Below are 115,343 nucleotides of genomic sequence, written 5' to 3'. Positions count from 1 at the left end.
GGAAATCCGCGCCGCCGCATCCGGGTGGGCGGATCCGACCGACGCGCCCCGCTACCTCGACGACCGCGACCGCTACGTCAGCACCGATGGCGAGATCGACACCACCGCCATTGCGGCCGACCTCGCCGCGGTTCTCCTCGCCCGCCCGCATCTGGCCCGGACCGGTGAACCGGCCGGTCCTCGCCGGCCTGCGCCCGACCCGTCACAGGGCGCGCGGCAGTCCGGCCCGGCGGGCTATGACTCGCAGATCGCCGACGCGGAGAAGCGCGGCGACTGGGCCACCGCGATCACGCTGAAGAACCAGCGCCTCGCCGAACAGGCAGCTCAGAAGCGCTAGCCGCGCTTGTTCCCGGCCGCACCGGCGGCACACCATCTGTACACCTTTAGGAGACCGTTATGCCTGGTGTGGCCGCGATCGCCAACACCTACAACGCACCAAACTTCGTGGGCGAACTGTTCGCCCTCACTCCGACCGACACTCCGTTCCTGTCCGCCATCGGTGGTCTGACCGGCGGCAAGCGCGCCAACGCCGTCGTGCACACCTGGCAGGTCTACGACCTGCGCGCCCCGGACGCGAACCGGCAGCGTGCCGAAGGCGCGGACGCGCCCAGCCCGGACACCCGCGTTCGGGGTACCGACCGCAACGTCCTGGAGATCCACCAGGAAACCATCGGCGTCACCTACACCCGCCAGGCCACCCAGCAGATGTTCGCGAGCACCGGCTCGGCCAACCCCAACGCGGCGTCGATCGGCGGCACGAACCCGGTCGTGAACGAAATGGACTGGCAGACCCGTCAGGCGCTGATCCAGATCGGCCGCGACGTCGAAGCCGGGTTCATCACCGGCACGTTCCAGGAGCCCACCGACAACTCCAAGGTGCGCAAGACGCGCGGGATCCTGGAGGCGACCAAGACGAACGTGATCACCAACGCCACCCCCGCGCCGCTGACGGAAGCGATGGTGCTGGACCTGCTGCAAAAGGTCTGGACGAGCGGCGGTATCCAGGTGTCGGAGACCGCGACCCTGATGTGCGGGGCGTGGCAGAAACGGCAGCTGACGAACGAGTTCATCACGAAGAAGAACTACCGCGAGCAGACCCGCAACGTCGCCGGAGTCTCCCTGACGACCATCGAAACCGACTTCGGCACGCTGAACGTGATGCTCAACCGCTACATGCCCGCCGATGCCGTCGAAGTGGTGTCCCTGGACCAGTGCGCGCCGGTGCTGCTCGAGACGCCCGGCAAGGGCTTCCTGTTCTCCGAACCCCTGGCCAAGACCGGCTCGGTGGACAAGGCCCAGATCTACGGCGAGATCGGGCTGGAGTACGGGCCGGAGAACGCCCACGGCAAGATCACCGGCCTGACCGTGGCGGGTGCCTGATGAAGTTCACCAGCACGAAGTATCCAGGGCTGACCGTGCACGACCTCGGCGTCACCTTCGTCGACGGTGAGGCAGAGGTCACCGACAAGGCCACCGCCGACGCGCTCAAGAAACTGCCGTCCGAGGTCGGGGTCCGCGCGGCCGGTGGACGTCCGCCGAAGGACGGTCCGGACAGCTGAGCACGTCCAGCCGGTGGCGGGAGGTGATCACCTCGTGTCCCTTCCGCCGCTGGCGACCGTCGCCGACGTCCGCAAACGATCCGAAGCCCCGCTGACCACCGAGCAGGAAGCCCGTGCCGCCGTGCTCCTGGAGGACGCCTCCGCGTGGGTCCGGCACGAGGTTCCCGACCTGTCGGACCCACCGCCGGACACCGCTCCCGGTGTCATTTGCACGGCGGTCCTGCGGGCGCTGGCGTCCCCGGCGGACGGCAACACCTCCGAAACCGTCGGCGGGCATTCCCGGACCGCCGCCCATGCCGGGGGCGGCCTGTACTTCACAGAAGACGAACTGGCCCTGCTGCGCGCACCAGTCCCGGCACCCCGTGCGGCGTTCACCATTTGGACTGTGTGAGGCGGTGAACCCTCGTGCGTTTCCCGCATCGCTTGATCGTCGTCACCCCGGCCCCGCAGCCGGACGAGTACGAGAACCCGGTACCTCGGCTCACCTACGGCCCGGACGCACCTCGGCGGACCGTGGCCGGACTCGTTCAGCCGGGGAGTTCGACCGAACCGGCCGCGCCCGGCCGTCAGGCAGTGGTCACCGGCTGGCGGGCGTTCACCGCCGTACCGGTCACCGCGCGGGAACGAATCGAGTGGGACGGGCGGACGTTCGAGGTGTCCGGGGAACCGGCGCGGTGGTCACCGCGGTTCGGCTACGTCCACTACGAACTCACCCTGACCCACGTGGAGGGCTGAACAGATGGCCCTGGAACGCGTCACGATCGACTACGCCGCCGTCGCGGAACTCCTGCACTCGGCCGAGTTCGAGCAAGAGATCCGGGCCGTTGCTGAAAAGGTCGGCGAGACCGTCCGCGCGTCCGGGCATGTGGTGACCTCGGGTGAGCCGCTGCCGATCGACGTCTACTCCGACCCAGACACCGACCGTGTGGGCTGGTCGGTCGCCATCCGCCACCCCGCCGGACTCGGGATGGAAGCACGCTACGGGCTGCTCAAACGCGCGGCGGAAACCGCGGGCCTGTCGGTCGAGAGCGAACAGGACGACGGGACGTGACAGGTCCTGTGCCGGTGCCGGTCGACGTCGCCGGGCTGGTCGTGCGGCGCCTGCGCGGTCTGCTCGCCGGCCAGGGCCTCGCGGTCGCCGAACGGGTCCAGGTCTCGACCGAGACCGGCGCGGGGCCGGACGGCGGACCGCCGTCGCTGCCGTGGCTGCTCGTCGCCGAGGACGGCCACACCTGGACCTGGCCCGCCGTGCAACGTGCCGTCATCCGGCTGACCGCCTGGCACCACAGCCCGCACACCTCGAAGGCCCTCGCCTCGCTCGCGCTCGGCCTGCTCTGCGCACCCGCACCGCCAAGCCCCATCATCCGAGCCGAACCAATCGCCGCGCCGCTCGCGGGGATCGATCCACACACGGCCGCACCGCTGGCCACCTGCGCCGCCGCTGTCTTCGCGCGCACCCCCACCATTTGAGGTTTCCCTACATGGCAATGAATTCCGCGCTCGTCCGCGTCCCCGGTACCGGTGAGGTGTCGCTCGCGCCAGCCGACACCCCCGAACCCGCCGACCCGATCGCACCTCTCGCGGCCCCATGGGTCGGTCTCGGGCTGTCCACCCCGGACGGCACCACCCTGGCCCGCAAAGTCGAAAAAGAGGGCACCGAGCACTGGCAGCAACTCACCCCCGCCCGCTACATCTACAAATCCCAGGAACTCACCGTGGCCTCGGTGTTCCAGGAAACCAAGGGTGAAGTCCTCAGCGCGTACTTCGGTGGCATGAAATTCGCCGCCGTCGGCACCAGTACCCCGAAGGTTTATCGGGCCGAGATCAGCTCCATCCCCAAGGGCGACGTCCGCGCGCTCTGTGTCGACTGGATCGACAACGTCTCCGACACTGAGGTCTACCACCACCGCCTGTACCTGCCACGCGCCGAGGTGTCCGAAACCGAAGACGCTCAGTGGGGCCGCGCCCAGGAAGCGCGCTGGGGCATGAAGTTCTCCGCCCTGGCACCACCGAAGGGAAAAACCTACATCGCCGTGTGGCTCACCGACGACCCCGCTGTGCTGTTCGGGGCACCTGCGGTCACCACGGGAGCGCTCGACGTGATCACCGAGGACCAGTCGCGCGTGAAGTAACGCTAAGCCAGCGCAGCCAAGACGTTCCGCAGCTCAGCCAGCGAGCTGTATTCCAGTTCCACCGAGCCGTGCAAAGCCCACGGCTTGTGCGACCCGAACGCAATCACCGGCCCGTGCAACCGGACCAAATCCTCGGCCCGCTCAGCCCGCCACACACCGGTCTCCGGCTGGCGCTCCTGCATGAACCTGCCGTACTCGCCATGAGCGAGAATCTGGTCCAGCGCGGCGAGCACCTTGCCCGCGTCCTCGGCCGGAACCGCGAACGCGACGGCCCGCACGATCTCATCCGGAGCGTCAGCCGGGCCGAACGGATGCTCCGCGTCCCACAACACACGCGGCACATGATGCGGCTCTGGGCCCTCGCCGAACACGTAGTCGTTGTAGCCCGAGCCGGTGAGATAGGCCGACTCTCGCCGCACCTCCACCGACCATTCGCCCATCTCAGCGGTGGCATCCAACAACGCGCCCACGTGCGTCTCCCTCATCAGCTTGAACTGGCCGTCCCAGTATCCACACCGCACCGACAAGTCCTCACCGAACACACCTCACCGAAGGAGCACACCACCTGATGGCGACTCGACAGCGCGCGGAAGCAACCGGCAAGCCCGCCTCGCCCGGCGCGGGCTTGGCCGTGACCTGGCGGGGCAAGCGGTTCACCCTGCCCAGTCCGGACCGGTTCCCGCTCGAAGCCCTCGAAGCCGAGGAAGAGGGCAAGCACCTCACGGCGCTGAAACTCATTCTCGGGCTTGACCAGTACACCCAGTGGCGCGGTTTGGCCGCCACAGCCGCCGACGCCGAAGACTTCTCGGCTGTGGTCATGAAGGAGCTGGGGCGGGGAAACCCCTGACGGTCGCCCTGCTGCTCGCGGACGAGGCGACCGCTGAAGCCCTCGAAACAGACCTGCTGCGGTACGGGGTCGATCTGCTCGACCTCTACCGCGGACTCCTGTCCTACCGGCGAGTGTGCGCGCTGGTGGCGCACCTGCCCGAGGACGCGGCGGTCTGGCGGGTGCACGACCCGCACGGCGCGATGACCCGCGCTGAACTCGTGCTCGCCACGGTCGAACGACGGGTCACGGCGTTGTGGGCGACCGTAGCCGTGGCGCTGGGCCAGGATGTCACCGACGCCCAGCTCACTGGCCCGCTCGACACCTGGACCCCGCCCGCGCGCGCCACGCGCACCCCGGTGAGCAGCGCCCCCGCCCACGATGGTGCGGAACTGAAGTCGCTGCGCGAGATCGCGCTCTGGATGCGCGACTGACCTGTCAGACGGGCGGGGTGATCGTCCGTGACCTCGGTTGCTCACGCCTATCTCAAGATCATGCCGTCCCTCCAGGGCTTGGGGCGGCACCTGCGCGATCAGGTCCGTGAGGCCGAAGGGCAGGCCCCGAAGGTCAGCCTGTCGGCCGAGGTGAAAACCGCGCTGCTGCGCGAACAGCTGCGCGTGGCCGCCCGCGAGGGCGATCAGACCGCGATCCGGCTGCTGGCCGAGCTGGAGGCCGAACCGGCTGAAACCCGGTTCGCTGCGCTGAAACGGCGTCTCGACGGCCAGAACATCACGCTCAAGGTCGTCTTGGACAAGTCGGTCGGCGCGAGTATCCGCGGCTTGTCCGAAGTGGACTCCCGGATGCGGGCGGCGACCGGTGCGGTAGCGCTGCACTCGGGCGCGGTTGGCCTGGCCACCTTGAAGTACGGGGCGATGGCGGCCGGTGCCGGGCAGGCCGTGACTGCACTGGGCGGTCTCGGGTCGGTCGCGGCCACCGCGTCGGGGTCGCTGCTGGCGGTGCCTGCTGCCGGGCTCGCGGCCGTGGCGATCATGCAGACGCTGAAGCTCGGGATCTCCGGGTTCTCCGATGCGCTGAAGCAGGAGGATCCGAAGAAGTACGCCGAGGCGATCAAGGACTTTCCGCCTGCGATGGCGGCGGCCGCGAACGCGGTCCGCGCGCTGCGCCCGGAGTTCCTTGGGCTGCGGCAAGAGGTGCAGCAGCGGCTGTTCACTGGCCTGGCTTCGGAGATCACCGCGCTGTCGGGCACGTATCTGCCGTTGCTGCGGAACGGTTTGGGTGGGATCTCCGAGGGGCTGAACGCCGGCGCGCTCGGCTTCGTCGCGTTCGCCCGCGAAGGCCGCACGATCTCTGACGTCGGGGCGATCCTGGGCAATACCTCGGCGACCATGCACGAGCTCTCACGGGCGGTGCAGCCGTTCCTGCAAGGGCTGCGCGATATCGCCGCCGTGGGCGCGGAGTTCCTGCCTGGCTTCGGCTCCGGCCTTGCCGACGGTGCGCAGAAGTTCGCCGACTTCATCGCGGCGGCACGCGAGTCCGGGCAGCTCCGCGACTGGCTCTCGGCCGGTTTGTCGGCAGTGGGTGACCTGGTCACGGTTCTGAAGAACCTGGGGCAGGTCGTGTTCGCGGTGTTCTCCGCCGCCAGCACCGGCGGCGGCGGGCTGCTCACGGTCCTGGTCGACGTCACCGGCCAGATGGCCGAGTTCGTGCGCTCCGCCGAAGGCGCGCGGGCTTTGGGCCAGATCTTCGACGGCTTGCACGCCGTCACATCCGGTTTGATGCCGGTTCTCGTCTCGCTCGGCCAGGCCATCGTCACCTCGATCGCCCCGGCGATCGCGCAGCTCGGGCCGATGATCGGGGCGGCGTTCGCCGCGCTGGCCCCCGCTATCGCTCCGCTCGGCCAGGTCCTCGCCGCCCTGGCTCCTGTGCTGGGCACGGCGGCCCAGGCGTTGGCGGCGGTCCTGGTTCCGGCGGCTGCCGCGCTGGCCCCGATCGTCGGCGCGCTGGCTCCAGCCGTCGCGGAGCTGGTAGGGCAGCTCGGCGGCGCTCTCGGCGCGGCGGTCACCGAGCTGACTCCCACCCTCGTGGAACTCGCGCGGACGCTCGCGCCGCTGATTAACCAGTTCGGCGGGCTCCTGGTGCAGGCGCTGCGGCTCGCGGCGCCGGCGCTCGGGCAGCTGCTGACCGCGCTGTCCCCGATCATCGGGCAGCTCGGCGGCGCGCTGCTGCAAGCTCTCTCGGCCGTCCTGCCGGTGCTGAGCGCGCTGGGCGGGGTGTTCACCTCGGTGCTGCTGGCCGCGCTGAACGCGGTCATGCCGGTGCTTCCCGTTGTGGTGCAAGCGATCCAGCAACTCGCCGGTGTGGTGTCGACCGCGTTGCAGGCGGCCACACCGGTGCTGTCGGAGGTCGGCGGGCTGCTCGGACAGATCGCCGGACAGATTCTCGCGGCGCTGCTGCCGGTGATCCCGCCGCTGGCGGAAGCGTTCCTCGGGATCGTGACCGCGCTGCTGCCGATCCTGCCGCCGCTGCTGCAACTCGTGTCCGGGCTGCTGCCGCCGCTGCTGGACCTGGTGACGTCGCTGCTGCCGGTGATCGTGCAGGCCGCCGGGCTGTTCACCCAGCTCGCCGTCGCGCTGACCCCGCTGATCACGCAGATCAGCCAGCTGTTGATGCCGATCATCCTGGAGCTTTTCGGGCTGGTGAAGGGCAAGTTCTCCGCGATCGTGGAGATCATCTCCGGTGCGCTGACCGTGATCTCCGGCATCATCTCCGTGGTGACGGGCCTGATCTCGGGCAACTGGGATCAGGCGTGGACCGGCGTGAAGAACATCGTCTCCGGCGCCTGGGGAATGATCAAAGGGATCGTCTCGCACAGCATCGGCGGCGTTCTGGACCTCGTCGCCAGCATTCCCGGCCGCATCCTCGGCGCGCTCGGCAACCTCGGCTCCCTGCTGTGGGAAGCCGGACGGAACGTGATCCGCGGCTTGGTCGACGGACTCACCTCCGGGTTCGGCTGGGTGAAAGACCGGCTCGGCGAACTCACCAACTGGATCACCTCGTGGAAGGGACCACCCGCACGGGACCGGGTCCTCCTCACCGGGAACGGCCGCTTGATCATGCGCGGTCTGCTGACCGGGCTAGAAGACGGCGAACCGCAGATCCGGGACTACCTGACCGGCCTCACCAACACCCTGCACGTGGACACATCACCCGCTACCGGCACCCCATCGGCGGTGAACGGCCAGACAGCTGTGCAGGTCCGGCCGGTGTTCCCACCGGGAACGTCCGCATTGGACGCCGCGTCCATCTCGGCCGCCGTGACGGCGGGGGTGCTGCTCGCGCTGGACGGCGCACGGCTCCGCGTCGACGGGGCGGGGACTGCACGACTGGTGAACACGGTCAACGCAGCCAACGCCCGACGCTAACGAAAGGAACGGTGATTGCGGTGGACGAATCCGTGTTCTGGCTGGGGCCGCTCGGCGCGCTACGGGCACTGCCGTCACCGTCGCTGGGCGGAGCCCCGGAAATGGTGCCGGTCCGCACCGGCGGGCTGCACCGGTCAATCACGGGGCGCCCGACACTCGACCGGCTCGGGATCCGCCGCACCTGGGGCCTCACATGGCCCTACCTTGACGAGGACACACACCGGTGGCTGTCGCTGCTGTACGCCGGTCTGCTCGGTGGCCCGGTGTGGTTGCTGGACCCGACCGCCGGAAACCGGCTACCTGTCCAGGTGGCCACGGCCGGGAGCGTCGAGCATGGCCCGGAAGGTTTCGCCACCGCCGGAACCCTCACCTGGCAGGCCACTCCGGTCACCCCTCCCGATCACCCGGCACCTGCGGGGTCCGGGGCTCTGACGTGGACCACAGCCGCCACTGGCGGCGGTCTGCTGCTGGCCCGGTCCGCCGTCCCGATCCTGCCGGGCGAGCCGGTGACGTTCGCCGCCAGCGTCGCTACCACGGTCCCGGTGACGCTGACCGCGTTCGTGCTCAACGCGGCCGACGTCGTGATCACCACCATGTCGACGACACCGGCCACACCCGACAGCAGCGGCGCCCGGATGAGGCTGACCGTCCCCGCGACCGACGGTGCCGCGTCGGTACGCCCCGGTCTGCTGGTCGGGCAGGCCGGAACAGTGACCACCTCGGCGTGGTCGCTCACCAGCGGACCGGAGCCGGTGGTGTGGTCGGCCGGAGGCGGCGCCGCAATGGTGCTGATCGAGTCGATGCCGTGGAAGTACCCCGTTCCCGGGTCGTTCGCGACCACGCTCACCCTGCTGGAGGTATAGGTGACCCAACCCGACGAGCTGGCGGCGGCGGTCGACGCCGCGCAACGCCAGCCCCGCGCCAAGGTCCGCGTGGACTGGGGCAGGAGCGGCGGGTTCGACCATCCGCTCTCGGATCTGTCCACTGTGGCCGAGAACCTGGTCATCGAACGGCAGATCTCCGGGGATCTCCCGGACGAGTGCACCCTCATCGAGGGCTACACGACCGCGACCCTGGCTGCCACCCTCGCCGGCCAGCGCGCCGACGATTCCCGCGACATTGCCCGGATGCTCACGCCGTACAGGCCGGATTCCCTGCTGCGCGACACCGACCTCGTCGACGCTCCGCTGACGTGTGACCTGGGGTTGCTCACCGCGTCGGGGCGGGAACTCGTCCGCCAGTTCACCGGCACTACCCGCACGCTGACGCTGTCGGCGACCGGCCGGTCGGTGGACCTAGCCGCGCTGGACCCTGCCGAAACGCTCCGGGCATCGGTGACGCTGCCGCCGGTCGCGCAAGAGGAGGAGCAGCACTACAACACCACCGAGTGGCCGTTCCAATGGCGCATCAACACCCAATGGGTCATCGACTATGTGTTGCGGCGCAACGGAATTTTCGCGTCCCCGCCACCCCGGCCCGACTGCATGTTCGCGATGACCTGTCACGGCGGCCTGATCGCCGACGTCGGGTTCAACTCCGACTTCGGCTACGGTGAAAAGCTCGACGCGAGCGTGCCCGCGTTCGTCCCCGGTCCCTACGGGATGCTCGCGGCGAACGGGACGGCGAAACTGTCCGCGAACATGAACGCCAACGCGGCGCTGGAGTTCTATCCCAGCTGGCCAAACCGGGGGCACCTGTTCGAGTTCCACTGCAAAGCCGGTGCCAGTAACACCTTCGCGCCGAACATGAACGGCGACATCCTCAGCATGAGCACCGGCGTCCGGGGCATTTCCGGTGGGACGTTTGCCGTCGGTGTTACTACCGGCGGGCGAGTCGTGCTGAAGGTCCACTCGAACCGGTCCCTGGTCACCACGATCAACGGCCCCACTTTCGCCGGTGAGGCCGCGTGGCATCGGGTCGGCCTCTGGTTTCGCTACACCTCGTACCCCACGTACACGATCGAGACCTGCTGGATGGTCGACGGCACGATCACGCCCATCGCGACCGAGACCGTGCCCCTGATCTCCGAGGAAAGCAGCAGCGGCGGAACCCGGGTCTTCGCCTGCACACCGGTGCCGGTGAGCTGCCTGCAAATCAGCATCGCGGCCGCGCCACCCGCGGACTGGGGCGCACCGCACACGCCGCAAGCGGAAATCGACACCGGCCTGAACTGGATGACCGGCCTGCCCGACATCGTCAACGCCGACTCCTTCGACGTCCTCAAACAAGCAGCGGCAGCGGAGTTCGGAGTGATCAGCTACACCGAGAACGGGCGCTTCCGGTTCCTTAACCGCGACACCGTCCACGCCCTGGCCGCGCGACCGGCTACCGCGACCCTCTCCGCTGCCGGGGCGCTCACTGACCTGTCGCTCTCGACCTCCCTGGACTCGATCCGCAACGAGATCAGCCTCACCGCCGTACCCCGGCTGAAATCCATGAAAGACGTCAACGTCTACGAACCCGCGACCGCCGACGAACTCGAAGCCCCCATGGGCACCAGCCGACCGATCGTCACCTTCCAAACCAGGTCCACGTTCCTCGGCAACCTTCTGTCGGTGTACCCCCTCAGCACCTACACGAACGAAGGCTACAAACATTTCTCCGCGTGCCGCCCGATACGCCGGGACACCGGAGCCGAGGTCACCACCGGCATCACGGTACGAGCGATGCCCGTCAGCCAGGACCGCGTCAAGCTGGAAATCCAGAACACCAACAGCTTCGCCATGCGCTTCGCCCTCAACGACCGCCGCACACCAGCCTTGCGGCTCGTCGGTAATCCCGTGATCAACGGCCGCCCCATAGCCCACGTCGCCACCGATGACGCCTCCATCGCCCGCTATGGCCGACGTGTCCTCTCCCTGCCGGACAACCCGTTCCGGCAAACCCTCGACTCCATGCAGGCCATCACGACGTCCCTGCTGGCAGACCTCGCCCAGCCCACCACGGTCCTCAGAGACATTGCCGTCGTCGGCGACCCCCGCCGACGACTCCTCGACACACTCCACATCCACGACCCCGACGGGCTCGGCGGCCCTATCGCCGCTGTCGTCATCGGCAGCCGCCGCACCCTCAACACCACCGACGGCCTCGCCGACACCCTCACCCTCCGGGTCCGCCGCTGAACCCTGGAGCCGCCCGTGACGCCTGACTGGCTCACCGCGCTGGCCGCGACCCTCGGCCCCGCAACCGGTGCCCTCACCGGACTGCTCGCGGCCCGCCGCGCGATCCGCATCGCCCGCACCACGGCCGATCACCAGGCGCTGGCCGAACTGCACGCCGGATATCAGGCGCTGCTGAAAGACCGCGCCACGCACACCCGCGACGTCCTGGCCGAACTCACGGCCGTGAAAACCGAACTGTCCGCCGTGCGCCAGGAGAACGCGCGGCTGCTGCTCGAAGTCGGCGCCCTGCGCGCCCAGATGAACCGCCCACCCGAAGGACCACCAACCCCTTGACCGACTACGGCATCGATGTGTCGCACTGGAACACAGTCAACGACTGGAACGCCGTGCGAGGCAACGGAATCACCTACTGCTCGTTCAAACTCACCGAAGGCACCGGCTACACCGACCGCACCAGCGGCCCCCGCGTCCCAGCTGCCCGGCTCGCCGGCGTCGTCCCCGGCGGCTACCACTTCGCCCGCCCCGGCGACCCGGACGCCCAGGCCGATCACTTCGCCAACCACCTGCGCCAGAACAACCTGCACACCAGCGGATCCCTGGCGCCGATGCTCGACATGGAAGCCGCCGAACTGCGCGGCACCGCCAACGCCTTCATTCCGCGGTTCATCGCACGCCTGCGCGCCGCGACCGGCGTCCGCAAGGTTCTGGTGTACGCGAACCTGGACTGGTTCACCCGAGTCCTCGACCCCGCCCGGTGGGCTGATGACGGCGTGTTGCTGTGGATCGCCCGCTACAACGGCAACCCCGGAAACCCCGGCTGGACCCACCCGAGACTCGCGCTGCACCAGCACACCCAGACCGGGACCGTTCCCGGCATCGGCGGCCACGTCGACCGCAACGCCACCGTCGGGCAGTTCACGCTGTCCGATCTCGTTACCGGCGGCAGCGGCCCGGCGCCGCAGCCGGTTCCGCCGACACCGACGCCACCGGCCGACACCGAGGTCTACACCGTCCGCTCCGGGGACACCCTCTCCGGCATCGCCGCCCGGTTCGGCACCACCGTCGCCGCGCTGGCCGCGCTCAACGGGATCTCCGACCCGAACCGCGTCTACGCCGGGCAGAAGATCCGAATCCGCGGCGGCACTTCCAGCGGCCAGCGATACCGGGTCCGGTCCGGGGACACCCTCTCCGGCATCGCCGCGAAGTTCGGCACCAGCGTCTCCGCTCTCGCCTCGCGGAACAACATCTCGAACCCGAACCGCATCTACGCGGGCCAGTGGCTGACGATCCCGTGACCGGCAACGGCGGCTGGCTGCTCCTGCTCGTCCTGTTCGTCTGGCTGGCCTGGAAAACCGCCCGCGCGTTCGTGCGCGCCTACGACTACCTCGATTCCCTCCCACCCCGCAAACCCAAGGAGTAAGTACCGTGTCCCGCTACCCCCTGCGCATCGCCGGATCCGTCGTCGGCGCGCTCACCGCGATCGTGTCCGGCCTCGTCGGATCCGGACTGATCACCACCGACCAGGGCAACGCCACCACCGGAGTCATCACCGGCCTGGTAACCCTGCTGGCCGCCTTCGGCGTCGTCATCTCCACCGAAAGGAAGGTCACCCCGCTGGTAGACCCCCGCACCCGTCAGGGGGCACCGCTTGTGCCCGCTGAGACCGCCGGAGACACCCCGTACCGGGCCGCCGAGGGCCGGGAGACCGGCCGTGGCTGACACCCGATCCGGCACGGCGATCACCGATCCAGCCTCCGTGCTCACCCCCGCCGCTCTCCAGGCCGCCCGAAATGCGGCGGCCACCGCACCGCCGTTCACCATGGCTCAACGTGACCGGCTCTCCTGCATCTTCGGCCCGACCGTGCGCCGAGTCCACCTGAACAAGGCAGTCGGCTGACAGCACGTGGCCCCGGCATCCTCACAGGATGCCGGGGCCACGCTCTCTTTGTCTCAGCTGACCTCGGCCAGCAGGTCCTCGTCGTCGAACGGCTTGTCCACTCCCGGTATGGATGCCGGGGCGCCCAGCCAGGTCAGCATGATGTCGTCCGGGTTGAACGGTGCGCGCCCTCCCTTGGTGGGCAGCAGGCGGGGAGTGACCACCGCCCGCAGCACCTCCCTCTGTTGCGACAGCGACAGCCCCGCCCACACCGACCTGGCGTCCGCGCCGAGCAGGTCCGCGACAACCGGCGACACTCCGATCTGGCGCACGCGTTCCTCAGCCGCCTCGATCTGAGGCACCAGCTTCGCCTCGATCCGCGACAACCGTTCCGGCCCGATCCCGCCGCTGGCGGCCGAGTCGGTGAACCCGTCCAGCCGGGCGCGCAGCTCCCGCGCGGTCGCTACGGCCTTCGTCAGCTCGTCAGCCTGGTCCTCATACCGGAACAGCTCCCGCGCGTCCTCGGACTCCAGTCGAGTCAGCACCGCCTCCACTACGTAGGCGTCCGTGCGTTCCATGTCCCGCATGAGATGCCCATGGGGACAGCGGTAGCCGGGTCGCGCCCGGTGCAGCGGGGTGGACCGGGTCGGCGTCTCGCAGATCCCGCACAACAGGATCCCGGTCTGCAAGTACTTGACCCGCGTTCCGTCGCGCACCGTACTGCGGCTCGGATCGCCCAGGCGGGCCACTATCAGCGCGCGTTTCCGATCGCTGATGATCGGCTGCCAGACTCCTTTGCCGATGATCTGTTTGCGGAACACCCGCAACCCGGCGATCACAGGGCTGAGCGCGATGTTGCGGACCTTGGAGACATTCCACTCGCCGGGCAGCGGGTGATCCCACTGTTCCCGGTTCATCTGCTGCGCGACCTGCGACGGTGTGTCCTTCCGCGCCCGCACCAGCGCCTCATACGCGGCCTCCTGCTGCGCGGTGGACAGTGAGTCGATGAGCTTCGCCCAGCCGTGCGGGTCCTTCGACAGGTGTTGCAGCTTCTTCACATGATCTGCCCGCCACGCGTGACCGCGAGCGCACGGCACACCCGCTTCGATCAGCTCCCGAACCAGGACCGACGCGTTCGGTTCCTCGATCAGCCGGTCCACGATCGCCTCCGCGATCGGCGCCGTCTCCGGATCAACCTCGCGGTGTGCCTCGCCCGTCCGCTGGTCATAGACGATCCGGTAGCCGTAGCCCAGCGGGCCAGCCCACAGCCCTTCCATTGCGCGGGCCTCGACACCTCGGCGGGTCCGCTTGCGGATCTTCTCCGACTCCCGCTCCGCGTCGACGGCGTCCTCGGCGGTGTCGATCCGGTCGTCCGGATCGTTCATGTCATAGATCCGGTCGTCGTAAGCCCAGTAGCCCCCGACCTTTTCCAGAATGTCGCGCAGCTTGGCGAACACCGACAGGTTCCGCTGAGCCCGGGAGTTCTCCCACGTCCACAGCGTGTTTGCCTGCCCGGTCGACAACAGCCGCAACGCCTCGTTGTAGTCCTGGCGTTCCTCGGTCGCGTACCGCGACCCCGACAGGTTGTTGTCCACCAGGACCGCGACCACGGCGATGCCGTGTTGGGAGCAGAACTTGCGGCCCGTCGCGATCTGCGAGGCCACCGAGACCTTCCGACCCTTGACCGCGTTCGAGGCCCTCGCGTAAATGACCGCGCGCAGCTGCGGATACTCCCCAGAGTCGATTACCTCTGACAGACGGCGACCCGACAGACGGCGAGTCAAAGCTTTCGTCATGAACAAACCCCCAGCAAGCTCGCTGGGCGGCGGTCGCCATTGGACCCCATTTTGTGCACGTCGAGTCTAGCCGACACAGCACGCAACACCAGGGCAGGGACATGATCAGTGGTGGAGTGCTGGACCCGCGTTCCCGCAGGTCCAGCACCCTTTTTGACTTGGGTTCCGTTCATGAGTTTGGGAACCTAAGTTGAAAAGCCGCCAAAGTGGCTTTCGCGGCACGCCACCTGGCGCCGCTCACGACCTCAGCGGTTCTGGACGTGCTGCCAGCCGAAGCGGCCCTTGATGCAGAGGTTCCCGTGGGTCACCGAACTCTCGTGCGGCGAGGTGACCTTGACGATCTCGTTGTCCTGGACATGCAGGGTGAGGTTGCAGCCGACGCCGCAGAAAGTGCAGACGGTGGTCGTCGCGGTCTGCCGCGACTCGTCCCAGGTGCCGTCCTCGCGCTTGTCGTGCTCGCGTTTGAAGCTCAGCGCGCCGGTCGGGCAGACCTCGACACAGTTTCCACAGTAGACACACGCGCTGTCCGGCAGCGGATTCGCGAACTCCGTCGAGATCCGCGCGTCGAAACCCCGCCCCGCCATGGTGATGGCGAAAGTGTTCTGCCATTGCTCGCCGCACGCGTCGACGCACTTGTAGCACTGGATGCATTTCCCGTAGTCGCGGACGTACAGCTCGTTGTCCACTTTGACCGGCTGGCACACCGTCGCCGCCGTGTTCCCGTCCGGGATCTCGTGTTCTCCCGGGCGGCGCTCGTCCCGGTCGTCCGCCGGCGGTGCGGGTGGCCCGAAACGCTCAGGTGCAGCGCCGCTTTCGGCCATCCAGTCCGCGACGCCGGGCGTGGTGGACAGATCCGTCGCCGAACCGAGGAGTTCGAGCACCACCTTGCGGCTGAGCCGCGTCCGATCGGTCTCGGTCCGTACCACCATGCCCGGTTCCGCCTTGCGGGAGCACGACGGCACGAGCGTGCGCGAACCCTCGACCTCCACCATGCACACGCGGCAGGCGTTGGCCGGTTCGAGGGTGTCCCCGTAGCACAGTGTCGGGATTTCCTTGCCCACCGCGGCGCACGCGTCGAGGATCGTGGAGCCTTCCGGAACCCGGGCGACCTCACCGTCCACAGTGAACTCGACGAGCCGACGCGGGAGTCCTATCTCGACAATGGTCACGACTGCTCCTCCAGTGCGCCCAAGCGGTCGATCGCCGACTCGATGGCGTTCCAAGCGGTCTGGCCCAGCCCGCAGATGGACGAATCACGCATCACCTGGCCGACTTCACGCAGCACCACGAGATCGTCTCCGTCCGTACCGAGCTTGCGTCCGCCGACGATCCGGTGCAGCGCCTCCTCCTGCCGCACGGTCCCGATCCGGCACGGCACACACTGCCCGCACGACTCGTCCCGGAAGAACGCCGCGATCCGCAGCAGGAACCCGCCGAGGTCGGCCTGATCGTCCAGCATCAGCACGACACCCGAACCGAGGGTGGTGCCCTCCGCGCGGGCGTCCTCCATGGTCAACGGCAGGGTGGTCTCGTCCGGGCGCACGAAACCACCCGCCGCGCCACCGAGCAGGATCGCCCGGAGTTCGCGGCCCGCCGGCACTCCCCCGGCCAGGTCGATCAGCTCGCCCAGCGTCGTCCCGAACGGCACCTCGTACACACCGGGACGCCGGACGCTGCCGGACAGGCAGAACAGTTTCGGCCCGGAAGAGCGTTCGGTCCCGATACGGCGGTAGGCCGCACCGCCCTCGGTGAGGATGAGCGGGACGTTGACCAGGGTCTCGACGTTGTTCACCACCGTCGGCTTGCCGAACAACCCTTTCTCCACCGGGAACGGCGGTTTGGTCCTCGGCTCGCCGCGGAAGCCTTCGATCGAGTTGAAGATCGCCGTTTCCTCGCCGCAGATGTAGGCGCCCGCGCCCCGTCTGATCTCGATGTCGAACGAGAAACCTCGACGCCCCATGATGTCCTCGCCCAGGAACCCTCGTTCGCGGGCGATGTCGACGGCGTTGCGCAGCACCCTCAGCGCGCGTGGGTACTCGCCGCGAAGATAGACGTAGCCCTTCTGCGCCCCGATGGCGAAAGCGGCGATCGTCATCGCCTCGACCAGCGCGAACGGGTCCCCCTCGATCAGCACGCGATCCTTGAACGTGCCCGGTTCGCTTTCGTCGGCGTTGCAGACGAGATACCGCGTTCGCACCGGTTGCCTGGCGGTGGCGTCCCACTTCCGGCCGGTCGGGAACGCGGCCCCGCCTCGGCCCATCAGCCCCGAGTCGGTCACCTCGCGGATGACCCCGGCCGGCCCGAGCAGCAACGCGTTCCTCAACGCCGCGTACCCACCGGACGCCCGGTAGGCGTCCAGGCTCTCCGGGTCGACGACGCCGACGCGACGCAACAAACGCAGCCCAGGCTCACCTTGCTGGGGCACCGATACCGGCGTTTCGTTCCCTTTGGACGTTCCACTGGCGAAGTCGCCCGGCGTGGCCGGAGCGAGGACTCGGTACTCAGCGGGGTCGCCCGCCTCGAAGTCCAGCGCAGCGGGGGCTCGTTCGCAGACACCCAGGCACGGGCTGCGATGCCAGTCGTGTCCCGCCGCGGCGGCGGCCTCGGACAGCGCCTCCGCGCCGTTGACCCGGCACGCCAGGTCCGTGCAAACGTGGAGAACACGCGGCGGCCGCTCCTTCAGCGAGAACAGCGCGTAGAAGCTGGCCACCCCGTACGCCTCGGCCGGAGGGACGTTCAGCCGTCGGCAGATGTGGTTCAGCGCTCCCTGGCTGATCCAGCCGATCCGGTCGTTCACGGCGTGCAACGCGGGAAGCAGCTGATCGCGGCCTCCGGCGCCGAGCACGTCGACCGCGGCCCGCTCTGCGTCCGTCGGTTCGGCGTTCAGGAAGCGCAGGTCCATTCCGGACTCCTCACACGGTGGCGGACAGCTTCTCCACCCGGATCGCGGCGGCCTTGTACTCGGCCGTGCCCGCGACCGGGCAGGTCGCCTCGATGGTGATGACGTTGACGTCGATCTCGTCCGGGAAGTGGAAGGTCATGAACGCCAGCCCCGGGCGCAGTCCCTCGTCGATCCGGACCGGCGCCTCGATCTCGCCACGACGCGACGAGATCCGCACGACCTCGTCCTCGACGACGCCGAGTGCGGCGGCGTCGGCGCGGCACAGGTCGAGTGTCTCCCCGCGCCGCAGCGGCGAGGGGAAGCCGCCGGACTGGACGCCGGTGTTGTAGGAGTCCAGCCGCCTGCCGGTGGTCAGCCGGATCGGGAAGTCGTCGGTGAGCAGATCCACCGGCGGGCTGTGTGCGATCACGGTGAACGGCGCCGGGCGGCCGCGTTTCGCCGGATCCTCCTCCCAGAGGCGGCCGTGCAGGAAGGTCGGCTCGAGTTCGTCCTCGCGGTAGCACGGCCATTGGATGCCGCCGAGCTCCTCCAACCGCGCGTAGCTCATGCCCGCGTGCATCGGTGACAGCGTCCGGAGCTCGTTCCAGACGTCTTCGCCACCCTCGTAGTTCCAGTCGTGGCCCAGGCGCCGGGCCAGCTCGCACAGCAACCGGATGTCGTCGCGAGCACCCTCCGGCGGTTCGAGCGCCTTGCGGACGCGCTGGACCCGGCGTTCGCTGTTGGTGAAGGTGCCGTCGGATTCGCACCAGGCCGCCGAAGCCGGCAGCACGACGTCGGCCAGGCGCGCGGTCTTGGTGAGGAAGATGTCCTGCACCACCAGATGCTCCACATTGGACAGACGTTTGATCGTGTGCTCGCAGTCCGCCTCCGACTGCACCGGGTTCTCCCCGATGATGTAGACGCAGGTCAGCTCCCCGCGCTCCATCGCGTCGAGCATCTGGGTGAGGTTGAGGCCCTTGCGCGGCGGGATGGCCGAGCCCCACGCCGCGTCGAACTTCGCCCTGACGTCCGCGTCGAGGATGTTCTGGAATCCGGGCAGCCGGTCCGGGATCGCGCCCATGTCCCCGCCGCCCTGGACGTTGTTCTGCCCGCGCAACGGGTTCAGCCCGGCGCCGTACCTGCCGACGTGCCCGGCTAGCAGCGCGAGATTGATCAGGGACAGCACGTTGTCCGTGCCGTTGTGGTGTTCGGTGATCCCGAGCGTCCACGACAGCTGCCCGCGATCCGCGCGGGCGTAGGTGTGCGCGAGTTCGCGGATCAGCTCGGCCGGGACGCCGGTGACCTCCTCGGCGGCCTCGAGTGTCCAGGGTTCGACGGAGGCGGCGAACTCGGCGAACCCCTCGGTGGCACGTTCGATGAACGCGGTGTTGGCCAGTCCGGAGTGGATGATCTCGCGGGCGACCGCGTGCGCCAGCGGGATGTCCGTGCCGACGTGCAACTGGAGCTGCCGGTGTGCCCAGCTCGCGGTGCTGGTCCGGCGCGGGTCGATGACGAACAGTTTGGCCCCGCGGTGGACGGCCTTGAGCACGTGCTGGAAGAAGATCGGATGCGCCTCGCGCGGATTGCCGCCCCAGACGACGATGACGTCGGCGTCCTCGATCTCCTGGTACGACGACGTCCCGCCGCCGCTGTCGAACACCCGCGCCAGCCCGGCGACACTCGGCGCATGACAGGTGCGGTTGCACGAGTCGACGTTGTTCGTGCCGATCACCGCGCGCGTGAACTTCTGCGCCACGTAGTTCATCTCGTTGGTCGCCCTGGCACACGAGAACATGCCGAAGGCCTCGGGCCCCTTGGCTTCGAGCGTGCGCCGGAACCCGGCGGCGGCGCGCTCCAGCGCCTCCTCCCAGTTCGCCAGGCGCAACTCGCCCGAATCGCGGACCAATGGCTGAGTGAGGCGGACATACGGTTCGGTGTTCTTGCGCTTCATCGGTCCCTCCGATTCAGTGCGCTCCGACGGGAACGGCGTTCACGGTCTGGTCGAGCAGGCCGATCGCCGCGTGGACGTGCCGCAGCGCCGGTGCGGGCACGCCGGTCAGCTCCGAAAGCTCGACGACGGCGCCGATGATCGCGTCGATCTCCAGCGGCTTGCCCGCTTCGAGGTCCTGAAGCATCGACGTCTTGTGGTGGCCGACGCGCCAGGCACCGTCGATGCGTTTCTCGACGGACACCTTCGGGTCGGAGCCGGCGGCGCGGGCGATCGCGAGGGTCTCGTTCATCATCGCGGCGACGAGCTCCCTGGTTTCCGGGTGCTCGCAGATCTGGACCATGGTCGCCCTGGTCAGCGCGCTGAGCGGGTTGAAGGCGACGTTGCCCATGAGCTTGACCCAGATCTCGTCGCGCAGGTCGAGTTCGACCGGCGCCTTCAACCCGCCCGCGATCATCGCGTCGGCGAGCGTCGCACACCGGGACGAAACGCCGCCTTTGGGCTCGCCCAAAGCGAACCGGGTCCCTTCGAGATGGCGGATCACGCCGGGTTCCTCGATCACCGTCGAGCAGTAGACGACGCAGCCGATCGCGCGGCGCAGTTCGAGGACCTCGCTGACCGCGCCGCCGGGGTCGACCGTCTCGATGCGCCGGTTTTCCAGCGGATGCCCGGTGAGACCGTGGAAGTACCACCACGGGATCCCGTTCTGCGCGGCCACGATCGCGGTGTCGTCGCCCAGCAACGGCGCGATCAGCGGTCCGCAGGAGGCGTACGAATTCGCCTTCAGGCCGAGGAAGACGAAATCGACGGGACCGACTTGCGCCGGATCGTCGGTGACGTGAGGCCGGGCGGTGAAGTTCCCGCGCGGGCTGAGCACCCGCACGCCGTGCGCGCGCATCGCGTCGCCGTGCGCCCGTCTCGCGATGAGGTGGACCTCCGCCCCGCCTCGGTGCAGCGCGGCCCCGGCGTACGCGCCGATCGCCCCCGCACCCAGAACAGCGACCTTCATACATGCCTCCTGCTCACCCGAAGACCAGATTGCATACAGTATCCTGTAGATGGTCGCCGCGCCAAGACCCGCCGCGTTTCGTCCTCTGAATGCACCCCGGACGCGCGTGCACCAAGCCGGGTCTCGCGTGCTTCAACGCGTAACTCGCGTGCTTGAGCGCGTAACTCGCGTGCTTGAGGGTGTAACTCGCGTGCTTGAGCCGCAACTCACGGCGCGATGCGACCCTCAGCGTGTTACGCATCCAATCACGCGAGTTGCGCCTCCAATCACGCGAGTTCGCCGCCCGATCACGCGAGTTACGCCCCCGGACACGCGAGTCACCGCATTCAGAGGACGAAATGCGGGCCGAAGGAGGAATGTCGGGATTTTGCATACCAAAACCTGTATCCTGAACCGGACGAGTCATCCGGAGGTCCTGTGAGCCAGCCCGTTTCACCCCTTCCCGACCGCGGCCCCACCGGCCGCAGGACGAAGGGCACGCTCAACCCGGCGACGGCCAAACGCGTCGAGCGGCCCGCTCCCCTGCGCCAGGTCGTCTACGACGCACTCGCGGAGCTGATCATCAACCGGACGCTCGAACCCGGTCAGCACCTGGTCGAGGCGGACCTCGCCGAATACCTGGGTGTCAGCAGGCAGCCCGTCCGGGAGGCGTTGCAGCGACTGCAGAGCGAAGGCTGGGTCGACCTCCGCCCCGCGCAGGGCGCCTTCGTGCACATGCCCACCGACGAGGAAGCCGACCAGCTGCTCAGCGTGCGCACCGTCCTGGAGGCGCACTCCGCCCGTCTCGCCGCCGACAGGGCCGGCGAGGAGGACGTCGAGCGTTTGTGGGAACTGCAGAAGACCGGGCTGGAGGCGCTGGCCGCCGACGACACCGAAGGCCTCGTCGCGGCCAACGCCGCGCTCCACGCGTTCATCACCGAGCTGTCCGGTAACACGGTCCTCGCCGAAATGATCGGCATGGTCGATCGCCGGGTCCGCTGGTACTACACGCCGATCGCCCGTCCTCGCAGCCACGACGCCTGGCAGGAACACGAGGAACTGATCAAGGCCATCGCCGCCGGTGACGCCGTCGCCGCCGAAAAGATCATGAACCAGCACACCGAGCGCACCCGGCAGGCCTTCCACGAACGTCCGAAGGAGGACTAAGCCGGGTTCAGCTCCTGCTCACGCCGCGGAGTGCGCGTGCGCGAACGCCCCGGTTGGCGCAGCAGGAGACTGAGCGCGGCCGCGAACAGACTCGTCGCGCCGGCGAGGAAGAACGCGCCGCCGTAGCCCCAAGCCACCACGACCATCGCCCCGACGCCGGAGCCGACCAGGCCCGAGATCAGCTTCGAGCTGTACACCAGGCCGTAGTTGCTGGCGTTGTTGTTCTCGCCGTAGAAGTCCGCCGTCATCGCCGCGAACAGTGGGAAGATCGCGCCGCCGCCGAAACCGGAGATCATCGACGCGAGCAGGAACAGCGGCATGCTGCCGATCGAACCGGACAGGTACACGGCGAACTGGGCGAGGCCCAGCACCACGCAGACCATGAACAACGTCTGCCGTCGCCCGTAGCGGTCGGAGATCCAGCCGATCACGCCGCGCCCGGTGCCGTTGATGATCGCCTTCAGGCTCATCGCGAGCGCGACGATGCCGCCAGCGAAGCCCATCTCGTTGCCGAACGGGACCTGCATCGCGATGCCGAAGATGTTCACCCCGGCCGTGCACAGCAGGCAGAACCACATCAGCGGCAGCATCCCGGTCCGGAGGGCTTCCTTCGGCGTGTACTGCCGGACCGCCGGCGGGTTCTTCTGCAGGGACCGGCGGACCCGCGGGTCGTCGGACACCTTCAGCGGGTCCACATGCGACGGCCACCAGTTCTTCGGCGGGTCCTTGAAGAAGAAGCCGCTGACCGCGACGGTCGCCGTCAGGAAGAGGCCGACCACGAGCAGGACGCCCGAAAAGTTGGAAAGGTCCATATAGGACGTGAAGATGAAGATGAAGGGCACCGAACCGTAGGCGAAGCCGCCGTTGACGAATCCGGTCTTCCCGCCCCTGCGCTCCGGGTACCACTTCCCCACCATGTTCACGCAGGTCGCGTAGACCAGGCCGGCCCCGCCACCGCCGAAGAAGCCGAAGCCCAGATACGCCCAGAACTCACTGGGCGCGTACGCGAGGGCCAGGTAGGACAAAAGGGTGCCTGTCGCGCCCAGCAGCATCGCCGCTTTGGCGGGCAACGTCCCGTTCTCCCGCATCTTCCCGGCGGGGAAGGCGACGATCGCCTGGAAGAACACCCAGACCCCGAGCAACCAGAAGATGGTCGCCCCGTGCCAGCCGTGCGCACCCGCCAGCGTCTCCTCCGCCGACGTGAACGCGTATTCCGAGGAACTGATGGCCATCATGGCGATCCAGGGCAGGATCACCATCGTCCATCGTGGACGGCCCATGATGTCGCGATCGGTTTCGCCGACGCGATAGATCCGGCCGTTCGAATCGATTACTTCCTTGTACGCTCCGGGTGGTTGTGCCGCGGTCGATGACGTCATTGTCATTCTCCTTGGTCGGGTTGGTCCGGAAAGTCAGCCGAGCAGTCCCGCTGAACGGGCCCAGCGATACTTCGCGCCGAGCACGGCGACCGGTTTCTCCGTCGTGTACGGATAGGCCACGACGCCGTGCTCGTACAGGAAATCGCTGGCCTGTTCGACCTCGACATCGCCTGCCAGCGAGGCGACGACGGGCTTGTGGATCCCTTTCGCGCGATATTCGGATACGACTTCCGAAACGAGTTCCGCGAAGATCATCGGCGGGGTGACGATAGTATGCCAATAGCCGAGGATCAAGGCGTGGATTCGCTCTTCCGCCAAACCGAGCGCGATCGTGTTCCGGTAGGTGGCAGGTGGTTCGCCGCCGGTTATATCCACCGGATTGCCCGCCGCACCGAACGGCGGGATGAATTCCCGGAACGAAGCGTCGAGATCGGGCGGGATCTCCATCAGGTTCAGCCCGTTGTCCACGCAGGCGTCGGAAAGCAGGACTCCGGAGCCGCCCGCGCCCGTGATGATGACGACGTTCTCGCCCTGGGGCGTCGGGAGAAGCGGGATGCCGCGCGCGTACTCCAGCAGATCGTTGAGCCCGGGCGCCCGGATGACCCCGCTCTGACGCAGGATGTCGTCGTAGACCTTGTCGTCGCCGGCGAGCGCCCCGGTGTGCGAGCCCGCCGCTTTCGCACCTTCGGAGGTACGGCCCGCTTTGAGCACGACGACCGGTTTCCGCGCCGAAACCCGTTTCGCCGTTTCCGCGAAGGATCGTCCGTCTTTGAGATCTTCGAGATGCATCGCGATCAGGTCGGTGTTTTCGTCCTGCTCGAAGAAAGTGAGCAGATCGTCCTCGTCGATATCGGCCTTGTTGCCGACGCCGACGATCGAGGAGACGCCCATTTTCGCCGACCGGCTGAACCCGAGGATCGCCATCCCGATGCCGCCGCTCTGCGAGGAAAGCGCGACCCCGCCCTTGACGTCGTACGGCGTGCAGAACGTCGCCGACAGATTCTCGGGCGTGTAGTAGTAGCCGTAGATGTTGGGGCCGAGGATCCGGACCCCGTGCTCCCGCGCGATCGCGACGACCTGATCCTGCAGTTCGATATTGCCCGTCTCGCCGAACCCGGACGGGATGAGGATCGCCCCGGCCACCCCCTTCCGGCCCGCTTCCTCCAGCGCGGCGGGCACGAACTTGGCGGGGATGGCGAACACCGCGACGTCGACGTCCCCCGGCACCTCGGAGATGCTCGCGTAGGCCTTGCGGTGGAGGATCTCGGCGGCTTTGGGGTTGATGGGGTGGATCTCGCCCGCGAACCCGCCGTCGACCAGATTCTTCATCACCGAATTGCCGATCTTGCCCGTCTCGGCGGAGGCGCCGATGACGGCGATCGACGCCGGCTTCATGATCCGGGTCATCGACGCCAGGATCTCCTCCTGGCTGAACCGCACGGGCTCCCGCGCCGCTTCGGGGTCCACCAGGATCCGGACGTCGACGGCGGTGGCGCCGCCGGGGGTGGCCAGCACCGGGTTGAGGTCGACCTCGGCCAGTTGCGGGAAGTCGGTGACCAGGGCGCCGACACGGGTGAGCACGTCGGCCAGCGCGTCCCTGTTCACCGGCTCCGCACCGCGGACGCCGCGCAGGATCTCGGCGGCCGCGATGCCGTCGATCATCGAGAACGCCTGGTCGCGGTCGAGTGGGGCGAGCCGGAACGTGACGTCCTTGAGCACCTCGACCAGTACCCCGCCGAGCCCGAAGGCGACGATCTTGCCGAAGGTGGGGTCCGTGGTGGCGCCGATGATCACCTCGTGCCCGCCGCTGAGCATCCGCTGCACCTGGACGCCGGTGATCTCGGCGTCGGCGTCGTACGCCCCGGCATTGGCGACGACGGCCCGGAAACCGTCCGCCACCGCGTCCGCCGTCGCCAGGCCGACCAGCACGCCGCCGGCCTCGGTCTTGTGCAGGATGTCCGGCGAGACGATCTTCAGCACCACCGGGAGGCCGATCTCCTCCGCCTGCGCGACGGCCTCCTCCGCGGTGGTGGCAAGCCGTTCCGCCGGCGTCGGGATTCCGTACGCCTCGCACACCTGGCGGCCTTCCGGCGCGGTGAGCGACGCGCGTCCCTCGGCGGCGACCTTCTCGAGGATCTTCTCGACGATCTCTTTGTCTGCCATGAAGGTCTCCTCAGATCACGCCGGCCGCGCGCAGCCGGTCCAGGTCGTCCTCGCCGTAGCCGAGTTCGCCGAAGACCTCGGCGTTGTGCTCACCGAGCAGGGGCGAGCGCTCGACCTCGACCGGCGAATCCGACAGCTTCAACGGGCAGCCCACGGTCTTGAAGGCACCTCGTTCGGGATGGTCGACCTCGACGACCGAGCCCAGTTCGGCCAGCGTGGCGTCCTCGGCGAGTTCCTTGGTGGACAGGATCGGGCCGCAGGGGACGTTGTGGGCGTTGAGCGCCTCCATCACCTCCCACTTGGTGTGCTTCTCGGTCCATTCCTCGATCATCCCGAACGCCTTGTCCAGTTTGGACAGTCGCGCTTCAGGGGTGGCCCAGTCCGGGTCCTCGGCGAGTTCGGGCTTCCCGATCAGCCGGGTGATCGGCGCCCAGCCGACCGGCTGGATGATCACGTAGATGTAGTCGTTCGGCCCGCCCGGCGCGCATTTCACCGCCCAGCCCGGTTGCCCGCCGCCGGACGCGTTGCCCGAACGCGGGACCTCGTCGCCGAAGACGTCGTTCGGGTACTCGCCGAGCGGACCGTGCGCCAGCCGTTGCTGGTCACGAAGCTTGACGCGGCACAGATTCAGCACGGCGTCCTGCATCGCGACCTGGACCCGTTGCCCGCGGCCGGTGTTCGTCCGCTGGTACAGCGCGGCCAGGATCGCGGCGACCAGGTGGATCCCGGTGCCCGAATCACCGATCTGGGCGCCGGTCGCGGTGGGCGGGCCGTCCTCGAAACCGGTGGTGCTCATCGCCCCGCCCATCGCCTGCGCGATGACCTCGTAGGCCTTGAAATCCGCGTACCGGCCGGGGCCGAACCCCTTGATGGAGGCGTAGATCAGCCGCGGGTTCAGCTCCGCGAGCCGGTCCCAGGGGTACCCGAAGCGGTCGACCACTCCGGGGCCGAAGTTCTCGACCAGTACGTCCACACTGGACACTAGCTGCTCGAAGACCTGCTTTCCCTGCTCGCTCTTCATGTTCAGGGTGATGCTGCGCTTGTTGGCGTTGAGCATGGTGAAGTAGAGACTGTCCACCCCGGGCAGGTCCCTGAGCTGGCCGCGGGTGATGTCGCCGCGACCGGGTGTCTCCAGTTTGATCACGTCCGCGCCGAGCCAGGCCAGGATCTGCGTGGACGAAGGTCCTGATTGGACATGCGTCATGTCGAGGACGCGGACGCCGTCGAGTGCCTTTCCCATCGGTGATCCCTCCCGGCTACTTGTACATGGTCTGGTTCATGGTTCCCGGCGCGTAGACGTCCGGGTCGATCCAAACGTTGATCAGCGACGGCTTTCCGGACTCGCGGGCGCGCAGCAAAGCGGGCCCGATGTCCGCGGGGTCGCGTACCGCCTCGCCGTGCCCGCCGAGCATCCGGGCGAACTCGTCGTAGGGGACGTCGCCGAGCGTGTTGCCGACGCGTTCCCGGCCGAGGCCGTACTTCGCCGCCTGGCCGTAGCGGATCTGGTTCATCGAGGAGTTGTTGCCGACGATCCCGACGAACGGCAGGTTGAACCGCACCAGGGTTTCGAAGTCCCATCCGGTCAGGCTGAACGCGCCGTCGCCGAAGAGCGCGACGACCTCCTTTTCCGGCCGTGCGTGCTTCGCGGCGAGGACGAACGGGATCCCCACGCCGAGGGTCCCGAGCGGGCCGGGGTCCATCCAGTGCCCCGGCGCCTTCGGCTGGACGACCTGCCCGGAGAAGGTCACGATGTCGCCGCCGTCGCCGATGTAGAGCGAGTCCTCGGTGAGGAACTCGTTGATCTCGTGCACCAGCCGGTACGGGTGGATCGGGCTCGCGTCGGAATGCTGAAACGGCAGGCGCTTCTGCTTCGCCTTCGCCTCGACGTCCTGGAGTTCCTCGAGCCAGACCTTGCGCGCCACGGCGCCGTTGTCGACCCGGCCGGTGGCCGCCTCCGCGACCGCGGCGAGCACCTGACCCGCGTCGCCGACGATGCCGAGATCGACGTCCCGGTTCTTCCCGACGGTGCGGTAGTCGAGATCGATCTGCACGACGGTCGCGTCCGGCGAGAGCCGTTTGCCATAACCCATGCGGAAGTCGAACGGGGTGCCGACGATGACGATCACGTCGGCGTTGTCGAACGCGTACCGGCGAGAGAGCTGGAAGTGGTGCGGGTCGCCGGGCGGCAGCGTGCCGCGCCCGGCACCGTTCATGTAGGCCGGGATGTTCAGCCCGCGCACCAACTCGGTCGCCGGGCCGGTGGCGCGGGTAGTCCACACCTGGCTGCCGAGCAGGATGGCCGGCTTCCTCGAATGGACGAGGAGGTCGGCCAGTTTCTCGATGTCGGCCGGGTCGCCGGCGTTGCGGGTGGACGCGCGGTACCGGCCTTCGGCGGGGATCCTCGCCTTCTCCACCGGCACCTTCGCGTCGAGGACGTCGCGGGGGATCTCCAGAAAGGACGGACCGGGCGCGCCGTGGTAGCACTCGCGGAAGGCCATCGAGACCAGGTCCGCCACCCGCGCGGTGTGCGGGACGGTCGCGGAGAACTTGGTGATCGGCGCCATCATGTCGACGTGCGGCAGATCCTGCAGTGAGCCCATTTTGTGCTGGGTCAACGCACCCTGCCCGCCGATGAGCAGCATCGGGCTCTCCGCGCGCAGGGCGTTCGCGACACCGGTGACGGCGTCCGTCGTTCCCGGTCCCGCGGTGACGACGGCGCAACCGGGGCGGCCGGTGATCCGCGCGTAGCCGTCGGCCGCGTGCGCCGCGACCTGCTCGTGCCGGACGTCGATGACCTCGATGCCCTCGTCGACGCAGCCGTCGTAGATGTCGATGATATGGCCGCCGCACAACGTGAAGATCGTGTCGACACCCTCCGCCTTGAGCGCCTTGGCCACCAGGTGGCCCCCGGAGATCAGCTCCGGGGCGGGTTCGGAACCGTTGGTGGTGGCCTTCGTCGCGGTGTCCCCCGCAGCGGTGCCGGTCGTTGGCGACATCGTTCAACTCCTCCATCTCGCACGCCGGACCTCTCTGATCCGTGCGCTCGTTTCCGGTTCTGCTCCGTCCGCCGGCCCCTGATCGAAGTCCCTGGCAGCGGCAGACTGTAGATTGCATACCGTATGAGGTAGGCATATAGTTACTCTTCGAACGCTCCGGTGTCCAGGGCCGCAAGCAGGTTTCCTCTCCCTTCGCGAAAGGACTTCGCGTGGACCTTTTCGAGCACGAGGCACGAGATCTCTTCGAGCGGCACCACGTCCCGGTCCCCCGGGGGAAGGTCGCCGTCACCCCGGAAGAGGCCAGGGCGATCGCCGTCGAGCTGGGCGGATCCGTCGTGGTCAAGGCCCAGGTGAAGACCGGCGGACGAGGCAAGGCCGGCGGCGTGAAGGTGGTCCACTCCCCCGACGACGCCGAGCAGGCGGCCGAAGACATCCTCGGCATGGACATCAAGGGGCACCGCGTACACGAGGTGCTCGTCACCGAAGCGAGCGCGATCGCCGAGGAGTACTACCTCTCGTTCCTGCTCGACCGCGCCGAACGGACGTTCCTCGCGATGGCCTCGGCCGAAGGCGGGATGGACATCGAGACGGTGGCGGCCGCGAAACCCGAGGCCCTGACACGGATCCCGGTCGATCCGCGGACCGGCGTGGACCGCGCTTCGGCGCGCCGGATCGTCGAAACGGCCGGGTTGCCCGAGACCGCGGCCGACGCCGTCGTCGCACTGTGGAACGTCTTCGTCGCGGAAGACGCGACGCTGGTGGAGGTCAACCCGCTGGTGCAGACCACGGTGGGGACGGTCGTCGCGGTCGACGGGAAGGTCACCCTCGATGCCAACGCCGCGTTCCGGCACCCGGCCCACGCCGACTTCGTGGACTCGCCGGACGAGGATCCGCTCGAACGCCGTGCCCGCGAGGCCGGGCTCAACTACGTCAAACTCGACGGCGACATCGGCGTGATCGGCAACGGCGCCGGACTGGTGATGTCCACATTGGACGTCGTCGCGGCCGCGGCGGTGGACGCAGGGGCCGTCGGGCCCGCGAACTTCCTCGACATCGGTGGCGGCGCGTCGGCGGAGATCATGGCGGCCGGGCTCGGCGTCATCCTCGGCGACCCGCAGGTGCGCAGCGTCTTCGTCAACGTCTTCGGCGGGATCACCGCGTGCGATGCCGTCGCCGACGGCATCGTGCGCGCGCTCGCCCAGCTCGGCGACCGTGCCGCCAAACCCATCGTGGTACGGCTCGATGGCAACAACGTCGCCGAGGGCAGGCGGATCCTCGTTGAGGCCGCGCATCCGCTGGTGACCCTGGCGGACACGATGGACGACGCCGCGGGCGCGGCGGCGAAACTGGCGGCCGCGGAACCGGAGGCCTGAAATGGCGATCTTCCTCGACGAACACAGCAGGATCGTCGTCGCCGGCATGACCGGCGCCGAAGGCCGCAAACACACCGCGCGCATGCTGGCCGCGGGAACGAACGTCGTCGGCGGGATCAACCCGCGCAAGGCCGGGCAGGAGATCTCGCTCGGTGGGCGCGTCCTGCCGGTGTTCGGCGATACCGCGGAAGCCGTCGCCGCGACCGGCGCGGACGTGTCGGTGCTGTTCGTGCCGCCGCCCGCGGTGAAGGACGCCGTCCTCGAAGCCGTGGACGCCGGAATCGGGCTGGCGGTCGTCATCACCGAGGGTGTCCCGGTGCACGACGCGGCCACTTTCTGGGCCCATGCCAAGGGAAGCGCGACCCGCGTAATCGGGCCGAACTGTCCCGGCGTGATCAGCCCCGGCCGGTCCAACGCCGGGATCATCCCGGACGGGATCACGAAACCCGGCCGGATCGGGCTGGTCTCGAAATCCGGCACGCTGACTTATCAGCTGATGCACGAACTGCGCGACCACGGTTTCTCGACCTGTGTCGGCATCGGCGGTGACCCGATCATCGGCACCACGCATATCGACGTCGTCGAGGAGTTCGAAAAGGACCCCGAGACCGACGTGATCGTGCTGGTCGGCGAGATCGGCGGCGACGCGGAAGAACGCGCGGCCGAGTACGTCCGGGCGAGGGTGAGCAAACCCGTCGTCGGCTACATCGCCGGGTTCACCGCGCCGGCGGGGAAGACGATGGGGCACGCCGGCGCGATCGTGTCCGGGTCGAGCGGCACCGCCGAGGCGAAGAAGAAAGCACTCGAAGCGGCAGGCATCCCGGTCGGCCGCACCCCCAGCGAGACGGCGGCGCTCGTGCGGGAAGTCCTCGTGAGTGGTCAGGACGGTTAGAACCGTCCTGACCACTCACGAGAACCCGAGGCGGTCCGGGCGGGTGTACACGTTCATGGAGGTGCCCCGCAGGAAGCCCACCAGGGTCAGGCCCAGCTCCGCGGCGAGGTCCACCGCCAGTGACGACGGCGCGGAAACCGCCGCCATCAGCGGGATCCCGGCCATCACCGCCTTCTGCACCAGTTCGAACGACGCCCGCCCACTGACCATCAGCACCGTCCCGGACAACGGCAGTCTCCCGTCGCGCGCCGCCCAGCCGACCACCTTGTCGACGGCGTTGTGCCTGCCGACGTCCTCCCGCAGGCACAACAGTTCCCCGTCGGCGCTGAACAACCCGGCCGCGTGGAGCCCGCCGGTGCGGTCGAAGACCAGCTGTGCCGTCCGGAGCCTGCCCGGCAGTTCGGCCACTGTGGACGGTGTGATCGCCAGATCGTCGCCGTCCACCGGCCAGGTCGCGGTGGTCCGTACGGCGTCGAGGCTCGCCTTTCCGCACAAGCCGCACGAAGACGTGGTGTAGAAGTTCCGCTCCAGCGAGGCGTCGGGCGGAGCCACGCCGTCGGCGAGGACGACGTCCAGCACGTTGTAGGTATTGGCACCGTCGGTGGTCGCGCCCGCGCAGTAGCGGATCGAGTGGATGTCCTTCGCGGACCGCGAAACCCCTTCGCCGACGAGAAATCCGGCGGCGAGGTCGAAGTCGTGCCCTGGGGTCCGCATCGTGATCGTCAACGGCTTCCCGCCGACGCGGATCTCCAATGGCTCTTCGACGGTCAGCGTGTCCGGGCGGGCACCCGGCACACCTTCGACGACGCGGACGACGCGCCGCCTGGTGGTCACCCGGCCCATCAGCGGATCACCGGCAGCAACGACTTCGGCCGACCCGGCTGGGAAAGCCGTCCGCCGAGCAGAGCGCCGAGGACGCTGAGCGCGCCCGCCACCGCGAAAGCGCCGAGATACCCGTGCGTGGACACGACGAACACGGCCAGACCGACTCCGAGCAACGCCCCGACGGCCTTGGCGCTGTACAGCACCCCGAAGTTCTGCAGCGCCGACTCCTCACCGAAATAGTCGCGGACCAGCGACACCAGCAGCGAGTAGCAGCTCCCGTTCCCGAGCCCCGCCAGCGCGGCACCCGCCACGAGTCCCACCGCGTGATCGCCCGAGTAGAGCAGCACGAACTGGGCGATCCCGCCGGTAGCCAATGCCAGCCGCAGGATCCGGCGCCTGCCGAGCCGATCGGACAATCCGCCGAGCAGGACGCGTCCCGCACCGGTCACCCCGGCGAGCACCGCGAGCGCGACGGCGGCGAGTTCCGGCCCGCCTCCCTGCGCCGCCACGAAAGTCGCGAGGTAGGCGACGTCGAAGAGGAGGACCGCGGCGGCCAGTACGACGATGAGGTACATCGCCACCGCGGTCGGACAGCGGAGCACCTCACCCGGCCGGTACTCGCGCAGGGCGGGCCGGTTCACCGCGACCCCGCGGTTGCGCACCTTGTCGGCCGCCCACGCCCGCGGATCCGGCCGCTCCGGCCACCACCGGGACGGCGGATCGCGCAGCAGGACCGCGGTGCCCGCGATCATCATGAGCACGGCCACCGCGACGACGTCCAGTATCGGACGGCGGTTGGCCTCCGACAGCCAGAACCCCGCCACCAGCACGAAAAGCACGCTGCCGTAGGCGAAAGCGCCGCTTACCGCGCCCACCCGCGCCGGCACGCGATCGGGGAACCAGTTCATCACCGTGCCGACGCAGGTCGCGTAGACGACACCCGTCCCGATCCCGCCGAGCACCGAGTAGCCGATGAACATCGCGGCCAGGTTGTTCGCGTGCCCCAGGGTGAACATCCCGGTGGCACAAAGCACTCCGCCGGCGATCACCGCGACGGCGGGCGGGAACATCCCCCGGTCACGCAGGCGGGCGACCGGGTACACCACGCATGCCTGGCACACCGTCCAGAGCGCGAATGAGGCGATCACCTCGGGGAACGTCCAGCCGTAGGTGTCCATCAGGACCGGCGCGACGACGCCGAAGCCGTATTGCTGGATACCGGCGGCGAACATCGCGGTCCAGCCGAGCCAGAGCATCCACGACCGGGGCCTGCCGATCAGGTCCACGTCGCTTTCGCCGACGCGATACCGGCGGCCGTAGTGGTCTCGCAGGATTCGAGGATCGGGCATGGGTCCCACCCCGCTCACGGCAGATTGTATACAGTATGTAGTTTGGTTATAGCACTCGGGCGGCCGGAAGTCCACGAATTGTCGTACCCCTTCGTTAGCGTCAGCCGGCATGGACAGCACGCCGTTCCAAGCCCGGATCCCGGAGGCCGACCTCGAAGACCTCCGTGATCGGCTCCGCCGTGCCCGCTGGCCCGAAGACGAGACCGTCGACGACTGGTCGCAGGGCGTACCCGCCCCCTACCTGCGTGAACTGTGCGCCTATTGGGCGGAGGCCTACGACTGGCGGGCAGCCGAGTCGCGGCTCAACGCGTTCCCCCAGTTCCGGACCGAGATCGACGGACTCGGCATCCACTATCTGCACGTCCGCTCCCCGCACCAGGACGCGCTGCCGCTGGTCCTCACCCATGGCTGGCCGGGTTCGGTCTTCGAGTTCCTCGACGTGCTCGGTCCGCTCACCGATCCGGTCGCCCACGGCGGGGACGCGGCGGACGCCTTCCACGTCGTCGTCCCGTCCCTGCCGGGGTACGGCTTCAGCGACAAACCCGCGCGGGCCGGCTGGTCGATCCAGCGCATCGCCGACGCGTGGATCCGCCTCATGGAGGGGCTGGGATACGAGCGCTACGGCGCCCAAGGCGGCGACTGGGGCACCAGCATCACCACGCTCATGGGCCGGACGGCGCCCGAACGGCTTGCCGGGATCCATCTCAATCCACCGCTGGCGGCGCCGGACCCGGCGACGTTCGGCGAGCTGACCGAATCCGAACGGAAATCGCTCGCCGACCTCGAACGAGCCAAGGCCGACGGCTCGGGCTACGCGATCCAGCAGGCGACGAGGCCGCAGACGATCGGCTACGCGCTGGCCGACTCGCCGGTCGCGCTGTGCGCGTGGATCGTCGAGAAGTTCCAGTCGTGGACGGATTGCGACGGCCATCCGGAGAACGCGCTGAGCCGCGACGCGATGCTCGACGACATCACGCTCTACTGGCTGACGGGCACCGGCGCCTCGTCCGCCCGGCTGTACTGGGAGAGTTTCGCCGAGGTGTCGAGCTGGTTCGCCGAGTCCACTGTGGACACCATCACCGTGCCGACCGGCTGTTCGATCTTCCCGCGCGAGACGCCGCGTCCGTCCCGCCGCTGGGCGGAGCGCCGCTTCACCGACATCCGGTACTGGAACGAACTCGACCGGGGCGGCCACTTCGCGGCGTTCGAACAGCCCGACGTGTTCACCGAGGAGGTGCGGTCGTTCTTCCGGCTCGTGCGGTGACCGCTTGACTGTGACACCGTGTCAGGCTGTGCGCTGGGAGGCGTCATGTTCAGTATCGGAGATTTCGCCAAACACGGCCGGGTGTCGGTCCGGATGCTGCGTCACTACGACGCCATCGGGCTGCTGCGCCCCGCCCACGTCGACCCGTTCAGCGGCTACCGGTCCTACAGCGGCGAGCAGCTGGCCCGGCTCAACCGGGTGATCGCGCTCAAGGATCTCGGCTTCACCCTCACCCAGGTGCAGGAGATCCTCGACGCGGACATCGGCGCGGACGAATTGCGCGGCATGCTGCGGCTGCGCCGCGCCGAACTCGAAGCGGCCATCGAGGCCGACGAGGCGCGGCTCAAGGCCGTCGAAGCGAGGCTCCGGTCGATCGAAAGCGAGGGAACCATGCCTTCCGAAGACGTCGTCGTCAAAAGCCTGCCCGCGGTGCGCGTCGCCGAACTGACCGGGACGGCGAGCGGTTACGTGAACGACGAGATCGGACCTGTCGTCCAAGGGCTCTACAAGGAACTGTTCGGCGCGCTCGGCCCGATCACGCCGTCCGGGCCGCTGATCGCCTACTACGAAGACGACGCCGACGCCGAACGGGTGCTGATCCACGCCGCGGTCCCGATCTCGGCCGAAACCGATGGCACCGAAGGATTCTCGACGGTCCGCCTCGCCGAAGTCGCGACCGCGGCGACGATCCTGCACCGCGGTTCGATGGAGACCGTGCTCCCCAGCTACCAGGCATTGGCGAAGTGGGTCGACGCCCACGGGTACCGCGCGAGCGGCCCGGCGCGGGAGTTCTACCTCGAATGCCCGGAGGACGGGGACCACTGGGTCACCGAGCTGCAGCAGCCGATCACCAAGGCCTGACCGTCATGAGTCGATGAGCGGTGCCGCGAAAGCCAGGCGGATTCATGCGGTGGTCGCAACGTGCTCTGTTTAGGACAGTAGCGTGGTGAGTTTTTCGAGTGGGGTGTGCCAGTCCAGTGTTTTGCGGGGGCGGCTGTTGAGTCGTGCGGCGACTGCGGTGAGGTGTTCTGCGGTGTGCTGGTGCAGGTTGGTCCCTTTGGGGAAGTACTGGCGAAGCAGGCCGTTGGTGTTCTCGTTCGTCCCGCGTTGCCATGGGGAGTGCGGGTCGCAGAAGTAGATGGCCAGGTCGGTGGCGAGGGTGATGTCGGCGTGACGGGCCATCTCGTTGCCCCGGTCCCAGGTCAGTGACCGCCGCAACTGGTGCGGGAGGGTCTGGATCGCGTCGATCATCGCGTCCCGGACCTGGATCGCGTCGTGGCCGTGGGGCAGGTGCAGCAGTATGACGAACCGAGTGGAGCGTTCCACGAGGGTGCCGATCGCGGACTTGTTACCGGCACCGGTGATCAGGTCGCCTTCCCAATGCCCCGGGACTGCCCGGTCCTCGGCTTCGGCCGGCCGTTCGCTGATCTCGACGAGATCAGGGATCCGCGACCGTCGTGCCTGTGCTTGCTTGCGCGGGCGGCGCAGTGCCCGTCCTGTCCGCAAACACGCGGTGAGCTCGCGGCGCAGCGCTCCCCGGCTCTGCACATACAAGGACTGGTAGATCGTCTCGTGTGACACTCGCATCTCCGGCCGGTCGGGGAACTCCATCGCCAGCCTGGCTGTGATCTGCCCCGGAGACCACTCCTGCAGCAACCGCGCCTGCACATGATCCCGCAACTCGCGATTACCGGCCTCGGCCAGCTTCGCGGTCTTCGGCCGCCGGGCCCGATCCCGCGCCGCCGACTCCGCCCGATGCGCTCGATACCCGCCCCGGCCACCATTGTTCGTCACCTCCCGGCTGATCGTCGACGGGGCCCTGCCCAGCTGCCGAGCGATCTCCCGATACGACAGACCCCCGGACAGACCACGAGAAATCTCCTCCCGCTCAGCCACACTCAGATAGCGCTCACCCAACGAGCCAGGTGCGTTCCCGATCACCCCGCCAGCCTGCGCGAACCACCGCCGCCCGGTCTCGTGCGACACATCCACCAAACGGGCGGCAGGCTTAGGCAGACACCCCGCCCGCACCGCATCCCAGAACCGCACCCGCACCACACGCGGCAACACCAACCCACCAGCCACCACAACTCCCAGCTCACGAAGGATGTTGCAACGACCCCATGAATCCGCCCCACTTTCGGGACACCACACGTCCCGAAAGTGGCTTTCGCGACCCGTTCGCCCGCCTCTGCTGCGGAAAAGTCCCCTTCACCCCGAACAATGCGGGGCGGTCAGGAACTCGGTCACGGCAGAACGGAACTCGTCCGGCGCCTCCAGCCACGGCACATGCCCGACGTCGGCGAACCGCACCCGCCGCACCGACGGCAGAGCCCGCTCCAAGGAGTCGACGGCCCACCGGGGCCGGTTGTCAGCCATCCCGTCCACGATCAGCGTCGGCACCCGCAGCGACTCGCAGGCCGAGACCAGCTCCCGCTCCGGCACGGTCCGCATCTCCTCGCTGAGCGCCGCGTTCGCCTCGTAGTTCACCGGGAACCAAGGTGTCGCCATCGCTTCGGCATGGCGTGCACCGCCGGTCACGAAATCGGCCGTCCACTGCCAGATCGCGCGTTCGCGCCCGTCGTCGCGAGGCTTCTCCCCCGCCACCCGCTCGAAGTTCCGCTTGAACTCCGCGTGCCACTCGTGACCGAGCCCGACGCCCGACACGTACACGAGTGCGCTCACCCGTTCCGGTCGCGCGAGCGCGTAGAGGAGACCGAGATGCGCACCCCACGAATGCCCGAGAACCGGGACGCGGTCGAGGCCGTGCCACTCGCGGACGGCGTCGACGTCGGCGATCATCCGTTCGAGGGTGTACGGGCCACGCGCTTCCGAACGCCCGGCACCGCGCTGATCCCACCGGATCAACCGGAAACGCGGTCCGAGATCGAGGGTGCCGAACATGTCCCACAGACCGGGGCCGCCGTGACAGCACAGGATCGGTTCGCCCCGGCCGGTCGCCGAGGTCCACAGCTCGCAGCCGTCGTCGGTGATCATCACATGATTATCCGGTAGGCGGCGCCGCGGCCGTTGGCTATCTTCCGCGACATGACGACGTACACGCCTCCGCAGCGGACGGCCACCCTCGCCGACGCTCCCGCCATCGCGGCGCTGATGCGGGCCTCGGTGCTGGAGTTGTTCCCCCGGTTCTACGACGAACGGCAGACCGCGAGCGCCGCGGACCACATCGCGCGCCTCGACCTCCGGTTGATCGAAGACGGCACCTACTTCGTGCACGAGGCGGACGGCGAGATCGTCGCCTGCGGGGGCTGGAGCAGACGCAACAAGACCCACGCGGGCGCCGGCGACGCGTCGGACGACGACCGTCCGCTCGACCCGGCCACCGAACCCGCACGCGTGCGCGCCATGTTCGTCCGCGGCGACTGGACGCGCCGCGGTCTCGGGCGCGCGATCCTCGAGTCCTGTCGTCTCGCCGCGAAGGCCGAGGGCTTCACCTCGCTGACCCTGACGGCGACCCTGCCCGGTGTCCCGCTGTACCGGTCGTTCGGCTTCACCGAAGTCGAACGGGTGACCGTCACGACGCCCGACGGCGTCGACGTACCGGGCGCCGTGATGGCCAGGGACATCGACGAGCCGGATAGCATCCGGACATGATCTCCGGGGCCACCGCACTCTCGTTCGTCCTGATCTGCCTGCTCGGCGCGATGGCACCGGGCCCGGATTTCCTGGTGGTGACCCGCAGCGCGATCCTCGGCGGGCGCAAGGCCGGGATCGCCGCCGGACTCGGGATCGCGCTCGGCGTCTTCGTCTGGGTGGTCGCGATCGCGCTCGGGGTCGCCGCGATCCTCACCGCGTCGGCCATCGCCTTCACCGTGGTGAAGCTGATCGGCGCCGCGTACCTGATCTTCCTCGGTGTCAAGGCGTGGCTGGCGGTGCGCCGCGGCGACTACAGCGAACTCAAGGACAAGGTCGCGCCGGACGTCGCGCCCAAGGAGGCGTTCCGGCAGGGATTGCTCACCAACCTGTTCAACCCGAAGGTCGCGATGTTCTTCCTCGCGCTGATCCCCCAGTTCCTCCCCCATTCGGCCTCGACCGCGCAAACCCTGCAGCTGGCCGTGCTGGCCACCACGGTCGCCGTCGTCTGGACCTTCGTCCTGGCGACGCTGGTCGGTTCGCTGCGGAGGTTCTTCGGCTCCGGCAGGGTGCGTCGCACGATGGACGCGGTGATGGGCACCTTCCTGGTCGGCCTCGGCATCCGGGTCGCGGTGCAGAACTGACCGAAGGCGCCCATCACCCGGCGTCAGAGGGATTCGGCGGCGAGGCGCGTACCCTCGACGCGGGCCGCGATCTTGGCGAACGCGATCTCCCGCGACGTCGAGGTGTCGTCGGCGAACGGTGAGAAACCACAGTCGTCACAGGTGCCCAGGCGGTCCGGCGGGATGTACCGCGCCGCCTGGAGGACCCTGTCCCGTACCTCTTCGGCGGTTTCGACGCGCGGGTCGATCGGGTCGGTCACGCCCACGAAGACCCGCTGCTCCGGGCGGGCGTGCTCGGCGATCACCTGCAGTGCCCGCTCCGGATCCGGCTCGCTGGCCAGCTGGACGTAGACGTTGCCCACCTTCAACCGGAACAACGTCGGCAGCAGCCCGGCGTAGTCGACGTCCAGGCTGTGCACTGAGTCCTGGTCCCCACCAGGGCAGGTGTGCACGCCGATCTTCTTCCGCTCCTCCTCCGAGAACCGGTCCAATACGGTGTTGTTCAAGTCCACAAAGGACTTCAGCAGGCCGCCGGACGGATCGAGCTTCAATGACAGGCGGCCTTCGGTGAAGTCGATCTGGACGCTGTCCGCGCCCGCGTCGAGGCTGCGGCGGATGTCGGTCTCGGCCTCGTTCACCAGGTCGGCGATGAACCGTTCCTTGTCGTATCCGGCCAATTCTTCACCGGGATAGACGAGACTGATCGCCGAAGCCGCGATCACCGCCTGCTTCACCGGCCGGGTCGCGTACTTCTTGGCCTCATGCAGATAGCTGTCGGCGTAGGTCTGATAGCGGAACGGCCCGCCGGTCAGCCTCGGAAGCTGTCGGGTGTGCCCGTCGGCGAACGGGATGACGACACCGTCCGAAGCCAGCGAAGTGAGGCCCGCCAAGGGATACGTGGCGAAACTCGGCTTGCCCTGTTCGCCGTCGGTGATGACCGGCGAGCCGGTCGCCTCGAGCCGTTCGATGGTCTCCACGAGAGCTTTTTCCTGCGACTCGCCGAGTCCGTCGGCGTCGAGCCGTCCCGCCGCGTGCTCACCGAGCGCTTCGATGAGATAACCAGGACGGGGAATACTGCCGATCGGTTCGGTGGGGATGGTCATCGCGCGCGTCCTCCCAGATGGTGCACCGCGGCCGCCCTGGCCACAAGCGTGGAAACTACCGAGCCCTTCCCTTCCTTGACGATCTTTCGGCACGCCGAAACCCCTAATGGCGCAATGATCAGCGCCTCGAAGGATCTTCGACGGCGAGCCGTATAGGACGTTATACGAAGCTCGGTGAAATTCGATGCTTATCCGGCCCTCCCCCTGGGTATTCCGTGGATGTCGACGGCCGGGGCGCGCCGAAGGAGAAACCGATGCTGAGCCATCACGATCGGCAAGAGCTGGAGAAGATCGAGCGCTGGTTCGAGCTCACCGAGCCGGCATTGGCCGCCCGGCTCCGGTCCGGCAGGCCCGCCCGGCCCCCGCTGCTCCGGCTGGCACTCGTCCTCAGCCTCGACATCACCGCCGGACTGTTGATGCTGCTCGGCATCGTGGTGAACAGTCCGGCCCTGCTCTTGATGGGAATGATCACCGTGACCGCGGCGGTGATCGTCCATCTTTCCCGGTTCGGGCGCGCCTGATCGTCTTCCCGTCCACCGGTAGAGTCCGGGCGATACGTCCAGTTCACTGGGAGGAAGAAGACGCATGCGGTTCATGATCATCATCAAGGCGGACGAGGATTCCGAAGCCGGGAAGATGCCGCCGATGGAGGCTCTGACCGCCATGGCGAAGTTCAACCAGGAGATGCTCGACGCCGGGGTGCTGGTCGGTGGCGAAGGCCTGCAGGAAAGCTCGAAGGGCGCACGGGTCACGCTCAACGCGGCCGGGGCCACCGTCACCGACGGCCCCTTCACCGAAGCCAAGGAACTCGTCGGCGGCTTCTGGATCGTCGACGTCCCTTCGCGCGCCGAAGCGATCGAATGGGCGAAGCGCTGCCCCACTCCCCCGACCGGCGACACCGTGCTCGAGGTCCGCAAGATCCTCGAAGCCGAGGACTTCGGCGAGAACTTCACCCCGGAACTGCAGGAGAACGAGCAGCGGATGCGCGACGAGATCGCCGAACGGTCCTAAGCTCGGTTCCATGGCCGCCGGGGAGTGGGTACTTCACGTCGACCTCGACCAGTTCATCGCGGCGGTCGAGGTCGCCCGGCGGCCTGAGCTGCGCGGTAAGCCCGTCATCGTCGGCGGCACAGGTGATCCCACGGAACGGGCCGTCGTGGCGACGGCGTCGTACGAGGCGCGGGAGTTCGGCATCCAGTCCGGGATGCCCTTGCGAACCGCCGCGAAACGCTGCCCTGACGCGATCTTCCTCGCCACGGACGCCCCCGCGTACCAAGAGGTGTCCGATCGGGTGATGGCGGTACTGCGGGAATTCCCCGTGGTCGTCGAAGTGCTCGGCTGGGACGAGGCGTTCCTCGGCGTCACCACCGACGATCCCGAAGCCCTCGCCGCCGACATCCGGCGGGAAGTGGCCGAGGAGACGGGCCTTTCCTGCTCCGTCGGCATCGGGGACAACAAGCTGCGCGCCAAACTCGCCACCGGCTTCGCCAAACCCGCGGGGATCTTCCGGCTCGTCCAGGACAACTGGTGGGACGTCATGGCCGAGCGGCCGACGGACGCCCTGTGGGGCATCGGCAGCAAGACCACGAAGAAGCTCGCCGAGGCCGGCTACCACACCGTGCTGGAGCTGGCGGGCGCCGATCCGGCGGACCTCGCGGCCCGGTTCGGCCCGAAGCTCGGCCCTTGGTACCGGATCCTCGCCGGCGGAATCGGCGACGCCGAAGTCACCGCGACGCCGTACGTCGCGCGATCCCGTAGCCGCGAGACGACCTTTCAGCAGAACATCTCCGATCCCGAGGCCATGGCGGCGGAGGTCGTCGTGCTGGCGAAACGCGTCTCACAGGACGTCGCCGAGGAAGGCAGGCCCGCCGCGCGGGTCGCGGTCAAGGTCCGGTTCGCCCCGTTCCAGACCCATACGCACAGCATGACCCTGCCCGCACGGACCTCCGACCCCGCCGAAATCGAGAAGGCGGCGCTGGCCGTTCTCGGCATGTTCGACCTCGGCAGACCGGTCCGCCTGCTGGGTGTCCGCGCCGAATTCCTCTCGGCTACGGAGCGATCCGCGTCGCCTTGACAGCGCTCGCGGCGCTTTGCCATTCTGGTTCCGGGTCGAGAGGCGCTGCGACGGAATTCTTCCGCCACGCTCGGCCCGCCGCGACAGACGTAAGGGCGCCTCCCACTGTGGAGGTGCCTTTGTTGCGTCCGAACCCTTTTCCGGTCTTCGAGGCCGAGCACTGAAACCCCCGCACTGACGTCGTCCTTTCCGCCACCGGCGAAAAGGACCGCTCCACCCTGCCTTCCCTGATGATTGGAGAACCCATGAGCCCGACCCTGTCCAAGGTCAACGGGATCGAATTCGCCGTCGCCGATCTCTCCCTGGCCGAGGCCGGCCGCAAGCAGCTGCGCCTCGCCGAGGTCGAGATGCCAGGTCTGATGGCGCTGCGCCGCGAATACGCCGGCTCGCAGCCGCTAAAGGGCGCGCGGGTCGCGGGTTCACTGCACATGACCGTGCAGACCGCCGTGCTGATCGAGACGCTCGTCGCGCTGGGCGCCGAGGTGCGCTGGGTGTCCTGCAACATCTTCTCGACGCAGGACGAGGCGGCCGCGGCCGTCGTCGTCGGCCCGGACGGCACCGTCGAGAACCCGTCGGGCTCGTCGGTGTTCGCGTGGAAGGGTGAGACCCTCGCCGAGTACTGGTGGTGCACCGACCAGCTCTTCGACTTCGGCGACGGCCGCCTCCCGAACATGATCCTCGACGACGGCGGCGACGCGACCCTGCTGATCCACAAGGGCGTCGAGTTCGAGGCCGCGGGCGCCGTCCCGCAGGCGACCGAGGAAGACGGCGAGGAATACGGCCTCGTACTGGAGACCCTCCGCGAAAGCCTCGGCCGCGACACCAGCCGGTTCACCCGGATCGCCAAGGAGGTCCGCGGGGTCACCGAGGAGACCACCAACGGCGTCAAGCGGCTCTACAAGCTCGCCAAGGACGGCGAGCTGCTCTTCCCGGCGATGAACGTGAACGACTCGGTGACGAAGTCGAAGTTCGACAACAAGTACGGCATCCGCCACTCGCTCATCGACGGTCTCAACCGCGGCACCGACGTGATGATCGCGGGCAAGGTCGCGGTCGTCTGCGGTTACGGCGACGTCGGCAAGGGCGCGGTGGAATCGCTGCGCGGCCAGGGCGCCCGTGTGGTCGTCACCGAGATCGACCCGATTTGCGCGCTGCAGGCGGCGATGGAGGGCCTCGACGTCGTGGAGCTCGACGACGTCGTCGAGCGCGGCGACATCTTCATCACCACCACCGGCAACTTCGACATCATCATGGCCGACCAGATGGCCAAGATGAAGCACAACGCGATCGTCGCGAACGTCGGGCACTTCGACAACGAGATCGACATGGCCGGCCTCGCGAAGATCCCGGGCATCCAGAAGATCGAGGTCAAGCCGCAGGTGCACGAGTGGGTCTTCCCCGCGACGGCGGACCGCGAGGCGCACTCGATCATCGTGCTGTCCGAAGGCAGGCTGATGAACCTCGGGAACGCGACCGGCCACCCGAGCTTCGTGATGTCGAACTCCTTCACCAACCAGACGATCGCGCAGATCGAGCTGTTCACGAAGCAGGGCGAGTACACCACCGACGTCCACGTGCTGCCGAAGCATCTCGACGAGAAGGTGGCCCGCCTGCACCTCGACGCGCTGGGCGTCCGGCTGACGAAGCTGACCAAGCGCCAGGCCGAGTACATCGGCGTGGACGTCGAGGGCCCGTACAAGCTGGACCACTACCGGTACTGAGGCTCAGCGACCGCGCGGTCCCACAGGTAGTGAAGGCCTCCTTCCCTACCCTCAGGGTAGGCAAGGAGGCCTTCCCGACCGGGAAAGGTGTGAAGGTCGAGTTTCCTCGGCTGAGCCGAGGGAAGGGGGCCTTCACGCGCAGTCGTTGTGGCTGCTGATGCACAGGGGGCGAAGTGGCGATTACCAAGTCCGTGCCGCCTTCAGCCGTCCTTGCCACTCACGAAGCCGGCGGCCACTAGGCCGAATGCGTGAAAACTTCGGCCGGATGGACCTGTTTTCGCCCCGATCGTGGCGGGAATCCCTCCAGTAGCCACACCCCGGCTGCACTCGGGCCGGGCGACTACGAAGGAGAAGGTGTTCCCGTGATCATTCTCGGCGTCATCCTGATTGTCGTCGGTGTCATCGCCAGCATCCCCGTCCTGTACTCGATCGGGATCGCGCTGGCGGTCATCGGCATCATCCTGGCCGTTCTCGGGAACACCGGGAAGGCCATCGGCGGTCGCGCCCACTGGTACTGAGCACCTGGACCGAACCGGTACCGAGCCCCCGGTACCGCGCTGAAAAACGGCCCGGGCACCCGGCGTTCCCCTCACGCCGGGTGCCCGGGCCGTTTTCGTACTCCGCCCACCGGGTACCCACCCCGGACGAGGAGAAGGAGGGAGAGCCGATGCCAGGGACGGACCCTCGCCCGTACTTGACGGGCGCCAAGTACCCGTGTGGACGCGACGAACTCCTACGGGCCGCCGCCGCGGCCGGAGCGGGCGACGACGTCCTGGGCCCTCTGGGCACGCTGCCCGCGCGTGACTACGCAGACGGAGACGGCGTTTGGGAGGCCATACGCTCCTACAACGGGGCGCCGATCCACGACACCGCGAAGGAAGCACCGTGACATGAAGGGGCCCCCCGGCTCCGAGGGGGAGGGAGAGCCGGAGGACCCCGTCATAGTTAACACATTCCGGCCCGCGATGTACACGAACGCATACACCTTCGAGTGGCAATCGGGCACGAACGCCCGAATCGGGCCGGACTGGTGTATTGGCCGCCGGTCAAGAAGCCCGCAGCAGCAGCTCGGCCGCCATCTCCGCGCACGAGCAGCCGCCGTCGACGTCGAAGCAGTCGATCGTCAGCGTGTGCCGGAGGAAGTCGAGGTCGACGCAGCCGTCTTCGCTGCATTCGGTGAAACCACCGTCGACGTGGACCACCAGGGTCCCGTGGCAGTGATCGAGCTCGCCGGCGCAGAACGCGCACTCCATGTTCATGCCGCCTCCCGCGATCAGATTCGAAGATCGCTTCGGAAAAGTTCTCCTCGATTGCCTTACTACCACCGAGGGGCGACAAATTCCGGCATACGCGCGGCGTGTCGGCGCACCCGGTGCGGTGACACCGGGCACAACCGTCCACAAAGGAGAGTCAGGCGCTCTTCGGGGTTCGCTTGGCCGACGCGGGTTTCTTGGCCGCTGTGGCCTTCTTCGCCGCCGCGGGCTTCCGGCTCTTCTTCGCCTCACTCACACTGGCCTGCAAGGCTTCCATGAGGTCGACGACGTCGGCCTTCGCGCCGACGACCTTCGGTTTCGTCGTCTGGCTGCCCGCGGCCTTGGCCTCGATCATGGCCTCCAGTGCCTCGCGGTACGAATCGCTGTACTTCTCCTGCTCGAACACCGGCTCCGAGAGCGAATCGATCAGCGAGCCCGCCATCGTCAGCTCCTGCGGCCGCACCTGCGGCGGATCCTCGTGCAGGAACCCGAAATCGGGAACGCGGACCTCGTCGGGCCACAACATCGTCGTCATCGTCAGGACATCGCTGTGGACGCGCAGGATCGCGAGCGTCTCCCGCTGCCGGATGGCGACCTTCGCGACCGCCACGTGGCTCGCCTTCTGCAGCGCGTCACGCAGGACCACGTACGGTTTGACGGCGTTCTTCTGCGGTTCGAGGTAGTAGGTCTTGTCGAACTGGATCGGGTCGATGGACTCCAGCGGCACGAACTCGAGCACGTCGATCGCCCGCGACGACGCCAGTGGCAGCTCGGACATGTCCTCGTCGGTGAGCACGACCATCTCGCCGTCGGGCAGTTCGTAGCCCTTGGCGATCTCGGCGTAGGGCACTTCCTCGCCGTCGATCGTGCAGAACCGTTTGTACTGGATCCGGCCGCCGTCGGCCTCGTGCACCTGGCGCAGCGAGACGTTCTTGTTCTCGGTGGCCGCGTAGAGCTGGATCGGGATGCTCACCAGCCCGAAGGACACCGAGCCCTTCCACATCGAACGCATCGAGCCGCACCTCCGCTGCCGTCACCGACCGTACTCACACACGGTGACCACGGTAGCCCGAAACGGCGCACCGCGACAGTCCCGCGAACCCGATCGCGGGACTGTCGCGGTCCCGGAATCAGACCTCGGCCAGGTACTTCTCGGCTTTCGCGGGGTCCAGGAACCAGTGCTGGAAGTCGGTCGGATCGGAGAACCCGTTCGCGAACCGCCGCGCCACGGCCGGCTTCTCCCCCGCCGCGCCGATGATCTGGAGCACGTGCGGGGGCGGCGGCTGCAGCATCGCGTTGGTCCAGATCGTCACGTGCTGGGCGTACTCCCAGTACTTCTCGAACGACGCGGACATCCACTCCTCGTCGAACGGCTTGTCGCCGCGTTCGAGGATCGAGTCCAGATAGGACGCCGCGCAGTGGCTCGCGTTGTTGGAGCCCTGGCCGGTGATCGGGTCGTTGGCCACCACGACGTCGGCCATGCCGAGCACCGCGGTCCCCGAGTCCAGCTTGCCGACCGCGTTCCGCACGACCGGCGTGTACCCGCCGGCCAGCGTCGCCTTGTCGTCGGTCAGCACGGCGTTCCGGGACCGCTCGTACTCCCACGGGAGGAACTGCTTCATCAGCGACAGGATCCGGTCGAGATGCTGCTGCGGCGTCGGCCGGTCGTCCCAGCAGTCGAGCGGGCCGCCGGGGACCCCCTCGAAGAAGAGGATGTCGCAGTTCCCGCTCAGCGTGTACGCGGGGATCATGAACAGCTCACCCACGCCGGGGATGATGTTGAACCGCACCGCCGCCTTGTCCGGGTGCTCGGGCCGCCGCTCGACACCGTGCACGTAAGCGAGCGAAAGCGCGCGCTGGGGTTCGGTGTAGGGCGAACGCTCCGGGATCCGGTCGAACAGCTGGACCAGCTCGCCCTTGCCCGCCGCGATGACGACCAGGTCGTACAGCTTCGCCAGTGGAGCCAGATCCGAGGTGGTGACGCCGTGGATGACGACCTTGCCGCCGCGATCCTCCACCAGCTCCAGCCAGGCGGCCATCTTCACCCGCTGGTCGACCGACTGCGCGTAGTGCTCCAGCGGCCCGAACCAGTCCAGCACCCGGCTGGAGTCCGGCCCCGCGATGGAGACGCCGAGCCCCTCGACCTTGACGGTCTCTTCCTCCCACAGGTTCAGCTTGTGGTCCCGCTCGTGCTGCAGAGCGGAGTCGAACATGCACTGGGTCGACATCACCTTGCCGGAGCGGATCTCGTCCGGCGTCCGCGCCGACATCACCGTGACGTCGTAGTCGTGGGCGAGCAGGCTCAAGGCCAGCTGCAATCCCGACTGCCCGGCACCGACGATCAGAACCTTGCGCATCCTCTGTGTTCCTCCCAGAACCCGTTCAGCTGAGTGAAGCGAACTCACGGCCAGGCCCGGAGACCACCGCGAGGGACAGCGTGTGCGACACCAGTTCCTGCAGCGTCGCGACCGCCGACTTCGGGTCGCGGGCGTCACAGGTGACCAGCGGGATGTCCGGGGACAGCGCCAGCGCGTCGCGCACCTCTTCGAGGTCGTGCACCGGCATGCCCTCGAACTGGTTGACCGCGACGATGAACGGCAGCTCGGAGTCGTTCTCGAAGTAGTTGATCGCGGCGAACGACTGGTCGATCCGGCTGGTGTCGACCAGTACGACGGCGCCGAGCGCGCCGCGCGAGAGGTCGTCCCAGAGGAACCAGAACCGGGCCTGTCCGGGAGTGCCGAACAGGTACAGGAGCAGGTCTTCACGCAGGGTGATCCGGCCGAAGTCCATCGCGACCGTGGTGGTGGATTTGGTTCCGGGCGGCACCAGTTCGTCGACGCCGGCGCCCGCCTCGGTCATCCAGGCCTCGTTGCTCAGCGGGGGGACCTCGGAGACGGAGCCGACGAACGTCGTCTTGCCCACGCCGAATCCACCGGCGACCACGATCTTGGCGGAGATCGCCAGCAGATCGGCGTCAGACCGGGAGGCGCTTGAGTCCATCGAGGATCCTCTCGAGCACGTTCGTATCGTGGTTGTAGGCGTGGGCCGTCGGGTGCACGAAGACGGCGCCCTGGGTGGCGAGGTCGCCGACGAGCACCCGGACCACGCCCAGTGGCAGATCCAGTCCCACCGAAAGCTCGGCGATCGACGAGCGTTCGCGGGCGCGCTCGTACAGCGAGCGCGATTCGGGCATCAGCGCCTCGGCCAGTGACGGGTCGTAACGCGGGACCGAGATCAGGGTCTCCACCAGCAGCAGCTGGCTGCTCTTGGTCCGGCCGCCGGTCAGCGCGTACGGCCGGATTCTGCGGCTGCGCATCTTGACGGGCCGGTCCGGAGATTGGTCGCTGGACACGGTCATCCCTTCCTTCTCCGGATTCTCAGGCCTGCGGCCGTCGGGCGGTCAGGACCTGCCGGAGTCCCGCTCGCACCTCGGGGGTGAGCGCGTGACCGGCGTTGGTGATGAACTGGGTCATCTCGTAGGCGACGACCTTCATGTCGCAGTCCGGTTCGGTGAGCACCGCGAGCCCCGCCTCGGCACCGATCCCCATGAACAGGAAGTACCCGCGGGTGAGCCGGATGATGATCTGCTCGCAGTTGCCCTTGCCGAACAGCGCCGCGCTGTTGCCCGCGAGGCTGAGCAGGCCGCTCGCGATCGCCGCGAGCTGCTCGGCGTCGTCACTGGAAACCGATTCCGAAGCGGTCAAAGGAAAACCGTCGACGGACATGATCAGCGCGTGGCTGGCACCGTGCACCTTGCGCACGAAGTCGTCGAGCAACCACGTGAAATCCGTGGTCGCGTCCTGGGCGGTCACTGGGTGTTTCCTCCGGTCTCACGCTCGTGCCGGTCGTCGAGGGCGGCACGCTCGCCGTCGGTGAAGGCATCGAGGTCGGCCAGCAGCGCTTCGTGCCCGTCCGCCGCGTCGGCGGGCGGGGTGGTCGGCGGGGCCGGTTCGTCGGGCAAAGTCCTGATACTGCGGGAAACCCGGCGCGGCAGGCCGCTGGCCGTGGTGCCACCGGCGGCGGGCGGCTCGAAGGCCGTGCGCGGACGCGGGCTGGGCTTCCGTTCCGGTTCCGGTGCCGCCGAAGGGGCCGGGCGGCGCCGCGGCAGGCCGGACGGTGTCGCGACCGGCGTTCCCACGGGCGCTCCGTTGGTGATCCTGGCCTGCGGCAGCACGACGGTCTGCGAACCGGACCACTGCTTCTCGGCCAGTTCCGACACCACCGGGACCGGCAGCAGCACGGTCGCGACCGTGCCGTGCGGGGTGCGGCGGTCGAGTTTGACGGTGATCTCGTGCCGGTCGGCGAGCCTGCCGACGACCGCGAGTCCCATATGCCGCACGGAATCGTCGTCGAGCACCGGACCGGCCGCCAGCCGCTCGTTCAGCGCCGCGAGGCGTTCGGGCGGCATGCCGATGCCCTCGTCCTCGATGCGGATCAGCACGCTGCCCTGTTCGGTGAGGTGCGCGCTGACGCTGACCGGCGAACTCGGCGAGGACTGGTTCGCGGCGTTGTCGAACAGTTCCGCGAGGATCCGGCTGACGTCTTCGGCGGCGAAACCGACGACACCGAGCGAAACGACCCGGCCGATCGTGATCCGTGAGTAGTGGTCGATCGACGACATCGCGGCCCGCATCACGTCGAGCACCGACGAGATCCCGGCCGTCGTGTCGTCGGCGTCGCGGCCGGCGAGGACGCGCAGGTTCTCGGCGTTGCGCCGCAACCGGGTCGCCAGGTGGTCGAGCCGGTAGAGCTCGGCGAGGCGGTCGGAGTTCTCCTCCCCCGCCTCCATCGTCTCCAGCTGCGCGAGCAGCTGGTCGAGCAGGTTGAGGTCGCGCAGCGCGACATTGGAGCAGACCCCGGCGAGCGCGCCGGCGTCCGGAGCCTCCACGGCGGGCCTCTGCTCCACCTCCGGTTCGCCAGGCGGAGCCGACGGAGCGTGCCGGGGCGGGGCGGCGAGGAACTGCGCCGCGGCGACCCTGGAACGGTCCAGAAGAACCCGTGAGCGGTCAAGCAAGCCTCGAGCCCGCGTCACCATGTGCTTCCACTTCTTTCTCTTCGCATACCCGGACCCGTGTCGCACTCCCCAGCACAACGACGGCCATGCAAGCAGAAGTCACTATCCGTGTCCACAGTCGGTTTCCGTTCAACCGCTGGCAGTGACGTGGTCACGAACGCGTTACGGCTGGTGAGCGCGGCGCGCTAGGCCATTCGGCTGCATCTGAGTGTTCCGCGCCACGGGGGATGTCCGAAAAGTGCGGACTGCGCAGAAATTTGCGTGCCACGCAACTTTTCCTTAGGCTGACGGCATGACCGAACCCTTGGGACTGCGTGAACGCAAGAAGCGCGCGGCCCGGCGCGCCATGAGCGAGGCAGCGCTCAAGCTCGCCATGGAGAAGGGCGTCGAACAGGTCCGCGTCGAGGACATCGCCACCGCCGTGGGCGTCTCCCCGCGCACGTTCAACAACTACTTCTCCAGCAAGGAGGAGGCGATCTGCTCGTTCATCGTCGAACGGCAGGAGCTTCTGCGGGAGGCGCTGCGGGAGCGGCCTTCGGAAGAGACACTGTGGGAGGCGGTCGGCGCCGCGACGCTGGAAGCCTACGGCAGCCTGGGGGAACCGAACCGCGGCTCGGTCGAGCTGGCGCGGTCGCTGCTCTTGCATCCGTCCGTGCAGGGTGAGTTCCTCAAAGCGCACGCCAAGGTCGAGCAGGTACTGGCGGACGCCATCCTGGAGCGCGCGGGCGCGGGCCCGGAAAACGCGTTGAACGCGCGGCTCATGGCGGCGATCGTGGAGTCCGCGGTGAAGACCGCGTTCTTCAGCTGGCTGGTCGACGAGGACTCCAGGCCGTTCCTGGAGACGCTCGAGGTCCTCCTGCACGAGGCCGCGGCGGGGATCCCCTCGCTCACCGGCCCGAACAAGAAGTAACACCCGACCCACCACTGGGGAGAAACCGTTGTGCTGACCAAGCTGTTGCGCATTCACCTGCGCCCGTACCGGCGAGACCTGTGGCTCATCGTGCTGCTGCAGTTCGTCCAGACCCTCGCCGGGCTCTACCTCCCCACCCTGAACGCCGACATCATCGACGGCGGTGTGGTCACCGGCGACATCGACTACATCCTCGGTGTCGGCGGCGTCATGCTGCTGGTGTCGCTGGTGCAGATCGCCTGCTCGATCGGCGCGGTCTACTACGGCGCCCGGACCGCGATGGCGGTCGGCCGGGACGTCCGCGGCGCGATCTTCCACCGCGTCCAGGACTTCTCCGCCCGTGAGGTCGGCCAGTTCGGGACGCCGTCGCTGATCACCCGCACCACCAACGACGTCCAGCAGGTGCAGATGCTGACGTTGATGGCCTTCACCCTGATGGTGTCCGCGCCGATCATGTGCTTCGGCGGCATCATCATGGCGCTGAACCAGGACGTCACCCTTTCGTGGCTGCTCGTGCTCGCGGTGCCGATCCTGGGCGTCTCGGTCGGGGTCATCATCGCGAAGATGCGCCCGGCGTTCCGGCTGATGCAGGAACGCATCGACAAGATCAACCAGATCCTGCGCGAGCAGATCATGGGCATCCGCGTGATCAGGGCGTTCGTCAAGGACACGCACGAACGGCGGCGGTTCACCAAGGCCGACACCGAACTGCTGGACGTCTCGCTCGTCGTCGGCAGGCTGATGGCCCTGATGTTCCCGATCGTCATGCTCGTGATGAACGCCTCCAGCGTCGCCGTGCTGTGGTTCGGCGGGCTGCGCATCGACGACGGCAGCATGCAGATCGGCGCGCTCACCGCGTTCCTGTCGTACCTGATGCAGATCCTGATGGCGGTCATGATGGCCACCTTCATGTTCATGATGGTGCCCCGCGCCGAGGTCAGCGCCGAACGCATCACCGAGGTGCTCGACACGCACACCAGCGTCGTCCTCCCGGCGAACCCGGTCAGCCCCGGCGAGGTGCACGGTCGGCTCGAACTGTCCGATGTGGAATTCCGGTACCCCGGCGCGGAGAAGCCGGTGCTCCAGGACATCTCGCTGCTGGCCCTGCCCGGCGAGACCACCGCGATCATCGGCAGCACCGGCAGCGGCAAGACCACACTGCTCAACCTGATCCCCCGGCTGATGGACGCCACCGGCGGCTCCGTGCGGGTCGACGGCGTCGACGTCCGGGAACTGGATCAGACCGTGCTCTCCGACGCCGTCGGGCTGGTGCCGCAGAAGCCGTACCTGTTCGCCGGGACGGTGGCGAGCAATCTCCGCTACGGCAAATCCGACGCCACCGACGAAGAGCTCTGGCACGCGCTGGAGGTGGCCCAGGGCAAGGACTTCGTCGAGCGCATGCCCGAGGGGCTGGACTCCCCCATCGCCCAGGGCGGGACCAACGTCTCGGGCGGGCAGCGGCAGCGGCTCGCGATCGCGCGGATGCTGGTACGGCGCCCCGAGATCTACCTCTTCGACGACTCCTTCTCCGCCCTCGACTACGCGACCGACGCCGCGCTGCGGCGGGCGCTCACGGCCGAGACCGCCGAGGCGACCGTGGTCATCGTCGCGCAGCGGGTCAGCACGATCCGCCACGCCGACCGCATCGTCGTCCTCGACGAAGGCCGCGTCGTCGGCAGCGGAACCCATACCGAACTCATGGACACGAACGAGACCTACCGGGAGATCGTGCTGTCCCAGCTGACCGAGCAGGAGGCCGCCTGATGAGCGCGCCCGAATCCACACAGTCTTCTTCGGACACCCCGGCCAAACCGCTGGGCGAGCGCGCGAGCGCCGCGCGGGGACCCGGCCCTGGAGGCGGCAGTCTCGGCCGCGGCCCCGCCGGCTTCATGGGCGGGCCGTCCGCCGAAAAGGCCTTGGACTTCAAGGGATCCCTGAAACGGCTGCTGCGCCTGCTGCAACCGCAGCGCGCCATGCTGTACGGCATCCTGATCTTCGGCATCGCCAGTGTCACGCTGAGCGTCATCGGCCCGAAGATCCTCGGGATGGCCACGGACCTCATCTTCGCGGGCGTCGTCGCGAAGGACATGCCCGCGGGAGTGAGCAAGGAACAGGTCATCGCCGGGCTGCGGGCCGCTGGCGACAACACCGTCGCCGACCTGTACTCGGGGATCGATTTCGTCCCCGGTCAGCGCATCGACCTCGACGCCGTCGGCCAGGTCCTGTTGTGGGTGCTGCTGCTCTACATCGTGGCGTCGTTCTTCTCGCTGCTGCAGGCCAGGCTGACCACGAACCTGGTCCAGCGGGCGGTGTTCGACCTGCGGGAGCGGATCGAGGAGAAGTTCGCCAAGCTCCCGCTGAGCTACTTCGACCGCCAGCCGCGCGGCGAGGTGCTGAGCCGGGCGACCAACGACATCGACAATCTCGCGCTGTCCCTTCAGCAGACCCTCGCGCAGATCGTGTCGTCGCTGCTGATGGTCGTCGGCGTGCTCGTGATGATGTTCGTCATCTCGCCCCTGCTGGCGCTCGTCGCGCTGCTTTCGGTGCCGGCGTCGGTGCTCGTCGCGGCCAAGATCGGCAAGAAGGCGCAGCCACAGTTCATCAAGCAGTGGTCCACCACCGGGCGGCTCAACGCGCATATCGAGGAGATGTACACCGGGCACTCGCTGGTCAAGGTGTTCGGCCGCCGCGAGGAGGCCGAAGAGGTGTTCCGTGAGCACAACGACACGCTGTACGGCGCGAGCTTCAAGGCGCAGTTCATCTCGGGCACCATCCAGCCCGCGATGATGTTCATCGGCAACCTGAGCTACGTGCTCGTGGCCGTGATCGGCGCGCTGCGGGTGGCGTCCGGGACACTGTCGCTCGGCGACGTCCAGGCGTTCATCCAGTACTCGCGGCAGTTCAGCCAGCCGGTCACGCAGATCGCCAGCATGGCGAACCTGCTGCAGTCCGGGATCGCGTCCGCCGAGCGGGTCTTCGCGCTGCTCGACGCGGACGAGCAGGAACCCGAGCCCGCCGAACCCGCACGGGTCGAGAATGTGCGGGGGCAGGTCGAGTTCGAGCACGTGTCGTTCCGGTACGCCGAGGACACGCCGCTCATCGAGGACCTGTCGCTCACCGTCGAACCGGGGCAAACCGTCGCCATCGTCGGCCCGACCGGAGCGGGGAAGACCACGCTGGTCAACCTGCTCATGCGGTTCTACGAACTCGACGGCGGCCGGATCACCCTCGACGGCGTCGACATCGCCGGGATGGACCGCGAGGACCTGCGGGCCAAGACCGGCATGGTGCTGCAGGACGCGTGGCTGTTCGGCGGCACCATCGCGGAGAACATCGCCTACGGTTCGGAGGGCGCCACGCACGACGAGGTCGTCGCGGCCGCCAAGGCGACCCACGTCGACCGGTTCGTCCGCACCCTTCCGGACGGCTACGACACGGTGATCGACGACGAGGGCGGCACGGTCAGCGCCGGTGAGAAACAGCTGATCACCGTCGCGCGGGCGTTCCTGGCGAAACCCGCGATCCTCATCCTCGACGAGGCCACCAGTTCAGTCGACACGCGGACCGAGGTGCTGATCCAGCGGGCGATGAACTCGCTGCGCGAAGGGCGGACGAGTTTCGTCATCGCGCACCGGCTTTCCACCATCCGCGACGCGGACGTCATCCTGGTGATGGAGAACGGGTCGATCGTCGAGCAAGGTGACCACGAAACACTGCTGCTCACCGGCGGTGCCTACTCCCGGCTCTACGCCGCGCAGTTCGCGGAGGCACTGGCCGAGACCGACTGAGCCGCATCGGTGTGAAGGCCTCTTTTCCTGCTGTAACCGTGGGAAAAGGGGCCTTCATCGCACGAAAGGACCGTGAACGGCGCTAGGCTTGCGTGACCCGATCCGAAAGAGGGGTGCGCTGGCCGGCCATGGCGGAGAAACTCGGCGAATACCGCCGTAAGCGCAAACCGGGACGAACTCCCGAACCTCTCCCGGATCGCGACGGGGACACCGGGGCCGACGATCTCTTCGTCATCCAGGAACACCACGCGAGCAGCCTGCACTGGGACATCCGCCTCGAACGGGAGGGTGTGCTCGTCTCCTGGGCGGTGCCGAAGGGCCTGCCGATGTCGCCGGATCTCGAACGGCTCGCCGTGCACACCGAAGACCATCCGATGGAATACCTCACCTTCGAAGGCGAGATACCCGCGGGCGAATACGGCGGCGGCACCATGACGATCTGGGACACCGGCCGGTACGAAACGCTGCACTTCAACGACCACAAGGTCGAAGTCGTCTTCCACGGCGAGCGAGCACGCGGGAAATACCTGTTCCTCCACGTGAAGAAGGACGGCAGGGACAACGGCTGGCTGCTCAAAAGGCTCGACCCGGCCGATCCCGGCCGCGCGGAACTCCCCTCCTTCCTCGCCCCGATGCTGAGCAAACCGGGGCGGCTTCCGTCGACGAGCGAAGACGCGGACTGGGCCTACGAGTTCGACTGGTCCGGGCGCCGGACGCTGATCCGGGTGTCCGGCGGACGGATCACCGCCTACGACGATTCGGGGGACGACGTCACCGGCCTGTTTCCCGAATTCCGCGGCCTCGGTGAGCAACTCGGTGCCACGGAAGCGTTTCTGGACGGGGAAATCGTCGTCTTCGACGGCGGGAAGCCGAGTCCGGAAGGGCTCGGGCACCGCGCACGGGCGACGAAGAGTTCCGCGAAACGGCTCACGTCCCGGTATCCGGCGTTCTACCTGGTGAACGATCTCCTGCACCTCGACGGCCGCTCCTGTGTCGAGACGCCTTATGTCGAACGACGGGAACTCCTCGACGAACTCGGGCTCGCCGGGCCGCATTGGCAGGTCCCTCGGTACTACCTCGGGGACGGCGGCGCGGTCGCGCGGGCGGCCCGCGAACACGGGCTCGCCGGTATCGTCGCCAAACGGGCCGGCTCCGCGTATCACCCGGGCAAGCGCACCGGGGACTGGCTTTCCATCACCGGAACCCTGGTACAGCAGGTGGTTCTGGGCGGCTGGCGGCCGGGTGGCGGCAGCCGGGCGGACACGTTCAGCTCAGTGCTGCTCGGCGTCCCGCACGGGGATGGCCTGCGGTACATCGGAAACGTCGGCGTCGGCTTCGCGGGCGACGAACTGGCGGAGCTTTCCGAGCGGCTGTTCCGCTTGGAGCGCAAGACATCCCCGTTCCACTCCGTCCCGGACAAACAGGCGCGGGACGCGCGCTGGTCGCGGCCGGTCATCGTCGGCGAGGTCGTCTTCGGCGGCTGGACCGACGCGGGTTGCCTGCGCAATCCGCGCTGGCGCGGCCTGCTGCCGGACGTCACGGCCGACGAGGTGGAGCTCGGCGGCGGTCAGGACTAGATGCGCACGTCCTCGAGGTCCCAGCGGACGTCGAGATCGGCTCCGACCCCGCTGACGTCCAGGATCCGTGACACCAAAGCGGTCTTCACGATCACAGAGAACCGAGGCGAGACCGCGTTCGCCTCCTCGAGCGCCTGCAACCCGGCACAGCTGAGGAAGCGGACGCCGGAGAGGTCGAGGATCACGTGCTTTCCTTTGACACATGCACCGCTGAGCTCGGTGCGGAACCGGCCGACCGTGGCGGCGTCGATCTCCCCCACCGCGGTGAGGACGAGGACGCCGTCCTTGCGGCGGCTGGTGGTCACGGCCAGAGGCGGCGCTTCGCCGGGTACACGCTGGCCAGGCAACATTGGGGGCGCCTCTCTCCAGACCACCAAGTTCCCTCGACGGTACTCGGCGACGGCGAGAGGTCAACCCGGGCTACCTCATTTGAGCCATTTCGGGCGGGAACATTTACCCAAGTCTTGCCATTCTCCGGTGAAGCGCCGGTGCGCGGACTCGGCCGCGGCGATCGAGCGGCCGTGCAGAACCCCGAAGGTGAAAGCGTTTTCGTTCTCGGCGTACGCGCGCAGACCGAGAAGCCGCAGGACGTCCCGGGTGACCACGATGTCGTGATGCGTACCGAGCGTGGACTGCACCGCCTTGACGTTCTTTCGCCATTTTCGAAGCTTCCGACCGGATACCGGCCGGATCGTATCCGCGGCATACCTGGCTCGTTTGGCCTTCTTGCGCACTTCGTGCAGTGCGGCGTCCTGCTCCGCGCCGGGCTCCAGCTCGCGCGCCGCGGCGACGGCCTTGCCGAGCTTCCGGCTCGACCGAGCGACCGCCTTGCGTAGTTCCTTCTTGCCGTCCTTGATCTTCCGGGGTTTGCGGACGAGCTTTTCCAGTGCTCGCAACAGCTCCGTGTACCGCTTACTGTCGAGCGCCCGGATCGCCCGCGCCTTGGCCTCTTCTGCCTCGCGCGCGAAGTGCCGCGTCATCAGCTGCTCGACGTTGCCCAGCACCAGCTCGACCGGTAGCGCCTTGACCTCGTCGTGCAGACGCGCCGACATCACCTCCGTGTCCCTCGCCGGCCCGAGTTCACCCCCGAGCCAGCGAAGCTCGGCGGCCAGCCCGTCGGCGACGTCCGGATCGAGAGACCGCCGGAACGTCCGCAGCGCGCTGCGCAACCGCCTGCTCGCGACCCGCATCTGATGCACCGCGTCCTCGGCGTCGCGGCGGACCCCGATGTCATTGCGCCGTAGCGCGTCCAGCTGCGCGGCGAAGTAATCCGCCAGCACCGAACCCGACTTGCCCCTCGCGGAGGGCACGAGCTCGTCGGTCAGGCGCCGGAGCTTCGACGGCCAGCGCGATCGCTCCGCGCCCGCTTCCAGGACAGCGTGGTCCAAACTGTCGAGCACTTCGGGATCGGCACCGGGCGAGAGCTCGATCTCGATCTCCCGCCAGCGGTCGAGGTGTGCCTTCTCCCCACCCGCTTCCCCGGTGACGACGTCGTCCGTCAGCGTCGCGACCTCACGACCACCGGCGTCGAGCAAGGCGTACGAAGTGCGCTCGGTTCGCAGATGCGCGGCCTGGACGAGTTTGGCGCCGAGGGTGTGCGCCCGGACCAGCTTCGCCAGCGCGCCCGGCACCTTGTCCGGCTTGCCCGCCAGCGGGAGGCGGAGTTCCTCTCGCCGATCGTCGCCGACCGGGAGCTTGAGGTGCCAGCCCTCGTCGCTCCCGCCCAGCCGCCGCCGCAGCGTGATGCCCGCCTGGGCGAGCCGGAAGTCGGAGGTGTCGTAGTACGTGGCATCGAGGACGTCGACTTTCGGCTCGGCCTGGTTCGTCACGGGGCCGATCGGGACCAGCGGCGGGATGGGCCGGTCGGCCGCCAGGTCGTACTTCCGCTCGATCTCCGTCTCGGCGACCGGGGCACCACCCTGCGTCTTCGTCACCACGAACTCCTTCACTCGGCTACCCGGAAGGATTACCCCCGGAAGTGCCCGCGGGAAACCTCGGACGGTTCACTCCTCCATCCGGTCGTACCGGTCCGCCCATTCGGCGAGCGTTTGCCGTGACCTCTCCTCGGTCAGGGTATCGCTTTCCAGTCTCGCGACAAGGGAATAGTAAGCCTCGACCGCCACCCGGTCGTCGATGAACACCCCGGCCGCATAGGAATCCGTGTACACCACCGCCGGATGTTCCGTGAATTCCATGATGGTGAACGAATTCTCGAGTACCGTGCCGACGCCGCCGCTTTCCGGGACGATACGAATGGAGCAATACGGCAGGTTCGCCGACAGGACGAGGTGCAGCAGTTGCTCGTGCATGATCCGGGGGCCGCCGACGACCGACCGCAGCGCGCGCTCGTGGACGTAGAACCGGCACCGCGGCGGACGATCGCGTTGCAGCAGCCGCTGCCGTTCCATCCTGGCGGTCACGACCTGATCCAGCTGCGCCTGGTCGCGGTTGCCGATCAGCTCGAAGGCGGTGCGGGCGTACTGTTCGGTCTGGAGCAGCCCGGGCAGCGTCAGCGACTCGTAGCGCACCAGCGTATGCGCGAGATTCTCTTGGATAGCAAGGGATTTCATCGGATCGACGAGTTCGTCGAAGTACGGCCGAACCCAGTACAGGTCGCCGCCGGGCTGGGTCAGTTCCAGCAGCAGGTCACGCTCGGGCTCCGCCTCGCCGCAGGTCGCGAGATACAGCGCCGCGTCCACCACGGACAGCTCACGCAGCCCTTGTTCCCACCTCGTGACCTTGCTCTGCAACCAGCCGTTACGGCGGCTGACGTCGGCTCCGCTGAAGTGCCTGCGCTGCCGGAACGCCTTCATGCGGTGGCCCAGTTCCCGGGTCCGCGCCGTCGAATCCTTCTCAACCATGCGGGCAAAACTAGGGCCGAACTCCGACCGCGCGGTGATTGCCACGCGGTGATTCACCTCAACTGCTGATAACTTGCGCTCGCGCATTTCCGCGAAGGACCACTTCGCAAGCGAAGCACCTTCGCGCGCGAAGCGCTCTTAAACTTTATAGCGGACGAATGGAATGGGAGCGAGTTCTCCGGAAGTGCTTTTCTTGCGGCACGGCACGCGGGGGCGGGCGCGGTCCAGCGTCGGGGGCCGGCTTCCGGCAGCCGAACGTGCCGCGAAAGCCACTTTCGGGACATCAGGCGTCGCGAACGTGGCTTTCGCGACGCGGACGCCGGTGGCGAGGAGTCGGGGCGGGTGCTCGGCTCGCGCGAGGTCCGCCACCTGACGCTCCGTTTGAGACTTTCGCGAGTAGCCGCTGAGAGAAACCGACCGAAGTTTCAACCGAAGCATCAACGATACGCTTGAACCTCATGAGTCAAGACATCCGAGACTTCGTGACCCCCTCCTGCGACCTGCTCGCCCTCGGCGAGCCGACGCACGCGACCCCGGTCTTCGCGGACGTCCGCAACACACTGTTCGCCCAGCTGGTCGACCGCGGCTTCCGCTCGATCGCCCTCGAAACCGATCGTGTCGCCGCGCTCGTCGCGAACGACTACGTCCACGACGGCACCGGGACTCTCGACCTCGCGATGAGCGAAGGCTTCTCGCACGTCTTCGGTGCCGTCGAGGCGAACAGGCGGCTGATCGCCTGGATGCGCGAGTTCAACGAGAACCGGCCTCCCGAAGAGCGGCTTTCGTTCCACGGCTTCGACACCCAGACCGAGAACACCTCCGCGCCCAGTCCGCGGCCCTACCTCGAGTACGCCCGCGACTTCCTGGGCATCGACGTGGACATCGCGGGCCCGGCGGGCGACGACGAACGCTGGAGCCGCACCGAAGCCGTCATGGACGCGGCTTCGTCGCCCGGTGCCTCGGCCGACGCTTACCGGCTGCGCGCGATCGCGGCCGATCTGCTCGCCGTGCTCCGCTCCCGGAAACCGGAACCGGTCACGGACGACTGGTCGCGGGCGGAGATCCAGCTCATGGCCGGCATCGACCTGCTGCGCTACCACCGGCAATGCGCCGAGCCACTGGAGCCGCAGGAGCGCTACGCGCCCCTTGTCGCGACCAGGGACGCCATCATGGCGCGGAACCTGCTGGACATCCGCGCCGCCGAAGCCGTCCGGGGCAGGACGCTCGTCTTCGCCCACAATCTCCACCTGCGCCGCCAGGCCAGCACGATGCGGGTGGCGGGGACGGAGACCACCTGGTTCCCCGCCGGCGCGCTGGTGGCCCCGCTGCTCGGTGACCGCTACGTCTTCGTGGCGACCAGCCTCGGCCGAAGCGACGCCATAGCGCTCGAAGAGCCGGAACCCGGTACCTACGAAGGGTTCCTGCAGAAGCACGTCACCACGGATTGGGCCCTGCTCACCGCGTCCGAGGTCCCGCCCGCGAGCGTCCGGACCGACCCCACCCCACGGCAGGGCTACTTCCCGCTCGACCAAGGGATCCTGAACGACGCCGACGCGATCCTGCACGTCCGGTCCTAGCCGTCGAACCGGGTGACGCCTCCTGCCCTCGGAAGGCGTCACCCGGCCACGAGCACGCGCCGCCACCCCCAGTGCCGCGAATCCGGGGCGGCGCGAAGTCCGCTCACTTGAGCAGGAGTCAACACGCCGGTGCCATAACTTCGCCAAACGCCACGGCCGGCGGTCGCCCACCGGGCTATGCCGGAGTCGCTCCGAAGCGGATCTTCGTCAAGGCTTCACGAGCCCGGTCCCGCTGGCGGCCGCTCTGGTCCACGGCGGAAAGATCCTTGAGCGCGCGCAATTCCCACACCGGGAAGCCCAGTTCACGGAACAGCCCCGCCGCGGTCCGGAGGCCGTCGGCGGCTTCGGTCGCGATGCCTTCGTCGGCCCGCAGCCGCCCGAAGCTGAGCAGCGCGTATCCGCCGCCCCGTCGGTCCCCGAGTTCACGGAAGGTGCTCATCGCCAAGTTCAGGTGCTCGGCGGCGCGGCCGTGTTCACCCGCCAGGCGTAACGACTCGCCGAAGCTCCGGTGCGTGTACGCGGCGGCATGCCGGTGTCCGACGTACTCGAACAGCTCCAGCGACCGCGCGAGGCATCGTTCGCTCTCCCCCGCGTGGCCGGTCTTCGCGTGGAGATCGCCGAAGCTCCGGAGGACGTGCGCCTCCCAGTGGCGTTCACGCGAGCTGCGCGTGCCGATCAACGCGCTGGTCAGCAGCTCGCCCGCCTCGTCCATCCGGCCGTTCCGGCGCAGGACGTCGGCGTACCGTTTGGCGGACCTGTCGTGCTGCCGCCCGTCCTCGCAATGGAGCGAAAGCAGCAGGCTCGCGTCGAAACATTCCTGCGCCCGCCGGAAATCGCCGAGGTCGTCCCACAGCGAGCCGAACTGCGCCGACGCCATCGCCTGTCCGGCGAGGTCACCGCAGTCCCGCAACAGGTCCAGTGCCTCCCGCAGCGCGTGGACCGCCGCACCGGTTCGCCCGGTGTCGGCGTCGACGTCGGCGAGCGCGATGAGCGCGGACCCGGTGCCGGGATGGTCACCCACGGACCGGAACCTGGTCTCCGCCAGCGAGAAGCAGGTCCGCGCCCGTGCCAGGTCCCCCGCGTCGGCGTGAGCGTGCCCGAGCTTCAGCAGCTTTCCCGCCTCGGCGGGGAGGTCGACGCGGTCGCGCACGATGCCGAATCCGAGCCAGGCCGGGGAGCCGCCTTTCGCCGGGCCGACGAGATCGCTGTAAGCGTCGGCCAGCCGCATGGCCAGCTCGGTCCAGCCGCGGTTCTTCGCGGTCCGGACGGCGAGTGCGAGGTTCGCCCTTTCCGTGTCACGCCAGCCGATCGGGTCGGCCGCGACGCGATCCGAGACCGCCGCCGGGACGTCCGCCCGCCGAGACGGCGGGTACTCGGCGCCGAGTGCCGCCAACGCGTGTTCGGCCAACGCCGCCATGGCCGTCAGCGCGCGCCGAAGGGCTTCGGGATCCGGCGGTTCCCGGAGCGCGAGCCGGATCAGGGCCGGTAACCGGTACCGGACGACGCCCATTCGATCGGGCTCGGCGTGCAGCACGTGGTCGTCCACCAGTTCGTCGAGCAGTTCGGCCGCCTCGCCTTCCGACCGGCCGAGCATGGCCGCCGCGAACCAGCCGGCGAACTCGGTGGCGCCGGGGAACCCGAGCAACCGCAAGGATTTCCGCTGTCGTGGCGACAGCTCGGCGAGGGCCCCGGCGAGCACCGGGCGGACGCCGAGGTCGCCGGCGGCGAGTTCGTCGAGGCGCAGGCGCTCGTTCTCCAGGCGCGCCGCGAACTCGGCGACGCTCAGCCTCGGCCGCTGCAGCAGCTTCATTCCCGCTGCCCGCACCGCCAGCGCGAGACCGTCGCAGCAGGCCAGCACCCGGCGGACCGCGTCGGGCTCGGCGGACAACCGGGCCTCTCCGGTGATCGCGCCGAGCAGGTCCCGCGACTCCGCGTCGGACAGCGCGCCGACTTCGACGAATCTGGCGCCGACGAGCCCGGCCGGCCGCCGCCGCGTGGTGACGATCGCCGCGCAGCCGGGACCGGTCGGCAGCAGCGGCCGCACCTCGGCCTCGGACCGGCAGTTCTCGAGGACGACCAGCAGCCGCCGGTCCGCGGTGCGGCTCTGCCACAACGAGATCCGCCCGGCGCGGTCGGCGGGGATCTCCTCCTCCGCGAGGCCGAGCGCGCGGAGGAACCCGGCGAGCACGTCGCCGGTGTCGCGCAGATCGGCGACGAGCTGCCCGTCGGGGAACCGCTTGCGCACCCGCCACGCGGCCTGGACGGCCAGCGCGCTCTTCCCCGACCCCGCCGCTCCATGGAGCACGACCGGCGCCGGACCGCGCAGCGCGCGTCCCACCTCCGCCAGTTCCCCGGCCCTGCCGGTGAAATCCGGCGTCGCCGGCGGCAGACGGCACGGCGCGCCGCCCGCGGACCAGCCGGTACCCGCGATCCGGCGATGGGCCGCGAGCAGCTCCTCCCCCGGCGAGACACCGGTGTGCTCCCACAGCGCCCGACGGCACCGGTCCAGGACGGCCATTGCCGCGTCCCGCCGCCCGAGCCGGTGCAACGCCTCGGCCAGCCAGCCGGCCAGACGCTCGTCACCCGGCCGGACGGCCAGCTCCGGTCCCAGCCTGTCGGCGACCGCCTTGTGGTCACCGGCCGCCAGTTCCAGCTCCACGAGCTTGCCCAGTACCGAACTCCGCTGATCCTCGAGCCACAGCCGGTGCGCCTCCACCAGCGGACCGACCGGCACGTCGGCGAAGGCCCGTCCACGCCACAACCCCAGCGCCTGGTCGAGCAAAGCCCTCCGCTCCGCACCGGTCGCCTTCGCGGCCGCGGCGGTCAGTTCGGAGAACACGGCGACGTCCAGTTCCCCGTCCGACACCATCAGCCGGTAGCCGCTCCGGCCGGACCGCACCCGCTGGCGGACGTCGTCGACCGGCACCCCGGGCGACAACGCCTTGCGCAGCTTGGAAACCGCCATCTGCACGACCGCGGCGGCACTCGACGGCGGTCCCTGCGGCCAGAGTTCGTCGACGAGGGTGTCCCGGTGGACGAACTCGTTCGGCCTGGCCAGGAGCACCGCGAGCACCCGGCGGGGCTGAGCCGCCGACGGCAGCGGGACCGAGGCCGCGAGCGGGCCGAGCACCTTGAACTCCACGAACCACCTATCACCTGGACGGATGACCAGAATGTAACCCGGCGCCCTCCCCGCGACAGCGATTTCTCACCCGGATGGCCGCCTCTTACTTCCCGGTGTGCGCGAGCAGCTTGTCCCGCAGCGCGGGTTCGTCCGCGAGTGCCTCGTTCAGCGTGTGCTCCAGCAGGGGCTTGAGATCCCCGTACGGCCGCTGAGACCAGTCGAGCGGGCCCAGCGGCGGCTCCGGGTCGTATTCGATGACGAACTGGATCGTCCTGGCGATCTCGGCGCCGACGAGCCGCTCGACCAGATGCAGGGCGAGGTCGATCCCCGCCGACACCCCGGCGGCGGTGATCACGTTCCCGTCCTCGACCCAGCGCTCGGCGACGGGCTCCGCGCCGAAAGCGCCCAGCAGCTCACGGAACATCCAGTGCGTCGCGGCTTTGCGGCCCTTCAGCAGTCCGGCCTGCCCCAGCAGCAGCGATCCCGTGCACACCGAGGTCACGAGTTCCGCGTTCGCCGCGGCGGTCCGCAGGTATCCGACCAGCTTCTCGTCGGCGAGCGCCTTCAGCGTCGGCGCGGCACCACCGGGTACGAGCAGCGCGTACGGCGACGGGACCTCGTCGTAGGTGTGAGTCGCCACGAGCTTCAGCGGATTGTCGGTGGTGACCGGCTCCTTCGTCTCACCGACCACGACCGTCCGGTACTCCTGCGCCGTGCTCGCCATCCCGTCCAGCACGGTCAGCGGACCGACCATGTCCAGCGGGGTCATCCCCGGGTACACCACGAACGCGATCGTCTTCTTGTCGTCTGTCATGGGACAACGGTGTCGCAGGCGCGGGACCGCGGTGGTCCCGATGTCCGGATTCCTGCGAACAACGTCCGACGGCCGGGCACTACTGGTAGCGTTCGATCATGCCGGGTTCACCCAGACGAGTGTTGATCGTCGGCTACAGCAACGCCGAGTTGCTCGATATCGCCGGTCCGTCGGACGTCCTGGACGCCGCGACCAAACTCGGCGGCAAGCCGGGGTACGAGATCATGCTCGCGAGTGTCGACGGGCGCGGCATCCGCTGCGAGTCCGGGCTGACGCTGCAGGCGCAGCACCGGCTCGACCAGGTGACCGGTGAACTGGACACGCTGATCGTCGCGGGCGGCACGGGGCACGAGGCGGCCGCCGCCGACCCGAGGGTCGTCACCCACGTCCGCAGGCTCGCGCAGCAGAGCCGCCGCGTCGCCTCGGTGTGCACCGGCGCCACGGTGCTCGCCGCGTGCGGGCTGCTCAACGGACGGCGCGCCACCACGCACTGGCGGTTCGCGAACCGGCTCGCGACGAGCTACCCGCAGGTGAACGTGGATCCGGTGCCGCTGTACGTACGCGACGGCAACGTCTACACGGCGGCGGGTGTCACCAGCGGGATCGACCTCACCCTCGCGTTCGTCGAGGCCGACCACGGCCCGAGCGTGGCCAGGGAGGTCGCCCGCATGCTGGTGACCTACCTGCAGCGGCCGGGCAACCAGGCGCAGGTGAGCATGTTCCTGTCCGGCCCGCCGCCGGAGAACCGGCTCGTCCGCGACATCACCGCGTACGTGGCGGAGCATCTGGCAGGCGATCTCGGCACCGCCGTCCTCGCCGAACGGGCCGGGATCAGCACCCGGCAGCTGACCAGGCTGTTCGACGCGCACCTGAGCACCACGCCGAGCAGGTACGTACGGGCGGCGAGGACCGAGAACGCGGCGAAGCTGTTGTGCGGCACCGAACTTCCGCTGACCTCGATCGCGAGACGGTGCGGTTTCGGCTCGACCGAGACACTGCGTCAGGCCTTCCTCGATCACTTCGACACCCCGCCTTCGGCCTATCGCCGTGTCCACCTTCGGCAGGCGTTCGGCTAGGCCGTGTGCGGCGCGCGCCGCCGACTGTGGAGGATGTGCGGGTGAACCGCCGCGACATCTCCGACGACGACACCGGCCCGATTCGCCGGGTTACGGACGCCCCGTCCGATCGTTCGCCCGGAACGTCCCGTTCGCCGCGCCGGACTCCACCGCCCGAGGGGCCGCGGCGCCCTCGTCCCCCGGCCCAGCGGCCGCGGCAGGCGGAATCGGGCAGGCGTCGCGCCCCGGAGCCGAAGCCCGAACCGAAGCCCGAACCGCCGGCCGGTCACGGGCATTCGCACGGCCACGGGCCGGCGGCACCGGCGTCGCGCCGGGTCCGGCTCCTGCTGATGTGGCTGCTGATCCCGCTCGCCGCCGCCACCGTCGTCGGGATGATCGTGCTCTACCCGTGGGGCGGGGATCCGGCGAAAAGTGTCTTCCCCCAGGGGACACCGGTGAACGCGACGATCACCGGGACGATCACCGGCCCGTGCCTCGCCGAAGGGCAGGTGCAGGTCGGCGAGCCGCCGCCGGACGCGAAGCCGTGTCTCACCAGCGAGCTGACGATGACCGACGGCCCCGGGACCGGGAAGTCGCTGAAGCTCACGCTCCCCATCGAGCCGAGCACGCCACGATTCGCAGCGGGCGACGACGTGGTGCTGTCCTACAACGGCGGCGACGTCGCGAACCCCGCGTCGTTCCAGATCGTCGACTTCCAGCGCGGAACCCCGTTGCTGCTGCTCGCCGGGTTGTTCGCGCTCGCGGTGATCGTGCTGGGCCGCTGGCGGGGGCTCGCCGCGCTGGTCGCGCTGGGGCTGAGCTTCCTGGTGCTGGCGTTCTTCGTGCTGCCGACGATCCTCGCCGGGGAAAGCCCGCTGCTGGTGGCGATCGCGGGCGCGGGCGCGATCATGTTCGTCGCGCTGTATCTGACGCACGGGTTGTCCGCTAGAACGTCGGTGGCGGTGCTGGGCACCTTGGTGAGCCTGGTCCTGATCGGCGTCCTGTCCGCGATCTTCTCGGCCGCGGCGTCGCTGACCGGGCTCGACGACAGCACCTCCCAGCTGATCGGTTCGCTCGGGCACGGGATCGACGCGCGCGGCCTGCTGCTGGCGGGCGTCGTGATCGGCGCGCTCGGTGTGCTGGACGACGTCACGGTGACGCAGACGAGCGCGGTGTGGGAGCTCCGGCGGGCGAACCCGGCGCTCGGCTGGCGTGAGCTGTACGGCGCGGGCCTGCGGATCGGCCGCGACCACGTCGGCTCGGCGGTCAACACGCTCGTGATGGCGTACGCGGGCGCCGCGCTGCCGGTGCTGCTGTACACGTCGCTTTCGGGGGTCGGGCTCGGCTCGATCCTCGGCGCGGAGGACATCGCGCAGGAGATCGTCCGGACGCTGGCCGGAAGTGTCGGCATCGTCGCGGCCGTCCCGGTCACCACCGTGCTGGCCGCGCTGATCGCCTCGCGGGAGCCCCAAGAGTCCCTGTGACCACAAGCGCCCCATAGCGCGAGCCCGCCGCGCGATCACGGGCCGGAGTCGGGTACGAAGAGGCCGCACCCGAGGTTCGCCGCGTGATCGGAGGGGCCATGTTCGACGTGTTCGCCGTCCCCAGGCAGCTGACCGCCGTCGCGCGGCGCGTGCTCGTCTCGACGTTGGAGGCCGTCGAGGCGGTACCCAAGATCGCCGCCGCGCTCGACGACGTGCGGTCGACGCTCAAGCACTCGGAGCGGCTGGCGACCTTCGCCGCGGGCGAGTTGCCGGAGATCGTCTACCAGCTGGAGGAGATCAAGGCGCGGCTGGAGAAGTTGGAGACCCGCACCGACGCCTCGTGAGTGGTGAGGACGGGTCCAACCGAGGGTGTCTCAGGACCCGGTCCGTGAAGGCCTAGCCGGTGTCGCGAAAGCCACTTTCGGGACATCAGACGTCTCGAAAGTGGCTTTCGCGACATGATCACTAGGACGATGCCAAGCCCTGCACCCAGCCGAATCCCGGTACCGAGCGCCGTCCGCGCGGCTCAGTCCAGGGTCGCCACGAACCGGCTGACCGCCTCCATCGTGAACCGCTGGATGTACTTCCCGGCGGGCGCCGCCGAGGCCAGCCGGTAGAGCGGGCGCTCCGCCGCCGCGTCCCCGCGCGCCTCCGATTTCAGCTGGGCCACCAGCAGTTCCGAGAACACCAGGCCGTTCGCGTCGGTGTTGTTCAGCAGCGCGTTCGCCAGCTTGCGCAGCTGCAGGATGCCCAGTTCCCGGCCGCCCGCACCGGAGTAGACGGCCAGGTCGACCTTCGCGACCTTGCGGCGCTTGCCCGCGTTGACCAGCAGGCTGACCGTCCGGGTGCCGCGCACGTCGCTGATCACCAGGTCGATGCGCTCGGCCGCGGTCAGGTCGATCCGCCGCACACCCCAGGTCCGCACGATGAGCGTGTCGCCTTCGAGCCACACCCGGCGGCGCAGGTTGTAGAACATGATGTAGAGCAGCGGTATCGCGATCACGCCGGCGACCACGAGCCCGGCGATCTCACCGCCGATCAGCCCGGCGATCCCGCCGAACGCGGCCGCGAAGATAACGACGCCGACGACGCTGGAGCAGCCCCGCCTGCGGCGCAGCTTGGGGTCGTCGTGGAACAGCGGGAGGCGTTCGGGGGTCTCCGGGGTCCCGGTCGGCTCGGTCATCACGCGCCCGTCCCGGCCAGGAACGGGTTCCCCGCCCGCTCCTGCCCGATCGTGGTGGCGGGGCCGTGGCCCGGGAGGACGACGGTTTCGTCGGGCATCGTCATCACCTTGGCACCGAGCGACCGCACGAGTTCGTCACCGTCCCCGGCGGACCGGCCGATCGAACCGGCGAACAGGCTGTCCCCGGTGAGCACGATCCGGCCGCCCTCGGCGGAGGTCAGCCCGAACACCACCGAACCGGCGGTGTGCCCCGGTGTACCGGACACCGTGATCTCCAGTCCGGCCAGCCCGAGCGGGCCCTCGGCGAGTGGCACGATCCCGTCCTTCCGTTCTCCGGCGTCCCGGCCGAGCAGTGGCCGGTCCGCCTCGTGCAGATAGAGAGGTATTCCGTGGCGCGCGCCGATCTCGTCCGCCGAAGCGACGTGATCGGGGTGGCCGTGGGTGGCGAGCATCGCGACCGGCGTCAGGCCGTGCTGGGAAAGCGCGGCCTCCAGCGGTCCGGCGACGTCCTCCCCGGGATCGACGATCACGCACGCCCCGCCGCCTTCAGGGGCGAGCAGGTAGCAGTTGGCTTCGAGGGGGCCTGCCGGAAAACCGACGACCAGCACGAAACGCCTCCTCAGTTCTTCCGCCGAACAGGTGACAGGATGGCCCTGATCACGATCAAGTAAGCCTAGCGGCCCCTGTACGGGGGCCTCACAGGCTGTGCCAATAGACTCCCGCTACCTCAGACGTGTGACATCGAGTGGAAACCGGGAGGGCGGGTGCCGACCAACCAGCAGCGCCGCGAAGCCGCGAAGCGCAAGCTCGAGCGACAGATCGTGCGACGGGCCGAACAGGCCAAGCGGCGCAGGATCGTCGGCTCGGTAGCGGTCGTCGGCGTCGTCGCCATCGTGGCGGGCGCGGTGTGGTGGATCGTCAGCAGCAACAGTGGTGACGATGCCGCCTCCGACGCTTCCCCGAGCTCGGCCCCTCCGACCCCCGAGGTCACCATCCCCACGGAGCGCGCTCCGATGCCGAAGCGGCCGACGCCGCTGGCGAACCCGGTGGCCTGTGACTACAAGGACGACTCCAGCAAGCCGGCTTCGAAGAAGGTGAACAAGCCGGAAGGCAAGGACGTCTCCTCGAACGGCACGGTGAACGTCGTGCTGAAGAGCACCGCGGGCGACATCCCGCTGACGCTCGACCGGGCGCTCGCCCCGTGCGCCGTGCAGAGCTTCATCAGCCTTTCGCAGCAGGGCTACTTCAACGACACCAAGTGCCACCGGCTCGGCACCACCGGCCTGCAGATGCTGCAGTGCGGCGACCCCGAAGCCAGCGGCATGGGCGGCCCGGGCTACACCATGCCGGACGAGGCGTTCAAGGAGATCAAGTACGGCCGCGGCATCCTCGCGATGGCGAAGACGCAGCAGCCGAACTCCGGTGGCAGCCAGTTCTTCATGGTCTACGGCGAGGCCGAGCTGTCCCCGGACTACTCGGTCTTCGGCAGCATCTCCGACGAGGGCCTGAAGGTGCTCGACAAGGTCGCCAAGGCGGGCGCGAACGCGCAGGCAGGCAACGGCGACGGCACCGGCCCGCCCAACACCGAGGTCAAGTTCACCGGCGTCACGGTCAACGCCTGACGTGAAGCTGGAAGTCAACGGCGCGCCCGCCCGGTCGGAAGACCTGGCGGGCGCGTTCGGTTACGGCCACTTCACCGCGATGCAGGTCCGCGAGGGCAAGGTCCGCGGGCTGGACATCCACCTTCGCCGTCTCGCGACGAGCACACGGCGCATGTTCGCCCACGACCTCGACACCGAGGCGGTGCGCGGGTACGTACGGCAGGCCATCCGGGGTGAAGACGCGCTGTCCGTGCGGGTGCTGATCTTCTCGCGGGCGCTGGACTGGTCCGATCCCGGCGCACCGGCGGCACCGGATGTCCTCGTCCGGGTCGGGCCGCCCCGTGAGCACGAGATGACACCGCTGCGCCTGCGCTCCGTGCGCTACGAGCGCGTTCTCCCGGAGGTCAAGCACGTCGGTACGTTCGGCCTGCTGCACCACACGCGCGAGGCGAAGCTGGCGGGATACGACGACGCACTGTTCGTCGACTACCAGGGCCGCGTCAGCGAAGCGTCGATCTGGAACGTCGGTTTCCTCGACGGCGGCACCGTGGTCTGGCCGCAAGCCCCGGTGCTCGACGGGATCAGCCAACAGCTGGTGCGCCGCGGCCTCGAGCGAAACGGGATCCCACAAGAGATCCGCGACGTCCGCCCCGTCGATCTGCCGGGATTCGACGCCATGTTCCTGACCAATTCGGAGTCGGTCGGCTGGCCGGTGGCGTCGGTGGACGACGTCGTGCTGCCGTTCGCGCCGGAGACCGGCCGAATCCTCGCCGACGCGTACGAAAGCAATCCCTGGGACGAGATCTAGCCTGTCCTCCTCCTGACACTCATTCCGAGCAGCGCTCCAGCATCAGCAGGACGTCTTGGGCGAAGCGGACGATGGTGGCCGCTTCGAACAGATCCGTGGAATATTCAAAGCTGATTCTCAGCCCACCTTCGTCTTCGGCGAACACGACGTAGAGCTCTGTTCTGGCGCAACCCGCCACCGGCGAATCGTGCACCTCGGCCGCCAAACCAGGCAGGTTCAGCTCCGCCGGTGGTGTCGTGACCACGGTGAACAACACGGCGGGGTACCGGTCTACGTCTTGCCCGGCGAGCGCGATCGTCTCGTCGAGCGGAAGTTCCTGGTGATCGAGCGAGGCGAACAACTTCTCCGCCACCGCCGCCATGACGTCGGGCAGTTCCGCGGCTTCCCCCAGCGGGACCCGCAGGGGTACGGCCTCCCCGATCATGCCGACCGTCCGCTCGTGTTCCCGGCGGGTCCGACGAGCGCTGGAAACGGCGAGGACGAGGTCCTGCTGACCACAGGTTTCCCGTCCCCACAGCAAGAACACGCTCGCGAGGACCACGGAGCGGGTCGTGCCGGCCGCCGCGGCCACCCGGTCGAGGCGGCGAAGCCGTTCAGGGGCGAGGTGGACCTGATACAGATCACCCTCCCCGGTGAGCCGGGCCGGTGGTTTCCGGTCGTACGGAAGCCGCCAGCGCAGGTCGGCACCCGCGAGTTCGCTCCGCCAATAACGGACGTCGGCCGCGTGCTCGTGCCCCGTCTGCCACCGTGCGTAGTCCGAGTGTTGTCCCCCGGGTTCGGGCAGCCGCGTGGACGTCGCGCCGACCTCGGCGGCATACAGCTCGGAAAGCTCGTGCCACAGGATGTTCATGGACCAGCCGTCACAGACCAGGTGGTGCAGGACGAGCACCAGTACCCAGCGATCGGCGGCGATCCGGCCGAGCCGGGCACGCAGCAGCGGTGCCTCGGTGAGCACGAACGGCTCCGCGACGACTGTGCCGCACCAATCGCCGACCGCGTCGTCGGCACCCAGATGCTCCACCGGCAGATCGAGCGTGAACGGGGCCAGCACTTCGATCCGCTGCCTGTCACCGGACGACGCGACACGACCGCGCAAGGCGTCGTGCCTGGCCACCAGCCGGTCGAGAGCGCGGTGCAGCGCCCGCGGGTCCAGCTCACCCCGCAGGTCCACGCGATATCCGACGTTGTACACCTGCGGTCGCGGGTTCTCCGCTTGACGTCTCCAGAGCCTGCGTTGCAATGACGTCAATGGCACGGTCCGGGTGACGGCGGGTTCGGGCGGGCCGCCCAGCCGCGCGGCCATCGCGCGGATCGTCGGCGCACGGAAGAACTCCGTGACCGAGACCGGTACCCCGAACTCCTCGGTGATCCGGCCCGCCAATCTGACCACCGCGAGCGAATGCCCACCCACGGCGAAGAAGGACCGGTCGACCGCCACCTCGGTCAGGCCGAGTTCGGCGCACCAGAGCTCGTGCAGGCGACGCTCGGCGTCCGTGGACGGCGGAGCGTCGTCCCCGTCCCCCGCGGCCGACGACGGCTCGGGCAGAGCGGAGCGATCCAGCTTGCCGCTGGTGGTCGTCGGCAGCCGGTCGAGCGCGACCCAGCGAGTCGGGATCAGGTACGAGGGCAGCTCTTCGGCGAGCGCTTCGGTGATCCGCGCCCACGGATCCGGTGCGGTCGAGTCGGCGAACACGACGTAACCGGCGAGTTCCGCTTCACCGCGGTGATCCCGGCGGACGACGACGGCCGCATCCGCCACCTCGCTCAACCCGGCCAGCACCCGTTGTGTCTCACCGGGTTCGACCCGGTTGCCGCGGATCTTCACCTGGTCATCGAGTCTGCCGAGGAATTCCACGGTTCCGTCGCCGCGCCACCGGCCGAGGTCGCCCGTGCGATACCACCGTTCACCGCGCCTGGTTTCGACGAAGGCCGCAGCGGTCTCCTCCGGCCTGCCGAGGTAGCCCTCGGCGAGCCCTGTCCCGCCGAGGTGGATCTCGCCGACGGCACCGAGCGGGACCGGGCGTCCGGCCTGGTCGAGCAGGAGCAGCCGGACGCCGTCGATCGGGGCCCCGATGGGTGGCCGGGATTCGCCGTCCGGATCCACCGGGTGATCCGTGGCGATGATCGACGCCTCGGTCGGACCGTATTGGTTGTGCAGCGCGCAATCAGGATGCTCGGCGAGGAAGCGGCGCAGTGCCGGGGTGAGCACGAGCGGCTCGCCGCAGCAGAGGATCAGGCGCAACGACGGCGCGGTGAGGCCGGGCTCGACCAGATGTTTCAGCGGGGTGAACGGCATCAGGATCCGCTCCACGCGGTGCCGTCGGATCACTTCGGCGACGGCGTCGCGGTCTTTGTGCCGCTCGTCGTCGAGCAGTACCAGCGTCCCGCCTGAGGCCAAGGTGGAGAAGATCTCCTGCACGCTGATGTCGAAACTCGGCGACGTCCATTGCAGGGTGCGCATCGGCGGATGCTGATCACCTTGCCAGGCGATGACGTTGGCCGGACCGCGATGCGAGACGAGGACGCCCTTCGGGGTTCCGGTGGAGCCAGAGGTGTACATGCAGTACGCGGGCCAATCCGGCCGCACCTCGGGCAGCTCCGGCGCCTTCGGATCCGGCACGATCTCCTCCGCGAGCCGCACCGGGAACTCCCCCAGCGCGGGCTGCGCGACGAGGACCGCCTTCGTGGTCAGCACGAGCACCGCACCGCTGTCGCGCAGCATGAACCGGCACCGTTGCGGTGGCAACCCGGGATCCAGCGGCAGATACGCCGCGCCGCTCTTGAGCACGCCGTAAAGCGCGGCGATCAGCTGGGGACCACGAGGCAGGGAGACCGCCACGATCTGCCCGCGGGTGACGCCGAGACCGACCAGCAGACGCCCGATCGACTCGGCGAGAAGGTCCAGTTCGCGGTAGCTCAGCTCACCGTCGTCGCTGATCAGTGCCGTGGCGTCGGGCGTACCGGCGACCTGCCGCTCGACCGCGGTGTGCAGACACCCCGCCGTCCGTTCCGGCGCGCCGTGCTGCCACCGGTCGAGCAGCACCACGTCTTCCCTGGTCGGCGTCGTGAGCTCGGAAAGCCGTGCCGACGGCTTCGCGATCGCTTGGCGCAGAACCTGTTTCAGCAGGTTCAGCGCCCGGGCGATGGTCGCTTCGTCGAACAGGTCCGTGCTGTACTCGACCAGGCAGCGCAACCCGTCACCGTGCGCGGTCAGGTAGAAGGCGAGGTCGAACGGGACCTCGTCGCGTGTCATGTCCAGCGCGGTGGCCGTCAATGGCGGCGCGAAGGGCTCGTCCACCGCGTTTTCGAACTCGATCAGCACGTCGAACAGGGGATTGCGGTTCGCGGCGCGGTCGGGATTCAGCAGGCCGACGAGTTCGTCGAACGGGACGGTCCGATGCTCGTACGCCCGGGTGGTCCGGTCTCTGACGCGCTGGGTCAATTCCGCGAAGGTGGGGTCGCCGGACAGGTCGAGGCGGACCGGAACCGTGTCGAGGAAGAGGCCGATCGCGTCCCTGGCGGAGTCCGGCCTGCTGCTGACGACCGTGCCGACCGCGAAGTCGTGCTGCCCGCCGTAGCGGCCGAGCACGGCGCCGATCGCGCCGAGCACCACCATGAACACGGTGCTGCCGCACGCGGCCGCGACGACACGCAGCGGCTCGCCGAGACCCGCCACCAGCTCATCGCTCAGGGCGGCGCCCCGCCGGGACGGCACCGGGGGCCGCGGCCGGTCGGTGGGCAGCGCGAGTTCGGGCAGACCGGTCAGTTCGTCGTGCCAGAACGCGAGATCCTCGCCGGGATCCGCGATCTCGAATCCGGTCTCGGGCCCCGGCCCGGTCCGGATCGCGGGCAGGTCCGGCCAAGCGCGGTAGTGCGCGGCCAGATCACGCAGGAACACCGCGGTCGACGCCGAGTCGAAGACGATGTGGTGGGCCACCAGACAGAACAGATGGCGATCCTCGGCGAGCCGGACCAGCGCGAAGGCGACCAGCGGGCCGGTGTCGAGCGCGAGCCGGGTCCGGGCGAACCTCGCTCGGATCTCGGCAAGGGCTTCGGCTTCGGTGCGCCCGGACAGGTCGATCAGCGGGCATTCGACGGTCACGGACGGCAGCACGGACTTCCGCGGAACGCCGTCCCGCTCGTGGAAGACCGTGCGTAAAGCGGGATGTGCCGAAACCACGCGCGACACCGACTCCCGCAGCGTCACGTCGTCCAGCCGTCCGTCCAGCCGGATCGCCTTGGGCTCATGGTACGCGCCGGTGCCGGGGAACATCCTTTCCAGGAACCAGATGCGCCGCTGCGCGGGGGATGGCTCGAGGTCGGCCGACTGGTGGCGACGACGCAGGCCGTCGAGCAGCGGCAGCGCGTCGAGCACCTGGTCCGGCGGGACACCGAAATCCACGAAAGCGGCGATCTCGTCGGCCCCCGCCGCCACGAGCGCGTCCACCACCGGGGCGCATCGCTCGGGACTGCCGATCAGGGCACGGGATCCGCAGTAGCGTTCGTAGGCGTCGCCGAGCACGAACTCGATGTCCTCCTCGGTCGCGCCGTCCAGGTCGATGCTGAGCCCCAGGCTGTTCCCGACCTGGCCGAGCAGGGAAAGCGACGAGCGCAGGTAGTCGCAGAACGGCCGGAACGCCTGCTGCCGCGCGCGTTCGTGGTCCTCGCCGAGGAAGGTGTGCACCAGCACCACGACCCGGCCCGCGGCCGGATCGAGGCCGTGTTCCGCGCGCGTGCGCCGATAGAGCGCGATGTTGCCGGCCAGCGCGGAAACGTCCTGGGTCATCAGATTGGTGACCACGCCGAGATCGGCCGCGGCGGCCCGGCGGTAGCTTTCCGGGTTTCCGACCACGGCGACGAACATCGGCGGGCGCCGCTGGATGGGCGCCGGGTGCAGGCGGACCGCGGCGGGCGCGCCGTCGCCCGCGACGAGGGTGATCTCCTCCCCCGCCCAGAGCCGGCGCACGGTGTCCAGCCCCTCGTACATCAGCTCGCGATGGTTGCCGAAGTTCTCCGGTGCCAGCGCGAAATCCCTGGTGTGCCAGCCACTCGCCACGCAAAGTCCGACGCGGCCCGAAGACAGGTTGTCCACGACGGACCATTCTTCGGCGACCCGGACGGGATGGTGCAGCGGAAGCACGACCGACCCGGCGTGCAGCCGGATCCGCTCGGTACGGGCGGCCAGCGCGGCGGCCAGCACCGACGGATTCGGGAACAGCGCGCCGAAGGAGTCGAAATGCCGCTCCGGTAACCAAAGCGCGTGGAAATCGTGCTCGTCGGCGAAGCGCGCGGCGGCCATGATCAGCCGGTACTTGTCCTGCTGATCCCGATCGGGGTAGTCGCCGAAGAAATAGAGGCTGAACGCACAGCTTGCCCCGGGAGCCGCCGGTTCCGGGGGCGACACGACGGGCATCGCCGCCGGACGGACCGGATGCTCGACCGGCTTCGGCGCGGGCGCCACGGTGTCCGGGGTCCCGCGGGCCACGTCGAGCTGCCGGTGCATCAGCTCGGTCATCTGGCGCATCATGGTCTCGGCGAGCTTCAGCTGCCGGTCCATCAAACCGTGAAGAGACACGTCTTCGGCCGGCGGGCCGGGCTCCGGCTCGCTTTCACCGGAGGCGGGAGGCGCTCCGCCGCTTCGCTCGATCAACTCGGCCACTTTCGCCGGAGTACCGGCTTCGGAGAGCAGCTCCCGGATGCCGATCCGCACCCCGAAGGCCCGCTCCAGTTCGCGGGCCAGCCCCATCAGGGCGAGCGAATCGGCGCCACCCGCCACGAACGACATGTCTTCGGCCAGGTCGTCGGCGCCGAGCCGGTCGGCGGCGAGCCGCCGGACCTCGGCGAGGACCGCCCCCGAGCTCACCTGTCCGGCGCCGGACGGGGCGGGAGCCGACGGCCGCGCGAAGCGGACCCGCCGGTAGGGGTACCCGGGCAACGGGACGCGGCCGCCGGTGGGCGCCAGCTCCGCCCAATCCAGGTCCGCGCCGCGCCGGTACAGCGCGGCGGCCGCGCGCAGCACCGCGGCGCACTCATCGTCGGGCGGGGAGCCCACGGACGGCTGCCAGTACCGGTGCGGGAGGGCGGCGCGTCCCATCGAACCGAGCACCTCACGCGGACCGATCTCCAGGTAGCCCCCGCACTCCAGGCGTTCGAGCGCTCGCAGCGACTCGTCGAAACGGGCCGTCTCACGGATCTGTCTTCGCAGGTAGCGCGCGTCGACCGAGGCACCGGCCGGGATCACCCCGCCCAGGTTGCTCGCGAACGGCATCCGCACCGGGCCGAACCGCACCGCTTCGGCCGCGCGTTCGAATTCGTCGAGAACGGGTTCGAGCAGCGCCGAATGGAAGGCCCGGTCCACCGGAAGCCTTCGCCAGGAGAGGTTTTCCCGGTCGAACAGGGTCTCCGCGGCCGCGATCGCCGCCGACGGCCCGGACAGCACGCAGGACTGGTCGCCGTTGACCACCGCGACCTCGGTCCCCGTCGCGACGGCGAGCCGTCCCCCCCGCTCCGGCGAGACGCGGACCGCGATCATGCCGCCCGGCTCGGTTCCCTGCATCAGCCTGCCGCGCAAGCAGGTCAGCCGCAGCCCGTCGGCCACGTCGATCCCGCCGGCCACGGCGAGCGCCGCGTACTCCCCCAAACTGTGCCCGACCACGAAATCCGGCTGGACGCCCCACGACCGCCAAAGTCGCGCCAGCGCGACCTGATGGCAGAACAACGCGGGCTGTCCCTCCACAGTGGACAATGGGACGGTCGGATCCGGCGTGCCCAGCAGGGACTCGGACACACCGGTGATCCCGGCCTCGTCGGCAAGGCCCAGCAACTCGTCCAGCGCTTCGCGGAAGACGGGGAACGCGTCACGAAGCCGCGCGGCCATCCCCCGATACGCGGAGCCCTGTCCGGAGAAGGCGAACGCGAGCGTGCCGAATTGGTGCGGGACAACCGATTCCTCGCCGATCGTGCCGAGCGCGGCGGCAAGTCCGGCGGTGTCACTCCCGACCACGGCGAGCCGGTGCGACAGATGCGGCCTGCCGAGCGCCATACTCGCCGCCACGTCCTGCGCCCGCAGATCGGGGTGCGCGCGCAGGTGATCCCGGAGTGCGCCGGTGAGGGCGGACAGTCCCTCGGCGTCGGCGGCCGACACGGGCAGCAGCACCGGTCCCCGCGCCGCCGGTGCCGGCGTGGGCACCGGGGCCTCTTCCAGGATCACGTGGACGTTCGTGCCACCGACGCCCAGCGCGCTGACCCCGGCCCGCCGCGGTCCGTCGGTGATCCACGGCGTGTGTTCCGTCGCCAGCACGAACGGGCTGCCCGTCAGCCGGAGTTCCGGGTTGGGCCGGCTCAGGTTGAGTGTCGGCACGAGTTCTCCGTGCTTCAGCATCAGCACCGTCTTGACCAGGCCGGCGAGACCGGCGCAGGTGTCCAGATGGCCGATGCCGGGCTTGACGGAGCCCAACGCGCAGAACCCGGTGTGACCGTCCTCCGCGTACGCCTGGCTGAGCGCCTCGAACTCGACCGGGTCGCCCAGCGCGGTGCCGGTGCCGTGTGCCTCGACGTAGGTGATGGACGACGCCGCCACCCGGGCGCGCGCCAGTGCCAGCCGGATGACCTCGGCCTGCCCGGACACGCTCGGCGTCGCGAACCCCGCCGTGCGGCCCGCGTCGTTGTTCACCGCCGAACCCAGGATCACCGCGTGCACGGTGTCGCGGTCGGCGATCGCCCGGTCGAGCCGTTTCAGCAGGACCGCGATCACCCCGTTGCCGCCGACCGTGCCGTCCGCCCCGGCGTCGAACGCCCGGCACGCGCCGGTCGGCGAAAGGATACCGCCGGGGTACGGCCGGTAGCCCGAATCCTGCGGGAGATGGACGGCCGCGGCCCCGGCCAAGGCCAGGTCGGCGTCCCCGGTGAGCAGCGCCTGCCCGGCCAGGTGCACCGCGACCAATCCTGTCGAACACGCCGTCTGCACCCCGACCGCGGGTCCTGAGAGCCCTAGCCGGTGCGCCACTCGCCCGGCCAGGAAATCAGGCTCCGATCCCATCGCCGCCTGCATCGCGGCCAGTTCGTCCGTGACGGGGGGACGCGTGCCCTGACTGACGCGCCGTTGGTGGCCGTAAAGCTGCATACCCGTTCCGGCGAACACACCGATCCTGGTCCCCGCCTCCGCCGCCGCGTAGCCGCCGAGTTCGAGCGCCTCGTGACAGCACTCCAGGAACAGGCGGTGCGCGGGATCGGTCAAGGCCGCTTCGTGGGAGCTCATCCCGAAAAAGTCCGCGTCGAACGAGTCGACGTCGTCGAGCGCGCCGGCGACCGGGACCACCCCCGGTTCCCCGCCGCCGAAGGTCCGCACCCGGCTCACGCCGTCGCGGAGGTCTGCCCAGAATCCGTCGAGGTCCGTCGCACCGGGCACCCGCACCGCGACACCGATGATCGCGATCCGCTCCTCGTGCGCCGGGGCGGCCACCGCTCGGGCGTCCGTCACCCGGCCAGGTCCCGACAGGTGATCGGCGAGCAGGGCGGGGGTCGGGTACTCGAACACCGCGGTCGGCCGCACCTCCCGGCCGAGCAGCGTGGTCAGGGTCGTGGTCAGCTTGACCACGGTCACCGAGGTCATCCCCGCCTCGTAGAACGGCGTGCGCGGATCGACGTCCTGGCCGAGCACCTCCCGGACCGCCGCGAGGACCGTGGCGCGGACGTCGACGGCCCGCCCGAGTTCGCCGTCGAGCAGCCGTCGCCGCAGTTCGGCGCGCTGGACCTTGCCCCCGCCGGTCCGCGGGAACTCATCGGGTGCGACCGGCACCACTTTCGCCACGGTCAGCCGCAATCGGCCGAACACCGCCTCCCGCACCGCCTTCGCGACCGCGTCGAATCCGGCCGCGCGCGCCGCGATCAGGATGACCAGGTCCTCGGTACCGGACTCGGCGTTGGGCAGGCCGACCGCGGCCACCTCGCCTGCCTGGGCGCCGCTCGCCGCGCACACGACTTCCTCGATCTCGTGGCAGAAATGGTTCTGTCCATTGAGGATGATCAGATCCTTGGCCCGGCCGGTGAGCACCACCTGCCCGTTCGCCAGGAACGCGAGATCACCGGTGTCCAGCCAGCCCGGTGCGGGGAACGCGGCGCGGTTCGCCTCTTCGGCGTGCAGGTATCCGGGGGTGACCCGGGCGGAGCGCACCTGCAGCCTGCCGATCTCACGTTCGCGCAGCAGTTCGCCCCGGTCGTCCACCACCCGCACGCTCGCCCCGGGCGCGGGGGAACCGACCGCCACGAACGTGCTGCACTCGTGTTCTTCCGCGGAATCGGGGGCTTGGCACAGTTCGCCGTCGAGGCTCGACTTCAGCACCCGGTGCACGCTGTCCGGCGTACCGAGAGTGCCGAAGGTGATCGCGGTGACCGTCTCCGTCATCCCCCACACCGGCCGGATCCGGCTCTCCTCGATGCCGAACCGGGCGGTCCGCTCGAGAAAGCGCGACATCACCGGCAGCTGGATCTGCTCGCCGCCGCAGAGCAGGGTGCGGACCGAGGACAGATCCCGGTCGCGGGTGTCCCCGGCCAACTCGGCGGCCACCTGCGCGAACCCGAACGTCGGCGACCAGCTGTGCGCGACGCGGTACTCGGCGAGCAGATCCAGCCAGCGGCTCGGCCTGCCCAGTACCAGTTCGGTCGGCACGTGCACGTTCGTCACGCCGGCGTAGACCTCGAGCACGTGGTAGAGGAGCAAGGCGCCGCTGTGGTCCACCGGCAGCCAGTTCAACGTGGTGTCGTCCGGCCGCAGGCCGAGCGCCTTCCGGGACCCCGCCGCGAACTCCATCAGGCCGCGATGCGTCAGCGGGATCGCCTTGGCGGCGCCGGTACTGCCGGAGGACAGCATCACCAGCGCCGGATCATCCGGCGCCGGTGTGTGAAGGCCGAGTTCGGGCAATGCGCTCATCGGCTCCGTCGACACCCGCGCGAGCCGCAAACCGGACAAGCCCGGCTCCGCGTCGCCGACGAGTACGACGGGATCACGCAGCAGCTCGGCCACGTGCTTCAGCCGCCGCCGCGACGCATCGTCCTCGGCCGCGCCCGCCATCGGCACCGGCAGCGCACCACCGAGGACACAGCCCCAGAAGGACGGGAAGAACTCGGCGAGCGGCAGACCGGACAGGACCACCGGATCTCCGCGGCCGACTCCGAGGTCCCGCAGCCGGGCCCGCACCGCGCTCGCCCTGGCCAGGAGTTCCGGGTAGGGACAGCGATCCGGCTTGCCTGCCGCGTCCAGCGTCACCACCGCTCGACCGGGGGCGTCGGCCGCGGCGTTCCGCAGCGCCTTGGCGAGATCCACTCGCTCGCTCGTCCCCAGTTCGAGCGGTTCCCCGTGAACCAGCGCTTCCCCCATTACGATCCTTTCTTCGCTGCTTTCGCGACGCCTGGCGACACGCCGGCGGCCCCCGGCCGGCGGCTCCGAAGGCGCAGCAGGACGATCCCGACCACGAGGACCGGGAGGGCGTGGTACGCCGCGACGACGACCGGCGGTGACGCGACCTCGAGCAGCAGGCCGCAGGTGGCCATCCCGGCGGCGAACCCGGCCGTCTCCGCGGTGGCCGACAGGCCGAACAGCCGCGCGCGTTCCGCTTCCGGCGCCGCCTGCAACCTGCTCAGATACGCGACCTCGGTGAGTCCGTCGGCAAGGCCCGCGACGAACAGGACCACCACCAGCACCGGGATCGGCAAGCCGGTGAACGCGACCACGAACGCCACCGACATCAGCACGGTCCCGGCCGCGAACGCGCGATCGCCGAGCCACGCCATCCTGCCGTGGTCCGTCCGGCGGCAGATCCACTGCACCGCGATGGCGCCGACGGCCCAAGCCGTCCAGAACCAGCTCATGAAGGCGTACGGCGCACCCGGCCACTCCGCGCCCGCGTGTACCGGCAAGGCCACGTTGTGCGAGGCCGAACCGAAGGCGTCGGAGCCTCGGATGAGTACCAGCCCGAGGACGGCCGACGACAGTCCTGCCGTCACCCGCGTCCGGGGCCCACCGTTCGGCACGGCCGTTCTCTCGCCGCCGGAACCGTTGGTGTTCAAGGGAAGCAACCACAACACCGACGCGGACACCAGGAACGACGCGGCGTTGATCAGGAACGCGGCCTCGAATCCGCCCGCCATGACCACGACGGGCGCCGACGCGTAGCCCAGCACCGTCCCCAGTGAGCGCCCCGCGACCAGTCGCCCGTTCATCCGTACCCGGCGGTCCTGCCCCACCATCGCGGGCACACTCGTTCGGAGCGACACCGAGAACACCGTGTTGCCCGCCCCCAGTACGGCGGCGGCCACGAGCAGCCCGCCCAGCCCCACCGCCTGTCCGGCGACGCCGAGCACGATCATCGCCACCGCCTGCGCGAGATCCGCGACGACCATCAGCCGCCGTCGCTCGAACCGCGCGGCGAGCCGCCCCGCCGGCACCCCGAACAGGAATCCCGAACCGACGCGCACCGCCATCACCGCGCCGAGACCGAGCGGTCCGCCGGTCACTTCCAGGGTGAACAAGGCCAGCGCGATCAGGTTGAGAAAGGTGCCGAACGACGACACCGAATACGCCACGAGAAACAACCACAGCGCCGCATCGCCGGTACCGGCTTTCCGGCCGTGACGAACGAGCATCGAATCCCCTGATCGTTTTCCGGTGCCGTCCTGCCGCGAGTGACGGCCAGGTCGGTACGCGAATCGGTGCGGCTGACGCCGATGAGCACTCGGGGACCGAAGGGAACTTTTTTCTCAAATCACGCGACGAAGGACGCCGTTCAGCCCGCATCGCCGCCGCACGAATTAATTGCCGAAAGAAGACAGGACCGCCCTCTGGACGGCCACTGAAAGCCAGTTATTTCATTCCATGGACAGTAAAGAAAGAACGTTTCCCCACAGAGACGCACCAAGGCACGCCAACCGTTTACTTCCCCAGTTTCTACATCTCGGCGAGAATAACGGCCCGGATTCACCTCGTCAACAGCGGACTCCGCGCCCAAACCGTCCGAATTCGATCGAACACACCGAGTGGAACCAAAAGCGACACGGCAAAGAGAATTACTCCATCGGAATCCGTGGTTATGCCGTTTGCCGCGTCCGGTGCCCGCCGAACGGGCGCTCATTCGTCGAGTGGCGACCGATCGGCCACGCAAGTACGCCCGGCGGACCTCAGCGGTAGGTGAACTTCGGCGGCCGCCGCGCGAGGAACGCGGCCACCCCCTCCGCGTAGTCCTCGCCGTGCAGGGCACCGAGCCGGATCTCGTCGACCTCGGCGTCGGATTCCTGTTGTCCCGCCACGATCTTCTCGATGATCCGGTTCATCCCGCGCACCGACGCCTGCGAACGCGAAGCCAGCGTCTCGACGAACTTCGCGGTCGAGGCCTCCAGCTCGTCGGCCGGGAAGACGTCGTTCAGAAGCCCGATCTCGCGCGCCCGGCGGGCGTCGACGAGTTCACCCGAGAGCAGGAAGTACTTCGCGTGCGCCGGGCCGACCAGCGAGACCAGCTGCCGGGTCGAGTCGAAGTGGTAGACGATCCCGAGCTTCGCCGGCGTGATGCCGAACCGCGAGCCCTCCGCGGCGAAGCGGAAGTCGCAGGCGACCGAGATCTGGCACCCGCCGCCGATGCAGTTCCCCTGGATCATCGCGACCGTCGGCTTCCGCGACGCCGTCAGCGCCGCCACGGCGCCGTCGACCGCCTTGTCGTAGGTCTCGGCCGCGTCGGCGGTCGACCGCAGGTCCCGGAACTCGCTGATGTCGGCGCCCGCCGAGAAATGCGCGCCCGCGCCGGTCAGCACGAGGACCTTGATCGCCGGATCCGCCTCCACCCGCGCCACCACGTCCGGGATCGCCGACCACATCCCGTAGGTGATCGCGTTCATCTTCTCCGGCCTGGTGAACGTCAGCCGCGCGACCTCGCCGTCGCGAGTGAACTCGAACCCGTCAGTCATGTTCCGAACCTAACCGGATGCCGCCGGCGATCACGAAGCCGAAGTGACCCGATACACGTCGTAAACGCCTTCGACGCCCCGGACCACCTTCAGCACGTGCCCGAGGTGCTTCGGGTCGCCCATCTCGAACGAGAACCGGCTGACCGCGACCCGGTCGCGCGACGTCGTGACCGACGCGGACAGGATGTTGACCTTCTCGTCCGCGAGCACCTTCGTGACGTCCGAGAGCAGACGGTGCCGGTCCAGCGCCTCGACCTGGATCGCGACGAGGAACACCGAGGACGCCGACGGCGCCCATTCGACCTCGACGAGCCGCTCGGGCTGGGCCCGCAGGTCGTCGGCGTTGGTGCAGTCGGTCCGGTGCACGCTGACGCCGCCGCCGCGGGTGACGAAACCGAGGATCTCGTCGCCGGGCACCGGCGTGCAGCAGCGGGCGAGCTTGGCCCAGATGTCGCTGGCGCCCTTCACCACGACGCCGACGTCGTTCGAGCCGCGCCGGCGGGTGACCGTGGACGGGGTCGCGCGCTCGGCGAGCTCCTCCTCCGCCTCGTCGACCCCGCCGATCAGCGCGACCAGCCGCTGCACGACGTGCTTCGCGCTGGTGTGGCCCTCGCCGACGGCCGCGTACAGCGAACTGATGTCGGGATGCCGCAGTTCGGTGGCGACCGCGCCCATCGACTCGGCGGAGACCAGCCGCTGGATCGGGAGGCCGACCTTGCGGACCTCCTTGGTGATGGCCTCCTTGCCGCCTTCGATCGCCTCGTCGCGGCGTTCCTTGGCGAACCACTGCCGGATCTTCGCGCGGGCCTTGGGCGAACCCGCGAACTGCAGCCAGTCGCGGCTCGGCCCCGCCGTCTCGGCCTTCGAGGTGAAGATCTCGATGACCTCGCCGTTCTCCAGCTTCCGCTCGAGCGCGACGAGCCTGCCGTTGACGCGGGCCCCGATGCAGCGATGCCCGACCTCGGTGTGCACGGCGTAGGCGAAGTCGACCGGCGTCGAATCGACCGGCAGCGTGATCACGTCACCCTTGGGCGTGAACACGAAGATCTCGCGCGAGGCGAGCTCGTACCGCAGCGACTCCAGGAAGTCGCCCGGGTCCGCCGCTTCACGCTGCCAGTCGAGGAGCTGGCGCATCCACGCCATCTCGTCGACGTCCATGGCGTTCCCGTTGTGGGTGCCCTTGGTCTCCTTGTACCGCCAGTGCGCCGCGATGCCGTACTCGGCGGTGCGGTGCATCTCGTAGGTCCGGATCTGGACTTCCAGCGGTTTGCCGTCCGGCCCGATCACCGTGGTGTGCAACGACTGGTACACACCGAACCGCGGCTGCGCGATGTAGTCCTTGAACCGGCCGGGGACCGGCTGCCACAGCGCGTGGACGACGCCCATCGCGGCGTAGCAGTCACGGACGTCCTCGACCAGGATCCGCACGCCCACCAGGTCGTGGATGTCGTCGAGGTCGCGGCCGCGGACGATCATCTTCTGGTGGATCGAGTAGTAGTGCTTCGGCCTGCCCTCGACCTTGGCGGTGATCCGCGAGCCTTCGAGATTGCTGGTCAGCTCGGTGATCACCGAGCGCAGGTACGTGTCGCGCGAAGGCGCGCGATCGGCGACGAGGCGGACGATCTCGTCGTACTTCTTCGGCTGCAGGATGGCGAAGGCCAGGTCCTCCAGCTCCCATTTGACCGTCGCCATGCCGAGCCGGTGCGCCAGCGGGGCGAGGACCTCCAGGGTCTCGCGCGCCTTGCGGGCCTGCTTCTCCGGCGGCAGGAAGCGCATCGTGCGCATGTTGTGCAGCCGGTCGGCCAGCTTGATGACCAGCACGCGCGGGTCGCGCGCCATCGCGATGACCATCTTGCGGATGGTCTCGGCCTCGGCGGCCGTGCCGAGCTTGACCTTGTCCAGTTTGGTGACGCCGTCGACGAGCTCGCCGACCTTCTCACCGAAATCGGCCTTCAGGCTCTCCAGCGAGTAGCCGGTGTCTTCGACGGTGTCGTGCAGCAGCGCCGCGACCAGCGTCGTGGTGTCCATGCCGAGTTCGGCGAGGATGGTCGCGACCGCGAGCGGATGCGTGATGTACGGGTCGCCGGACTTGCGCCGCTGCTCCCGGTGGAGTTCTTCGGCGACGTCGTAGGCGCGCTGGAGCTGCGCGAGGTCCGCGTTGGGATGCAGCTCGCGGTGGATGACGGCGAGCGGCTCGAGAACCTGCTTGACCGGTGCGGCGCGCTGCGCGGTGATCCGGCGGGCGAGGCGGGCGCGCACGCGGCGCGTCGCGGACGGCGTCGGCGCTGCCCCCTGTCGCGCCGCACCGTTCTGCTCGGTGCCGTCCTTCGAGGACACCGCGGCATCGAGCTCTTGGCTCACCCGCACCTCCTGCGCTTCGTGCGGCCTTCGGACATCAAGGGTAACCGCTCCCCCTCGCGGCTCACTTGGTACGCCCGGTCAACACACCCGGAGGGCCTCCACACGGCGCCCCTCAAGCACGGAACGACCGCCGAGCGCGCCGAGTTCCATGACCACCGAAACCCCGGTGACCTGCGCCTTCGCGTCTTCCAGCAGTTTGCAGGTCGCCGCGACGGTGCCGCCGGTGGCGAGCACGTCGTCGAGAACCGCGACACGCTGGCCGGGCTCGACGACGCCTTCGGGAAGTTCGACGGTCGCGGTGCCGTACTCCAGCGTGTACCCGACCCTCCCCGCGACCCGGGGCAGCTTGCCGGGCTTGCGGATCAACGCGACACCGAGACCACGGGCGTAACCGACGGCGGCAGCCAGCAGGAATCCGCGCGCTTCCACCCCGGCCAGCAGATCGGCCTCGGGATCGACGGTGGCGGCCAGCGCGTCGGTGACGGCCTTGAAGCCCGCCGCATCGGCGAACAGCGGGCTCAGGTCCCGGAACAGCACGCCGGGTTCCGGGAAGTCCGGCACGTCGGCGATCAGGTCGAGTGCCTTGTCCAGCTCCATGTGCTTCCTGCTCTCCTGAACACCAGGAAAGGTCCTTCCCTCACGGAGTTCGCAAGGAAAGGACCTTTCCGGGGGTTGAACTCGACTACCTCTTGCGCTTGCCGGACGGACGGCCCTTGTGGGCCTTCTGGTTCCGGGCGGGGACGCTCGCCGCGGCGGCGTACGCCTTCTCCTTGCGGAGCTCGGCGGCCAGGGCGTCCTCGTCGTTCGGGTCGAAGTCGTCGTCGCGCTCGGCGGCCTTGCGGGCCTGGTTCGCGCGCCGCGAAGCGACCCGATCGGCCTGCTGGCGGAACTTCGGGTCACGCATCTTGAAATCGACCAGCAGCGGAGTCGCCAGCGCGACCGACGACAGCACGCCGACGACGGTGCCGGTGAGCTGCACCAGCGCGAGTTCCTGCAGGGTGCCGGAACCGAGAAGGAGGTACCCGATCACCAGCAGCCCGAGGATCGGCAGGGCGGCGATCAACGATGTGTTGAACGACCGCATCAGCGTCTGGTTCAACGCCAGGTTGGCCGCCTCGCCGAAGGTTCGGCGGGTGAGCCCGAGCAGGCCGCGCGTGTTCTCGCGGACCTTGTCGAACACCACCACCGTGTCGTACAGCGAGAACCCGAGGATCGTCAGCAGACCGATCACCGTCGCCGGCGTGACCTCGAAACCGATCAGCGAGTACACACCCGCCGTCACCACGATGTCGTTCAGCAGGGTGACCAGTGCCGCGGCCGCCATCCGGGGGTCGAAGTACAACGCCAGGAACAGCGTGACCGCCAGCAGGAAGACCCCGAGCGCGATCAGCGCCTGCCGGGAGATCTCCCCGCCCCAGGACGCGCTGACCGCGCTGTCACTGATCGCCTGGACACTCGGCTGACCAATGGATCCGATCGGGCCCAGTTCCTGGAACAGGGCTTGCTTCACCTTGGCGACCTCGGCCGCGTCCAGGGTGTCCGAGCGGAGCTGGATGGTCGACGAGACGCCGCTGCCGACCTTCTGCGCCTCGTCTGCGGGCTTGCCCAGCGCGTCGGCGAAGACCTCCTTGGCCCGCTCTTCGGTGATCTGCCCGCTCTTGCCGTTGGCGGGCAGCTGGATCTGGGTGCCGCCTTCGAAGTCGATGCCGAAGTTGAAGCCCTTGATCCCCATCGACGCGATGCACACCAGCACCAGCGCGCCGAAGAAGAGGTACCAGCGTTTGCGGACGCCGACGACGTTGAATACGCCGCTGCCCACATACATCCGGTGGAAGACGCTCTCGCGTTTGTTCTCGGTGGTGTTCTTCTCGTCGACCACGGTCACGCCTCCTTGACGTTCGGGCGACCGGTGGCGGGACGGGCCGCCTTGCGCTCCGAGCCCAGCTGCTGCACGGCGCCGAGGCCGAGATTCTTCGGGTTGGACAGGAACTTCGACTTCGACCGGGAGACCATCGCGACCAGCGGATGCGTCACGAGGTAGACCACGACGAGGTCGAGCACCGTCGACATGCCGAGGGTGAACGCGAAGCCCTTCACGTCACCGACGGCCAGCAGGTAGAGGACCGCCGCGGCGAGGAAGCTGACCGCGTCCGCCGCGAGAATCGTGCGCTGGGCACGGGACCAGCCCCGCGGTACCGCGGACCGGAACGTCCTGCCTTCGCGGATCTCGTCCTTCAACCGCTCGAAGTAGATGACGAACGAGTCCGCGGTGATACCGATCGCGATGATCAGGCCCGCCACGCCCGCGAGGTCGAGGGTGTACCCGATCCACCGCCCCAGCAGCACCAGGACCCCGTACACGATGGTGAACGACAAACCGAGCGACAGGATCGTCAGCAGGCCGAGCAGCCGGTAATAGAACATGCAGTAGATGAACACGGCCAGCAGGCCGATACCGCCGGCGATCAGGCCCGCCTGCAGCGACGCGAGACCCAGCGTCGCGGACACCGTCGTCGCGTCCGAGGACTCGAACGACAGCGGCAGCGAGCCGTACTTCAGCACGTCGGCCAGGTCCTTCGCCTCGGTCTGGCTGAAGCGGCCGGTGATCTGGGTCTGCCCGCCCAGGATCGCCGACTGGATGGTCGGCGCGGAGACGACCTGCGTGTCGAGGACGAACGCGGCCTGCTTCTGGACGTTCTTCGAGGTGAAGTCGCCCCAGATCCGGGAGCCCTCACCCTTGAAGTTCAGGTTGACGACCCACTGGGAGTTCTGGGTGTCGTAGCCCGAGGAGGCGTCGGAGATCTCGGTTCCGGGCAGGAACTCCGGCTCCAGCAGGTACTTCATGGTGTTCTTGTCGCCACAGGCGACCAGCGGCTTGTCCGTGAGGTCGTTGCCGACCAGCGGGTCCGCGATCTTGGGGTCGCAGTTGAGCGCAGCGAAGGCCTTCTCGGCCGCCGCGGCCTGCTTCGCCTGGTCCGTCGAAAGCAGATCGGGGTTCTGCCGGAGGTTCCGGGCCTCCTCGATCTCCCTCTTGGTCTTCTCGTCGGAATTCTCGTCCGGCTGCTGCTGCGGCGCACCGGCAGCGCCACCGCCACCGTTGGCCGGGCTGGTCGGCGGGGCGCTCACACCAGGCGAGGCCGGGGGCGCCGAGGACGGCGTGCCCGAGGCGGGCGGGGCCGACGGTTGCGGCACCGGGGTCACCGGCTGCGACGTCACGACCTTCCGGAAGCCGAGCTTCGCGGTCTTGCCCAGGGTCTTGGCCTGGTCGCCCTGCTCACCGGGGACGGTGATGACGACGTTGCTGCCGTCGAGGACGACCTCGGTGCCGCTGACGCCGATACCGTTGACCCGGCGCTCGATGATCGAGCGGGCCTGTTCGAGGGACTCTCGCGGAGGGTCGCCGCCGTCGGGGTTTCGGGCGGTCAGGGTGACCCTCGTACCGCCCTGCAGATCGATGCCGAGCTTCGGCGTCGGCTTGCCGCTACCGGTGAAGAACACCAGGGCGTACAGCGCCACCACGATCAGGGCGAAGAAGGCGAGATAGCGTCCCGGGCGGAGATGCCCGGCCGGTGCGGCCACTGTGCTTCGGTCTCCTCGGACGGACTGGGTTTTTCCCCAATGGACTTGGCTGTTCACTCACTGGACGGGAGTCCGGCGGTACCGCGAACGAGCACGACTATGACGACGGACACGCACGCAGCACCGAGACACTACTCGGTGCTGCGTGAGCCCGGCGTTGGCCCCGCACCTACGAAAGTCTGGTGTCGGGGATGGCCTTACAACCGCTACTTCTTGCCGTGCTCCAGCGGAGGAGCGATCTGCGCGCCCGACTTCTCCTCGACGCGCTCGTCGTCCTTCGACTCGACGACCGGCGCCTCGACGACCTCGTCGGTGTCGGTGGCGTCGGTGACGTCTTCGTCGGTCTCGACGACCGGCTCGACCTTCTCGCGGACGGCCTGGCGCAGCCAGGTGGTCACGACGCCCGGAGCGATCTCGAGGTCGATCGTGGTGTCGGCGGTAGCGTCGGCGACGGACGCGTAAAGACCGGAAGTGGTCATCACCCGGTCACCGGGAGCCAGGCTCGCGAGCAGCTCCTGCTGCGCTGCCGCCGCCTTCTTCTGCTTACGGGTGCCCATGACGAGCGGAATCGCCACAACGAGCATCAGGAGCAGCGGCAGCAATAACTGGTTCATGATTCTCCATTTCGAGCGGACGCCGCGCGGTGCGCTGTTTTGTCCGGTTTGGCGGGGTGTGCTCTCTCCGAGTGTGCCAGGTGCCAGCGGAAACTCCACCACCACCCGTCGTCACCACGGGCCTCGGACCGCGTGAACGGTCCGGTCAGTCCTGGTCGAACAGGGTCGGTCCGCCCTGGTCGCCGCGCGTGGCGCCGGCCGGGACCGGCAGGCCGAGGTGTTCCCACGCGGCCGCTGTGGCGACCCGGCCGCGAGGAGTGCGGGCGAGCATACCGGCGCGGACCAGGTAAGGCTCACACACCTCTTCGACGGTGGTCGGTTCCTCTCCCACCGCGACGGCCAGCGTCGACACGCCGACCGGCCCGCCGCCGAAGGAGCGGACCAGCGCGGTCAGCACCGCGCGGTCGAGCCGGTCGAGGCCGAGTTCGTCGACGTCGTAGACCTCCAGCGCGGCCCGCGCGATCTTGCGCGTGACCTTGCCGTCGGCCCGGACCTCGGCGTAGTCGCGCACCCGGCGCAGGAGCCGGTTCGCGATCCGGGGTGTGCCGCGGGACCGGCGGGCGATCTCCGCGCAGCCGTCCCGGTCGATGTCGATGTCGAGGATCGTGGCGGCGCGGCGGGCGACGAGTTCGAGTTCGCTGTCGCTGTAGAACTCCATCTGGCCGGTGAAACCGAACCGGTCACGCAGCGGGCCGGTCAGCGAACCGGACCTCGTCGTGGCGCCGACCAGTGTGAACGGCGCGATCTCGAGCGGGATGCTGGTGGCGCCGGGCCCCTTGCCGACGACGACGTCGACGCGGAAGTCCTCCATCGCGAGGTACAGCATCTCCTCGGCGGGACGGGCGATGCGGTGGATCTCGTCGATGAACAGGACGTCGCCGGGCGCCAGGTTCGACAGCATCGCGGCCAGGTCGCCCGCGCGTTCCAGCGCCGGTCCCGAGGTGATGCGGATGGCGGCGTTGAGTTCGGCGGCGACGATCATCGCCATACTCGTCTTGCCGAGCCCCGGCGGACCGGAGAGCAGGACGTGATCCGGCGGGACACCCCGGCGTCGCGCGCTTTCGAGGACGAGTTCGAGCTGCTCACGCACCCGCGGTTGACCGACGAACTCGTCGAGTTTGCGCGGGCGCAGCGTGGTCTCGACCTCGCGTTCGCCCGTCTGCGGCAGCGCCGAAAGCGTCTCGTCGTCGGCGTCGAATTCCGTCACGGCCTCATAGTCCATGTGGCCGGTTACCGCTTACGCCCGAGGGTGGCCAACGCGGCGCGCAGCACGGAGGACGTCGTGTGGCCCTCACCCTCGCCGAGCACCTTGTCGACGGCCTGTTCGGCCTGCTTGGCCGGGAAGCCGAGGCCCGCGAGCGCCTCGACGACCTCGCTCCGCAGCGCGCCAGGCGCCACGACCGCCGGGGAACCGTCGGTCGGGCCGGCGAGCGCGGTGACCTTGTCCCGGAGTTCGAGCGTGAGCCGCTCGGCGCCCTTGCGGCCGATACCGGGCACCTGGGTGAGCACGGTGATGTTGCCTTCGACCAGCGCGGAACGCAGCTTGTCGGGGTCGAGGACGGCGAGTGTCGCGAGCGCGAGCCGGGGGCCGATCCCGGAGACCGTCTGCAGCAGGCCGAACAGCTCGCGGGCGTCGGCGTCGGCGAAACCGAACAGCGTCAAGGAATCCTCGCGGACCACGAGCGCGGTGTGCAGCATCGCCTCCTCGCCGCGGCGAAGCGTCGCGAGGGTGGCGGGGGTGGCCTGCACGGCGAAGCCCACTCCCCCGACCTCGATCACGACGTGGTCGAGACCGATGGAGAGGATTTCACCGCGTACCGAGGAGATCATCGAGCCGCTCCTTGCGTCTTTGCTTGTTTGGCCGCGGCGGCGAGCCTGGCCTTGTGGTTCTTGGCGATCTCGGCCGCCCTGGCCTCGGCTTCGGCGAGCCGGACCCGCATCGGCTCGCGCCACAGGTGGCAGATGGCGAGCGCGAGCGCGTCCGCGGCGTCCGCCGGATGCGGTTTGACCTCGAGACCGAGCAGTCGCATGACCATACCGGTGACCTGCGCCTTGTCCGCGCGCCCGGAGCCCGTGACGGCGGCCTTGACCTCGCTCGGGGTGTGGAACACGACCGGCAGCCCGCGCCGGGCCGCGGCGAGCGCGACGACGCCGCCCGCCTGCGCGGTGCCCATCGCGGTGCGCACGTTGTGCTGCGCGAAAACCCGCTCCACGGCGACGGCCTCAGGCTTGTACCGGTCGAGCCAGCGCTCGACGGCGTCGGAGATCCCCAGCAGCCGCACGGAGAGATCGGCGTCCGGCGGGGTCCGCACGACGTCGACGGCCACGGCGCGGACGGTGCGGCCCGTGCCACCGTCGACCACTCCCAGCCCGCACCTGGTCAGACCGGGGTCGACCCCGAGTACCCGCACGCGTTTTCCTCCGCTCCGGCGAACATCAGTTCGAGATCCGAGGCTACCCGGAGCGGGCTCCGGGCAAGATGAGGACATGCCGAGTCCCGACGACTTCACCGCCCATCTGGGCCTTCAGCCGTTGCCCGTCGAGGGCGGCCGCTGGGCGCAGAGCTGGCGCGACGAAACCGCGTCCGCGATCTACTACCTGCTGGCGCCGCCGGAAACCTCGGCGCCACACCGGCTGGACCGGCTGGAGATCTACGCGCACCACGCGGGGGCGCCGGTGCGGATGCTGCTGTTGTTCCCGGACGGGAGTGTTTCGCGGCCGGTGCTGGGTCCGGACGTCGCCGCTGGTCAGCGGCCGCAGGTGGTGGTGCCCGCCGGGGTGTGGCAGGCGTCGGTGAGCACCGGTGAGTGGAGCCTGGCCGGCACGGTGGTGGTGCCGCCTTATACGGACGACTGCGTGGAGTTCCGGTCCGCGGCGGCTTTGGCCGCCGAGTGGCCGGACGCGGCGGAGGACCTGGTGCCCTGGCTTGAGTGAGCGTGGGTCTTTGCGTGCCCCTTGCCTGACGTCCGCCCCCAGCACGCCGACTGTGTGGATTTTGGGACGTTGGATGACCAAAAATCCACACAGTGCCCCACGTGACCGGTCCGGTCACGATGCCAGACCACCGGATACGTGAAGGCCCCCTTCATTGCGTCTAGCGCAGTGAAGGGGGCCTTCACGTACTTAAGCGAACCTCAGGGCCCGTCGACGCCCGGCGTCCAGCTCTCCGGGTCACCGGATTCGGTCAGCACCGGCTGGTACCGCGCGAAGCCCTCGGGAGCGTCCGCGTGCCACGGGAAGTGGCCGTCCGGCGTGGCGACGATCAGTTGCAGCGCCGGGAAGTCCCCGTCCGGGTAGATCAGGAACGCGCTCCCGAAGTACTCGGGATAGTGCCCCTTCGCGACCCGTTCGAAGACCACCGGCGCGCCCTCGAAGAAATCGTCGTACTGCTTGCCGACCTCGAAGATCTCGCCGGCGGCCGCGCGGTCGACGTAGGCGTCGAGCAGGACCGGCCCCATGTGCTCGGGCAGTCCGATCACGACCGCTTCCGCGACGTTGTGCAACGCCCAGGCGCACGCGGTGAAGCAGAAGGGTGCTTCCTCCTCGTCGCCTTCGACCGCGATGACCGCGTTCCCTCTCGCCTTCGCCTGTCCCTCGATCCACTGGATGAGTTCGGTTTCTTCGGCGGTGAGGGCGTCGGCTTCGGAGGTCGTCACGCGCGACATTGTGCCCCACGCGAGCGCCCGCACCTAGCCCCGGGACCGATTTTCCGCGGCATGGCGGGAAAATTGATCAGCCGACCTCGGCCATGACCTCGTCCGAAACGTCGAAGTTCGCGTACACGTTCTGCACGTCGTCGCAATCCTCGAGCGCGTCGATGAGCTTGAAGACCTTCTTCGCGCCTTCGACGTCCAGCGGGACACTGACCGACGGCAGGAACGTGAGATCCGCGGACTCGTACTCGAAACCGGCTTCCTGCAAGGCTTTCCGGACCGGGACGAGGTCGGTGGCCTCGGAGACGATCTCGAAGTTCTCGTCGAGGTCGTTCACCTCTTCGGCACCCGCGTCGAGTACGGCCATGAGGACGTCGTCCTCGCCGGCGTCACCCTTGGGCATGATCACGACGCCCTTGCGGTTGAACATGTAGGCGACCGAACCCGGGTCGGCGAGCGAGCCGTTGTTCCGGGTGAGCGCGGTGCGCACCTCCATGGCGGCGCGGTTCTTGTTGTCGGTGAGGCATTCGATCAGCACGGCCACACCGTTCGGGCCGTAGCCTTCGTAGGTGATGGTCTGCCAGTCGGCGCCACCGGCCTCTTCACCGGCGCCGCGCTTGCGGGCGCGCTCGATGTTGTCCTGCGGGACCGAGTTCTTCTTGGCCTTCTGGATGGCGTCGTAGAGCGTCGGGTTGCCGTCCGGGTCGCCACCGCCGGTCCGGGCCGCCACCTCGATGTTCTTGATCAACCGGGCGAAGAGCTTGCCGCGCTTCGCGTCCAGGTTGGCCTTCTTGTGCTTCGTGGTGGCCCACTTGGAGTGGCCGCTCATCTCTCCTCCATCTACTCCTGTGCCCGCCGCTGAGCACAGTGTCGGTTTTGCTAAGCCTGTCGCACGAGGTCGACGAACAGCCTGTGCACGCGTTCGTCCCCGGTGAGTTCGGGGTGGAACGACGTGGCGAGTACCGCCCCCTGCCGGACCGCGACGATCCTAGCGGCCGCGTCCTCGGAGCCCGGCATTTCGGGGACACTGGCGAGTACCTCGACCCCGTCGCCCGCCTTTTCGACCCACGGGGCGCGGATGAACACAGCGTGCACCGGGCCGCCTTCGACCCCGGTGAAGTCGAGGTCGGCTTCGAACGAGTCCACCTGCCGACCGAACGCGTTGCGCCGGACGACGACGTCGAGACCGCCGAGTTGCCGCTGGTCAGGCCGACCGTCGAGGGCCTGGCGGGCGAGCAGGATCATCCCGGCGCAGGAGCCGAACGCGGGCATCCCGTCCGCGATGCGTTCGCGCAGCGGCTCCAGCAGTTCGAAGGTCTCCAGCAGCCTCGACATGGTGGTCGACTCGCCGCCGGGCAGCACCAGACCGTCCACTTCGGACAGTTCGCTCGCACGACGGACCGGCAGCGCACGCGCACCGGCGCGTTCCACCATCGCGGCGTGCTCCCGCACGTCGCCCTGCAGTGCGAGCACGCCGACCACCGGCCGTGCCCCCGTCGCGATCGCCACCCGACCTCCCGAAAGACCTTCCCCCTAGCTTAGGCGCTTCGGGGAACGGCCAGGTCAGGGGACCCCGGCCAGCCGCAGCAGGGCGGCGGTCGCGGCGGCCGCCACGACGACCAGCGCGAACGGTGCCTTGCGCCAGGCGAGCACGCCGCCGACCAGGACTCCCGCGGGCCGGGCGTATCCGGCGAACTCGTGCCCTTCGGTGAGCGCGGCGACGGCGACCAGCGCGGCCAGCAGGACGACGGCCGAACGCGCCATCAGTTTCTCGGCCTTGGGCGACACGGTGAACCGCGCCTTCAGCACCGGCCCGGCGAACCGGAAGGCGAAGGTCCCGGCCGCGAGCACCCCGCCGGCGATGATCAGTTCCAGCGGATCCATCAGTGCACTCCCTCGGGTTCACGTTCGGCGGGTTCCTTCGCCGCCACTCCGGCCAGCACGCCGACCAGCGCGAGCAGCACCGGCAGCCCCGCGGGCAGGAACGGCGTCGTAGCCAGCGCGACGGCCACGCCGACGAGCACCGGCAGCCGAGCGGCACGGTCGCGCAGCGACGGCAGGACCAGCGCGAGAAGGACCGCCGGGAAAGCCGCGTCGAGGCCGAAGGCGTCGGTGTCGCTGATCGCCGTCCCGGCGTAGGCCCCGGCGAGGACGCCGACGTTCCAGCAGACGAACAGCCCGATCCCGCAGACCCAGTACGCCGCCTTGCGCCGCTCCTCGTCGCGCTGGGCCAGGGCGAACGCGACCGATTCGTCGATCATCAGGTGACTGCCGACGATCCTCGACGACCATCGTTTGCCCAGGACGTCGCCGATCGCGAAACCGAAGGGCAGGTGCCGGGCGTTGGCGAGCAGCCCCGCGGCGACGGCCGCGACCGGGCTGCCACCGGCGGCGATGATGCCGACGAACATGAACTGCGAGGCACCGGCGAAGACCAGCACGGAAAGCAGCATGGGCGCCCAGATCGGGAAGCCCGAGCCCACCGCGATGGCGCCGTAGGAGATGCCGACAATGGTGTCGGCGAGGCAGACCAGCCCGATGTCACGGAGAAGATCGCGCCCCAGGACACGAGTGGTTGTTCGCCATATCGAACGCATAGCGTCATACAATGAACGAACGCAGCCGTGTTCGTCAAGGCGAACGCAACGACCGATGGAGCGAACGCATGTCCCCGACCGCGTCCGACGGCGCACCTCTGGACGTCATCGCCATGTCCTTGCGCCGGGAACGGGCCCGCACCGGGCTGTCCCTCACCGAGGTCGCCAAACGCGCCGGCATCGCGAAGTCCACGCTCTCGCAGCTGGAGTCCGGGACCGGGAACCCGAGCGTCGAGACGATCTGGGCGTTGTGCGTCGCGCTCGACGTGCCGTTCTCCCGCGTGGTCGAACCCGAGCGTCCCCGTGTGCAGGTCATCCGCTCGGGCAGCGGCCCGACGGTGTTCGCCGAACACGCCGACTACGCGTGCACGCTGCTCAGTTCTTGCCCGCCCGGCGCCCGGCGGGACGTGTACCTGATCCGCGCCGAGCCCGGGAAACCGCGGCTCTCGGATCCGCATATGAGCGGCATCGTCGAGCACATCGTCCTCAGCGCGGGCCGCGCCAAGGTGGGGCCGCTGGACGAGCCGGTCGAACTGCTGCCCGGCGACTACATCTGCTATCCCGGCGACGTCCCGCACATCTTCGAGGCGCTCGAACCGGGCACGTTCGGCGTCGAGATCGCCGAGTACACCTGATCAAGCGGGCTCCTCGGCCTTCTCCTCGGTGACGTCGGCGAGCTTCCAGCCGCCCTTCCGCCGCAGCACCAGGACGTAGTACGCGATGGACAGCAGCGCGACGCAGGCCGTGACGATCAGGCTCGGCCGTCCCACCGCCGGGTCGAGCAGGTTCTGGTAGACGACGAACACCAGGACGGCCAGCGCCAGCACCGGCGCGACGGGAAACCACGGCATCCGGTACTTGGCGTGCGCGGTGGCACCGGTGCGCCTGCCGACGATCGCGCCGAGGCAGAGCGCCGCGTAGACCGCCACGATCGACGTGCTCGTCACCACCAGGAGCAGCTTCGGGTCGACGAAGCAGAGCAGCGCGGCGACCAGCCCGGTGCCGACGGTGGCCACCCACGGCGTCCCGAACTTCGGGTGCACCGCGGCCAGCGCCAGGTTGACCGGCCGGGGCCACGCGCGGTCGCGGCCGCTGCTGAACAGCATCCGCGAACTGATCAGCACGATCGCCAGCACGGCGTTGATGATCGCGAGCGCGACCGCCAGCCCGAGCACCGTGTCGAGGGTGCCGCCGCCGCGCGAGTCGATGAAGTAGGACAGCATGTTCCCCGAGGCGAACAACGCGTTCAGATCGGGCGCGCCGAGCAGGACCGCGGTCACCGGGATCAGCTCGGCGAGCACCGTGATGCCGAGGGCCATCAGGATCGCGCGGGCGATGCCGCGCGAGGCGTCCTGCGTCTCCTCGCCGAAGTACACCGCCGAGCCGTAGCCGTTGTAGGCGAAGATCGCGACCGAGGTGGCGATCGCGATGGCGCCGACCGTGGCCGGGCCGCCGTCCGAGGCGACCGGATGAGCCAGCATCTCAGTGAACGAGCGCGCCGGGTTCAGCAGTCCGAGCGCGCTGACCACGATCAGCGCCACGATCTCGATCGCCAGGAAGATACCGGTGACCCAGGCGTTGAGCTTGATGTCGAAAATGCCGACGACGGCCGCGACCACACAGGTCACGGCGGCGATCACCGAGCCGGGCACGCCGGGCAGGAGCACGCCGAGGTAGGTACCGACGCCGAGCGCGATCACCGCGACGATGAGCACCTGCGTGATGATCATCAGGCCGAGTACGGCGAACCCGGGCAAGCGGCCGAGAGTGCGGGTGACGATCGCGTACTCGCCGCCCGCCAGCGGGAACGCCGACGCCAGTTCGGCGTAGACGAAGGCCATGAACACCCCGACCACCGCGGCCGCCACGAAGCTGTAGAAGGCGCCCGTCCCGGCACCGGAGATCACCCCCGGCGCGATGATGAAGACCGACGAGGCGGGGCTGATCGCGGAGAGCGTGATGAGCAGCGTGCCGAGGGTGCGCAGACCGCGGCGCAGGGCTGGAGTGGACACGGCCGACCTCCTACAAGGTGGGTTCCTTGAATCTCCTTCGAAAAACCGTTGAGCACGCATCAAAGGCCTTCGGCCGTGTGACGTCAAGGGTTGATCGCGCGCAGCGCTTGCGTTTTTCGAACAAGATTCGAAGAATGAGGGCATGGCAAGACCCAGCAAGGCGGCGGAGCGACGGACCGAACTGATCGAGGTGGCCAGACAGGCCGTCCTCGAACGCGGCGTGCTGAACCTGCGGCTGAGGGACGTCGCCGAGGGGGCGGGCCTGTCGCCGGGCTCGGTCCTGTACTACTTCCCCACCCTCACCGACCTGCTCCAGGAGGTGCAGCGCGAGGCGGTGGCGCGGTTCTGCTCGGCGCGTGAGCAGGCCGCGGGCGCGAAGACGAAGCCGTCCGACCGGTTGCTGGCGATGATCCGGAGCGGCCTGCCCACCGGTCCCGACGACGAACTCTGCGTGCTGCTCTACGAACTGGGCACGATCGCCCGCCGCGATCCCGTGTACGCGGCCCGGCACATCACGCTTTACGAGCAGCAGGTCCGGATCTACACGGGAATCCTCGAAGCGGGCGCCGCCACCGGCGAGTTCACACTGACCGCGGACGCGGTGTCGATCGCACGGAACCTCGTCGCGCTGGAGGACGGTTACGGCCTGCACCTCACGCAGGCCGTGCCGACGCTGGAAACCGCCACCGCCGAAGCGATGTTGCTCTCCTACGCCCGCACAGCCACCTCGAACCCCTTGGCGCCTGTCGGCGGAGCCGAAGATGCACCCGAGAAGGGACCGAACGCGTGAGCCCGCCCCGGCCGAAGGCCTCGCTATCGCGGTGGCAGGGCGCCCTCAGCACTCTGGCGACCTGGATGACCATGCAGAGCCCTGCCGACGTCGATCGCGGACGCGGGTTCACCTACGAACACTTGGAGGACCGTCCATGACCCGCGCCCGCGACCTGGGTGTCCCGCTGCCCGGCCGGACCGGCGAGCACAACGCGCTCACCGACGTCCCCGGCGTCGAGATCGGTTTCACGACCCTCGTCGAAGGCGAGTCGGTGCGCACCGGCGTCACCGCCGTCCTGCCGCGCGGACGCGAGGACTTCGCCGTACCGTGCGCGGCCGGGACGTACGCCCTCAACGGCAACGGAGAGATGACCGGCACCGCGTGGCTGGCCGAGACCGGCTCGCTGACCCTGCCGGTGCTGATCACCTCCACGCACGCCGTCGGCGCGTGCCACCGCGGCACGATCGACTGGGTGGTGCGCGAACGGCCCGACGTGGCCGCCGAATGGCTGCTGCCGGTGGTCGCCGAGACCTGGGACGGCTACCTGAACGACAGCACCGCGCCGACCATCCACAGTGGACACGCCATCGCCGCGATCGACGCCGCGCGTACGGGTCCGGTCGACGAGGGTTCCGTCGGCGGCGGTACCGGGATGACCTGTTACGGCTTCAAGGGCGGCACCGGCACGGCCTCCCGCGTCGTGTCCTACGGGGACGACGAGTACACCGTGGGAGCGTTGGTACAGGCCAACTTCGGCTCCCGTCGCGAGCTCACCGTCGCGGGCGAACACGTCGGAGCCGAACTCGGCGCCGACAATCCGATGGAGGAGGCCTGGACGGCGCCGGCGGGCGCGGGATCTGTGATCGTGATCGTCGGCACCGACGCTCCCCTGCTGCCCGGCCAGTGCACGTCGCTCGCCCGCCGTGTCCCGCTCGGCCTCGCCCGCACGGGCACCGCGGGTTCGCACTTCTCCGGCGACCTCTTCCTCGCCTTCAGCACGGCGAACCCGGGCGCGCTCACCAGCCGGTTCCCGCGGACGGATGAGGCCGAGTACGAAAGCATGCGCTTCATCCCGTGGGGCAGGCTCGACCCGTTCTTCGAGGCCGTGGTGCAGGCGACCGAAGAGGCGGTGCTCAACGCCCTGTTCGCGAACGAGGAGATGACCGGTCACCGCGGCCACCGGGTCCCCGCACTCCCGACGTCACGTTGGCGCGTCTAGAAGCGGGCCTGTATCAGTCTCCATCGACGGTGAACCGCACCGCACCGGCCAGCCTCCGCGCGAGGTCGCGGGCGGCTTCCGGGGTGTCCGCACCGACCACCACGACGCCTGCCCGGTCGCCGGACTGGTGCACCGGGCCGATCCGGTCTCCGGGACGGACGGTCAGTTCGGCGTGCAGCACGGCCGGATGATCCCGCACCCGCTCCCAGCCCTCGATCCGGACCAGGCGCCCGGGCCGCGCGGTGAGAAAGCGGGCCGCTCCCGCGCGGGTGGGCGCCGGGCACCCGGTGGACGGGCGGCCGAGCAGATCGTCGAAGATCAGGCCGAACAGCTCCAGACCGGGAATGGCGTGCGCGAGCAGCCGGTGCAACCAGTCCCCGCCGGGCCGGACGTGCACTTCGCCGAGCACGACTTCCCCTGCGCACAGCCACAATTCGACGTGGAAGACGCCGAAACACAGGCCGAGCGCGGTAAGTGCGGCGGTGACCTGCCGTTCGATCTCCCGAGCGCGTTCCTCCGGCAGGTCCGCGGGAAGCAGATGCCCGCTCTCGACGAAATGCGGTGGTGGCAGCTTTTCCTTCTCGGTCACCGCGAGCACACGCGGCCGCCCGCCGAGGAAAACCCCTTCCACACTGAATTCGGGACCGGACACGAATTCCTCGACGAGGAACAGTTCGCGATCGGGTAGTGCCTCGATCGCGGCGGGAAGGTCGGCGGGCGCGGACACCTTCCGCACGCCGATGCTGGCCATGCCGTCTCGGGGCTTGACCACCCACGGGCCGGTGGAGGCGGCGAGGAATTCGGCCGCCTGGCCGACGCCGTCGCACAGCCGCACCGACGGCTGGCGGAACCCGGCCGCGGCGAGCGCCTCCCGGCAGGTGTCCTTGTTGCGGACGCGGGAAACGGCGTCCGGCGAGTTCCCCACCGCACCGAAGACCCGCGCGCATTCGGCGACCGCGGCGAGCACGGTGTCCCGCAGGCCCAGCACCAGCTCGAACCGGTCGCCCGCCGCCGACCGCTCACGCGCCCATCGCGCGCAGGCCACCGGGTCATCGGGATCCACCACGGACACCTCGTCGGCGAGCGCGGTGACCTCCTTGGTCTCGGCCAGCAGTTCGGCACGGCTGAGGATGTGGGTGCGGATTCCGCGGGCCCGTGCCTGGTTCAGGGCGTCGGAGACGATGTCCCGGCTCGAGGAGATGGGGCCCGCACCGCCGACGAACAACAGGCGAGGCTCGGCTGACACGCTCATGATCTACCGTGCCAGCAGACGGCGCAGCCAGTCGAGTCGCGCACGCTGGGCGGTTTTCGAGACGACGGCGTCCGGCACCCATTCGTCGAAACTGTGGAACGCACCAGACCAGACGTGCAGTTCGGCCTCGCCACCCGCCTGCCAGATCCGGCTCGCGTACCGCACCGCTTCGTCACGCAGGGCCTCCACCGAACCGACGTCGATGAACGCGGGGGGCAGGCCCGCCAGGTCGTCCGCCCTCGCCGGTGCGGTGTAAGGGGAAACGTCGTCGGTGCCCCGGCGCTCGCCCAGCAGCGCCGTCCAGCCCGCGAGGTCGGAGAGCCGGTCCCACAGGCCGATGCCCTCCATCTGGAACGAGGATGGCGTGTCGCACCGGTCATCGAGCATCGGGCATTGCAGCATCTGTCCCAGCAGCGCGGGCCCGCCCCGGTCTCGGGCGAGCAGGCTGACCCCGGCCGCGAGGCAACCACCCGCGCTGTTGCCGCTGATGACGATCCTGGCCGGGTCGAATCCGTGCTCGCCGGCGGCCGCGGCCACCCACTCCAGCACGGCGTAGCAGTCCTCCAGCGGTGCGGGGTCCGGGTTTTCCGGTGCCAGCCGGTAATCCACCGCGACCACGGCGAGCTGGAGTTCCTGGGCGCGGTCGAGCTCGCCGGCGAGTTCGACGGTCCGGTTGTTGCCCGCGACCATGCCGCCGCCGTGCGTGTTGTAGAGCACCGGATGCGGTCCGGGGCTCCCGGTCGGCAGGCACACGAGCACGGGGACCTCCGGTGCGTCCGGTGGCCCCGGCACCCGCAGCTCCCGGAGTTCGAACGCGCCACCGCGCCGGATGTCCTCGTCCGACAGGCTCCCCGCCTCGGTCCGCGCCCGGCGGTCGGCGAAGAGTTCCGGTGTCAGCGGCCCGCCCAGATCCGCGAGGATGTCCCGCAGCGGTGCGGCCAGCTCGTGGTCGAGCGGGGGTGGTGGGCCGACACGCGTGTCTTCGGAACCGGGGTGGGCTTTCGTGCCGGTCATTCCGCTCCTGCCGGGTTCGACGCCGGGTCCAGGTAGCGCTGGAGCAGGGCGTATGGCGGTCTCGGGGTCAGATAGAAGTGGTCGCCCGGTACGACGTGCTCGTCCAGGGTCGACGCGGTCAGCTCGCGCCACGGCCTGCGATCGGCGTCGACGTCCTCATCGCCGACGATCGTCGTGACCGGGCACCGCAGGATCGGCTTCAGTGGATTGGCGTAGGCGTGGAACATCGCGCCATCGCCGATGATGTAGGGCAGCACCAGCTCCTGGAAGTACGGGTCCGCGGCCAGTTCGGCGTCGGTGCCGCCGAGCTCGATCAGCCGCTGGGCGACCAACTCCGGCGCTGGGTCCTCGTACTCGTCGGCGCCGGGCAGCGGGGCGTCCCGCGACCCGGAGGCGAACAGGCGCGCCGGGCCGCGGCCGAGTTCTTCCAGCCGCCGGGCGGTTTCCAGCGCGACCACCGCGCCGAGGCTGTGCCCGAACAAGGAGACGGGCCGGTCGTCGCCGAGCGCCGCCACCGCGTCGGCGATGTCCCTGCCGAGCCGGATCAGATCCGTCGGCGGCTCCTCGGCGATCCGCTCCGCGCGCCCCGGGTAGCACACCGCGAACACCTCGACGTCGTGCAGGTTCTCGCCCCAGTCACGGAAGAACGACGCCGAACCGCCGGCATGGGGGAAGCAGACGAGCCTCGCTTTCGCCAGCGGCCGTTCGACCGTGCGGTGCAGCCAAAGCGTGGCGGCCCCGGTCATCGGGCCGGTCCCTCGGTCGCGCGCTGCCTTCTGGCCCGCAGGACACGGGCGCGCCGGGCCGCGGCCTGACGCTGCTCGGCCGACGCGCCCTGCGCTCCCTTGCCGCCCCCGCTGATCAGCTCGGCCTGCGCGGAGACGGTGGTGTGCCGGAACAACGTCACGACCGACGGCCGGGTGCCGGTGTGCTGTTCCAGAGCGTTCTGCAATTGGAACAGGGTCAGTGAATGGCCGCCGAGGTCGAAGAAGTTGACGTCGGCGGGCACGTCCGGAAGCTGGAGGACCTCGGCCCAAGCCGCCGCCACCCTGGCGGGCATCCCCTCGGTCGTCCGGTGGCCGTCGCCTGCCGGGCCGGGCCGCCGCAGGACCTCGTCCGCCGCCTCGCGTAGCCCGACGCGGTCGAGTTTGCCGGTCACGGTGACCGGCAAGGTGTCGACCAGCTCGAACCGGCTGGGCAGGGCGGCGGGGCCCAGCCGTTCGGCCAGGTGTGCGCGCATCGAGTCCGCACTCGCCCCGGGAGACGCGACCACGAACGCCACCAGCCGGGTCAGTCCGGAGTCCGGTGACACCGCGCCCGCCCGCACACCCGGCGCGCCGAGCAGGGCCGTCTCGACCGCGCCGAGTTCCACCCGGTGCCCGCGGATCTTGACCTGGTGGTCGCTCCGGCCGAGAAAGTCCAGGGTGCCGTCGTCGTTCCAGCGAGCCCGGTCACCGGTGCGGTACATCCGCGCGCCTTCCACGCCGGCGAAGGGGTCGCCGGTGAACGCGCGGGTGGTCGCTTCGGGACGCCCGAGGTAGCCGAGAGCGACGCCCGTCCCGCCGATGTACAGCTCACCGGCCACGCCTCTCGGCTGTGGAACTCCTTCTTCGTCGAGCACGTAAAGGCGGGCGCCCGGCACCGGAACGCCGATGGAGACCGGGTCCGGACGGTCGAACCTGCGATAGCTCGCCCAGACGGTGGCCTCGGTCGGACCGTACTCGTTGACCAGCGCGACAGCGCGGCCGTGCCAAGCGAAATGCCGCTGTACCAACGGTTCCGGCAACGCCTCCCCCGCGACGATCACGGTGTCGACGGTCGACAGGCGGTTCGCTCCGGCACGTTCGGCCGCGTCCAGCAGCACGCCGTAGAGGGAGGGCACGCACAGGAACCTGGTCACCCGGTGCGTGTCGATGAGGTCGACCAGCCGCGCCGGGTCACTGACCTCGTCGGGGCCGGCCACGACCAAGGTGCCGCCCGCGGTCAAGGTGCCCCACAACCCCGCCACCGACGAATCGAAGGCCAGCGGGGAGACCAGCAAGAACACGGAATGCCCGGGATAGACGGAGCGGCGGGCGGCCGTCGAAGCGGCGAGAGCGCCGTGGTCGACCAGAACGCCTTTCGGCTCACCGGTGCTGCCCGAGGTGTAGATGACGTAGGCGGGGTCGCCGATCCCGGCCACGGGAAGGGTCGCGTCCGGTGCCGGGCCGTCGTGTTCGGCGGGCACCAGCCGCACGTCGAGCCCGTCGAGGCGGTAAGCCGACTCGGCGGAGACCACGGCGACCTCGGCCCCTGAGTCTTCCAGCACCGCGGCAACGCGGCGGCGGGGCTGGGCGAGGTCCACCGGGACATAGGCGGCGCCCGCCCGAAGCACACCGAGCACCGCGGCGATCATCGCCGCGGACGGCGGCACCAGCACGGCGACCCGGCTGCCCGGACCCGCTCCCGCCGCGAGCACCCGAGCCGCGACCCGCCCGGCCCACTCGTCGAGTTCGGCGTAACCGAGCGCTTCCCGGCCGGACCGGACGGCGACGGCATCCGGCGTGCGCCGCGCGAAGTCCGCGACCAGTTCGTGCACGGGCCGGGGCTCGTAGTCCGGTGGCGGGGCGTGGCCAAGGGCCAGCACGTCGGCTTCCGGGCTGTCGGTCCGGTGCCCGGTTTCGCGCAGGCGGTCACTCTGTCGCAACGAGAACATCACAACTCCTCCGGCGATGGTCGGATGCGGTGTTCGGGCCGGGGGCCACGGCAGGGCCACCGGGTGGTTCGGCCGGTTCCGCCCGCCGCAGGCTTTCGGTCAGGACGGCGATCTGACGGCTGAGGGTGCGGCCCGCGAGCATCGCCCGCAAGGGCACCCGCACCCCCAGTCTCTGGTGGACGCGCCGGGCGAGATGCGTGATCAGCAGCGAATCACCGCCCAGCTCGAAGAAGTCCGACTCCGCGCCGACCTCCGGCGTACCGAGCAGCTCCTGCCACAGCGCGGTCAGCAGTTCCGCCGGGCCCGGCGGAGCGTCGACCGGGGTCTCCGGCGCCGTTTCTTCGGCGGTGACGGGCTTTCTCCCCAGCTCGGGTGCCATCCACCGCGGTCCTCCGAACGGGTAACCGGGCAGGTGGATCCGACGTCCGTCCGCGCACACGGACGTGATCGCGAGCGGCTGACCGCGCACCCACAACTCCCCGAGCGCGCCGAGCACTTCACGTCCGGGGGCCGGCGTCCGCTGTGCCGACAACGGGACGGTGGCCAGCCCCACCGCCTCGGCCAGCCCGGACAACGCCCGCCCCGGCCCGACTTCGACCAGCAGGGCGCCGGGAAACCGCCGCGCGATCGCCGCGAGCCCGTCGCCGAACCGCACCGGGTGGCGGGCCTGCTCGACATAATCGCGCGGGCCGATCACCGCACCCGGGTCCAGCAGCTCGCCGGTGCGGTTCGAGACGAGCGGCAGCCGTGGGCTGCCGAGCTTCACCCCCGCCAATTCCCTTGCCAGCGCGGGCAAAGCGGGCTCGATCAGCTTGGTGTGGAAGGCATGGGAGGTGTGCAGGGCCTTCGCGTGCACGCGATCGCCGAGGAAACGCCGGAAGGCGGCCACCTCGTCCGAAGCGCCGGCCAGCACACAGCTGTCCGGCCCGTTGGCCGACGCGAGCTCCACGTCCGCGCCCGCCTCGACCGCCAGCGCCATCGCCGATTCCCCGTCACAGCCGAGCGCGAGCATCGTCCCCTGTGGACACTGGTGCATGGCGAGCCCGCGGGCGGCCACGAACCGGGCGGCGCTGCGAAGGTCGAGAATCCCGGCGAAGCAGGCGGCGGTGATCTCGCCGAGGCTGTGCCCGGCGAGCGCGACCGGCTCGACACCCAGCTCGCTCAACGCCACCGCGGCCGCGTACTCCACCGCGAACAGCGCGGGCTGGGCGAGATCGGTCGCGGCCAGTTCGGTCGCTGGAAACCCCGGATCGGACAGCGCCGCACGCACTCGCTCCGCGAGCGGCGGCGCGAACGCGTCGAGGCACCGTTCCAGCACCTCCCCGAATCCGGGCAGCGCGTCGGCGAAGGCGGCCGCCATCCCCGGCCGCTGAGTGCCCTGGCCGGGGAACAGGAACACCACCGGTGCGCCGCCTTCGGCCGGGCGCTCGGCCCGCACGACCCCGGATCCACTGGTGAGGCGTTCCGCGAGTTCCAGCGGATCGCGGCCGGCCACGGCCAGCCGGTGGGCGAGTTCGGCCCGGCCCGCGGCGAGGGTGAACGAGACGTCTCCGGCAGGCGGCCGCTCGGCGGACAGGAACGTGGCAAGCCGCTCGGCAGATCGGGTGAGCGCCCCCGCGTCCGCGGCGGACAGCACCACCAGCCGGTCGACGTCGACGGCGGCACCGTCCGCGGCGAGCACGGGTGCCTGTTCGAGGACGACATGGGCGTTCGTGCCACCGATACCGAACGAACTCACCCCCGCCCGGCGAGGCTCGGGGCCGGACCATTTCTCACACTTGGTCGGGACGTACAGCGGCGAATCCGCCGGTTCGAGCAGCGGGTTCAACCGGGTGAAGCCCGCCACCGGCGGCACGAGCCCGTCCCGCAGCACCAGCATCGTCTTGATGAGCGAGGCGAGACCGGAGGCGGAGTCCAGGTGCCCGATGTTGGCCTTGAGCGCACCGACGGCCACCTGCCCCGGCGCCGCGCCCATCCCGGAAAGCGCGGCCGACGCCGCCGACCACTCGATGGGGTCGCCGACCCGGGTTCCGGTGGCGTGGGCCTCGAGGTAACCGAGGGACTCCGCCTCGACGTCGGCGGCCGCGAGCGCGGCGCGGATCACCGCTTCCTGCCCGGTGGCCGAAGGGGCGTAGTAGCCGACCTTCGCCATCCCGTCGTTGTTGACCGCCGAGCCGAGGATGACGCCGTGCGGCTGCGGACCGTCGTCGAGTACGTCCGACAGGCGGCGCAGGACCACCGCCGCCACACCGGATCCCGCGACGACGCCATCGGCGTTCTCGTCGAAGGGGCGGCAGTCGCCGGATGCCGACTGGATGCCGCCGGGGACGTGCAAATGCCCGCCCTGGGGGAAGTCGATGCCCGCGGCCACGACGACGGCCTGGTCGCAGTCGCCGTTCAGCAGCGCCTGCCCGGCGAGGTGCAGCCCGACCAACGACGACGAACAGGCGGTCTGCACCCCGACCGCGAGCCCGGTGAGCCCGAGCTTGTAGGACACCAGGCTGGCGATGAAATCCGGGTCGGTGCCGTGGATGGCCTGATCGAGGGTCTGCGGGTCCAGCGGTCCGTTGGCCAGCATGGTGCGCAGGTAGCCGCTGCCACTGCCGCTGGCGAACACGGCGGTCACCCGGTCGCCGCCGGGACGGCAGGCAGCGGCGTCCTCCATCGCCTCCCACGCGACCTCGAGCATCAGGCGGTGCTGGGGATCCATCAGTTCGGCGTCGCGGGCACCCACCCGTAACAACGTGTTGTCGAAGCGGTCCGCGTCGGCCAGCCTGCCGCGGACGGGGACGTAGTCGGGGTCATCCGCGAGATCCGCGGGCACCCCGGCCTCGGACAGCTCGTCGCGGGTCAGCCGGGTGGTCAGCGTCCGGCCGTCGAGCAGCGCCGCCCACCACGCGGCCAGGTCGGCGGCGCCGGGCACGCGGATCGCCATTCCGGTGACGGCAAGGTCCAAGGACCGGTCGCGCTCCATTCCCCACCCCTTCGGTTCCCGCCTCCGGGCCCTTCACGCACGGATACATGGCAACAGATTGCCATTCGTGCCAAGCAATGGCAACCTTGTTGGCAGAAGTTGGCAACCCGCTGAGCGGGCAAGCCACCCGCCCTGTCCGAGGAGCCAGCCATGACCGATCCCGCCCGGCTCACCGATCCCGCACTGCACGCGGACGGCGATCCCCACGCGGTGTGGCACTGGATGCGCGGGCACTCGCCGGTGCACCGGCACGAAGCGACCGACCTTCCCGCGTTCTGGTCGCTGACGAGATACGAGGACGTGCGTGCCGCCTATCGCGATCCGAAGGTGTTCAGCTCCGCACGCGGGGTGCTGTTGCGCCCGTCGAAGCTCGGCGAGGATCCCGGTGCCGGAATGACGCTGGCGCTGACCGATCCGCCACGGCACAAGGATCTCCGTGCCGTGGTCGCCGGCCGGTTCACCACCCGCGCGGTCCGGGGGCTGGAGGAGTACATGCGCACGGCCGTGCGCACGATCCTCGCCGAAGCGATCGAGCGGGAGCGGTTCGACTTCGTCCACGACGTCGTCGGACGGCTTTCCATGTACACGATCGGGCACATCATGGGCGTGCCCGACGAGGATCACGAACAGCTCTACCAGTGGACCAACGAGGCGTTCGAAGCGGGAGTTTCCCTTGCCGCACACCAGGAACTCATGCGGTACTTCATCGATCTGATGTACGCCAGGATGGCCGACCCCGCCGACGACGTGGTGAGCCTGCTGGCCGGGGACACCGTTCAAGGAGAACTGCTCCCCGAGGAGGAGATCCTCCTCAACTGCGAGAATCTGGTCGGTGCCACGGAAAACGGACGGCTGGCGCTGGCGGGCGGGATAGAGGCCTTCCTCGAACACCCCGGCGAATGGGAGCGGCTGCGAGCCGATCGCGATCTGCTGGCCCCGGCGATCGAGGAGATCCTGCGCTGGACATCCAGCGCGGTCCACAGCATGCGTTCGGTGACGGAGCCGGTGGTGATCGGCGGGCAGCGGATCGAAGCGGGCGACTGGGTCGTGCTGTGGGTCCCCTCGGCCAACCGCGACGAAGAGGTGTTCCCGGAGGCCGGCCGCTTCGACATCGGGCGGGCCCCGAACCGCCATCTCGCGCTCGGCGGGGGCGAGCATTTCTGCCTCGGCAGCGTCCTGGCCAGGGCACAGGCCCGGCTCCTGCTCACCGAACTCCTCGACACACCACACCGAATCGAACAAGACGGGCCCGCGGCCAGGGTGCGCTCGATCGCCGTCAGCGGACCCGAAACCCTGCCCGTACGGCTGGCATCCGTCTGACCGGGCGGAGGAAGGACACTTGATGGCGAAGGGGAATGTCCTGCTCATCGGCTGGCGTCCGGAAGCGGTGCGGGCCCTGCACGCGCTCGGCGCCGAGGTCACCTGCGTACTCGCCGCGGGTGAAGATCGCGACCGGGAGGGCGTACTCGACGACGCGCACGTCGTGCCGGTGCGGGACCCGGCCGACACCGAATCCACCCTGGCCGGGCTGCAACGTCGCGGGATCTCGGTGGACGCCTTCGATGTGGTGTGCAGCCAATACGAGTTCACCCTCGTCAACGCCTCCGTGGTCGGCGGGCCACGGGCGCCGCACTCCGCGGCGGACGCGTTGTTGATGCGCGACAAGGATCTCCAGAAGCGAAGCATCCGGGCGGCAGGCATTCCCGTCGCGGAGTCGGCACTCGTGGTCCAGCCTGGGGATCTGGCGGCGTTCGACCACTCGCGCGGGGCGCTCAAGCCGCTGGCCGACTCCGGCACGCGGGGCGTGCGAGCTTGGCGCACCCCGGCGGCCCGCCTCGAACTGGCGCGCGAGCTGGACGTCGCGGCCGGGCCGTGGCTCGCCGAGGAATGGATCGACGGACCCGAACTGCATGTGGACGGGATCGTGCGCGACGGCCGCGTGCTGTTCGTCTCCGTCGGCCGCTACCTGGACAACGTGCTGGCGATCCGCGAGGGCGGCATCGTCGCGACCGTGGTGCAGCATCCGCTGGCGTGCGACAAACTCTACGATCGTTGCCGGGCACTGGCCGATCGCTGCATGGCCGCGTTGCGGCACCGCGACGGGGTGTTCCATCTGGAGGTCTTCGAAAACGACGACCGGCTGGTGTTCGGCGAATGCGGTGGCCGGATCCCCGGCGGGTCGTTCGACGAGATGATCCGCCTCCAGCACGGGGTGGACCTGCACGACGAGTGGGCGAGAGCGGTGCTGGAACTGGGCTCCGCCGTGGCGCCCGACGTCGCGGACGGCTGGTTCGGAGACGTCTTCCTCGCCACCGGGCCGGGCACGCTGCGCTCTTGTCCCGGCGAGCGGGAAATCCTCGCGCGGCCCGGTGTCCGCCATGTCGCGCTGCGGTCACGCCCCGGTGACACGCTGGCCGACTCGTCCACCGCGTCCAACATCCACGCCGGAACGGCCGTGGTCGAGGGGACCGACGAACACGACACCGCGGACCGGATCCGGCGGCTCGCCTCGTGGTTCTCCAGCGAGATCGTGCTCACTCCAGGCTGATCGCGCGGTCCGGACTCAGGCCCGGCGACGGGCGGAAACGACCAGCAGAACGCCGATGCCCGCCAAGGTCGGCCAAGCGAGCAAATGCCAGTAGAGCCAGGCTTCCCCGCGAAGCCGCAACCACAGGTAAAGGCCGCCGCCCGCCAGCGAACCGAGCGCCTCGCCGACGGTCCAGCAGACCTGCCGCAGGTTGAACGACTCCAGGCTTGACTCGATCGGCAGCCCGGCGAACGCCGTGCTCACCATCGGGGTGAACAGCATCTCCGCCAAGGAGAACATCGCCGCCGCGAGAACCGCGCCGGCCACCAGCGGCAGTCCCGCCCCCAGGAACAGCATCGCCACACCGAACACCATGGTCCCCGCACCGAGCACGGTGAACGGTTTGACCCCCGCCTCGAGCAGCCGGGTGACCACCTTGGTCACGGCGGCCTGCAGCAGCACGATCAGTATCGCGGGAGCGGCGAGCAGACCCGCGCGCAAAGCCACCGAGCTGACCGAGTCGGCGACGAAGAGCGCGAAGGCGGAGAAGAACTGGGCGTAGACGAACGCGCCCACCACGCACACCACCAGCACCCGCACGATTTCCGCGCTGCGAAGGGCTCTCCCGAGGACGGCCCGGCTGACCGGCCACCGGCCGCTGGTGGACGGCGGATATTCCCGGGACGGCATGGCGAAGCACAGTGACGCGGCGCCGCCGACGTAGCACAGGGAAACGAAGGCGAGCAGCAACCGCGGGTCGACGGCGAACGTCACGCTCGCGACCAGCGGTCCCACCGCGGCCGCGGCGTTCACCGCGATCTGCAGCAGGGAGTAGATCCGGTTGCGGCCGATGTCGTCTCGCACCAGTTCGGCGACGAACACCCTCGACAGGACAAAGTGGACACTCACGCCGAGCCCGGCGAGCACGAGCAGCCCGCACAGCACCCAGCCCGCACGGACATAGGGAAGCAGCCCGAACGCCACGGCCGACAACAGCGCGCTGCCCGCCATGCCGTGCCGATAGCTCAGCCGGGGCAGCCACCGATTGAGTAGCAAGGCGGAAAGGCCGGCCGACGCCGTGTAGCAGAAGAGTCCCACACCGACCAGTGCCGCGTTCGACGCCGATCCCCGCGATGCCAGCATCACCCCCAGCACCGGGAAAAGGCTGAACAGACCGAGCGCGACCAGCAGCTGATCCACCGCCAGTACCACGCGCACCCGGCGGCCGCCCGGCGAAACCGTGCTTTCTCCGACCTCGGCACCCAGCATGGCAAAAATATTGCCAGCCTATGCCTGGATTAGCAAACGGTTTGCGCTTGCCCCGCCACGTCGAGTTCGGCCATGCCATCGCTGCACTTACCGTCCAACCACCAGAAATTGCCAAGTTTGGCAACTTCTGGCAGCATGGCTCCGAACCTCCGGTCTGCCCTCCCTCGACGTCTGTCCGAGCAACCAGAGAAAGGCTTGCCCCATGACCGAGACCATCGCGCCGGCCGATATCGAGATCACTCGGCTGGCCGGGAACGTCGGCGCCGAGATCCACGGCGTGGACACCACCGGCCCGCTCAGCGACCAGACCATCGCCGGCATTCGCAAGGCGTTGCTCGACCACAAGGTGGTGTTCCTGCGGGATCAAGGCCTGGACTACGACAGCCAGGTGGCGTTCGCCCAGCGCTTCGGCCCGTTGACGCTGGGGCACCCGATCTACGGCGGCCCGGAGGAACGGCCGCTGGTGCGGGAAATGGATTCGCGCGGCGAAGGCACCAGGGCGAACCACTGGCACACCGACCTGACCTACCTCGCGCAGCCGCCCTCGTTCGCGTTCCTGCACAACAAGGTCAATCCCCCGCTGGGCGGGGACACCCTGTGGGCGAACACCGCGATCGCCTACGACAGCCTTCCCGAGGGGCTGCGCACCCTCGCCGACGGACTGCGGATCGTGCACTCGAACGACTCCGACTACACCGACGACACCTACGACGGCGACCAGAGTTTTCGCGCGAACTACCTCGCCTCGATCTTCGAAGCCGACCACCCCGCGGTCCGCGTGCATCCAGAGACGGGGGAACGATCGCTGCTGATCGGTGGCTTCGCCCGCCGCGTGATCGGCTACAGCCCGCAGGCCGGCCGCGACCTGATCCGCATGCTGCACGAGTACGCGACGAAGCCGGAGAACACCGTGCGCTGGCGCTGGCGCCAGGGAGACCTCGCCATCTGGGACAACCAGTCGACGATGCACTACGCCATCTACGACTACGGCAAGGCACACCGCCGGGGTGAACGGGTCACCTCCGTCGGCACCGTTCCGGTCGGCGTCGACGGCCGCCCGAGCGTTCCGTTGCGCGGACAGGCCGACTCGTTCAGCACCAGCGCCGAATGACCGGCGGAGCCGGCGCGCCTGCCGCGATCTGAGCATCGGGCCACCGGACGAGCGAATGAGGGTGACGGCGCCTGCCGTCACCCTCATTCGGTCGTCCGGTGCTCACCCGCAGACGCGCCCGGTCACCCCTCCGGGAGGATCGCGAGGCCGTCGATCTCCATCAGGAGCTCCGGCCGGAACAACGCCACCACCTGGACGACGGTGCTCGCGGGAGGGCGGGTGGTGTCGATGAATTCGTCGCGCACGGCGAGAATCGCGGGAACCTGACCGATATCGGTGAGGTAGTAGTTGAGCCGGACGATGTCGTCGAAGGACGCCCCCGCCGCCGCCAGGCAGCGGCCCATGTTCTCGAACACCTGCCGGGCCTGTCTCGCGGGATCGCCTTCGCCGACGATCTCGCCGTCGGGAGAAAACGGCATCTGACCGGCCAGCGCGATCACGCGGCCGGGGCCGGTGACGACGTGGCTGTAGCCGTCACTGGGGAAAACGCCGTCAGGGGCGGAAATGTGAGTGAGTGCCATGGTCCTTTCCCAGGCCGGAGGAGCAGGTGGCCGACAAGCCGTCGTCGGTCACATGTTGCCGCATTGGACAACTTTAAGGCAAGCTTGTGACATTCGATTGACAACCCAATCGCGCCTGGCGACTCCACCGAGGGGACACCGTGCTGCCAGATACGAAATGGACGACGGGGCGCCCGAACATCGCCCCTGGTGAAGGCCTTCACCAAGCCATCGCGCGCGTCGCGCTGCTCCGCCCGGACGCGATCGCACTCGTTTCCGGCGGCAGGCGGATCACCTACGCCGACCTCGATCGCACAGCCGACGCCTGGGGGGCGCTGCTGGCGGAAACCGGAGTGGGCCGGGGAGACGTGGTTCCGATCGTCCTGTCGAGGGGACCGGAACTGATCATCGCGCTGCTCTCCGTACTCAAGACCGGCGCGGCGTACGCCCTCCTCGACCCCTCGTGGCCGGAGGCACGGGTCGGCGAAGTGATCGAGCTGCTCGACGCCCGTCTGCTGATCTCGGACAGCGCGAACCGTCCCGCGCCCCGGATCTGGTCGCCACCAAGGCATCCGGTCGAGCCACCACCCACGTTCCGGGCCGCGACAGTCGCCGGAACGGATCCGAGCAATGTCTTCTTCACCTCCGGTACGAGTGGCCGCCCGAAAGGCGTGCTGGTCCCGCACCGGGCGACCCTGCGACTGTTCCAGCGCAACGGATTCGCCCGCTTCACCGCCACCACCGTCATGCCGCTGGCGGCGCCGGTGGCCTGGGACGCCTTTTCCCTGGAGCTGTGGTCGGTCCTGGTGAACGGCGGTACGTCACTGATCATCGACGAGCCGTATCTGTCCTCGGCCGCGCTGAGGGCGGGCGTCGCCGAACACGGGGTCGACTCGGTCTGGCTCACGAGCAGCCTGTTCAACATGATCGTCGACGAGGACCCGGGCGCGTTCTCCGGTCTGCGCCAGGTGATGACCGGCGGGGAACGGCTCTCGCCCCGGCACGTCGGCCGGTTCCTCGGCGAGCACCCCGAAATAGCCCTGTTCAACGGCTACGGGCCGGTGGAAAGCGTCGTGTTCGCCACCACGCACCGGATCACCGCGCCGGACGCGGCGCGACCGGACGGCATCCCCCTCGGCCGTCCGGTTCCCGGCACCGGGGTGCACGTACTCGACGGCGGCAGACCTTGCGCGGTCGGCGAGACCGGCGAGATATGCCTGTCCGGTGCCGGGCTCGCGCTGGGCTACCTCGGCGATCCGGCGCTCACGGCCGAAAAGTTCGCCGACACCGTGATCGACGGAGAAGAAGTCCGCGTCTACCGCACCGGCGATCTCGGCGCCTGGGACGAGGACGGGCTGCTGCGGTTCCGTGGCCGGGCCGACCGCCAGCTCAAGATCCGCGGCCACCGGATCGAGCCCGCCGAGGTCGAACGCCGGATCGAGCGGCTCGGCCCGGTGCGTCAGGCCCGTGTGCTCGCCCGCCGGGACGACGCGGGAACGGCGGTGGATCTGGTGGCGTTCTGCGTTCCCACCGAAGCGGGGGACCCGCTCGAAGGTGTGCCGAGGCTGCTCGAATCCACAATGGCCGCTTATCAACGTCCTGCGGAACTGCGCAGCGTCGACGCGTTTCCGGTCACCGCGCAAGGAAAACTCGACGAGCGGGCGTTGCTGGCGATGCTCACGGACCCACCCGCGCCCGGCGGCTTCCGCCATGAAGATCCCACGGTCCGCCTGGTGGCGGAGACGTTCGCGGCGGTACTCGGCCGGACGTCCGTGCCCGCCGACCGGTCGTTCTTCGCGCTCGGCGGCGACTCACTGGGCGCGGGCCGGGTCTGCGCGCGCTTGGCCGCTCGGTCCGCCTCTCCTGTCCCGGTTTCGCGGCTCTACCGGCACCCGACCGCCGCCGGTCTGGCCGCCTGGCTGGCTTCCGCCGGCCCGGAACCGGCGGACGTCCGACCGGACGCCGTCGAAGTGCCGCTCACCCCGATGCAGGAGGTCTTTCTGACCCGGCACCTGCTCACGCCGGACGACCGGACCGCGAACTGCCTGCTGCTCTGGTCGGTCGAGGGCGACCTCGACCGCGCCGCGCTCCAAGCCGCCGTCGAGGAAGTGCATTGGCGGCACGAGCCGCTCAGCGCGACCTACGCCGCCGACCCCCGGC

102 protein-coding genes (2 of these 102 only partly in view) are annotated in these 115,343 nt (G+C 69.2%); 49 read left to right on the top strand and 53 right to left on the bottom strand.

Translation table 11 applies throughout. The annotated features are described in order from the left end of the window. The 8 genes in view from H4W30_RS07530 to H4W30_RS07495 are tightly spaced (at most 59 nt apart) and all read left to right on the top strand, a layout consistent with a single transcriptional unit that may run on beyond the window. Window positions 1–337, top strand: the 3' portion of a protein-coding gene (locus tag H4W30_RS07530; protein WP_192742101.1) for a hypothetical protein. It extends 320 nt beyond the left edge of the window; the window shows 337 of its 657 coding nt (coding positions 321–657); the start codon falls outside the window, past its left edge; its stop codon occupies window positions 335–337. A 59-nt stretch (window positions 338–396) separates the two neighbouring features. Beyond that, on the top strand, window positions 397–1,380 hold the full coding sequence (locus H4W30_RS07525; protein ID WP_192742100.1) for an SU10 major capsid protein: 984 nt from the start codon (window positions 397–399) through the stop codon (window positions 1,378–1,380). Next, window positions 1,380–1,559 carry a hypothetical protein gene (locus H4W30_RS07520; protein WP_192742099.1) on the top strand — a complete coding sequence of 60 codons (180 nt, stop codon included), beginning with the start codon at window positions 1,380–1,382 and terminating at the stop codon, window positions 1,557–1,559. Before H4W30_RS07525 ends, H4W30_RS07520 begins: the two co-directional genes overlap by 1 nt. A gap of 34 nt (window positions 1,560–1,593) precedes the next feature. Then, window positions 1,594–1,950, top strand: a complete 357-nt coding sequence (locus H4W30_RS07515; RefSeq protein ID WP_192742098.1) for a hypothetical protein — start codon at window positions 1,594–1,596, stop codon at window positions 1,948–1,950. Window positions 1,951–1,964: 14 nt separating this feature from the next. Continuing rightward, complete coding sequence (locus H4W30_RS07510; RefSeq protein ID WP_192742097.1) at window positions 1,965–2,294, top strand: head-tail adaptor protein; 330 nt, start codon at window positions 1,965–1,967, stop codon at window positions 2,292–2,294. Window positions 2,295–2,298: 4 nt separating this feature from the next. Beyond that, entirely contained in the window at window positions 2,299–2,610 is a 312-nt protein-coding gene (locus H4W30_RS07505) for a hypothetical protein (protein WP_192742096.1), read from the top strand. Then, a complete protein-coding gene (locus tag H4W30_RS07500; protein ID WP_192742095.1) occupies window positions 2,607–3,029 on the top strand; it encodes a hypothetical protein in 423 nt (140 codons plus the stop codon). The genes H4W30_RS07505 and H4W30_RS07500 overlap by 4 nt, the downstream gene beginning before the upstream one ends. 11 nt (window positions 3,030–3,040) lie before the next feature. Next, window positions 3,041–3,691, top strand: coding sequence for a phage tail tube protein (locus H4W30_RS07495; protein WP_192742094.1), 651 nt, complete (start codon window positions 3,041–3,043; stop codon window positions 3,689–3,691). A gap of 2 nt (window positions 3,692–3,693) precedes the next feature. Here H4W30_RS07495 and H4W30_RS07490 read toward each other — a convergent pair whose 3' ends face one another. Continuing rightward, complete coding sequence (locus tag H4W30_RS07490; RefSeq protein ID WP_192742093.1) at window positions 3,694–4,161, bottom strand: hypothetical protein; 468 nt, start codon at window positions 4,159–4,161, stop codon at window positions 3,694–3,696. Between the two features lie 98 nt (window positions 4,162–4,259). On the opposite strand from H4W30_RS07490, the gene H4W30_RS07485 reads away from it, so the two are divergent. From H4W30_RS07485 to H4W30_RS07440, 10 genes are read left to right on the top strand one after another with little or no spacing between them, the layout of a single operon-like run. Then, window positions 4,260–4,538, top strand: a complete 279-nt coding sequence (locus H4W30_RS07485) for a hypothetical protein (protein ID WP_192742092.1) — start codon at window positions 4,260–4,262, stop codon at window positions 4,536–4,538. Next, window positions 4,454–4,951, top strand: coding sequence for a hypothetical protein (locus tag H4W30_RS07480; protein ID WP_192742091.1), 498 nt, complete (start codon window positions 4,454–4,456; stop codon window positions 4,949–4,951). Before H4W30_RS07485 ends, H4W30_RS07480 begins: the two co-directional genes overlap by 85 nt. 27 nt (window positions 4,952–4,978) lie before the next feature. Further along, the gene (locus H4W30_RS43660; RefSeq protein ID WP_225948812.1) at window positions 4,979–7,900 is read left to right on the top strand and encodes a phage tail protein; all 2,922 of its coding nucleotides are present in this window, start codon (window positions 4,979–4,981) and stop codon (window positions 7,898–7,900) included. Window positions 7,901–7,920: 20 nt separating this feature from the next. Then, on the top strand, window positions 7,921–8,763 hold the full coding sequence (locus H4W30_RS07470) for a hypothetical protein (protein WP_192742090.1): 843 nt from the start codon (window positions 7,921–7,923) through the stop codon (window positions 8,761–8,763). Beyond that, window positions 8,764–11,022, top strand: a complete 2,259-nt coding sequence (locus tag H4W30_RS07465; RefSeq protein ID WP_192742089.1) for a hypothetical protein — start codon at window positions 8,764–8,766, stop codon at window positions 11,020–11,022. It begins immediately after the preceding gene. A 15-nt stretch (window positions 11,023–11,037) separates the two neighbouring features. Next, window positions 11,038–11,355, top strand: a complete 318-nt coding sequence (locus H4W30_RS07460; protein ID WP_192742088.1) for a hypothetical protein — start codon at window positions 11,038–11,040, stop codon at window positions 11,353–11,355. Continuing rightward, entirely contained in the window at window positions 11,352–12,317 is a 966-nt protein-coding gene (locus H4W30_RS43655) for a LysM peptidoglycan-binding domain-containing protein (protein WP_225948811.1), read from the top strand. Before H4W30_RS07460 ends, H4W30_RS43655 begins: the two co-directional genes overlap by 4 nt. Further along, window positions 12,299–12,442, top strand: coding sequence for a hypothetical protein (locus H4W30_RS07450; protein WP_158005398.1), 144 nt, complete (start codon window positions 12,299–12,301; stop codon window positions 12,440–12,442). The genes H4W30_RS43655 and H4W30_RS07450 overlap by 19 nt, the downstream gene beginning before the upstream one ends. A 5-nt stretch (window positions 12,443–12,447) precedes the next feature. Then, a complete protein-coding gene (locus tag H4W30_RS07445; RefSeq protein WP_192742087.1) occupies window positions 12,448–12,741 on the top strand; it encodes a hypothetical protein in 294 nt (97 codons plus the stop codon). Continuing rightward, window positions 12,734–12,919 (top strand): hypothetical protein, encoded by a 186-nt coding sequence (locus H4W30_RS07440; protein WP_192742086.1) that lies wholly within the window; start codon window positions 12,734–12,736, stop codon window positions 12,917–12,919. The genes H4W30_RS07445 and H4W30_RS07440 overlap by 8 nt, the downstream gene beginning before the upstream one ends. Window positions 12,920–12,972: 53 nt before the next feature. On the opposite strand, the gene H4W30_RS07435 is transcribed toward H4W30_RS07440, so the two are convergent. From H4W30_RS07435 to H4W30_RS07415, 5 genes are all read right to left on the bottom strand, one after another. Further along, complete coding sequence (locus H4W30_RS07435; protein ID WP_192742085.1) at window positions 12,973–14,694, bottom strand: recombinase family protein; 1,722 nt, start codon at window positions 14,692–14,694, stop codon at window positions 12,973–12,975. A gap of 245 nt (window positions 14,695–14,939) precedes the next feature. Then, complete coding sequence (locus H4W30_RS07430) at window positions 14,940–15,863, bottom strand: 2Fe-2S iron-sulfur cluster-binding protein (protein WP_192742084.1); 924 nt, start codon at window positions 15,861–15,863, stop codon at window positions 14,940–14,942. Then, window positions 15,860–17,596: an NADH-ubiquinone oxidoreductase-F iron-sulfur binding region domain-containing protein gene (locus tag H4W30_RS07425; RefSeq protein ID WP_192742083.1), complete on the bottom strand. Its 1,737-nt coding sequence runs from the start codon at window positions 17,594–17,596 to the stop codon at window positions 15,860–15,862. The genes H4W30_RS07430 and H4W30_RS07425 overlap by 4 nt, the downstream gene beginning before the upstream one ends. Window positions 17,597–17,606: 10 nt before the next feature. Continuing rightward, a complete protein-coding gene (locus H4W30_RS07420) occupies window positions 17,607–19,526 on the bottom strand; it encodes a molybdopterin oxidoreductase family protein (RefSeq protein WP_192742082.1) in 1,920 nt (639 codons plus the stop codon). A 13-nt stretch (window positions 19,527–19,539) separates the two neighbouring features. Next, window positions 19,540–20,532: a 2-dehydropantoate 2-reductase gene (locus H4W30_RS07415; protein ID WP_192742081.1), complete on the bottom strand. Its 993-nt coding sequence runs from the start codon at window positions 20,530–20,532 to the stop codon at window positions 19,540–19,542. Window positions 20,533–20,949: 417 nt separating this feature from the next. Here H4W30_RS07415 and H4W30_RS07410 point away from each other — a divergent pair, with 417 nt between their 5' ends. Continuing rightward, window positions 20,950–21,678 carry a GntR family transcriptional regulator gene (locus H4W30_RS07410; protein WP_192742080.1) on the top strand — a complete coding sequence of 243 codons (729 nt, stop codon included), beginning with the start codon at window positions 20,950–20,952 and terminating at the stop codon, window positions 21,676–21,678. On the opposite strand, the gene H4W30_RS07405 is transcribed toward H4W30_RS07410, so the two are convergent. Genes H4W30_RS07405 through H4W30_RS07390 form a run of 4 tightly spaced genes read right to left on the bottom strand, consistent with a single transcriptional unit; the run spans window position 21,675 to window position 28,216 of the window. Then, a complete protein-coding gene (locus tag H4W30_RS07405) occupies window positions 21,675–23,057 on the bottom strand; it encodes an OFA family MFS transporter (protein ID WP_192742079.1) in 1,383 nt (460 codons plus the stop codon). The two genes, H4W30_RS07410 and H4W30_RS07405, sit on opposite strands and share 4 nt — an antisense overlap. Window positions 23,058–23,090: 33 nt before the next feature. Further along, entirely contained in the window at window positions 23,091–25,220 is a 2,130-nt protein-coding gene (locus H4W30_RS07400; RefSeq protein ID WP_192742078.1) for an acetate--CoA ligase family protein, read from the bottom strand. 10 nt (window positions 25,221–25,230) lie between these two features. After that, complete coding sequence (gene frc, locus H4W30_RS07395; protein ID WP_192742077.1) at window positions 25,231–26,460, bottom strand: formyl-CoA transferase; 1,230 nt, start codon at window positions 26,458–26,460, stop codon at window positions 25,231–25,233. A gap of 16 nt (window positions 26,461–26,476) precedes the next feature. Beyond that, window positions 26,477–28,216: a thiamine pyrophosphate-binding protein gene (locus H4W30_RS07390; RefSeq protein ID WP_225948809.1), complete on the bottom strand. Its 1,740-nt coding sequence runs from the start codon at window positions 28,214–28,216 to the stop codon at window positions 26,477–26,479. Window positions 28,217–28,425: 209 nt separating this feature from the next. Here H4W30_RS07390 and sucC point away from each other — a divergent pair, with 209 nt between their 5' ends. Both sucC and sucD read left to right on the top strand, forming a co-directional pair. After that, the gene (gene sucC, locus H4W30_RS07385) at window positions 28,426–29,589 is read left to right on the top strand and encodes an ADP-forming succinate--CoA ligase subunit beta (RefSeq protein WP_192742076.1); all 1,164 of its coding nucleotides are present in this window, start codon (window positions 28,426–28,428) and stop codon (window positions 29,587–29,589) included. 1 nt (window position 29,590) lies between these two features. Continuing rightward, window positions 29,591–30,481, top strand: a complete 891-nt coding sequence (gene sucD, locus H4W30_RS07380) for a succinate--CoA ligase subunit alpha (RefSeq protein WP_192742075.1) — start codon at window positions 29,591–29,593, stop codon at window positions 30,479–30,481. A 15-nt stretch (window positions 30,482–30,496) separates the two neighbouring features. Here sucD and fdhD read toward each other — a convergent pair whose 3' ends face one another. Both fdhD and H4W30_RS07370 read right to left on the bottom strand, forming a co-directional pair. After that, window positions 30,497–31,324 (bottom strand): formate dehydrogenase accessory sulfurtransferase FdhD, encoded by an 828-nt coding sequence (fdhD, locus tag H4W30_RS07375; RefSeq protein WP_192742074.1) that lies wholly within the window; start codon window positions 31,322–31,324, stop codon window positions 30,497–30,499. After that, window positions 31,324–32,655: an OFA family MFS transporter gene (locus tag H4W30_RS07370; protein ID WP_192742073.1), complete on the bottom strand. Its 1,332-nt coding sequence runs from the start codon at window positions 32,653–32,655 to the stop codon at window positions 31,324–31,326. The genes fdhD and H4W30_RS07370 overlap by 1 nt, the downstream gene beginning before the upstream one ends. Before the next feature lie 109 nt (window positions 32,656–32,764). Between H4W30_RS07370 and H4W30_RS07365 the strand changes: the two genes are divergently transcribed. Both H4W30_RS07365 and H4W30_RS07360 read left to right on the top strand, forming a co-directional pair. Then, window positions 32,765–33,919 (top strand): epoxide hydrolase family protein, encoded by a 1,155-nt coding sequence (locus H4W30_RS07365; RefSeq protein ID WP_192742072.1) that lies wholly within the window; start codon window positions 32,765–32,767, stop codon window positions 33,917–33,919. A gap of 45 nt (window positions 33,920–33,964) precedes the next feature. After that, window positions 33,965–34,780: a MerR family transcriptional regulator gene (locus H4W30_RS07360; protein WP_192742071.1), complete on the top strand. Its 816-nt coding sequence runs from the start codon at window positions 33,965–33,967 to the stop codon at window positions 34,778–34,780. A gap of 69 nt (window positions 34,781–34,849) precedes the next feature. Here H4W30_RS07360 and H4W30_RS07355 read toward each other — a convergent pair whose 3' ends face one another. Both H4W30_RS07355 and H4W30_RS07350 read right to left on the bottom strand, forming a co-directional pair. Then, the gene (locus H4W30_RS07355) at window positions 34,850–36,007 is read right to left on the bottom strand and encodes an IS30 family transposase (protein WP_404799861.1); all 1,158 of its coding nucleotides are present in this window, start codon (window positions 36,005–36,007) and stop codon (window positions 34,850–34,852) included. Window positions 36,008–36,130: 123 nt separating this feature from the next. After that, a complete protein-coding gene (locus H4W30_RS07350) occupies window positions 36,131–36,916 on the bottom strand; it encodes an alpha/beta fold hydrolase (protein ID WP_192742070.1) in 786 nt (261 codons plus the stop codon). A gap of 51 nt (window positions 36,917–36,967) precedes the next feature. On the opposite strand from H4W30_RS07350, the gene H4W30_RS07345 reads away from it, so the two are divergent. Together H4W30_RS07345 and H4W30_RS07340 are read left to right on the top strand one after the other, a co-directional pair. Continuing rightward, the gene (locus H4W30_RS07345; RefSeq protein ID WP_192742069.1) at window positions 36,968–37,534 is read left to right on the top strand and encodes a GNAT family N-acetyltransferase; all 567 of its coding nucleotides are present in this window, start codon (window positions 36,968–36,970) and stop codon (window positions 37,532–37,534) included. Further along, entirely contained in the window at window positions 37,531–38,157 is a 627-nt protein-coding gene (locus tag H4W30_RS07340) for a LysE family translocator (protein ID WP_192742068.1), read from the top strand. Before H4W30_RS07345 ends, H4W30_RS07340 begins: the two co-directional genes overlap by 4 nt. Before the next feature lie 23 nt (window positions 38,158–38,180). On the opposite strand, the gene H4W30_RS07335 is transcribed toward H4W30_RS07340, so the two are convergent. Beyond that, window positions 38,181–39,239 carry a cobalamin-independent methionine synthase II family protein gene (locus tag H4W30_RS07335; protein ID WP_192742067.1) on the bottom strand — a complete coding sequence of 353 codons (1,059 nt, stop codon included), beginning with the start codon at window positions 39,237–39,239 and terminating at the stop codon, window positions 38,181–38,183. A gap of 254 nt (window positions 39,240–39,493) precedes the next feature. On the opposite strand from H4W30_RS07335, the gene H4W30_RS07330 reads away from it, so the two are divergent. From H4W30_RS07330 to H4W30_RS07305, 6 genes are all read left to right on the top strand, one after another. Continuing rightward, on the top strand, window positions 39,494–39,760 hold the full coding sequence (locus H4W30_RS07330) for a DUF3040 domain-containing protein (protein WP_126734582.1): 267 nt from the start codon (window positions 39,494–39,496) through the stop codon (window positions 39,758–39,760). A gap of 64 nt (window positions 39,761–39,824) precedes the next feature. Then, window positions 39,825–40,250 carry a YciI family protein gene (locus H4W30_RS07325; protein WP_126734583.1) on the top strand — a complete coding sequence of 142 codons (426 nt, stop codon included), beginning with the start codon at window positions 39,825–39,827 and terminating at the stop codon, window positions 40,248–40,250. Window positions 40,251–40,260: 10 nt separating this feature from the next. Continuing rightward, window positions 40,261–41,313 carry a DNA polymerase IV gene (locus tag H4W30_RS07320; RefSeq protein ID WP_192742066.1) on the top strand — a complete coding sequence of 351 codons (1,053 nt, stop codon included), beginning with the start codon at window positions 40,261–40,263 and terminating at the stop codon, window positions 41,311–41,313. Between the two features lie 245 nt (window positions 41,314–41,558). After that, window positions 41,559–43,034, top strand: coding sequence for an adenosylhomocysteinase (gene ahcY / locus H4W30_RS07315; protein ID WP_192742065.1), 1,476 nt, complete (start codon window positions 41,559–41,561; stop codon window positions 43,032–43,034). Window positions 43,035–43,396: 362 nt separating this feature from the next. Further along, complete coding sequence (locus tag H4W30_RS07310) at window positions 43,397–43,552, top strand: DUF6131 family protein (protein WP_007034891.1); 156 nt, start codon at window positions 43,397–43,399, stop codon at window positions 43,550–43,552. Window positions 43,553–43,701: 149 nt separating this feature from the next. Next, on the top strand, window positions 43,702–43,923 hold the full coding sequence (locus H4W30_RS07305) for a DUF2795 domain-containing protein (RefSeq protein ID WP_192742064.1): 222 nt from the start codon (window positions 43,702–43,704) through the stop codon (window positions 43,921–43,923). Between the two features lie 157 nt (window positions 43,924–44,080). On the opposite strand, the gene H4W30_RS07300 is transcribed toward H4W30_RS07305, so the two are convergent. The 7 genes from H4W30_RS07300 to H4W30_RS07270 all read right to left on the bottom strand — a co-directional run bounded on the left by H4W30_RS07300 (window position 44,081) and on the right by H4W30_RS07270 (window position 49,322). Further along, the gene (locus tag H4W30_RS07300) at window positions 44,081–44,293 is read right to left on the bottom strand and encodes a hypothetical protein (protein ID WP_192742063.1); all 213 of its coding nucleotides are present in this window, start codon (window positions 44,291–44,293) and stop codon (window positions 44,081–44,083) included. Window positions 44,294–44,444: 151 nt separating this feature from the next. Next, window positions 44,445–45,299, bottom strand: coding sequence for a non-homologous end joining protein Ku (gene ku, locus H4W30_RS07295; protein WP_192742062.1), 855 nt, complete (start codon window positions 45,297–45,299; stop codon window positions 44,445–44,447). Window positions 45,300–45,417: 118 nt separating this feature from the next. After that, entirely contained in the window at window positions 45,418–46,644 is a 1,227-nt protein-coding gene (locus tag H4W30_RS07290; RefSeq protein ID WP_192742061.1) for a styrene monooxygenase/indole monooxygenase family protein, read from the bottom strand. 25 nt (window positions 46,645–46,669) lie between these two features. Further along, window positions 46,670–47,287: a GTP-binding protein gene (locus H4W30_RS07285; protein WP_034307725.1), complete on the bottom strand. Its 618-nt coding sequence runs from the start codon at window positions 47,285–47,287 to the stop codon at window positions 46,670–46,672. Then, window positions 47,262–47,645 (bottom strand): DUF742 domain-containing protein, encoded by a 384-nt coding sequence (locus H4W30_RS07280; RefSeq protein WP_192742060.1) that lies wholly within the window; start codon window positions 47,643–47,645, stop codon window positions 47,262–47,264. The genes H4W30_RS07285 and H4W30_RS07280 overlap by 26 nt, the downstream gene beginning before the upstream one ends. Window positions 47,646–47,664: 19 nt before the next feature. Then, window positions 47,665–48,099 carry a roadblock/LC7 domain-containing protein gene (locus H4W30_RS07275; protein ID WP_005159022.1) on the bottom strand — a complete coding sequence of 145 codons (435 nt, stop codon included), beginning with the start codon at window positions 48,097–48,099 and terminating at the stop codon, window positions 47,665–47,667. Beyond that, window positions 48,096–49,322 (bottom strand): sensor histidine kinase, encoded by a 1,227-nt coding sequence (locus tag H4W30_RS07270; RefSeq protein ID WP_192742059.1) that lies wholly within the window; start codon window positions 49,320–49,322, stop codon window positions 48,096–48,098. The genes H4W30_RS07275 and H4W30_RS07270 overlap by 4 nt, the downstream gene beginning before the upstream one ends. A gap of 271 nt (window positions 49,323–49,593) precedes the next feature. Here H4W30_RS07270 and H4W30_RS07265 point away from each other — a divergent pair, with 271 nt between their 5' ends. The 4 genes from H4W30_RS07265 (at window position 49,594) to H4W30_RS07250 (ending at window position 55,576) form a co-directional block, all read left to right on the top strand. Next, window positions 49,594–50,211 carry a TetR/AcrR family transcriptional regulator gene (locus tag H4W30_RS07265; RefSeq protein WP_192742058.1) on the top strand — a complete coding sequence of 206 codons (618 nt, stop codon included), beginning with the start codon at window positions 49,594–49,596 and terminating at the stop codon, window positions 50,209–50,211. Between the two features lie 30 nt (window positions 50,212–50,241). Further along, window positions 50,242–51,975 carry an ABC transporter ATP-binding protein gene (locus H4W30_RS07260; RefSeq protein WP_192742057.1) on the top strand — a complete coding sequence of 578 codons (1,734 nt, stop codon included), beginning with the start codon at window positions 50,242–50,244 and terminating at the stop codon, window positions 51,973–51,975. After that, a complete protein-coding gene (locus tag H4W30_RS07255; protein ID WP_378234874.1) occupies window positions 51,975–53,999 on the top strand; it encodes an ABC transporter ATP-binding protein in 2,025 nt (674 codons plus the stop codon). Before H4W30_RS07260 ends, H4W30_RS07255 begins: the two co-directional genes overlap by 1 nt. Window positions 54,000–54,127: 128 nt before the next feature. Continuing rightward, on the top strand, window positions 54,128–55,576 hold the full coding sequence (locus H4W30_RS07250) for a DNA polymerase ligase N-terminal domain-containing protein (protein WP_225948808.1): 1,449 nt from the start codon (window positions 54,128–54,130) through the stop codon (window positions 55,574–55,576). On the opposite strand, the gene H4W30_RS07245 is transcribed toward H4W30_RS07250, so the two are convergent. From H4W30_RS07245 to H4W30_RS07235, 3 genes are all read right to left on the bottom strand, one after another. Beyond that, window positions 55,573–55,881 (bottom strand): STAS domain-containing protein, encoded by a 309-nt coding sequence (locus H4W30_RS07245; RefSeq protein ID WP_318780555.1) that lies wholly within the window; start codon window positions 55,879–55,881, stop codon window positions 55,573–55,575. The two genes, H4W30_RS07250 and H4W30_RS07245, sit on opposite strands and share 4 nt — an antisense overlap. Before the next feature lie 120 nt (window positions 55,882–56,001). Next, the gene (locus H4W30_RS44485) at window positions 56,002–57,510 is read right to left on the bottom strand and encodes a CYTH and CHAD domain-containing protein (RefSeq protein WP_318780554.1); all 1,509 of its coding nucleotides are present in this window, start codon (window positions 57,508–57,510) and stop codon (window positions 56,002–56,004) included. Between the two features lie 69 nt (window positions 57,511–57,579). Continuing rightward, window positions 57,580–58,437, bottom strand: coding sequence for a helix-turn-helix domain-containing protein (locus H4W30_RS07235; RefSeq protein WP_192742054.1), 858 nt, complete (start codon window positions 58,435–58,437; stop codon window positions 57,580–57,582). Window positions 58,438–58,895: 458 nt separating this feature from the next. Between H4W30_RS07235 and H4W30_RS07230 the strand changes: the two genes are divergently transcribed. Beyond that, window positions 58,896–60,014 (top strand): erythromycin esterase family protein, encoded by a 1,119-nt coding sequence (locus tag H4W30_RS07230; RefSeq protein ID WP_192742053.1) that lies wholly within the window; start codon window positions 58,896–58,898, stop codon window positions 60,012–60,014. Between the two features lie 175 nt (window positions 60,015–60,189). Here H4W30_RS07230 and H4W30_RS07225 read toward each other — a convergent pair whose 3' ends face one another. Together H4W30_RS07225 and H4W30_RS07220 are read right to left on the bottom strand one after the other, a co-directional pair. Beyond that, the gene (locus tag H4W30_RS07225; RefSeq protein WP_192742052.1) at window positions 60,190–63,156 is read right to left on the bottom strand and encodes an AfsR/SARP family transcriptional regulator; all 2,967 of its coding nucleotides are present in this window, start codon (window positions 63,154–63,156) and stop codon (window positions 60,190–60,192) included. A gap of 85 nt (window positions 63,157–63,241) precedes the next feature. After that, the gene (locus tag H4W30_RS07220; protein WP_192742051.1) at window positions 63,242–63,952 is read right to left on the bottom strand and encodes a DJ-1/PfpI family protein; all 711 of its coding nucleotides are present in this window, start codon (window positions 63,950–63,952) and stop codon (window positions 63,242–63,244) included. A gap of 98 nt (window positions 63,953–64,050) precedes the next feature. Here H4W30_RS07220 and H4W30_RS07215 point away from each other — a divergent pair, with 98 nt between their 5' ends. The 3 genes from H4W30_RS07215 (at window position 64,051) to H4W30_RS07205 (ending at window position 66,835) form a co-directional block, all read left to right on the top strand. Further along, window positions 64,051–65,028, top strand: a complete 978-nt coding sequence (locus H4W30_RS07215) for a GlxA family transcriptional regulator (RefSeq protein WP_034307757.1) — start codon at window positions 64,051–64,053, stop codon at window positions 65,026–65,028. Window positions 65,029–65,069: 41 nt separating this feature from the next. Then, window positions 65,070–66,491, top strand: coding sequence for a YibE/F family protein (locus H4W30_RS07210; protein WP_192742050.1), 1,422 nt, complete (start codon window positions 65,070–65,072; stop codon window positions 66,489–66,491). An 83-nt stretch (window positions 66,492–66,574) separates the two neighbouring features. Beyond that, entirely contained in the window at window positions 66,575–66,835 is a 261-nt protein-coding gene (locus H4W30_RS07205; protein WP_318780553.1) for a hypothetical protein, read from the top strand. 182 nt (window positions 66,836–67,017) lie between these two features. On the opposite strand, the gene H4W30_RS07200 is transcribed toward H4W30_RS07205, so the two are convergent. Continuing rightward, window positions 67,018–67,674 (bottom strand): hypothetical protein, encoded by a 657-nt coding sequence (locus H4W30_RS07200; RefSeq protein WP_192742049.1) that lies wholly within the window; start codon window positions 67,672–67,674, stop codon window positions 67,018–67,020. Then, window positions 67,674–68,282: an MBL fold metallo-hydrolase gene (locus H4W30_RS07195; RefSeq protein ID WP_192742048.1), complete on the bottom strand. Its 609-nt coding sequence runs from the start codon at window positions 68,280–68,282 to the stop codon at window positions 67,674–67,676. The genes H4W30_RS07200 and H4W30_RS07195 overlap by 1 nt, the downstream gene beginning before the upstream one ends. A gap of 156 nt (window positions 68,283–68,438) precedes the next feature. Here H4W30_RS07195 and H4W30_RS07190 point away from each other — a divergent pair, with 156 nt between their 5' ends. Both H4W30_RS07190 and H4W30_RS07185 read left to right on the top strand, forming a co-directional pair. Continuing rightward, window positions 68,439–69,296 (top strand): peptidylprolyl isomerase, encoded by an 858-nt coding sequence (locus H4W30_RS07190; protein WP_192742047.1) that lies wholly within the window; start codon window positions 68,439–68,441, stop codon window positions 69,294–69,296. Between the two features lies 1 nt (window position 69,297). Beyond that, window positions 69,298–70,083 (top strand): aminotransferase class IV family protein, encoded by a 786-nt coding sequence (locus H4W30_RS07185; protein WP_192742046.1) that lies wholly within the window; start codon window positions 69,298–69,300, stop codon window positions 70,081–70,083. A gap of 19 nt (window positions 70,084–70,102) precedes the next feature. Here H4W30_RS07185 and H4W30_RS07180 read toward each other — a convergent pair whose 3' ends face one another. The 11 genes from H4W30_RS07180 to ruvC all read right to left on the bottom strand — a co-directional run bounded on the left by H4W30_RS07180 (window position 70,103) and on the right by ruvC (window position 91,999). Beyond that, a complete protein-coding gene (locus tag H4W30_RS07180; protein WP_192742045.1) occupies window positions 70,103–80,458 on the bottom strand; it encodes a non-ribosomal peptide synthetase/type I polyketide synthase in 10,356 nt (3,451 codons plus the stop codon). Next, entirely contained in the window at window positions 80,458–81,723 is a 1,266-nt protein-coding gene (locus H4W30_RS07175; RefSeq protein WP_192742044.1) for an MFS transporter, read from the bottom strand. Before H4W30_RS07175 ends, H4W30_RS07180 begins: the two co-directional genes overlap by 1 nt. Before the next feature lie 531 nt (window positions 81,724–82,254). Continuing rightward, the gene (locus H4W30_RS07170; protein ID WP_192742043.1) at window positions 82,255–83,034 is read right to left on the bottom strand and encodes an enoyl-CoA hydratase/isomerase family protein; all 780 of its coding nucleotides are present in this window, start codon (window positions 83,032–83,034) and stop codon (window positions 82,255–82,257) included. A gap of 30 nt (window positions 83,035–83,064) precedes the next feature. Beyond that, the gene (locus H4W30_RS07165; protein ID WP_126734608.1) at window positions 83,065–85,395 is read right to left on the bottom strand and encodes a RelA/SpoT family protein; all 2,331 of its coding nucleotides are present in this window, start codon (window positions 85,393–85,395) and stop codon (window positions 83,065–83,067) included. A gap of 78 nt (window positions 85,396–85,473) precedes the next feature. Next, window positions 85,474–85,992, bottom strand: coding sequence for an adenine phosphoribosyltransferase (locus H4W30_RS07160; RefSeq protein ID WP_192742042.1), 519 nt, complete (start codon window positions 85,990–85,992; stop codon window positions 85,474–85,476). Between the two features lie 85 nt (window positions 85,993–86,077). Beyond that, complete coding sequence (gene secF, locus H4W30_RS07155) at window positions 86,078–87,220, bottom strand: protein translocase subunit SecF (RefSeq protein WP_225949148.1); 1,143 nt, start codon at window positions 87,218–87,220, stop codon at window positions 86,078–86,080. A gap of 56 nt (window positions 87,221–87,276) precedes the next feature. Next, window positions 87,277–88,974 (bottom strand): protein translocase subunit SecD, encoded by a 1,698-nt coding sequence (secD, locus tag H4W30_RS07150; protein WP_192742040.1) that lies wholly within the window; start codon window positions 88,972–88,974, stop codon window positions 87,277–87,279. 206 nt (window positions 88,975–89,180) lie between these two features. Then, window positions 89,181–89,588 carry a preprotein translocase subunit YajC gene (gene yajC / locus H4W30_RS07145; protein WP_192742039.1) on the bottom strand — a complete coding sequence of 136 codons (408 nt, stop codon included), beginning with the start codon at window positions 89,586–89,588 and terminating at the stop codon, window positions 89,181–89,183. 145 nt (window positions 89,589–89,733) lie between these two features. Beyond that, window positions 89,734–90,810: a Holliday junction branch migration DNA helicase RuvB gene (gene ruvB, locus H4W30_RS07140; protein WP_126734611.1), complete on the bottom strand. Its 1,077-nt coding sequence runs from the start codon at window positions 90,808–90,810 to the stop codon at window positions 89,734–89,736. Between the two features lie 8 nt (window positions 90,811–90,818). Beyond that, the gene (ruvA, locus tag H4W30_RS07135; RefSeq protein ID WP_007034922.1) at window positions 90,819–91,418 is read right to left on the bottom strand and encodes a Holliday junction branch migration protein RuvA; all 600 of its coding nucleotides are present in this window, start codon (window positions 91,416–91,418) and stop codon (window positions 90,819–90,821) included. Next, on the bottom strand, window positions 91,415–91,999 hold the full coding sequence (ruvC, locus tag H4W30_RS07130; RefSeq protein WP_126734613.1) for a crossover junction endodeoxyribonuclease RuvC: 585 nt from the start codon (window positions 91,997–91,999) through the stop codon (window positions 91,415–91,417). Before ruvC ends, ruvA begins: the two co-directional genes overlap by 4 nt. Window positions 92,000–92,075: 76 nt before the next feature. Here ruvC and H4W30_RS07125 point away from each other — a divergent pair, with 76 nt between their 5' ends. Then, complete coding sequence (locus H4W30_RS07125; protein ID WP_192742038.1) at window positions 92,076–92,522, top strand: cupin domain-containing protein; 447 nt, start codon at window positions 92,076–92,078, stop codon at window positions 92,520–92,522. A gap of 200 nt (window positions 92,523–92,722) precedes the next feature. Here H4W30_RS07125 and H4W30_RS07120 read toward each other — a convergent pair whose 3' ends face one another. The 5 genes from H4W30_RS07120 to H4W30_RS07100 all read right to left on the bottom strand — a co-directional run bounded on the left by H4W30_RS07120 (window position 92,723) and on the right by H4W30_RS07100 (window position 95,838). Then, window positions 92,723–93,253, bottom strand: a complete 531-nt coding sequence (locus H4W30_RS07120; protein WP_192742037.1) for a DUF4262 domain-containing protein — start codon at window positions 93,251–93,253, stop codon at window positions 92,723–92,725. Between the two features lie 67 nt (window positions 93,254–93,320). Further along, window positions 93,321–94,070 (bottom strand): YebC/PmpR family DNA-binding transcriptional regulator, encoded by a 750-nt coding sequence (locus H4W30_RS07115; protein WP_016334762.1) that lies wholly within the window; start codon window positions 94,068–94,070, stop codon window positions 93,321–93,323. A 50-nt stretch (window positions 94,071–94,120) separates the two neighbouring features. Next, a complete protein-coding gene (gene pdxT, locus H4W30_RS07110) occupies window positions 94,121–94,750 on the bottom strand; it encodes a pyridoxal 5'-phosphate synthase glutaminase subunit PdxT (RefSeq protein WP_192742036.1) in 630 nt (209 codons plus the stop codon). Window positions 94,751–94,804: 54 nt separating this feature from the next. Continuing rightward, complete coding sequence (locus tag H4W30_RS07105; RefSeq protein ID WP_007034928.1) at window positions 94,805–95,125, bottom strand: AzlD domain-containing protein; 321 nt, start codon at window positions 95,123–95,125, stop codon at window positions 94,805–94,807. Then, on the bottom strand, window positions 95,125–95,838 hold the full coding sequence (locus H4W30_RS07100) for an AzlC family ABC transporter permease (protein ID WP_148116051.1): 714 nt from the start codon (window positions 95,836–95,838) through the stop codon (window positions 95,125–95,127). Before H4W30_RS07100 ends, H4W30_RS07105 begins: the two co-directional genes overlap by 1 nt. Before the next feature lie 68 nt (window positions 95,839–95,906). Between H4W30_RS07100 and H4W30_RS07095 the strand changes: the two genes are divergently transcribed. Then, entirely contained in the window at window positions 95,907–96,473 is a 567-nt protein-coding gene (locus tag H4W30_RS07095; RefSeq protein WP_192742035.1) for a helix-turn-helix domain-containing protein, read from the top strand. Here the strand turns inward: H4W30_RS07095 and H4W30_RS07090 are convergent, their stop codons facing one another. Beyond that, window positions 96,474–97,850, bottom strand: a complete 1,377-nt coding sequence (locus tag H4W30_RS07090; RefSeq protein WP_192742034.1) for an APC family permease — start codon at window positions 97,848–97,850, stop codon at window positions 96,474–96,476. Between the two features lie 142 nt (window positions 97,851–97,992). Between H4W30_RS07090 and H4W30_RS07085 the strand changes: the two genes are divergently transcribed. Both H4W30_RS07085 and H4W30_RS07080 read left to right on the top strand, forming a co-directional pair. Beyond that, complete coding sequence (locus H4W30_RS07085; RefSeq protein WP_192742033.1) at window positions 97,993–98,640, top strand: TetR/AcrR family transcriptional regulator; 648 nt, start codon at window positions 97,993–97,995, stop codon at window positions 98,638–98,640. A 136-nt stretch (window positions 98,641–98,776) separates the two neighbouring features. Next, the gene (locus tag H4W30_RS07080; RefSeq protein WP_192742032.1) at window positions 98,777–99,841 is read left to right on the top strand and encodes a DmpA family aminopeptidase; all 1,065 of its coding nucleotides are present in this window, start codon (window positions 98,777–98,779) and stop codon (window positions 99,839–99,841) included. A gap of 13 nt (window positions 99,842–99,854) precedes the next feature. Here the strand turns inward: H4W30_RS07080 and H4W30_RS07075 are convergent, their stop codons facing one another. From H4W30_RS07075 to H4W30_RS07055, 5 genes are read right to left on the bottom strand one after another with little or no spacing between them, the layout of a single operon-like run. Next, window positions 99,855–101,093 carry an ATP-grasp domain-containing protein gene (locus tag H4W30_RS07075; protein ID WP_192742031.1) on the bottom strand — a complete coding sequence of 413 codons (1,239 nt, stop codon included), beginning with the start codon at window positions 101,091–101,093 and terminating at the stop codon, window positions 99,855–99,857. A 3-nt stretch (window positions 101,094–101,096) separates the two neighbouring features. Further along, the gene (locus tag H4W30_RS07070) at window positions 101,097–102,107 is read right to left on the bottom strand and encodes an alpha/beta hydrolase (protein ID WP_192742030.1); all 1,011 of its coding nucleotides are present in this window, start codon (window positions 102,105–102,107) and stop codon (window positions 101,097–101,099) included. Then, window positions 102,104–102,853, bottom strand: coding sequence for a thioesterase II family protein (locus H4W30_RS07065; protein WP_192742029.1), 750 nt, complete (start codon window positions 102,851–102,853; stop codon window positions 102,104–102,106). The genes H4W30_RS07070 and H4W30_RS07065 overlap by 4 nt, the downstream gene beginning before the upstream one ends. Next, window positions 102,850–104,802, bottom strand: coding sequence for a non-ribosomal peptide synthetase (locus tag H4W30_RS07060; protein ID WP_192742028.1), 1,953 nt, complete (start codon window positions 104,800–104,802; stop codon window positions 102,850–102,852). The genes H4W30_RS07065 and H4W30_RS07060 overlap by 4 nt, the downstream gene beginning before the upstream one ends. Further along, window positions 104,780–107,776, bottom strand: a complete 2,997-nt coding sequence (locus tag H4W30_RS07055; RefSeq protein ID WP_192742027.1) for a type I polyketide synthase — start codon at window positions 107,774–107,776, stop codon at window positions 104,780–104,782. The genes H4W30_RS07060 and H4W30_RS07055 overlap by 23 nt, the downstream gene beginning before the upstream one ends. Window positions 107,777–107,926: 150 nt before the next feature. Between H4W30_RS07055 and H4W30_RS07050 the strand changes: the two genes are divergently transcribed. After that, complete coding sequence (locus H4W30_RS07050) at window positions 107,927–109,096, top strand: cytochrome P450 (RefSeq protein WP_192742026.1); 1,170 nt, start codon at window positions 107,927–107,929, stop codon at window positions 109,094–109,096. A gap of 22 nt (window positions 109,097–109,118) precedes the next feature. Further along, entirely contained in the window at window positions 109,119–110,324 is a 1,206-nt protein-coding gene (locus H4W30_RS07045) for an ATP-grasp domain-containing protein (RefSeq protein WP_192742025.1), read from the top strand. Between the two features lie 15 nt (window positions 110,325–110,339). Here the strand turns inward: H4W30_RS07045 and H4W30_RS07040 are convergent, their stop codons facing one another. After that, the gene (locus tag H4W30_RS07040; protein WP_192742024.1) at window positions 110,340–111,572 is read right to left on the bottom strand and encodes an MFS transporter; all 1,233 of its coding nucleotides are present in this window, start codon (window positions 111,570–111,572) and stop codon (window positions 110,340–110,342) included. A 202-nt stretch (window positions 111,573–111,774) separates the two neighbouring features. Between H4W30_RS07040 and H4W30_RS07035 the strand changes: the two genes are divergently transcribed. Next, on the top strand, window positions 111,775–112,683 hold the full coding sequence (locus H4W30_RS07035) for a TauD/TfdA dioxygenase family protein (protein ID WP_192742023.1): 909 nt from the start codon (window positions 111,775–111,777) through the stop codon (window positions 112,681–112,683). A gap of 122 nt (window positions 112,684–112,805) precedes the next feature. On the opposite strand, the gene H4W30_RS07030 is transcribed toward H4W30_RS07035, so the two are convergent. Further along, window positions 112,806–113,204 (bottom strand): RidA family protein, encoded by a 399-nt coding sequence (locus H4W30_RS07030; protein ID WP_192742022.1) that lies wholly within the window; start codon window positions 113,202–113,204, stop codon window positions 112,806–112,808. A gap of 140 nt (window positions 113,205–113,344) precedes the next feature. Here H4W30_RS07030 and H4W30_RS07025 point away from each other — a divergent pair, with 140 nt between their 5' ends. Continuing rightward, on the top strand, window positions 113,345–115,343 hold the 5' portion of the coding sequence (locus H4W30_RS07025) for an amino acid adenylation domain-containing protein (RefSeq protein WP_318780552.1). The gene runs 1,025 nt beyond the window's last position; the window shows 1,999 of its 3,024 coding nt (coding positions 1–1,999); it begins with the start codon at window positions 113,345–113,347; its stop codon lies beyond the right edge, outside the window.

Origin of the sequence: Amycolatopsis roodepoortensis (assembly GCF_014873915.1) — a bacterium.
GTDB classification, from domain to species: Bacteria; Actinomycetota; Actinomycetes; order Mycobacteriales; family Pseudonocardiaceae; genus Amycolatopsis; species Amycolatopsis roodepoortensis.
Note: the sequence above shows the minus strand (reverse complement) of the source record. Positions and strands in the feature narration are given on the sequence as shown.

Coding starts and splice junctions, on each gene's coding strand:
- H4W30_RS07525 (WP_192742100.1), top strand. CDS start 397: ATGCCTGGTGTGGCCGCGATCGCCAACACCTACAACGCACCAAACTTC.
- H4W30_RS07520 (WP_192742099.1), top strand. CDS start 1,380: ATGAAGTTCACCAGCACGAAGTATCCAGGGCTGACCGTGCACGACCTC.
- H4W30_RS07505 (WP_192742096.1), top strand. CDS start 2,299: ATGGCCCTGGAACGCGTCACGATCGACTACGCCGCCGTCGCGGAACTC.
- H4W30_RS07495 (WP_192742094.1), top strand. CDS start 3,041: ATGGCAATGAATTCCGCGCTCGTCCGCGTCCCCGGTACCGGTGAGGTG.
- H4W30_RS07485 (WP_192742092.1), top strand. CDS start 4,260: ATGGCGACTCGACAGCGCGCGGAAGCAACCGGCAAGCCCGCCTCGCCC.
- H4W30_RS07435 (WP_192742085.1), bottom strand. CDS start 14,694: ATGACGAAAGCTTTGACTCGCCGTCTGTCGGGTCGCCGTCTGTCAGAG.
- H4W30_RS07425 (WP_192742083.1), bottom strand. CDS start 17,596: ATGGACCTGCGCTTCCTGAACGCCGAACCGACGGACGCAGAGCGGGCC.
- H4W30_RS07420 (WP_192742082.1), bottom strand. CDS start 19,526: ATGAAGCGCAAGAACACCGAACCGTATGTCCGCCTCACTCAGCCATTG.
- H4W30_RS07415 (WP_192742081.1), bottom strand. CDS start 20,532: ATGAAGGTCGCTGTTCTGGGTGCGGGGGCGATCGGCGCGTACGCCGGG.
- H4W30_RS07405 (WP_192742079.1), bottom strand. CDS start 23,057: ATGACGTCATCGACCGCGGCACAACCACCCGGAGCGTACAAGGAAGTA.
- H4W30_RS07400 (WP_192742078.1), bottom strand. CDS start 25,220: ATGGCAGACAAAGAGATCGTCGAGAAGATCCTCGAGAAGGTCGCCGCC.
- frc (WP_192742077.1), bottom strand. CDS start 26,460: ATGGGAAAGGCACTCGACGGCGTCCGCGTCCTCGACATGACGCATGTC.
- H4W30_RS07390 (WP_225948809.1), bottom strand. CDS start 28,216: ATGTCGCCAACGACCGGCACCGCTGCGGGGGACACCGCGACGAAGGCC.
- sucD (WP_192742075.1), top strand. CDS start 29,591: ATGGCGATCTTCCTCGACGAACACAGCAGGATCGTCGTCGCCGGCATG.
- fdhD (WP_192742074.1), bottom strand. CDS start 31,324: ATGGGCCGGGTGACCACCAGGCGGCGCGTCGTCCGCGTCGTCGAAGGT.
- H4W30_RS07370 (WP_192742073.1), bottom strand. CDS start 32,655: ATGCCCGATCCTCGAATCCTGCGAGACCACTACGGCCGCCGGTATCGC.
- H4W30_RS07365 (WP_192742072.1), top strand. CDS start 32,765: ATGGACAGCACGCCGTTCCAAGCCCGGATCCCGGAGGCCGACCTCGAA.
- H4W30_RS07360 (WP_192742071.1), top strand. CDS start 33,965: ATGTTCAGTATCGGAGATTTCGCCAAACACGGCCGGGTGTCGGTCCGG.
- H4W30_RS07350 (WP_192742070.1), bottom strand. CDS start 36,916: ATGATCACCGACGACGGCTGCGAGCTGTGGACCTCGGCGACCGGCCGG.
- H4W30_RS07345 (WP_192742069.1), top strand. CDS start 36,968: ATGACGACGTACACGCCTCCGCAGCGGACGGCCACCCTCGCCGACGCT.
- H4W30_RS07340 (WP_192742068.1), top strand. CDS start 37,531: ATGATCTCCGGGGCCACCGCACTCTCGTTCGTCCTGATCTGCCTGCTC.
- H4W30_RS07335 (WP_192742067.1), bottom strand. CDS start 39,239: ATGACCATCCCCACCGAACCGATCGGCAGTATTCCCCGTCCTGGTTAT.
- H4W30_RS07330 (WP_126734582.1), top strand. CDS start 39,494: ATGCTGAGCCATCACGATCGGCAAGAGCTGGAGAAGATCGAGCGCTGG.
- H4W30_RS07325 (WP_126734583.1), top strand. CDS start 39,825: ATGCGGTTCATGATCATCATCAAGGCGGACGAGGATTCCGAAGCCGGG.
- H4W30_RS07320 (WP_192742066.1), top strand. CDS start 40,261: ATGGCCGCCGGGGAGTGGGTACTTCACGTCGACCTCGACCAGTTCATC.
- ahcY (WP_192742065.1), top strand. CDS start 41,559: ATGAGCCCGACCCTGTCCAAGGTCAACGGGATCGAATTCGCCGTCGCC.
- H4W30_RS07305 (WP_192742064.1), top strand. CDS start 43,702: ATGCCAGGGACGGACCCTCGCCCGTACTTGACGGGCGCCAAGTACCCG.
- H4W30_RS07300 (WP_192742063.1), bottom strand. CDS start 44,293: ATGAACATGGAGTGCGCGTTCTGCGCCGGCGAGCTCGATCACTGCCAC.
- ku (WP_192742062.1), bottom strand. CDS start 45,299: ATGCGTTCGATGTGGAAGGGCTCGGTGTCCTTCGGGCTGGTGAGCATC.
- H4W30_RS07290 (WP_192742061.1), bottom strand. CDS start 46,644: ATGCGCAAGGTTCTGATCGTCGGTGCCGGGCAGTCGGGATTGCAGCTG.
- H4W30_RS07285 (WP_034307725.1), bottom strand. CDS start 47,287: ATGGACTCAAGCGCCTCCCGGTCTGACGCCGATCTGCTGGCGATCTCC.
- H4W30_RS07280 (WP_192742060.1), bottom strand. CDS start 47,645: ATGACCGTGTCCAGCGACCAATCTCCGGACCGGCCCGTCAAGATGCGC.
- H4W30_RS07270 (WP_192742059.1), bottom strand. CDS start 49,322: ATGGTGACGCGGGCTCGAGGCTTGCTTGACCGCTCACGGGTTCTTCTG.
- H4W30_RS07265 (WP_192742058.1), top strand. CDS start 49,594: ATGACCGAACCCTTGGGACTGCGTGAACGCAAGAAGCGCGCGGCCCGG.
- H4W30_RS07255 (WP_378234874.1), top strand. CDS start 51,975: ATGAGCGCGCCCGAATCCACACAGTCTTCTTCGGACACCCCGGCCAAA.
- H4W30_RS07250 (WP_225948808.1), top strand. CDS start 54,128: ATGGCGGAGAAACTCGGCGAATACCGCCGTAAGCGCAAACCGGGACGA.
- H4W30_RS07235 (WP_192742054.1), bottom strand. CDS start 58,437: ATGGTTGAGAAGGATTCGACGGCGCGGACCCGGGAACTGGGCCACCGC.
- H4W30_RS07230 (WP_192742053.1), top strand. CDS start 58,896: ATGAGTCAAGACATCCGAGACTTCGTGACCCCCTCCTGCGACCTGCTC.
- H4W30_RS07220 (WP_192742051.1), bottom strand. CDS start 63,952: ATGACAGACGACAAGAAGACGATCGCGTTCGTGGTGTACCCGGGGATG.
- H4W30_RS07215 (WP_034307757.1), top strand. CDS start 64,051: ATGCCGGGTTCACCCAGACGAGTGTTGATCGTCGGCTACAGCAACGCC.
- H4W30_RS07200 (WP_192742049.1), bottom strand. CDS start 67,674: ATGACCGAGCCGACCGGGACCCCGGAGACCCCCGAACGCCTCCCGCTG.
- H4W30_RS07180 (WP_192742045.1), bottom strand. CDS start 80,458: ATGGGGGAAGCGCTGGTTCACGGGGAACCGCTCGAACTGGGGACGAGC.
- H4W30_RS07175 (WP_192742044.1), bottom strand. CDS start 81,723: ATGCTCGTTCGTCACGGCCGGAAAGCCGGTACCGGCGATGCGGCGCTG.
- H4W30_RS07170 (WP_192742043.1), bottom strand. CDS start 83,034: ATGACTGACGGGTTCGAGTTCACTCGCGACGGCGAGGTCGCGCGGCTG.
- H4W30_RS07160 (WP_192742042.1), bottom strand. CDS start 85,992: ATGGAGCTGGACAAGGCACTCGACCTGATCGCCGACGTGCCGGACTTC.
- secF (WP_225949148.1), bottom strand. CDS start 87,220: ATGTATGTGGGCAGCGGCGTATTCAACGTCGTCGGCGTCCGCAAACGC.
- yajC (WP_192742039.1), bottom strand. CDS start 89,588: ATGAACCAGTTATTGCTGCCGCTGCTCCTGATGCTCGTTGTGGCGATT.
- ruvB (WP_126734611.1), bottom strand. CDS start 90,810: ATGGACTATGAGGCCGTGACGGAATTCGACGCCGACGACGAGACGCTT.
- ruvA (WP_007034922.1), bottom strand. CDS start 91,418: ATGATCTCCTCGGTACGCGGTGAAATCCTCTCCATCGGTCTCGACCAC.
- H4W30_RS07125 (WP_192742038.1), top strand. CDS start 92,076: ATGCCGAGTCCCGACGACTTCACCGCCCATCTGGGCCTTCAGCCGTTG.
- H4W30_RS07120 (WP_192742037.1), bottom strand. CDS start 93,253: ATGTCGCGCGTGACGACCTCCGAAGCCGACGCCCTCACCGCCGAAGAA.
- H4W30_RS07115 (WP_016334762.1), bottom strand. CDS start 94,070: ATGAGCGGCCACTCCAAGTGGGCCACCACGAAGCACAAGAAGGCCAAC.
- H4W30_RS07105 (WP_007034928.1), bottom strand. CDS start 95,125: ATGGATCCGCTGGAACTGATCATCGCCGGCGGGGTGCTCGCGGCCGGG.
- H4W30_RS07100 (WP_148116051.1), bottom strand. CDS start 95,838: ATGCGTTCGATATGGCGAACAACCACTCGTGTCCTGGGGCGCGATCTT.
- H4W30_RS07095 (WP_192742035.1), top strand. CDS start 95,907: ATGTCCCCGACCGCGTCCGACGGCGCACCTCTGGACGTCATCGCCATG.
- H4W30_RS07085 (WP_192742033.1), top strand. CDS start 97,993: ATGGCAAGACCCAGCAAGGCGGCGGAGCGACGGACCGAACTGATCGAG.
- H4W30_RS07080 (WP_192742032.1), top strand. CDS start 98,777: ATGACCCGCGCCCGCGACCTGGGTGTCCCGCTGCCCGGCCGGACCGGC.
- H4W30_RS07075 (WP_192742031.1), bottom strand. CDS start 101,093: ATGAGCGTGTCAGCCGAGCCTCGCCTGTTGTTCGTCGGCGGTGCGGGC.
- H4W30_RS07070 (WP_192742030.1), bottom strand. CDS start 102,107: ATGACCGGCACGAAAGCCCACCCCGGTTCCGAAGACACGCGTGTCGGC.
- H4W30_RS07065 (WP_192742029.1), bottom strand. CDS start 102,853: ATGACCGGGGCCGCCACGCTTTGGCTGCACCGCACGGTCGAACGGCCG.
- H4W30_RS07060 (WP_192742028.1), bottom strand. CDS start 104,802: ATGTTCTCGTTGCGACAGAGTGACCGCCTGCGCGAAACCGGGCACCGG.
- H4W30_RS07055 (WP_192742027.1), bottom strand. CDS start 107,776: ATGGAGCGCGACCGGTCCTTGGACCTTGCCGTCACCGGAATGGCGATC.
- H4W30_RS07050 (WP_192742026.1), top strand. CDS start 107,927: ATGACCGATCCCGCCCGGCTCACCGATCCCGCACTGCACGCGGACGGC.
- H4W30_RS07045 (WP_192742025.1), top strand. CDS start 109,119: ATGGCGAAGGGGAATGTCCTGCTCATCGGCTGGCGTCCGGAAGCGGTG.
- H4W30_RS07040 (WP_192742024.1), bottom strand. CDS start 111,572: ATGCTGGGTGCCGAGGTCGGAGAAAGCACGGTTTCGCCGGGCGGCCGC.
- H4W30_RS07035 (WP_192742023.1), top strand. CDS start 111,775: ATGACCGAGACCATCGCGCCGGCCGATATCGAGATCACTCGGCTGGCC.
- H4W30_RS07030 (WP_192742022.1), bottom strand. CDS start 113,204: ATGGCACTCACTCACATTTCCGCCCCTGACGGCGTTTTCCCCAGTGAC.